The following is a 113,607-nucleotide window of genomic DNA, read 5'->3' on the forward strand; positions in this document are numbered from 1 at the left end:
CGGAGCGCTGGCGGAGATCGTCGAAGACCTGGACGCCGAAGGGCGGGTCGTCGAGCGGATCTCGCTGCGGGGCACCGCCGCCGTCGAAGAGGACGGGAAAGCGGTCGACATGGTGCGCGCTTCCGCGCTCGCCGACAGCCGCGATGCCGAACAACTCGGCCGGACACTGGCCGCCGAACTGCTCGACCTGGGGGCCGGCGCACTGTCCGGCCCCGCCCAGTGAGTCAGAACGTTGAAGGTAGGGCCGCGCTCGACTGCGGCCGCTCAAGAGGAGAACGCACAGATGACCCCCGCGCGTAAGACCACCGGGCGAGTCGCCTTCGTGGGCTCGGGCCCCGGTGACGCCGGTCTGCTGACCGTCCGCGCTCAGGAGCTGCTCGCCAAGGCCGAGGTCGTGGTGACCGACCCGGACGTCCCTTCGGGCGTCTTGGCCTTCGCCGCCGAGGGCGCCGAAGTGCGCCCCGCCGTCGGCGAGGCCACCGAGGTCGCCAAGGACCTGGTGAACGAGGCCAAGGCCGGACGGCTGGTGCTCCGGCTGATCGCCGGTGACCCGCTGACCCAGCCCGCCGTCGTCGCCGAGGTGCAGGCCGTTTCCCGGACCAGCGCCGTCTTCGACATCATCCCCGGCGTCTCGCCCGGCGCGGCCGTCCCGGCGTACGCCGGTGTCGCGCTCGGCGGGACGCACACCGAGGTCGACGTCCGCGGTGACGTCGACTGGGCCGCACTGGCCGCCGCCCCCGGCCCGATCGTGCTGCACGCGACGTCGGCGCACCTCGCCGAGGCCGCGTCCGCGCTGACCGAGCACGGGCTGGCGCCGACCACCCCGGTCGCCGTCACGTCGAACGGCACCATCAATACCCAGCGCACGCTCGACACCACGCTGGCCACCGTCGCGAACGAAGCGGGCGAGCTCGTCGGCCCGCTCATCGTGACCATCGGCCAGGCCGTCGGCCAGCGCTCGAAGCTGTCCTGGTGGGAGTCGCGCGCGCTGTACGGCTGGAAGGTCCTGGTGCCGCGCACCAAGGAGCAGGCCGGTGAGATGGCGGAGCGGCTTCGCGGCCACGGCGCCACCTCGCACGAGGTCCCGACCATCTCGGTCGAGCCGCCGCGCAGCCCCGCTCAGATGGAGCGTTCGGTCAAGGGTCTCGTCGACGGCCGCTACCAGTGGATCGTCTTCACCTCGACCAACGCCGTCCGCGCGGTGTGGGAGAAGTTCGAGGAGTTCGGGCTCGACGCCCGCGCCTTCTCCGGCGTGAAGATCGCCTGCGTCGGCGAATCGACCGCCGCGAAGGTCCGCTCGTTCGGCATCATCCCCGAGCTGATCCCGGAAGGTGAGCAGTCCTCGGAGGGCCTCCTCGCCGAGTTCCCGCCGTACGACGACGTCCTCGACCCCGTCGACCGCGTCCTGCTGCCGCGGGCGGACATCGCCACCGAAACCCTTTCGGCAGGCCTGCGTGAGCGCGGCTGGGAGATCGACGACGTGACCGCGTACCGCACGGTGCGCGCCGCGCCGCCGCCCGCCGAGACCCGCGAGATGATCAAGACCGGCGGTTTCGACGCGGTCTGCTTCACCTCGTCCTCGACCGTGCGGAACCTCGTCGGCATCGCCGGCAAGCCGCACACCCGCACGCTGGTCGCGTGCATCGGCCCGAAGACCGCGGAAACCGCCGTGGAGTTCGGGCTGCGGGTCGACGTCCAGCCCGAGAAGGCCGACGTCCCGCACCTGGTCGACGCGCTCGCCGAGCACGCCGCGCGGCTTCGCGCCGAAGGTGCGCTCCCGCCGCCTCGCAAGGCGAAGCGGGCCCGCCGCTCCTGATCGTTTAGTACGTGAAGGCCCCCTTCCTTGCGCCAGGCGCAAGGAAGGGGGCCTTCACGTACTTGGGGGTGCCCGGCGCAACTAGTCACCTACTTGCGCCGGTCGCTCCTCAGCTGAAGAACTTCACGACCTCCGTGTACGCCAGGTAGGCGAACATCGCCAGGCAGATGCCCAGCAGCCCGTTCGAGAGCCACCGCGATCGTCCCTCCCGCGGCACCCTTGAGGTGTTCAGCAACACCAGCAAGGTCGCCGCCAGGAACGGCATGAACAACGCACCCAGCACGCCGTAGATCACGGTGAGCTGGAAGGGCTGGTCCAGGAACAGCAACGCCATCGGCGGGAAGGTCAGCCACAGCACGTATCCGCGGTACGCGACGCTGCGTTCTCCCGCCTTTTTCTCGTACGCCTCAGCGCTTTCCGTCGTGTTCGCGGGCAGCCGCAGAATGCGCCACCAGTCCGCGAAGAGCAGGCTCACGCCGTGCCAGACGCCGATCACCGACGTGAACGAGACCGCGAAGAAACCGATGAGGAACGGGATCCGGGCCCACTGCCCGTAATCCGCGGCGAGGGTGTCGCCGAGGAACAGCAGTCCCTTGTCGCCCGAGATGATCTTCTGGCCGACCAGCAGTTCCGCGCCGACGATCAGCATCGCGATCACGAAGACCCCGGTCATGATGTAGCCGACGGCGTTGTCGGTCCGCATCATCGACAGCCACTTCGCCGAACGCCAGCCCTTCGCGAGCGTCCAGTAGCCGTACGCCGCCATGGTGATCGTGCCGCCGACGCCGCCGACCAGGCCGAGGACGTAGACGAGCGAGCCGTCGGGCAGGGTCGGGACGGCGCCCTTGAACAGTTCGGCGAAGTTCGGCACGACGAGGATCGCGGTCCCGACCACGGTCACGAACATGACGCCGACCAGGATCGTCATCAGTTTCTCGATGATCGCGTAGCGCCCGAACCACACCAGCGCGAAGCCGAGCAGACCGCAGATCATCGCCCAGTACCGCACCGAAAGCGCGGGGAAGAGCGCGTTCAGCGGCAGGCCCGACGCGGACATCGCGGTCGCGCCGTAGACGAACCCCCAGATCACCGCGTAGATCCCGAAGTAGATCAGCGCCCACATGCCCAGCGTCCGCCAGCCGGCCAGGATCGTCCGGCCCGACGTCAGATGCCAGCGGCCGACGGCTTCGGCCAGCGCGAGTTTGAAGATCGTGCCGACGAGCACCGCCCACAGCAGCGTGTACCCGAAGCGCGATCCGGCCACCATCGTCGCGACGAGGTCGCCCGCGCCGACCCCGGTCGCCGCGGCCATGATCCCTGGCCCGACCTGGCGCAGCCGTGCGCGCCAGCCGACGGGCGGTTCTTCCAGTTGGTCGGTCACCGTTGAACTCGACATGACGTGGAAGGTAACCCACGTCACACCGCGGTGGAATCGGACAAAGTCGACTCTTAACCGTCCCTTAGGGAAGGTCCGCCCATGCGGCCCAACGAGGCTGCGGACCGCGTCTCGAGCGAGCGGGAGTACCGTCGTAAGGGTGTTTCCCGAACATCGTCCCCGCAGGCTCCGTACCACTCCGGCCATGCGCAGGCTGGTGGGCGAGACGACGCTGCGGCCGCGCCAGCTGATCCTCCCGATGTTCGTGGCCGAGGGCATCGACACGCCCCGCCCGATCGCGAGCATGCCCGGGGTCGTCCAGCACACCCGTGACACGCTGCGCAAAGCCGCCGTCGACGCGGTCAACGCCGGGGTCGGCGGCCTGATGCTGTTCGGCATTCCGAAGACGCGGGACGCCGAGGGGTCCGGCGCGATCGACCCGAACGGCATCCTCAACGTCGCCCTGCGTGACCTGAAGGCCGAACTCGGCGACGCGACCGTCCTGATGGCGGACACGTGCCTCGACGAGTTCACCGACCACGGCCACTGCGGCGTCCTCGACGCCGACGGCGGTGTCGACAACGACGCGACCCTGCGCCTGTACGCGGAAATGGGGCTGGCGCAGGCGGAAGCGGGCGCGCATCTGCTCGGGCCCAGCGGAATGATGGACGGCCAGGTCGGCGTCATCCGTGCCGCGCTCGACCGCGCCGGGCGCACGGACACCGGCATCCTCGCCTACTCGGCGAAGTTCGCCAGCGCGTTCTACGGCCCCTTCCGTGAGGCCGTCGACTCGCAGCTGAAGGGCGATCGGAAGACGTACCAGCAGGATCCTGGCAACGTGCGTGAAGCGTTGCGCGAGATCGAGCTGGACATCGCCGAGGGCGCCGACATGATCATGGTCAAACCCGCGCTGTCCTATTTGGACGTCATCAGGGCGGCCGCCGAGGCGTCGCCGGTTCCGCTGGCGGCGTACAACATCTCGGGCGAGTACGCGATGGTCGAGGCCGCCGCGGCGAACGGCTGGCTGGAGCGCGAACGCACGATCCTCGAGGTGCTGACCTCGATCCGCCGTGCGGGCGCGGACATGATCCTCACCTACTGGGCCGCCGAAGCCGCGGGTTGGCTGGACTAGGCCGCACATCCGAGGCCTCTGGCCGAAAAGAAACGCGCGCGCGTGTCCTCACCCAACCTGCCCACTTCAGTTTGGGAGACACGCTCTAGGCTGCCTCGCGTGAGCGACAGCGAAGCCGACGAAACGGACGACGAGCGCCGCAAGCGGGGACGCGCGCCCGACCCGATCCTGCCTGGCCAGGAGGCGCCGGCGCACGTCGTGCCGAAGCCTGTCGCCCTCTCGTTCTGGTTGTGGATCGCGACCGGTCTCGCCCTGATCGCCGGGCCGACCTATCTGCTGATCGGCAGGCAGACGGTGATCGACACGTACCTCAAGCAGAACGCGGAGCAGCGGGACCCCGCGCTGAGGGTCGACCCGGCGCGGATCGTCGACGGCGTCGACGGGCTGATCCTGAACCTGTTTGTCGGCGCGATCACGTTCGCCGTGCTCTTCGCCATTTTCGCTTACAAGGCGCGCGAAGGAACACGTTCGGCCAGGGCCGTGCTGACCGGCCTCGCGGTCTTCCTCGCCCTCGTCGGCCTCTTCGTTCTCGGTGGCGCGCTCTTCGTCGTCATCGCCACGCTGATCGCGGTGATCGCGCTGATCCTGATGTACCTGCCCAGCGTCGCCGACTACTTCCCGAAGGTCGGGCGCAAGCTGCCATGACGCCGGAGCCCGCCCTCTACGCCGAACCCGGCGTCGGCTGGACGGCGTTGCTGTGGGCGCCGCTGTTCTCCCTCGCCGGGCTGCTCGCCGAACTGGCGACCGGCGGGCCGGTGCACTGGCTGGCCTGGATCCTGGTCGCGGCGGGGCTGGTGGCGATCACCGTGCCGTGGGTGTACGCGCGCCGCCGGTACCTCTCGCTCGAAGTCACCGCGGACGGCTACCGGCAGGGCAGGGAAACCCTGGAGGCGGCTCGGATCGCCGAAGTTCTCGAAGACGACGCCCCGGTCGGGGCGCGGGTCCTCGGCGGCGGCTGGACGATCCCCAAGAAGCACGGCGAAGTCGGCTTGAAGCTCGAAGACGGTGTTTTCGTCCGCGCCTGGGCCAAGGAGCCGGACGCCCTCCGCGAGGCTCTCCAGGATTTGGTGCGTGCTCGCACCACAGAGTCATGAGAAGCTGCTCACTGTGATCGACCTTCCCCAGCCGACCGGCGCCGATCTGTGGCCACCGGAGGACACCCGGCGAAACGCCCGGCTGCACAAACCCCTGCGCGCCGTGGTGGGAGCCGTCGAACTGATCCTCGCCGCGCTCGCCGTGTGGGGTGCTTTCGCTTGCTGGAAGGCCGGTGTCGTCCCGGTCGTGATCACCTACGGCGAAACGACGACGTTGGAATCACAGCGCTACTTCGGCGGCCCGCTCGCCGGCGCCATCGGGCTGGGTGTGCTGGCCGCGATCCTGGTGGTGGACGCGATCCGCCAGTTCCTGCTCGCCGTCCGGGCCAAGGGACGCAAGCCCAAGGAACCGAAACTCAGTTGAGCCACACGACGGCGGCGTTGACCGCGGTCGAGAACAGCAGCCACAGCAGATACGGCACGAGCAGCCAGGCCGCGAGCTTCGACCGGCGCCCGAACTCCATCATCGTGATCGGCACCACGAAGTCCAGTACGACGACGTCGGCCAGCGCCACGACGTGCGCGCCACCGGCGAAGAACAGCGGCGTCCACAGCAGGGTCAGCAGCAGGCAGACGCCGTAGAAGGCGAAGCCGCGCGTTTCGCCGTCGGTGCGCCAGTAGCACCAGCCCGCGACGGCGACCAGGAGGAGCAGGACCGACCACGTCGGCCCGTAGAGCCAGCCCGGTGGCGCCCACGACGGGCGGGCCAGCGCGTTGTGCGTCTCGGAGCGGGTGGCGACCGCCAGCCCGGCCACGATCCCCACGATCGCCGACATGGCGACGAATCCCGCCAAGGCCTGCCAGCGCAGGCGACGGTGGTGGGTCGGTGGTGACGGCACCGTGGACACGTGGATTCCTCCGCGAGGGTTTCGGCGGGAGTGCTCCCACCCTAGTGGGCCGGGTCACGCCATGGCCGCCAAGCGTGAGGACTCGGCGGCGGGTGTCATCCGTGATTTGCGAGACTGGGGAGGTGACTACCGGAGTCGATCAGTCCAAGGCATGGTTCGAACGAGCGAAGGCCGCGATCCCGGGCGGGGTGAACTCCCCGGTGCGGGCCTTCAACTCCGTCGGCGGCACCCCGCGGTTCATGGTGCGCGGTGAGGGTCCGTATCTCTGGGACGCCGACGACAACCGCTACGTCGATCTGGTCTCGTCGTGGGGGCCGATGATCCTCGGGCACGCGCATCCGGACGTCGTCTCCGCCGCCCGCGAAGCGGCCGTCAGCGGACTGTCGTTCGGCACGCCGACGCGCGGCGAGGTCGAACTGGCCGAGGAGATCATCGGCCGGGTCGAGCCGGTGGAGCAGGTCCGCCTGGTCAACTCCGGTACCGAGGCGACGATGAGCGCGATCCGGCTGGCCAGGGGATTCACCGGCCGGGCGAAGATCATCAAGTTCGCGGGCTGCTACCACGGTCACGTCGACGCGTTGCTCGCCGAAGCGGGCTCCGGCGTCGCGACCCTCGGCCTCCCGACGTCGCCCGGTGTCACCGGCGCGCAGGCGGCCGACACGATCGTCCTGCCCTACAACGACCTCGACGCGGTCCGGAAGTCCTTTGTGGACAATCCGGACTCGATCGCCGCGATCATCACCGAAGCGGCGGCAGGCAACATGGGCGCCGTCGCCCCGGTCGACGGCTTCAACGCCGGGCTCAAGGAGATCGCGCACGAGCACGGCGCGCTGCTGATCATGGACGAGGTGATGACCGGGTTCCGCGTCTCGAAGGCGGGCTGGTTCGGCCTCGAAGGCGTCGCCGGTGACCTGTACACCTTCGGCAAGGTGATGTCCGGCGGACTGCCGGCCGCGGCCTTCGGCGGTCGCGCCGACGTGATGGCGAAGCTGGCCCCGGGCGGGCCGGTGTACCAGGCGGGGACGCTGTCGGGGAACCCCGTCGCCGTCGCCACCGGGCTCGCGACGCTGCGCGCGGCCGACGACGCCGTGTACGCGGCCCTCGACGCCAACGCGAAGCGGCTCGGGGACCTGTTCGACCGGTCGCTGACCGAGGCGGGCGTCGCGCACACCGTGCAGTACGCGGGCAACCTGGTCAGCGTGTTCTTCAGCGAGAACCCCGTGACGAACTACCCGGGCGCGCAAGCTTCGGAGACCTGGCGGTTCCCGGCGTTCTTCCACGCGCTGCTGGACAACGGCGTGTACGCGCCGCCGAGCGCGTACGAGGCCTGGTTCGTCAACGCGGCCATGGGCGACGCCGAGTTCGAGATCATCGAGTCCGCGCTGCGCGTGGCCGCCCGCGCCGCCGCCGAGGCGGTCCAGGCGTGAGCGAGACGACGATCGTGCACCTGCTCCGCCACGGTGAGGTGTACAACCCGGACAAGATCCTGTACGGCCGTCTTCCCGGCTTCAAGCTCTCCGACCGCGGTCAGCGCCAGGCGCTGACGGTCGCCGAAGCCGTCGCGAAGCACGACATCACGCACGTCGTCGCTTCGCCGCTTCAGCGTGCGCAAGAGACCGCTGCGCCGATCGCCGCCGCGCACCGGCTCGACGTCGACACCGACGATCGGCTCATCGAGGCCGACAACCAGTTCGAGGGCGAGCGGGTCGCCGTCGGCGATGGCGCCCTCCGCCAGCCGAAGCACTGGCCGAAGCTGGTCAACCCGTTCCGGCCGTCCTGGGGCGAGCCGTACGTCGAGATCGCGCACCGCATGCTCGGCGCGATCCATCGTGCGCGGCGCGCGGCCGAGGGCCACGAGGCGTTGTGCGTCTCGCACCAGCTGCCGATCTGGACCGTGCGGCGCTTCCTGGAGGCGAAGCGGCTCTGGCACGACCCGCGCAACCGCCAGTGCTCGCTCGCGTCGCTGACCAGCCTGGTCTTCGAGGGCGAAGAACTCGTGCGGATCGTCTACAGCGAGCCCGCCGGCACGACCGACCCGAAGGTGACCGGCGCATGAAGCGACTCCTGGCGGCCGTCGTCGGGTTGGCGCTCGTCGTCACGGGCTGCACCACCGGCAAGGACGCCGTCGTCACCGGCGGCTCGTTCAACTTCGTGTCGCCGGGCGGGAAGGTCGACATCACCTACGACGTCGCGGACCGCCAGCCGTCGCCGACCCTGTCCGGCGACGACCTGATGAACGAGGGCAAACAACTCTCGATCGCGGACTTCCCCGGCAAGGTCGTCGTGCTCAACCTGTGGGGCCAATGGTGCGGGCCGTGCCGCGTCGAGGCGCCGGAGATGCAGAAGGTCTACGACCAGACCAAGGCGTCCGGCGTCCAGGTGGTCGGCATCGACCTGCGGGACAACGACCGGGCGCCGGCGCAGGACTTCATGCGGGACCGGAAGCTGACGTACCCGTCGATCTACGACCCGTCGGGGCGGACGCTGCTGCAACTTTCGGGTTATCCGCGCAACATCATCCCGTCGACGATCGTGCTGGACAAACAGCACCGCGTCGCGGCGGTGTTCCTGCGGGACCTCCTGGCGTCGGACCTGCTGCCCGTCGTCGAACGCCTGGTCGCCGAACCCGCCTGACCCTCGCCGCCCCTCGCCGCATTTCGGCACCTGGTTGCGATCCTTGCGTGTGCAACGATCGCAACCAGGTGCCGAAATGCGAGGATGGGACGGGACCAAGGTCCTGACCGGGTGCGACGTAGGTCCCGTTGAGGGCGCCCCGGCGTTTTCACCTCGACCACACTGCCTACGCTCCTTTGCGTGAACGGTGTTACCGAGCTGGCGCTCTCAGGGCCGCTGCTGCTCGCAGCGGGCGTAGCGCTGCTGGCCGGGACGATCTCCTTCGCGTCGCCGTGCGTCGTGCCGCTGGTGCCCGGGTATCTCGCGTACCTGGCGGCGCTGGTCGGCGCGGACGCTCCCGCGGTCAGCGCGGACGAGGGGCGCAAGAAGGGCCGGTACGCCGTCGTCGGCGCGGCGGCGCTGTTCGTGCTCGGGTTCACCGTCGTCTTCGTGGTGACACTGGGGACGCTGGTGTGGATCGCCGACGCCGTCCAGCTCAACATGGACCTCCTCCAGCGCCTCGGCGGCGTGCTGACCATCGCGATGGCGATGGTCTTCCTCGGCTGGATCCCGGGATTGCAGCGGGAGTTCCGTTCGCATCACGTGCCGCGTGGCGGACTGTGGGGCGCGCCGGTGCTCGGCGCGGTGTTCGGGCTCGGCTGGACACCCTGCATCGGGCCGACGCTGTCCGCGGTCACCACCCTGGCCAGCGCCACCGGCGGCGCCGCCGTCCGCGGGTACGCGCTGATCCTCGTGTACTGCCTCGGCCTCGGCGTCCCGTTCCTGCTCATCGCGGTCGGCGCCCGCTGGGCCGTCCGCGCGACGGACTGGCTGCGCCGCCACGGCCGTCAGGTACAGATCTTCGGCGGCGTCCTGTTGATGATCGTCGGTGTACTGCTGGTGACCGGACTGTGGGGCGACATGATCGGCTGGATCCGGAACACCCTCGTGAACGACCTCAGGCTGCCCTTGTGACCACCCAATACCGTCCGACGCCGCTGAAGCGCGTCTTCGCCTTCCTGCGCAACACCTGGCGCGGATTGACGTCGATGCGCACCGCGCTGGTGCTGCTGTTCCTGCTCGCGCTCGCCGCGATGCCCGGCGCGCTGCTGCCGCAGCGGAACCTCAACGTCGCCAAGACCGACGAGTACATCGCCGCGCACGGCTGGTGGGGCGAATTGCTCGACCGCACGCAGTTCTTCGAGGTCTACGGCAGCGTCTGGTTCTCCGCGATCTACATCCTGCTGATGGTCTCGCTCATCGGCTGTCTCGCGCCGCGCAGCCTCGAGTACGCGAAGGCGATGCGCGCGAAGCCGGTGCTCACGCCGCGCAAGCTCTCGCGCATGCCGCATCACGTGTCCACCACGACCGACCGGACCCCCGAGACGGTCATGAAGGACACTCACGCGCTGCTCAAAGGCTGGCGCCGCGTCGAGCATGAAGACGCTGACGGAACCCGAAGCATCTCCGCCGAACGCGGATACCTTCGCGAGACCGGCAACCTCGTCTTCCACTTCGGCATGCTGGGCCTGATCATCTTCTTCGCGCTGGGCAAGCTGTTCGGCTACGAAGGCCAGGTCATCGTCCAGGCCGACAACAGCCCGTGGTGCAACTCCGGCATCCTCGGCTACGACACCTTCAACGCCGGGCTGCGCGTCGACGGCACCGACCTCAACGCGTTCTGCATCCGGCTGAAGGACTTCGAGGCGCGCTACACCGAGAGCGGGCAGGCGAATTACTACCACTCCAACATGGAGTACCAGTCCGGCGAAGACCTGAAGACCGGCGCTTGGAAGCCGTACGGGCTCGAGGTCAACTCGCCGCTGCGCACCGCGGGTGACCGCGTCTACCTGCTGAACTTCGGCTACTCCCCGAAGTTCACGGTGACCTTCCCCGACGGCACCGTGCGCACCAACATCACTCCGTGGCGTCCCGCCGACGAGCCCACCAAGCTCTCCGAAGGCGCCACGAAGATCGACCAGCCGGGGATCGCGGACCCGATCGAACGCCGCACCCGGCAGCTCGCGATCACCGGCCTGCTCGCGCCGACCGCGTTCATGCACGGCAACGTGCTGACGTCGTCGCGGCCCGAGGCGAACAAGCCGGCCGTAGCCGTCGACATCTACCGCGGCGACCTCGGCCTCGACGCGGGCCGCGGGCAGTCGATCTTCCAGATCGACCAGTCGCTCGTCGCGGACGGCAGGCTCAAGAAGCTCACCCGGCAGAACCTGGACCAGGGGCAGGAGACCGTGCTGGACGACGGCACGAAGGTCCGCTTCGACGGTGTCCAGGAATGGGTCGCCATCCAGGTCTCGCACGATCCCGTGCAGGGCTGGGTGTTGGTCTGCGCGGTCGCGATGCTGATCGGGCTGGCGGGATCGTTGCTGGTCAAACGGCGCCGGGTGTGGGTGCGGGTGCGCCCGGCGCGCGAAGGTGAGACGGGTACCGTGATCGAGGTCGCCGGGCTGGCGCGCACCGATCAGGCGGGCTACGGCGAAGAGTTCCAGCGGATCAGCGCCAAGCTGGTCCAGGGGCAGAGAGGCAACTAGAGGTCATGCCGATCAACGAGACGCTGTCCCAGTACAGCGACTACTCCTACACCACCGCGGCGGCGATCTACGTCATCGCGTTGATGTTCGCCCTCATCGAGCAGGGTTTCGGGGCGAAGGGCCGTCTGGCGGCGGAACGCAGCATCCAGCGTTCCCGCGAACTGGTCGGCGCGGGTGGTCCGTCGACGCCTCCGGCTTACGGGACGCCCGTCGAGCCCCCGCGTGAGATCGGCCGCCCCGAGCGCATCGGCCGCATGGGCGCCGCGCTGCTGGTGCTGGCCGCGCTGCTCCACCTGGCCGCGATCGTGCTGCGCGGGCTCGCCGTGCACCGCGCGCCGTGGGGCAACCTCTACGAATACGGCATGGCCACGACCTTCATCGCCGTCGCGACCTGGCTCGTCATCATGCGGAAGTTCCCGGTCCGCCACCTCACCGGCTTCCTGCTGCTGCCGGTCGTGATCCTGATGTTCGTCAACGGCACCATGCTGTACACGACGGCCGCGCCGGTGCAGCCCGCGCTCCAGTCGTACTGGCTGATCATCCACGTTTCCGCGGCGATCATCGGCTCGGGTGTCTTCCTGGTGCCGGGTGTCGCGAGCGTCCTCTACCTCTTCCGCGCCGCCCACGACGACAACCCGGCGAAGTTCGCCAAGTTCGGCTCGAAGCTGCCCGCCGCGGACGTGCTCGACCGCATCGCCTACCGCACCACCATCTTCGCCTTCCCGATCTTCACCTTCGGCGTGCTCTGCGGCGCGGTGTGGGCCGAGGCGGCGTGGGGCCGGTTCTGGGGCTGGGACCCCAAGGAGACCGTCGCTTTCGTGGCGTGGGTCGTCTACGCGGCGTACCTGCACTCCCGTGCCACCGCGGGCTGGCGCGGGAAGCGGGCCGCGATCATCAACATCGTCGGATTCTCCGCGACGATCTTCAACATGTTCTTCGTGAACCTGGTGACGTCGGGCCTGCATTCCTACGCCGGGGGCTGACCGCCGCCGCTGCACGCGAGCCGACTACCGTCAATACTGAGGTAATGGGGGAAGACGTGCGCGGAGGAGGAATTCAGCGGTGACCGGACCCAGCGAAGAATCGGCTCCTGGCCACCCCGAACCCACCGAGAGCGACCCGCCCTCGGAGTTGTTCTCCGAGGACAGGACGGATTCGGCGCCGCATCCGAACGCGGGCGGTTTCGAGGCCGAGCCGACCCAGGTCGTCCAGCCCCAGTACCCGCAGCAGGGGCAGTACCCGCAACAGCAGCCCGCTCAGCAGCAGCCGTCGCTGCCGCAGCCGTCGCAGGGGCAGTATCAGCAGCCCTACGACCAGAACCTGCCCCCGCTGCACCCTCAGCAGGCGCAGCCGCAGCAGGCCGCCCAGTACCCGCCTCAGCAGCAGTACGCGCCGCCGCCGCAGCAGCAGCAGCAGCCGGTACAGCAGCCCGGCGTGCCCGGGCTCCCACAGCCGCAGGGCAGGCACGCGCTCCCGGACGAACTCGCCACCGCGAGCCTGGTGAAGCCGCAGAAACGCAAGCCGCAGTCGGGCTGGCGCAAGGCGCTCTACGTGGGCACCGGCAAGCTCGTCAACCCGGGGGAGAGCCCCAAGGACACGCGCAAGCGTGAACTGATCGCGCAGATCAACCAGCCGCTGCGCGGGTGCTACAAGATCGCGATGCTGAGCCTCAAGGGCGGCGTCGGCAAGACCACCACGACCACCACACTGGGCTCGACGTTCGCCTCACTGCGCGGTGACCGGGTCGTCGCCGTCGACGCCAACCCGGACCGCGGGACGCTGTCGCAGAAGATCCCGATCGAGACCACCGCGACCGTCCGGCACCTGCTGCGGGACGCGGACAAGATCACCAGGTACAGCGACGTCCGGTCGTACACGTCGCAGGGCGGGAGCCGGCTGGAGATCCTCGCCAGCGAGCAGGATCCGGCGGTTTCGGAAGCCTTCTCCGAGGACGACTACCGGCGCACGGTCGACCTGCTGGAGCACTTCTACAACATCGTGCTCACCGACTGCGGGACCGGTTTGATGCACTCGGCGATGAAGGGCGTCCTGGACGTCGCGGACGCGCTGGTGGTGGTCTCGTCCGGCTCCGTCGACGGGGCGCGCAGTGCGTCGGCCACACTCGACTGGCTGGAGGCGCACGGCTACGGCGACCTGGTCAAACGGTCCGTCGCGGTGATCAACTCGGTACGGCCGAAGGGCGGCTCCGTCGATCTCGACAAGCTCTCGGCGCACTTCGGCGCGCGGGTCCGCTCGGTCTGCCGCATCCCGTTCGATCCGCATCTGGAAGAAGGCGCCGAGATCGAACTGGACCGGCTCGACGACGACACGCGGCTGGCCTTGCTGGAACTGGCGGCCACCGTCGCCGACGGCTTCGGCGGCCAGCACTACCAGCCGATTCAGCCCTAGTCTTTGCCCTTGTCCTCGTCTTTACCTTTGCGCTGCTGCTCACCGAGCTTGCGCAGGAAGTCGGGGTCGTCGTCCGGGGCGAGTGTCGGCCGCGACGAGGGCACCCCGACGCGCTCGATCCCGAACGCGCGCCACAAGACCACGGCGACGGTGAGCGCTCCGATGGCCGCGAGCAGATAGATCATGCTCGGTCCCTTTCCGCGTGGAGGACGTTGCTCAGTCCCACGAGGCTAGCCTCTTTGCCGCGCGCGGGGGGACTCATGGATACCCCAATGTGACGAAGGGCGATTTCGTGCCCTTCGTCACCGGAGTCCTTTTACGGGAAATGCCAGGTCAGACCTTGCGCGTGGGCTCACTGGCGTCGGTGGTCAGCTCGGCGAGGAGCTCGTTCACCTCGGCCTCGCGGAACCGGCGGTGTCCACCGGGAGTGCGGATCGAGCCGATCCGGCCCGCGGTCGCCCAGCGGGTCACGGTCTTCGGGTCGACCCGGAACAGGGCCGCCACTTCACCGGGGGTGAGCAACCTGCCGCCCATGGTCGCGGTCATTTTCCGCCTCCTTCACGGTTCCAGTGCTAAACCGGAGGCGGGCCCAATGCCCGTCGTGCCGGGTAGCCAACACGGCAATCGTTGCATCTCACCCGTCAGGTACTCGAACGGTTGTCCAACAGTAAAGAGCCCTTAAAGGTCAAAACCGACAACCGAGACATGCGCCCGTGGCCGCCAAGGTCTTGTCACGGATGTACGAAAACACGCCCTGATCACGCGAATCGGGTCGTGGCACCTAAGGTGTAGCGGTGGACCAGGTGGATCGGAAGATCATCGCGGCATTGCGGGAGAACGGGCGGGCTACCTACGCCGACCTCGGCCGGTCTGTCGGGCTCTCGGCTTCATCAGTGCACGAGCGGGTCGGCAAACTCGAGGCCGCCGGCGTGATCACCGGCTACCACGCCATGGTCGACCCCAACACGGTCGGACTCGGCGTGACGGCGCTGGTCGGCATCCACCCCACCGACACCGCGACCGAAGACGACGTCGCGGACGCGCTCGGCGCGCTGGACGAGGTCGAAAGCTGCTATGCCGTCGCGGGCGACGAGGCGTTCGTCGTCAAGGTGCGGGTGGCGACCGTCGACGATCTGGAGCGGACGCTCGGCAGGTTGCGGCGGATCCCCGGCGTCGGCCGGACGAATACCACCGTCGTGCTTTCCACCCGCTTCGAAGGGCGCCCCAACAACGCGGGCCTGGAGGACGGCCGCAACGGCAGCGCGTAGCCTGCGTTGATGTGAGCGATAATCACCTGCCCCGTGACCTGACGCTGTACGTACTGGCCAGGTTTCTCCTGGTCGGGGTCATCGCAGGCGGGTTGCTGCTGGTCAACGTCCCGCTGCTGGTCGCGCTGCTGATCAGCCTGGTGGTGGGGCTGCCGCTGGGTCTGCTGCTGTTCCGCCCGCTGAACGCGCGTGTGACCGCCGGACTCGCCCGCCGCAACGAAAAGCGCGCTCGCGCCCGTGCCGAACTGCGCTCCCAGCTGCGCGGCGACCGAGCGGACGGCACCGCGTGAGCCGTCTGCACAGCCGCAGCTGGGTCCGCGAAGCCGTCCGCATCATCGAGGCCGACGCGAACCGCAGCGCCGACACGCATCTGCACGTCTTCCCGCTGTCCGCGGAATGGGGCATCGACCTGTACTTGAAGGACGAGTCGGTCCACCCGACCGGCTCGCTCAAGCACCGGCTCGCGCGTTCGCTGTTCCTGTACGGCCTGGTGAACGGCCAGATCGGGCAGGACACCGTGCTCGTCGAGGCGTCCAGCGGCTCGACGGCGGTTTCGGAGGCGTACTTCGCACGGATGCTCGGCCTGCGGTTCATCACCGTGGTGCCGCGCAGCACCTCGCCGGAGAAGATCTCGCTCATCGAGTTCTACGGCGGCGAATGCCACTACGTCGACCGCGCGCCGGACATGTACCCGGAGGCCGAGCGGCTCGCTTCGGAGTGCAACGGCCACTACCTCGACCAGTTCACCTACGCCGAGCGCGCGACGGACTGGCGCGGGAACAACAACATCGCCGAATCGGTGTACGCGCAGATGCAGTCCGAGCGGCACCCGGTGCCGACGTGGATCGTGGTCGGCGCCGGCACCGGCGGCACGAGCGCGACCTTCGGCCGCTACGTGCGCTACAAGCGGCACACCACGAAGATCGCCGTCGTCGACCCGGAGAACTCGTCGTTCTACGGCGCCTGGCAGACCGGGGCGCTCGACTACAGCACCGGCATGCCGTCGCGGATCGAGGGAATCGGGCGGCCGCGTGTCGAACCGTCGTTCGTGCCCGGCGTGATCGACGAGATGCTGCAGGTGCCGGACGCCGCCTCGCTGGCCGCCATCCGCGTGCTGCGCGAACGGACCGGACACTGGGCCGGCGGCTCGACCGGCACGAACCTCTTCGGCGCCTTCACACTGATCTCGCGGATGATCTCGGAAGGCCAGGCGGGCAGCGTCGTCACGCTGCTGTGCGACGGCGGCGAGCGGTACGCCAACACCTACTACGACGACGAGTGGCTGGCGCGGAAGAACATCCACATCGCGCCTTACCTGGACAAGTACCGGGAGTTCCTGGTGAGCGGGAAGCTCGCCCCGGAGGCCTGAGGGTCCCTCGGCCGCCTGCCGGGCGTGTTGCGAAAGCCACTTTCGCAACGTTGAAGGTTGCGAAAGTGGCTTTCGCAACACCGGCTGGGCGGCCTACCTCAGATTCGCCGGATCACCAAAAGAGCGGGGGACCTTTGCTATCGCCTCGGCTGCATTTAGTGGTCACCCAGACGCTAGAGCGCTACGGGTGGTGGTCCGAAGCGGAAAACTCAAGGTATGAACGGTGCGTTCATTCACCGCGTGCCCGTCCGGCCCGACGCGAACTGGATGGCGCGGTGACCGGACCTTTGAGGCCGCACTGTGTGGATTTCGGGTCGTCCAACGTCCCGAAATCCACACAGTCCCGCATCAAAGGTCCGGTGACTGCTCAGAGCGCGAGGGCGACCGCGGTCAGTACCGCCCACCCCAGCATCGCGAACCCGGTGTCCCGCAGCGCCGGGATCAGCGCCCGCCCCTGCGCGCCGCCGCCGACGGCCTTGACCGACTTCACCAGCAGCGGCGCGGTCAGCAGCCCCAGCAGCGCCCACGGCGTCACGAAGGCGAGCAGCACGCTCACGACGTATGGGATCGCGACCAGCGTCAGATAAAGGCGCCGCGTGCCGTCGTCGCCGAGCCGGGTGGCGAGTGTGCGCTTGCCGGACTCGATGTCGGTCGGGATGTCGCGGAGGTTGTTGGCGGTCAGCACGCCGGTCGAGAACGAGCCGACGGCGACCGCGCAGCCCAGCGCCGTCCAGCTGAGCTGTCCGGCTTGGACGTACACGGTGCCAAGAACGCCCGCCAGCCCGAAGAAGACGAAGACCGCGATCTCGCCGAAACCGTAGTAGCCGTAAGGCTTTTTGCCGCCGGTGTAGAACCAGGCGCCGAGGATGCAGACCGCGCCCATCGCCAGCAGCCACCACTGGCCGCTGATCGCGACGAGAACGAGCCCGAGGACTCCGGCGAGCCCGAGGGCGACGAGGGCGGCCGTCAGGACGGCCTTCGGCTTCGCGACTCCGGAGCCGACCAGCCGCAGCGGGCCGACGCGCTTTTCGTCGGTGCCGCGGATGCCGTCGGAGTAGTCGTTGGCGTAGTTGACGCCGACGATCAGGGCCAGCGAGACCAGCAGCGCGAGAATCGATCGGGACCAGGAGAAGCCGTCGAGCGCGACCGCCGCGCCGACTCCGGCGACCACCGGCGCCACCGCGTTGGGCAGCGTCCGCGGGCGCGCCCCTTCGATCCATTCACCAGCAGTCGCCATGTCGCCATTCTGGCCCTGGCCACTACCGGCCGGTATGCGGGGCTCGTCACCTGCTCGAGGCATCCCGGGCAGGTGACGAGTCGCGCTACTTCAGATCGTCGATCGCGTCTTCCAGGGTCCAGGTGAGCGTGCCGCTGTTCGGAACGGCGGCTTCCGGTTCGTCCGCCAGCGCGGGCCCGGCCAAAGCGACCAGTCCCATCGTGACGGCGGTGCAGGCCAATACGGTGCGTGTCCAGCGCGTCATACCTAGACGTAAACCCGCGGGTAATGATTGTGTCAACAATGTCCCGGTAATCGGTGGGGAATTCACGACCTTCGTAGGAGATTCCTGACGGCCGTCCTGTCGACCTTCCCTGGGCCTCGCAGCGGGAGTTCTTCGGCGAACTCGACTCGCTTCGGAGCAGCCGCGGCGCCGGCCTCTTCGCGGCACGCGGCGCGCAGCGAATCGACGTCGCAACCAGCGCCGACGACGAGCGCGACGACGGCTTCACCCCACTCGGGGTCGGGCACTCCGACCACGCACGCGTCCCGGATCCCCGGCTGCGCGGTCAAGATCCGTTCGACGGCCGCGGCGGCCACCTTCACCCCGCCGGTGTTGATCATGTCGTCGATCCGACCGAGGATCTCCAACCGGCCGTCGGCCGACCAACGGCCGCGGTCGGAGGTGCGGAACCGGCCGTCCTCGAAGGACTCCGAAGTCAGGTCAGGTCGCAGCCGGTAGCCGTGCGAGAGCACGTCACCCGTGATACAGACCCGCTCGTCTTCGAGTTCGACGTGTACTCCGTCCAGCGGTACGCCTTCGTAGACGCAGCCGCTCGCGGTCTCGCTCATGCCGTACGCGGGCACGATCTTCACGCCCGCTTCGGCGGCGCGCTCCCGAAGATCCACGGTGGTCGCCGCGGCGCCGACGATGATCGCGTCGAAAGCGCGGGCCGCCGCCAGACCGGGCCCGCCCGCGTCGAGCAGCCGCCCGAGCTGAGTCGGCACGAGCGCGGTGTAGCGCGGCCCGTCCAGTGACAACAGCGGCGCGGCCGCCTCGGCGAAGTCGTCCGGCCGGAAACCGGGGGCGTGCAGCACGGCGGGCGTCGTCCCGGCCAGCAGCGAGCGGATCAGCACCTGCAGTCCGCCGATGTACTGCGCCGGGGTCGCGAGCAGCCAGTGCCCCGGACCGCCGAGCCTCTTGTGGGTCGCGTGAGCCGACGCGGTGAGCGCCGAGGCCGACAGCAGGACCCCCTTCGGCTCGCCGGTGGAGCCGGAGGTGGCGATGATCACCGCGGTCCCGGACTCGGCCGGGCGCGTCGGCTCCATCGCGTCCCGTAGGACCTCCGACGAGTAGGGGAGGACGGCCGGGCCGCCGTCGAGCGCCTCGGCCAATGCCGTGGTCAGCTCGACGATCGACCCTGGACTCCCGTCCACCCCTACCGCACGCATCGCTCCACCCTACGTCCGCCCGCGGATCGCGTTTAGCCCGCTAAACGCAGGTCAGTAGTAGTAGGGGAAGGCCGACCAGTCGGGGGAGCGCTTCTCCAGGAAGGAGTCCCGGCCTTCGACGGCCTCGTCCTGCATGTACGCCAGCCGGGTGGTTTCGCCGGCGAAGAGCTGCTGGCCGACCAGGCCGTCGTCGGTGAGGTTGAACGCGTACTTGAGCATCCGCTGCGCGGTCGGCGACTTGGCGTTGATCGTCCACGCCCAGTCCAGCGCCTCGGCTTCGAGCTCCGCGTGCGGGACGGCGGAGTTCACCGCGCCCATCGCCTGCATCTGCTCGGCCGTGTACTCGCGCCCGAGGAAGAAGATCTCACGAGCGAACTTCTGCCCGACCTGCTTGGCGAGGTACGCCGAGCCGTAGCCGCCGTCGAAGGAGCCGACGTCGGCGTCGGTCTGCTTGAAGCGCGCGTGCTCGGCCGACGCGAGCGTGAGGTCGCACACCACGTGCAGCGAGTGCCCGCCGCCCGCCGCCCAGCCGGGGACCACCGCGATGACCACCTTCGGCATGAACCGGATCAGCCGCTGGACCTCGAGAATGTGCAGCCGTCCGGCCCTCGCCGGATCGATCGTGTCGGAGGTCTCCCCGTCCGCGTACTGATACCCGGAGCGTCCGCGAATACGCTGGTCACCACCGGAACAAAACGCCCAGCCGCCGTCCTTCGGCGATGGGCCGTTGCCGGTGAGCAGGACGCAGCCGACGTCCGAGCTCATCCGCGCGTGGTCGAGCGCGCGGTACAGCTCGTCGACGGTGTGCGGACGGAAGGCGTTGCGGACCTCGGGACGGTCGAACGCGATACGCACCACACGTTTGCCTGAGCGGCTCTCAGAGGAGCGGTGATAGGTGATGTCGGTGAAGTCGAAACCGTCGACTTCGGTCCACAAGGCCGGGTCGAACAGCTCGGAAACCTGGGCGTCATCCACGTTTGGGAGAATAGGACGTGTGGCCGTGAGTCGTAGTGTGAAACCCGAGGTCTGCCGGTGAATCCTTCCACCGCGCAGGCCAGGGTCATCGTCGACGAGCTCGTCCGCAACACCGTCTCGCACGTCGTCCTCTGCCCGGGCTCACGCAACGCCCCGCTGTCGATCGCGCTGTACGACGCGGCGGCCGCCGGACGGCTCCAGTTGCACGTCCGCATCGACGAACGCGGCGCCGCCTTCCTCGCCCTCGGCATCGCCGCGCGCACGGGCCGCCCCGTCGCCGTGCTGTGCACCTCGGGCACGGCGGCCGCGAACTTCCACCCCGCCGTGCTGGAGGCGGACCGCGCGGGCGTGCCGCTGATCGTGCTGACCGCCGACCGCCCGCCCGAGATGCGGGCCGCCGGCGCGAGCCAGGTCATCGACCAGCACCAGCTCTACGGCAACGCCATCCGCTACTTCGACGAGCTCGCCGTCGCCGAACGCCGCGCCGGCCAGAACTCGTACTGGCGCGGCCAGATCTGCCGCGCCTGGAACGCCGCGTACGGCGAATGGCGCTGCGGACCGGTGCATCTGAACATCCCGTTCCGTGAGCCGCTCGTCCCTGACATCGATGATGACGGCGAGTGGTACGAGTCACTCGAAGGGCGTCCGGACGGCGCCCGCTGGACGGAGCTGCCCGACTTCGGCGCGCTTCCCTCGTTCGTGGTGCCTTCGGCCCGGTCCGGCCTGGTCATCGCGTGCGACACCGGTGTGCAGGCGGCCAGCGAATGGGCCGAGCTGCACGGCTGGCCGGTCGTCTCCGAGACCGGCGGCATCGGGCTGGCGGGCGCGACGGCGATCTCGTCCGGCGCGTGGCTGCTCGGCGTCGAGGAGTTCATCTCGCGGCACAAGCCCGAGCAGGTCCTGTGCATCGGCCGTCCGACGGTGTTCCGGCAGGTCCAGAGCGTGCTGTCCGATCCCGACGTCGAGGTGCTGCTGGTCCGGCCCGATTCGGACTGGCCCGCGCCCGCGCACAACGTCCGCCAGGTCGGCCAGTGGTTCGACGAGCCGACCAAACCGGCCGATCCGGAGTGGCTCGCCAGCTGGCAGCGCGCGGACAAGGCGGCGTCGGCGGCGGTGGCCGAGGCGCTGGCCGCCGAACCGTGGCCGAGCGGACTGCGCCTGGCGACCGAGCTGGTCGACGCGGTCCCGGAGGGGTCCCTGCTGGTCGTGGGCTCGTCCAACCCGACCCGTGACGTCGCGCTCGCCGGACGGCTGCGGCCCGACGTCCTCGTGCACCGCAACCGCGGCGTCGCCGGGATCGACGGCATGGTGTCGACCGCGATCGGTGCCGCGACCGTCCACAGGGGACATTCGTACGCGCTGCTCGGCGACCTGACGTTCCTGCACGACGCGAGCGGCCTGCTGACCGGGCCCGCCGAACAGCGCCCCGACCTGACGATCGTGGTGCTCAACGACGACGGCGGCGGCATCTTCTCCCTGCTGGAGCAGGGCGCGCCCGAGCACAACGCCAGCTTCGAACGCGTCTTCGGCACGCCGCACGGCGCCGATCTCGGTGCCCTGTGTGCCGGTTACCGCGTGCCGCACGTCGTCGCCGAGACGCTCACCGAGTTCCGCGCGGCGCTCAAACCCGCGCCGGGGCTACGGGTGGTGGAGGTCCGGGTGGACCGAACGCGCCACCGTGAGCTGCACGCGCGCCTCCGTACGGCGGTGTCGTCGGCCGTGCGGGCTGTCTAGCCCTATTCCAGAGGCTAGGAACCCTTCCTTTGGCTGTGTCTCGCCGAGGGGTACCTGGCTACGTTCGAGCGCGCTGACAAATCCCTGGGAGGATTCGCAATGCGCTTGAACACTCGCGCCGGCTTCGCCGGATTGACCGCGGGCGTCGTCTCGGTGCTGCTCGTGGGCACCGCGGCCGCCGCACCCGCGCCCGGCTCGATCGGCATCGGCGACCCGTACTACCCGCACGCCGGGAACGGCGGCTACGACGTCGGTCACTACGACCTCCGGCTGACCTATCAGCCGTCCACCGACCTGCTGTCCGGTGCCACGACGATCCTGCTCACCGCGACGCAGGACCTCTCGGCTTTCAACCTCGACTTCGGCCTGAAGGTGTCGAGCGTCCGGGTCAACAACCGGCCCGCGAAGTTCGCGACGTCGACCGACGGCACCGGTGAGCTGACCGTCACGCCGTCGACGCCGCTGAAGAAGGGCCAGACGGCCACGGTCGTCGTCGCCTACGCGGACACGCCGTCGAAAGTGAAGATCGACGGCTTCACCGCCTGGAAGAAGACCCCGGACGGCGCGCTGGCCGTCGACGAGCCGCAGAGCGCGGCCTGGTGGTTCCCGTCCAACGACCACCCGACCGACCTGGCGACCTACGACGTCTCGGTCGAGGTCCCGAACGACGTCGCCGCGCTGTCGAACGGCACGCTCGTGCGCAAGACGGTGCAGCGGCCGGGCTGGACGCGCTGGAACTGGCGCAGCACCAAACCGCAGGCGACGTATCTCACGTCGCTGGAGGTCGGCAAGTTCGAGGTGAACGAGCAGACCACGCCGGACGGCAAACCGTTCATCACCGCCTATGGCGCCGACCTCGGCGAATCGCTCGGCGCGGCCAAGGCCAGCATCGAGCGGACGCCGGAGATCACCGAATTCCTCGCCTCGAAGTTCGGGCCTTACCCGTTCGAGGCGCAGGGCGGCGTCGTCACCACCGGCATCACCTTCGCGCTGGAGAACCAGACGCGGCCGGTGTACGGCGCCAGGGCCTTCCGGAGCGGCTCCAACACCTCGATCGTCGCGCACGAGCAGGCGCACCAGTGGTTCGGCGACAGCGTCACGCTCGGCAAGTGGAGCGAGATCTGGCTGAACGAGGGCTTCGCCTCCTACGGCGAGTTCCTGTGGTCGGAGGAGATCGGCGAGGGCACGGCCGACGAACTCGCCCAGTACATCTACGACTCCGTGCCCGCCGAGGACCCGTTCTGGCAGGTCCTGCCCGCCGACCCGGGCGCGGACGACCAGTTCCACGGGGCCGTCTACGACCGCGGCGCGCTCGCGGTGCACGCGTTGCGCAAGGCCGTGGGCGACGACACGTTCTTCCGGATCCTGCAGACGTGGCAGCAGGTGAAGAAGGCCAAGTCGGCGGTGATCGGAGAGTTCATCGCGCTGGCGGAGAAGATCTCGGGCAAGCCGCTGTACGACCTGTTCCAGACGTGGCTGTACACCAAGGGCAAGCCCGCGGTGAGCCCCAACGGCACGCAGGCTCTCCGGGCCGCTGTGGCGCCTGTCGCACCGAAGTCCTACGCGCAGATCAAGGCGACCCATGAATTCCTCGCCGAGCGACACGCCCACTGACGGGTAGCGCTACGCTCGCGGCGTGACGGCCAAAACGGAGCGGGTGAGGCGCATCGGGTGGTATGCCGCCCTCGTTGTCGCCTCACTCGTCACCGTGCTCGGCGTCTCGCTGCTGTTCGCCGCCATCCGCAACGACAACTCGATCGAAGCGGAACTCGGGCAGGCGACGGCGCAGGTCGAGTCGGTGACCTTCGACCGCACGATCATCAACTACGCCACCCCCGACGGCATCATGCACAGCCCGGCCAACGGGGTGCTCTACCCCTCGGGCCTGGCCGCCGGGCAGCTGGTGAACATCGAGTACGACGTCGGCGACCCGGAACTCGCGCGGGTGGCGGGCCGCTCGGCGGCGAACACGCTGCTGCCGCTGGGCAGCATGATCTTCTTCACCTGGCTGATCGCCGGCCCGCTGCTGTGGTGGATCCGGCGGCAACGGCTGACTTACCGGCGCTCGCTCGCCGAGTCGTCCGTCTGATCACGCGAGTTACGTCTCCAATCACGTGAGTTGCGCCTCTAATCACGTGAGTCCCGTTCCCAATCACGTGAGTCCCGTGCTCAGTCGTGCGGGCTTGCCGTGTGGAACTGGCGAACACGCGTGATTGGAGGCGCAACACGCGTGATCAGAGGCGTAACTCGCGTGATTGGGGGCGTAACTCAGCCGACCGACTCCTGCCACCAGCCCAGGACCTCGTCGGCCACGCCCGGCGCCGCCACCAGCAGCGCGTCGACCGGCAGGGCCGTGCCTTCCCCGTGCCGGTCCAGCACCACGGCCCCGGCCTCGATGGCCAGCGCGACCGATCCGGCGACGTCCCATTCGCGGTAGCTGTGCAGCACCGCCGCGGCCGCGTGCCCCAGCGCGACCTGCGCGATCGCCAAGGCCGCCGAGCCGAGTACCCGGACCCCGGCGTGCGCGGCGGCGGCCCGTTCGATGAACTGGCCCATCCCCGGCCAGACACCTTTGCGCGTGAGTTCCGTGCAGACGATCGCCCCGGCGGTCCCGCGGCGGTCGGTGAGTGTGATCGGCTTGCCGTTCGCCCTGGCCCCGCGGCCGCGCGCGGCGGCGTAGATCTGAGCTCGGTACGGGTCCGCGACCACGCCCACCACCGGCCCCGAAGCGTCGATCAGGGCGAGGCTGTATGCGCACCAGGGCACACCGGCGACGTAGTTCGCGGTGCCGTCGACCGGGTCGACCACCCAGCGGTATTCGGCGACGTCGGCACCGTGGTCGGCGCCGAATTCGCCGCCGACGACGGGGATTCCGGGGAATTCCGCGGTCAGCACGCGGCGGGTGTGGCGTTCGAGGATCCGGTCCGTGTCGGTGACCCAGTCGAAGGGCGAGTCCTTCGGATCGGGCTGGGCGCCGCGGCCGGCGGTCGCGGTGATCACGTCGGTCGCGTCGTTGGCCAGCCGCCCGGCCACTTCGAGGGCCCTCGACACCAGCCCTGGCTCGACGGGCTGGGGCGGCCTTGACGACAGGAGGGTCATGCCTGACTAGTGTGGCCGAGCCTGGTTTACGGAACACGACCTTGAGATGACATGTCGTCTGTTCCGTTTTTGTTGGCGTGGGCGTCACAACCGGATGCCACAGTGATCCGCGTGCGAGTCGCGATAGTCACCGAAAGTTTCCTGCCCCAGGTGAACGGCGTGACCAACTCCGTGCTCCGCGTCGTGGAACACCTCCGCGACCGCGCGCACGACGTGCTGATCATCGCCCCAGGGCCGGGTCCCGCGGAGTACCTCGGCGCCCCGGTCGTGCGCATTCCCGCCCTCGACTTCCCCGGCGTGAACTCCCTCCCGGTCGGCGTGCCGACCCGGACGGTGCTGACCGCCCTCGCCGATTTCGGGCCGGACGTGGTGCATCTGGCGTCGCCGTTCGTGGTCGGCGCCCGCGGGCTCGCCGCGGCAAGGCGGCTGCGGGTGCCGTGTGTCGCGGTGTACCAGACCGACATCGCCGGTTTCGCCGCCGCGTACGGCTTCGGCATCGCCGCCCGCGCGGCCTGGCGCTGGGTGCGCCGTCTGCACTCGCGGGCCGACCGCACGCTCGCGCCGTCGACGGATTCGGTGGAACAGCTGAAACTGCACGGGATCCCGCGGGTGCACCGCTGGGCGCGCGGCGTCGACATCGAGCGGTTCTCGCCGGTCCACGCCGATCCCGCGTTGCGCGCCGAACTGGCGCCGAACGGCGAACTGCTGGTCGGTTTCGTCGGCAGGCTCGCGCCCGAGAAGGAGGTCGAGCGGCTGACCGCGCTCGCCGGGATCGACGGGATCCGCGTGGTCGTCGTCGGTGACGGACCGGAGTTGCCGATGCTGCGCGAACGGATCCCGGGTGCGGCGTTCCTCGGCGCCCAATACGGCGAAGAGCTCTCCGCGGCGTACGCGAGCCTCGACGTGTTCGTCCACACAGGACCGCACGAGACGTTCTGCCAGGCCATCCAGGAAGCGATGGCGTCCGGGTTGCCGGTGCTGGCGCCGAACGCGGGCGGTCCGAAGGATCTGGTCCTGCCCGGCCGCACGGGGTACCTGCTGCCCGCCGACCGCGCCGGATTCGCGACAGCGCTCGTGGACAAGGTGAACGACCTGCGCGACGAAGCGCTGCGCGCCAGGCTGGGGGAGAAGGCGCGCAAGGTCGTCCTGGGCCGGACTTGGCCCGCTGTCTGCCGGGAACTGGTCGGCCACTACGAGGCCGTCCAGGGCAAAGTCGCGCGCGCGGCCTGATGCACATCATCCAGCTGGCCAACTTCTACGGGCCACGCTCGGGCGGGCTGCGGACCGCGCTGCACCATCTCGGCGCCGGTTACGTGGCGAGCGGTCATCAGGTGACCCTCGTGGTGCCAGGGCGGCGCTACGAGGACGAGACGCTGCCCTCGGGAGTCCGCCGGTTCTCCCTGCCGGCACCGCAGATCCCGGGTACCGGTGGCTATCGCGCGGTCGATCCGCACCGGGTGCGCGCGGTGCTGGAACGCCTGGAACCGGACAGGCTGGAAGTGTCCGACAGGCTCACCCTGCGCGGCATGGGCGTCTGGGCGCGGCGCAACGGTGTGCCCAGCATGGTGATCTCGCACGAGCGGCTGGACAGGTTGCTGGAGCAGTTCCTGATGCCGGAACCCGTCGCGCGGCGCGTCGCGGACGTCGCGAACCGGCGGATGGCGCGGCGCTACGACACGGTCGTCTGCACGACGGCGTTCGCCCGCGCGGAATTCGACCGGATCGCCGCACCGAACGTGCGACGGGTTCCGCTCGGCGTCGACCTCACGACGTTCGCCCCGGCCCGGCGCGACGACGGCTGGCGGCACACGCTGTCCGGCGACGCCGACGCGCTGATCGTCCACTGTGGACGTTTGTCGCCGGAGAAGCACGTCGAGCGCAGTGTGGACACCGTCGCCGAGCTGACCGAGGGAGGGCATCGCGTTCGGCTCGTGATCGCCGGTGACGGCCCTCGGCGGCGTGCGCTGGAACGGCGGGCGCGCGGGCTGCCCGTGACCTTCCTCGGTTTCCTTTCCGGACGCGGCGACGTCGCGCGACTGCTGGCCAGCGCGGACGTCTCCCTCGCGCCGGGTCCACACGAGACGTTCGGGCTGGCCGCGCTGGAGGCGCTCGCTTCGGGGACGCCGGTGGTGGTCTCGGCGTCGTCGGCGCTGCGGGAGATCGTGCGGCCCGGCTGCGGCGAGGCCGTCGACGATCGCGCACCCGCTTTCGCCGGCGCCGTCACTGGTCTGTTGGAGCGTCCCGAGGACGCGAGACGGGCGGCGGCGCGTGCCCGGGCGGAGGAATTCGCCTGGCCGCAGTCGGTGCAGGGAATGCTCTCCGCACTCGCTTGATCTCCATCCATGCCCCCGCCACCGCCCTCAACGGAGGAGCTTCGCTCCCAGGCTTGGTCTTTGTATCTCTTTTGTACAACCGGCATTCATCGTCCCCTCACGCCATCGAGCGAGAGGACGGCACGTGAGGTTCGAAGTACTGGGCACGTTCAGCATCTCTTCCGGTTCGCGGTCGGTCCCGCTGCACGGCCGGATGAGAAGAACGCTCCTCGGCGTGCTGCTGGTCCGGGCGAACACCTTCGTGCCGGTGAACGTGCTCACCGAGGCCCTGTGGGAGAGCAAGTGGGAGCCGCGGGCGGTGCCGAAGCTGCACTGGCACGTCCACAAGCTGCGGCAGGCCCTGCCCGAAGGCGACCGGCTCGGCTTCGACAACGGCGGCTACCGGCTGGAGGTCCATCCCGGCGAACTGGACGTCGAGACCTTCGAGACGCTGGCAGGCCAGGCGCTGAAGTCCGCGGACCCCGCTCAGCGCGCCTCACTGATCCGGCAGGCCCTCACGCACTGGCACGGCGCGCCCTACGACGGCTTGGACGTCCCGCTGCTGTCGGACGAGACGATGCGCCTCTCGGAACACCGCCTGGTCCTGCTCGAAGAGCTCTACCAGGCCGAACTCGACCTCGGGCGGCACGCGAGCGCGGCCGTCGACCTGGCGGATCTGGTGCGGCGGCATCCCTTGCGGCAGCGTGCCCAGTACCTCCTGATGGACGCTCTTTGGCGGGCCGGGCGCACCTCCGACGCGCTGGCGGCGTACCGGCGGGCGCGCCGGGTCTCGGTCGATCAGCTCGGCCTCGAACCGGGGCCGGAACTGCGGTTGATGGAGCGGAGGATCCTCGCCGGTGAGGTCGCGGGGGCCGGTGCGCACCGTGCCCCGGCGTTGCTTCACCGGGCAAGGTGAACCTACGGGGCGCCGCTTTGCTCCCGCTTGGGTGACCTGTCTCAGGACCTCGGGGTTAGGGTTCGAGGCATGTCCCGAGCGAGTCTTGACAAGGATCCGCACGAAGTCGCCGCCATGTTCGACGACGTCGCGGACGGCTACGACCGCGCGAATTCGTTCATGACCTTCGGCTTCGACCGCCGCTGGCGCACCGTCACCGGCCGGGTGCTGGACGCCAAACGCGGCGAGAAGGTGCTGGACCTCGCGGCGGGCACCGGCGTGTCCACCGTCGAGTACGCGCGCAACGGCGCCTGGTGCCTCGCGGCGGACTTCTCGGTCGGCATGCTCAGGGCGGGCAAGCACCGCGGCGTCCCCATGGTGGCCGCCGACGCGATGAAGCTGCCGTTCGCCGACGAGAGCTTCGACGCGGTCACCATCTCGCTCGCGCTGCGGAACTTCGTCGACACCAAGGCCGCGCTCACCGAGATCGCGCGGGTGGTCAAACCGGGCGGCAGGCTGGTGATCTGCGAGGTGTCGACGCCCACATTCCCGCCGATCCGGTTCCTGCACCGGAAGTTCATCGCGAAGCTGCTCACCTGGGTCGGCGCGCGGACCTCGTCGAACCCCGAGGCCTACTCCTACCTGGCCGAATCCATGCTGGCCTGGCCGGATCAGCGGACGCTCGGGGAGATCATCGCGAGCGCCGGGTGGACCGAGGTGGAGTGGCTGAACCTCACGTTCGGCGTCGTCGCCATCCACCGCGCCAAAAAGCCCTCCGTAAACTCGCGGCCATGACACGTCGCAACGCAGACCACGACGCCGAGGTCATCGTCGTCGGTGCCGGACCGGCCGGCTCCACCGCCGCCACGTACCTCGCCCGTGCGGGCGTCGACGTGCTGCTGCTGGAGAAGACCGAGTTCCCGCGCGAGAAGGTGTGCGGCGACGGCCTGACCCCTCGCGGCGTCAAGCAGCTCATCGACCTGGGGATCGACACCAGCGAGGACGCGGGCTGGGTGCACAGCCGCGGCCTGCGGATCCTCACCGGCGAGCTCACGCTGGAGCTCGACTGGCCGGACCTGACGAGCTACCCGCCGTACGGCGTTTCGCGGACCCGTCAGGACTTCGACGACCTGCTCGCGAAGACCGCGGTCAAGGCGGGCGCCCGGCTCTACGAGCGCACCACCGTCACCGGCGCCATCACCAGCCCGACCGGCCGCGTGATCGGCGTCGAAGCGAAGGTGGGCCCGGAGAAGACGCCGGTGAGCTACCGCGCTCCGCTGGTGCTGGCCTGCGACGGCGTCTCCGCGCGGCTCGCGCTGAGCGTCGGCATCCAGAAGAACGAGAAGCGCCCGATGGGTGTCGCGGTGCGGCAGTACTACAAGAGCCCGCGCCACGACGACCCGTTCATCGAGGGCCACCTGGAGCTGTGGGACCGCTCGGATCCGCGCGACCCGAAGCTGCTGCCCGGCTACGGCTGGGCGTTCCCGCTCGGCGACGGCACGGTGAACGTCGGCCTCGGCATGCTGTCGACGTCGGCCGCGTTCCGCAGCACCGACTACCGCGCGCTGCTGCGCCAATGGCTCGACGGAACGCCCGAGGAATGGGGCTACCGCGAGGAGAACGCCATCGGCAAGGTCGGCGGCGCCGGTCTCCCGATGGGCTTCAACCGCACTCCGCACTACCGCGACGGCCTGCTGCTGCTCGGCGACGCCGGCGGCATGGTCAGCCCGTTCAACGGCGAGGGCATCTCGGCCGCGATGGAGTCCGCGCAGCTGGCGTCGGAGTTCGTCGTGCAGGCGTTGGCGCGCCGCGAAGGCCCGTCCCGTGAGCGGGCGCTGGAGGGCTACCCGCGCGCGGTCGGCGAGCTGATGGGTGGCTACTACCGGCTCGGCAACGTGTTCGCGAAGCTGATCGGGAAGCCGAAGGTCATGCACGCCGCGACGAAGTACGGGCTGCGGATCAACTCGATCCTTCCGTTGGTCTACAAGGGACTCTCGGGCTGCTACGACGCCAAGGGTGGGGACGGCGTCGACCGCCTCATCGCCGCGCTGGCCCGCGCCACCCCCACTCCGCGCTGACGCCTCTGGCAAGTACATGAAGGCCCCCTTCCTTGCGCCTAGCGCAAGGAAGGGGGCCTTCATGTACTTGGGGACGGGCCGCAAGTAGGTGACTACTTGCGCTGGTCTCCACACGTCTGGACCAATTCCCGGCACCACGGGCTAGTGGTATCGGTCACAGGACAAATGCGGTCAAATGACCCCGGGAAGCCGATCTTGGGAACGACGTCGCAGGTCATCGGTACCGCACGCCGGAAGTAACCGTACTGGCCGTGCGGTCAAGTTAGGGCAGCCTTATAGCGCGGGGCCTAGGGACAAGAATGTGAGTCACGTCCTACACTCGGCCCATGCTTTGTGAATCGCTTCACATCCTCGACGGGAGGCTTGTGAACTATTTCACAAGCAAGGGGGCCGTCATGCACGGCCCGTAAGGGTTGCCTAACCCTCGGCGGTGTGACCCAGGTGACTTAGGGTGCCGACCGAGGGAAGCGGTGAACCCCGACTCGAAAACCGCAGCGGCGCGGAAAGGATGGCGAAAACCCCGTGCTGATGTTGCCCGTGCTGACCCAGGCGAGCACCCCTTCGGTGCCCAATCTGGACATGTACCTCCCCCTGGTCCTCCTGTTCGTCCTCGCTCTCGGCTTCGCGGTGCTCTCGGTGCTGCTCGGCCCGCTGGTCGGCCCGAGCCGCCCCAACAGGGCGAAGACCGCGGCCTACGAATGCGGTATCGAACCGTCGCCGCAGCCGGTCGTCGGCGGCGGCCGGATGCCGGTCGCGTACTACATCACCGCGATGCTGTTCATCCTGTTCGACATCGAGATGGTCTTCCTCTACCCGTTCGCGGTCTCCGCGGACGCGCTGGGCATGTTCGGCCTGGTGGAGATCGTGCTGTTCATCGCGACGGTCGGTTTCGCGTACGCCTACGTATGGCGTCGCGGCGGCCTGGATTGGAACTAGAGAAGCATGGGCCTCGAAGAAAAACTCCCCAACGGCATCCTGCTCGCCAGCCTCGAAGGCCTGGTCAACTGGGCGCGCAAGAACTCGATGTGGCCCGCCACCTTCGGTCTCGCCTGCTGCGCGATCGAGATGATGACCGTCGGCGGTTCCCGCTATGACATCGCGCGTTTCGGCATGGAGCGCTTCAGCGCGACGCCGCGCCAGGCGGATCTGATGATCGTCGCCGGCCGCGTCACGCAGAAGATGGCGCCGGTGCTCCGCCAGATCTACGACCAGATGGCCGAGCCCAAGTGGGTGCTGGCGATGGGCGTCTGCGCCTCGTCCGGCGGGATGTTCAACAACTACGCCGTGGTGCAGGGCGTCGACCACATCGTCCCGGTCGACATGTACCTCCCCGGCTGCCCGCCGCGCCCCGAAATGCTGCTCGACGCGATCCTGAAGCTGCACGCCAAGATCCAGGACGAGCCGATCAACGCCCGCCGGGCCGCGATCCGCGCCGCCAGCGGTGAGCGCACCGAGCTGATCGCCTCCTCGATCAAGTACGCGAAGAAGTGAGCGACGTGCCCGAAGACAACACCCCCGAAGAGACACCGGAAACCGGCGGCGAGCAGTCGAGCGCCGACCGTCCCGAAGGCGGTCTCGAGCCGCAGGGCACGCGCCCGGCCGAGCCGGTCGTCACCGGTAAAGAGCGCCAGGGCATGTTCGGCGTGCGCGGCACCGGTGACACCTCCGGTTACGGCGGCGTCCGCCTCCCCGCGTACAGCCCGCCCCCGGCGGAGCGCCCGTACGGCGGCTGGTTCGACGAGTTCGCCGACGAGTTCTACGCGGCCTTGGCGGACAACAAGATCCCGGCGAACGCGATCCTGCAGACCACGGTCGACCGCGGCGAGATCACCTTCTACGTCTCCCGCGAGCACCTCGTCGAGATCGCCAAGGTCCTGCGCGACGACACCGGTCTCCGCTTCGAGCTGCTCAGCTCCGTCTCCGGCGTGGACTACGGCGTCGACGTCCCGCAGCGGCTGCACTCGGTGTACCACTTCACGTCGATGACCTACCGTCGCCGCATCCGGCTCGAGGTCACCCTCGACATCGAAGACCCGCACGTCCCGTCGCTGGTCGGGGTCTACCCGACGGCCGACTGGCAGGAGCGGGAGACCTGGGACATGTTCGGCATCGTCTACGACGGCCACCCGGCGCTGACCCGCATCCTCATGCCGGACGACTGGGACGGCCACCCCCAGCGCAAGGACTACCCGCTCGGCGGGATCCCCGTCGAATACAAGGGCGCGGAGATCCCGCCGCCGGACCAGCGGAGGTCGTACTCGTGAGCATTCACGACGAAGCAACCGAAGTCCCCGAAGCCGACTCGCGTGACACCACCGAAGGCCGCGTCTACACCGTCTCCGGCGGTGACTGGGAAGACGTCATCGAGGACTCCCGCCACGACGAGCGCATGGTCATCAACATGGGCCCGCAGCACCCGTCGACGCACGGCGTGCTCCGGCTCGTGCTGGAGATGGAGGGCGAGACCGTCACCCAGCTCCGCTCGGTCATCGGCTACCTGCACACCGGGATCGAGAAGAACTGCGAGTACCGCACGTGGACCCAGGGCGTCACCTTCGTGACGCGCATGGACTACCTCGCGCCGCTCTCGACCGAGATGGCGTACTGCCTCGGCGTCGAGAAGCTGCTCGGCATCCAGGCCCCGCGCCGCGCCGAGCTGCTGCGCGTGATGCTGCTGGAGATCAACCGCATCGGCTCGCACCTGGTCTACATCGCCACCGGCGGCATGGAACTCGGTGCCACCACGGCGATGACGCTCGGCTTCCGTGAGCGCGAAGAGGTCCTGCACCTGCTGGAGCACCTCACCGGTCTCCGGATGAACCACGCGTTCATCCGCCCCGGCGGCCTCGCCCAGGACATGCCCGCCGACTACCAAGAGGTCGTCAGCGCGTTCGTCAAGGTGATGGACGAGCGGCTTCCCTTGTACGACAAGCTCTTCACCGGTCAGCCGATCTGGCGCAACCGGCTCAAGGGCGTCGGGTACCTGCCGGTCGACGCGTGCCTCGCGCTCGGTGTCACCGGCCCGGTGCTGCGCAGCGCAGGTCTGCCGTGGGACATGCGCAAGACCGAGCCGTACTCCCGCTACGACGAGTTCGAGTTCGACATCCCGACCTCGACCGACGCGGACTGCTGGGCGCGGTACCTGCTGCGCGTCGAGGAGATGCACCAGAGCCTGCGGATCATCAAGCAGTGCCTGAAGAAGCTCGAGCCGGGCCCGGTCATGGTCGAGGACAAGAAGGTCGCCTGGCCGGCGCAGCTCTCGATCGGCAGTGACGGCATGGGCAACTCGCTCGAGCACGTCCGCAAGATCATGGGCCAGTCGATGGAATCGCTGATCCATCACTTCAAACTGGTCACCGAGGGCTTCAAGGTCCCGCCGGGCCAGACCTACACGTCGGTGGAATCGCCGCGCGGCGAACTCGGCGTGCACCTGGTCTCCGACGGCGGCACCAGGCCGCTGCGGGTCCACGTGCGCGAACCGAGTTTCGTGAACCTGCAGTCGATGCCCGCGATGGCCGAAGGCGGCCTGGTGGCGGACGTGATCGCCGCCATCGCCTCGATCGACCCCGTCATGGGGGGAGTGGACCGTTGAGCACCCAGCCCGGAACGACACCGACGCCCGAGCCCGGCACCAGCCTGGCCGAGCAGACCCACATCGCCGCCGGCGGTGACGTCGACGTGATCGCGATCGCGCCGGATCCCGCCGAGGCGGAAGGGATCCTGGAGAACGCGAAGCTCGAAGACATCTTCGATGCCGACACCTACGCCAGGGCGCAGAACCTGATCTCGCGGTACCCGCAGTCCAGGTCGGCGCTGCTGCCGCTGCTGCACCTGGTGCAGTCGGTGCAGGGGTACGTGAGCCAGGAGGGCATCGCCTTCTGCGCCGCGCAGCTGGACCTGTCCGACGCCGAGGTCAGCGCGGTCGCGACGTTCTACACCATGTACAAGCGCCGCCCGTGCGGCGAGCACCTGGTGAGCGTCTGCACCAACACGCTGTGCGCGGCCATGGGCGGCGACGCGATCTACAAGAAGCTCCAGACGCATCTCGGCTCCGAAGAGAAGCCGTTGGGGCACAACGAGACCGCGGGTACGCCGAACGAGCCCGGCTCGGTCACCCTCGAACACGCCGAATGCCTCGCGGCCTGTGACCTCGCCCCGGTCATCCAGGTCAACTACGAGTACTTCGACAACCAGACCGAGGACAAGGCCGTCGCGCTGGTCGACGCGTTGCAGGCGGGCAAGAAGCCCGCCCCGACGCGCGGCGCGCCGCTGACGAACTTCAAGGGCGCCGAACTGCAGCTCGCCGGGTTCTTCCCGGAGGACGCGCAGCAGTACCGCACGGACGTCGACGGCCCTTCGCAGGCCGTCGAAACCCTGCGGGGAGCGCAGGTCGCGCAAGACCGCGGCTGGACCGCGCCCGCCATGAAGGACGTGGCCTTGCCGGAAGTGGAGAAGAAGTAATGGCCGATCCCATCACTCCGGTCCTCACGAAGCGCTGGCTTTCGCCCAACTCCTGGACGATCCAGTCCTACGAAGCCCTCGAGGGCTACACCGCGATCCGCAAGGCGCTCAAGGCCACTCCCGAGCAGATCGTCCAGGTGGTCAAGGATTCCGGCCTCCGCGGCCGTGGCGGCGCGGGCTTCCCCGCCGGCATCAAATGGTCCTTCATGCCGCCGAACGAGGACAAGCCGCACTACCTCGTCATCAATGCCGACGAGGGCGAGCCGGGTACCTGCAAGGACATCCCGCTGATGATGGCGGACCCGCACTCGCTGATCGAGGGCTGCATCATCGCCTCGTACGCGATGCGTTCGCACCACTGCTTCATCTACGTCCGAGGCGAGGCGCTGCACTGCATCCGCCGTCTCAACGCGGCCGTACGCGAGGCGTACGAAGCGGGCTACCTCGGCAAGAACATCCTCAACTCCGGATTCGACCTCGACATCACCGTGCACGCGGGCGCCGGGGCGTACATCTGCGGCGAGGAGACGGCGCTGCTGGACTCGCTGGAAGGCCGCCGCGGCCAGCCGCGGCTCAAGCCGCCGTTCCCGGCCGCCGCGGGGCTCTACGCCGCGCCGACCACGGTGAACAACGTCGAGACCATCGCCAGCGCGCCGTACATCATCAACGGCGGTTCGGACTGGTTCCGCCAGATGGGCCGCGAGAAGTCGCCCGGCCCGAAGATCTACTCGATCTCCGGCCACGTCGAGAAGCCCGGCCAGTACGAATGCCCGCTCGGCACCACGCTGCGCGAGCTGCTGGACATGGCGGGCGGCATGAAGGACGGCGTCCCGCTGAAGTTCTGGACGCCGGGTGGTTCGTCCACGCCGATGTTCACCGCCGAGCACCTCGATGTTCCGCTGGACTTCGAAGGCGCGGCGGAAGCCGGGTCGATGCTGGGCACGACGGCCGTGCAGGTCTTCAACGAGACCGTTTCCGTGCCGTGGGCCGTGATGAAGTGGACGCAGTTCTACGAGCACGAGTCCTGCGGCAAGTGCACGCCGTGCCGCGAGGGCACGTACTGGCTGGCGCAGATCCTGGAGCGCATGGTCGAGGGCCACGGCACCGAGGAGGACATCGACACCTTGCTCGACGTCTGCGACAACATCCTCGGCCGTTCGTTCTGCGCACTCGGCGACGGCGCGGTCTCGCCGATCCAGAGCGGGATCAAGTACTTCCGCGAGGAATTCCTCGCACTCTGTGAAACCAACAAGCGCGAACTGGTGGGGGCGCAGGCATGACGATCGCACCCGACAGGCCGGGAACGTCCACAGAGGACACCCCGGTCCCCGAGGGCCATGTCAAGCTGGTCATCGACGGTGAAGAGGTCATCGCGCCCAAGGGCGAGCTGCTGATCCGCACCGCCGAACGGCTCGGCACGGTCATCCCGCGCTTCTGCGACCACCCGCTGCTCGACCCGGCAGGCGCCTGTCGCCAGTGCCTGGTCGAGGTCGAAATGGGCGGCCGTCCGATGCCGAAGCCGCAGGCCTCGTGCACCATGACGGTCGCCGACGGCATGGTCGTGAAGACCCAGCTGACCTCGGCCGTGGCGGACAAGGCACAGCAGGGTGTGATGGAGCTGCTGCTCATCAACCACCCGCTGGACTGCCCGGTCTGCGACAAGGGCGGCGAATGCCCGCTGCAGAACCAGGCGCTCGCGCACGGCCGCGCGGAATCCCGTTTCGTCGACACGAAGCGGACGTTCCCGAAGCCGCTGCCGATCTCCTCGCAGGTGCTGCTGGACCGCGAGCGCTGCGTGCTCTGCCAGCGCTGCACCCGGTTCTCCCGCGAGATCGCCGGCGACCCGTTCATCGAGCTGCTCGAACGCGGCGCCCACCAGCAGATCGGTACCGCGGAGACCGCGGACGTGCTGGACCTGGCGTCGCGGACCACGTCGGGGCAGCCGTTCCAGTCGTACTTCTCCGGCAACGTCATCCAGATCTGCCCGGTCGGCGCGCTGACGTCGGCCGCGTACCGGTTCCGTTCGCGGCCGTTCGACCTGGTGTCCGCGCCGAGCGTGTGCGAGCACTGCTCGTCCGGCTGCGCCGAGCGGACCGACTTCCGCCGCGGCAAGGTCATGCGGAAGCTGGCGGGCGACGACCCCGAGGTCAACGAAGAGTGGATCTGCGACAAGGGCCGCTTCGCCTTCCGCTACGCCACCGCGGATGACCGCATCCGCCGTCCGCTGATCCGCAACGCCGACGGCGTGCTGGAAGAGGCTTCCTGGACCGACGCGCTGCGCGCGGCCGCCGCCGGGCTCGCCGAAGCGCGGGACGGCAAGGGTGCCGCGGTGCTCACCGGCGGTCGCCTGACCGTCGAGGACGCCTACGCGTACTCGAAGTTCGCGCGGATCGCCTTGGGCACCAACGACATCGACTTCCGGGCGCGTCCGCACTCGGCCGAGGAGCTGGGCTTCCTCGCGTCGCACGTGGTCGGGACGACGCCGGAAAGCGGCGTCACGTTCGGCGAGATCGAGCGGGCACGCACGGTGCTGTGCGTCGCGTTCGAGCCGGAGGACGAGGCGCCGATCGTGTTCCTGCGGCTGCGCAAGGCGGCCCGCAAGAACCGCACCCGCGTCGTCCACTTGGGACAGTGGACCACCTCCTCGGTCCGCAAGACCTTCGGCGAGCTGCTGGCCTGCGCGCCGGGCAGTGAGGCCGCCGCGATCGACGGCATCGCGCAGCACGCGCAGGACGTCGACCAGGCGCTTTCGGCCGAAGGCTCGGTGATCCTCGTCGGCGAGCGTGCCGCCGAGGTCCCCGGCCTCTTCTCGGCCCTGCACCGGCTGGTGGAGCGCACCGGCGCCCGGCTCGCGTGGATCCCGCGTCGCGCGGGTGAACGCGGTGCCCTGGCGGCGGGCGCGGCGCCGACGCTGCTGCCCGGTGGCCGCTCGGTCACCGACGACGCGGCTCGCGCCGAGATCGAAAAGGCTTGGGGCGTCACGCTTTCCGCCACGGCGGGCCGCGACACCACCGCCATCCTCAAGGCCGCTTCCGGTCAGGACATCGACGGCCTGCTGGTCGGCGGCGTCGACCCGGACGACCAGCCGGACCCGGATCTGGCCCGCCGCGCGCTGCAGAACGCGAAGTTCGTGGTGAGCCTGGAACTGCGGCACAGCGGGGTCACCGAACACGCGGACGTCGTCCTCCCGATCGCCCCGGCGGTCGAGAAGGCGGGCAGCTACCTGAACTGGGAAGGCCGCCGCCGCGAGTTCGCCGTCACCCTCGAAGGCACCGGCGCCCTGCCCGACTGCCGGGTGCTCGACACCCTCGCCGTCGAGATGGACGCGGACATCTTCACGCAGACCCCGGCCGCCGCTGCCGCCGATCTGGCGAAGCTGCCCGCGCGTGAGATGAAGGACTCCTTCATTGCAGATTTCGCAATGAAGGACGCTTTCATCGCACGTCCGGAGGCGGCGAACGGCCAGGTCCTCCTCGCCACCTGGCGCCAGCTGATCGACAACGGTTCGCTGCAGGACGGCGAGCCGCACCTCAAGGGCACGCAGCGCGAGGTCGTCGCCAAGCTCTCGGCGAAGACCGCCGAAGGCTTGGGCGGCAGCGTGAAGGTCTCCACCGAACGCGGTTCCATCACGTTGCCGATCGAGGTCGCGGACCTGCCGGACGGCGTCGTGTGGCTCCCGGGCAACTCCGACGGCTCCGCCGTCCGCGCCGCGCTCGCGGCCGGTCATGGCTCGGTCGTCAACCTCACCGGAGGTGAGAAGTGACTCCGTTGCTCAGCCAGATGCCGGACGCCGCCGAGCGGGCGGCGCTGCTGGCGGACGACCCGTTGTGGCTGATCCTGATCAAGACGGTCGTCATCCTGCTGATCGGCCCGATCCTGACGATCTTCCTGATCGTCTGGGAGCGCAAGGCCGTCGGCCGGATGCAGAACCGTCCCGGCCCCAACCGGGTCGGGCCCGGCGGCTACCTGCAGTCCCTGGCGGACGCGATCAAGCTGCCGTTCAAGGAACAGATCATCCCGGACACCGCCGACCGCAAGGTGTACTTCCTCGCGCCGGTGATCTCCGCGGTGCCGGCGCTGATCGCGCTGGCCGCGATCCCGTTCGGCCCGGTGGTCTCGATCTTCGGTGAGCGCACCACGCTCCAGCTGGTCGATCTGCCGGTCGGCGTGCTGGTGATCCTCGCCTGCTCCTCGATCGGCGTGTACGGCCTGGTGCTGGCCGGCTGGTCGTCCGGCTCGCCGTATCCGCTGCTCGGCGGACTGCGAAGCGCGGCTCAGGTGATCTCCTACGAGATCGCGATGGGTCTGTCCATTGTGGGCGTCATCCTCTACGCGGGTTCGATGTCGACGTCGGCGATCGTCGAGTCGCAGCAGACCGGCTGGTACTTCTACCTGCTGCTGCCGAGTTTCGTGATCTACCTGATCTCCATGGTCGGCGAGACCAACCGCGCGCCGTTCGACCTCCCCGAGGCCGAATCCGAGCTGGTCGGTGGTTTCCACACCGAGTACAGCTCGATGAAGTTCGCGATGTTCTTCCTCGCCGAGTACGTCAACATGGTGATCGTTTCGGCGTTCGCGACCACGTTGTTCCTCGGCGGCTGGAAGTTCCCGTTCGTCGGCGCCGACCACGCGCTCAACCAGGGCTGGCTCCCGCTGCTGTGGTTCACGGCCAAGCTGTTCATCCTGTTGTTCGGGTTCATCTGGCTGCGCGGCACGCTGCCGCGGCTGCGGTACGACCAGTTCATGCGGCTGGGCTGGAAGGTCCTGGTACCGGTCAACCTGGTCTGGATCGTCGTGATCGTCACGGTCCGCGCGATCAAGAACTCGGGCGGCCTCTCCACCCCGCAGATCCTCATCGGCGGCGGCGCGCTCATCCTCGTCGTCGTCATCCTGAGCCTGCTGCTGCCGGACAAGAAGGTCCCGGACGAGGACTACGTCCCGGTGACCGGTGGCGGATTCCCGGTGCCGCCGCTCGACCTGCAGGTTCCGGACCAGACTCCGCGTCAGAAGGCCGTCGCGAAGGCCGAAGCCCGGGCTGCCAAGCGCAAGCCCGCGGCGGTTTCCAGTGGAAGGGAGGCCGGCGATGGGGATGTTTGATCCCATCAAGGGTTTCGGTGTCACCTTCGGGATGATGTTCAAGAAGGTCGCCACCGAGGAGTACCCGGAGGCAGGCGCCCCCGCCGCTCCGCGTTACCACGGCAGGCACCAGCTGAACCGGCATCCGGACGGGCTGGAGAAATGCGTCGGCTGCGAGCTGTGCGCGTGGGCCTGCCCGGCGGACGCGATCTTCGTCGAAGGCGGCGACAACACCGAAGAGGCACGGTTCTCGCCCGGTGAGCGGTACGGCGCCGACTACCAGATCAACTACCTGCGCTGCATCGGCTGCGGGTTGTGCGTCGAGGCCTGCCCGACCCGGTCACTGACGATGATCAACTTCTACGAGCTGGCCGACGACGACCGGCAGCGGCTGATCTACACCAAGGAAGACCTCCTCGCGCCGCTGCTGCCCGGCATGGAGCAGCCGCCGCACCCGATGCGGCTGGGCGACAACGAGCAGGACTACTACGTCAACGGCCCCGAGCTGGCACGCAAGCCCGCCGAGAGCACGGAGGCCGTCCAGTGATCACGGCTTTCCTCGCCCAGACGGACGTTTCGGCCGGGATCACCACCGGCGAGACCATCGCGTTCTGGGTGCTCGGCCCGCTCGCGCTGCTCGGCGGGCTCGGCATGATCTTCTCCCGAAACGCCGTGCACTCGGCGCTGTGGCTGGTCCTCACGATGCTGTGCCTCGGCGCGCTGTACATGATCCAGCAGGCGCCGTTCCTCGGCTTCACGCAGATCATCGTCTACACCGGCGCGATCATGATGCTGTTCCTGTTCGTGCTGATGATGGTCGGCAGGGAGAGCTCGGATTCGGTCGTCGAAGTACTGCGCGGGCAGCGGGTCATGGCGACCCTGCTCGGCGTCGGCGTCGGCGGACTGCTCGCGGCCGGTCTCGCCCGCTCGCTGGCCAACGTCACGCCGGCGATGCCGCTCGACCCGGCGAGCCTCGACGGCGGCGGCCCCGGCGGCCTGGGACGGCTCATCTTCACCAAGTACCTGTTCCCGTTCGAACTCACGTCGGCGCTGCTGATCACCGCCGCGCTCGGCGCGATGGTGCTCGCGTTCACCGACCGGCACGCCAAGGGCGGCAAGAAGAACCAGAAGGAACTCGTCGTCGACCGGTTCACCGGCAAACACGACCGGCCTTCGCCGCTGCCCGGCCCGGGTGTCTTCGCGACGGCCAACTCGATCGCCACCCCGGCGCTGCTGCCGGACGGTTCGATCGCGCCGGAGTCGCTCTCGGACATCATCGAGTCCACTTCGGCCTCGCGGCTGGAAGACGAGCGCAAGCAGGTCGCGGGCTCGACCGACGGCCCCGACGCACACGCTCTCGTGGGCAAGCCTGAAGGGGAGAAGGAATGACCCCGACGTACTACCTGCTCCTGTCCGCGCTGTTGTTCACCATCGGCGCGGTCGGGGTGCTGGTGCGCCGCAACGCGATCGTCGTGTTCATGTGCATCGAGCTGATGCTGAACGCGGCGAACCTGTCCCTGGTCACGTTCGCCCGGATCAACGGGTCGCTCGACGGTCAGGTGATGGCGTTCTTCGTGATGGTCGTGGCCGCCGCGGAGGTCGTGGTGGGGCTGGCGATCATCATGGCGATCTTCCGCACCCGGCGCTCGGCCTCGGTCGACGACACCAACCTGCTGAAGTACTAGGGGTTCAAGAGTGACCGCATCATCGTGGCTGCTGGTGGCCTTCCCGGCTCTTGGCGCACTGATTCTTCTGCTGGCCGGTAAACGAGCCAGGGGCTGGGGACACCTCCTCGGCAGTGCGACCGTCTCACTGTCCTTTGTGTACGGCCTGATCCTCTTCTTCACGGCCGACACGAAGAACGTCGCGGACGTCAAACTGTTCTCGTGGATCCCGGTTTCGGCGCTGCAGGTCGACTTCGGGCTCCGGATCGACGCGCTTTCGCTGACGTTCGTGCTGCTGATCACCGGCGTCGGCATGCTGATCCACTTCTACTCGATCGGCTACATGGCCGAGGACCGCGATCGGTCGAGGTTCTTCGCCTACCTCAACCTGTTCGTCGCCTCGATGCTGATCCTGGTGCTGGGCAACAGCTTCGTGACGTTGTACCTCGGCTGGGAAGGCGTCGGTCTCGCGTCGTACCTGCTCATCGGCTGGTACCAGGACCGCCCGTCCGCGGCCACCGCGGCGAAGAAGGCGTTCCTGATGAACCGCGTCGGTGACGTCGGGCTGGCGCTGGCGATCTTCCTGATGTTCAAGTACGTCGGGAGCACCGGTTACGCCGAGGTCTTCGGCGCGATCGACAAGATCCCGACCGGCGCGATCACCGCCATCGCGATCCTGCTGCTGCTGGGCGCCTGCGGTAAATCCGGTCAGTTCCCGTTGCAGGCCTGGCTTCCGGACGCGATGGAGGGCCCGACCCCGGTCTCGGCCCTCATCCACGCGGCGACGATGGTCACCGCCGGCGTCTACCTGGTCGCCCGCGCGCACGAGATCTTCAACGCCACCCCGGACGGCCGCCTGATCGTCACCCTGGTCGGCACGGTCACGCTGCTGATCGGGTGCATCATCGGCTGCGCCTACGACGACATCAAGAAGGTCCTGGCGTACTCCACGGTCAGCCAGATCGGGTACATGATGCTCGCCGTCGGCCTCGGGCCGATCGCCTACGCGCTCGGCATCATGCACCTGGTCGCGCACGGTTTCTTCAAGGCGGGGCTGTTCCTCGGGGCCGGTTCGGTCATGCACGCCATGAACGACGAGGTCGACATGCGGAAGTACGGCGGGCTGCGCAAGCACATGCCGGTCACCTTCTGGACCTTCGCGCTCGGTTACCTCGCCCTGATCGGCATCCCGCCGCTGTCCGGCTTCTTCACCAAGGACGCGATCATCGAAGCGGCGCTGTCCCAGGGCGGCTGGCGCGGCTGGGTGATGGGCGGCGCGGCACTGCTCGGCGCCGGGCTCACCGCGTTCTACATGACGCGCCTGATGGTGATGACCTTCTTCGGCAAGGAACGCTGGAAGGAGATCAAGTCCAGCGACGGCCGCGACTTCCACCCGCACGAATCGCCCGCGGTGATGAAGTGGCCGATGATCGTCCTCGCCGTCGGTTCGATCGGCGCCGGTGCGTTCTTCGCCCTCGGCGACCGGTTCGCCGAGTGGCTCTCGCCGGTGGTCGGTCCGCTCGAAGAGGGCGGCCACAGCGTCATCCCGCACGCGCTGGTCCCGATCCTCACCGTGGCGCTGTCCGTCCTCGGCGCGGTGGCCGCGTGGCTCTTCGTCGGCCGTAAGGACGTTCCGGTGGAACGCCCCGAGCGGGTCTCCGCCGTGGTCAAGGCCGCGCGCAACGACCTCTACGGCAACACCCTGAACGAGACGCTGGTGGCCCGCCCGGGCACCTGGCTCGCCCGCGCACTGGTCTACGTGGACAACCGCGGGGTCGACGGCGCGGTCAACGGCCTCGCCGCCGCACTCGGCGGCGGATCCGGGCGCCTGCGCCGCCTTCAGACCGGCTTCGTCCGCTCGTACGCACTGTCCATGCTGGGCGGCACATTCCTGCTTCTGGCGGCACTCCTGCTGGTGAGGTTCTCCTGATGACCTGGGTACTCGCAACCATCCTGCTGCCGCTGGTCGGCGCCGCGGTCGTCGCGGGGATGAAGAAGAACGACAGGCTGGCGACGCTCACCGCGCTCGTGGTGTCGCTCCTGACGTTCCTGCTGGTGATCCCGATGTGGGCGAGCTACGTGCCCTCGGGAGACCGGATCCAGCAGAAGTCCTCGATGGACTGGATCCCCAACTTCGGCATCCACATCTCGTTCGGCATCGACGGCATCGCGCTGGTGATGATCGCGGTCATCGGCCTGCTGGTGCCGATCGTGGTCGGCGCGCTGGGGCTGACCGACAAGCTCCCGGCCGGACGCTCGGCGGGCGGGTTCCTCTCGCTGATCCTGGTGCAGGAGGCGCTGACCATCGCGGTGTTCGCCGCGACCGACGTCTTCCTGTTCTACGTGCTGTTCGAGATCATGCTGATCCCGATGTACTTCCTGATCGGCGGCTACGGCGGCGCGAACCGGCAGTACGCGGCGGTCAAGTTCTTCCTCTACTCGTTCCTCGGCGGCCTGATCATGCTGGCCTCGGCCATCGGGGCGTACTCGATGGCGTCGGACGAACTCGGCAAGGGCACCTTCGACTGGGAAACGCTCGTCACGGTCGTCCGCGACGCCCCGCTGGGCACCCAGATCTGGCTGTTCATCGGGTTCTTCCTCGCGTTCGCGATCAAGGCCCCTTTGGTGCCGTTCCACACCTGGCTGCCGGACGCCGCGGGCCAGGCGCCCATCGGCGTCGCGGTGCTGCTGGTCGGCGTGCTGGACAAGGTCGGCACGTTCGGCTTCCTGCGCTACTGCCTCCCGATGTTCCCGGAGGCCAGCAAGGAACTCGCGCCGTGGGTGCTGGTGCTCGCCGTCGCGGGTGTCCTTTACGGCTCGATCCTCGCGGCCGGGCAGCGCGATATGAAGCGCTTCATCGCCTACGTGTCGATCGCCCACTTCGGCTTCATCGCGCTGGGCATCTTCACCTTCAACGAGCAGGCGATGGTCGGCTCGGTGTCGTACATGCTGAACCACAGCCTCGCCACCGGCATGCTGATCGTGGTGGTCGGCCTGATCGTGATGCGCGGCGGGTCCACGCGGATCTCCGACTACGGCGGAATGGCGAAGGTGACCCCGCTGCTCGGCGGGATGCTGCTCATCGCCGGTCTGTCCACTTTGTCCCTGCCCGGCACGAACTCCTTCATCAGTGAGTTCCTGGTGCTGCTGGGGTCCTTTGTGGACTACCCGGTGTACACGATCATCGCGACGGTCGGCATGGTGCTGGCCGCGGCGTACGTGCTCTGGCTCTACCAGCGCGTCATGCAGGGCCCCGTCCGCGGAGATGCCCTGATCGGCGCCGGCGGCGGGCCTGGCACGGCGATCGCTCCCGAACTCGGGGCGACCAAAGCAATCAAGGACCTCGGCGGCAGGGAGATCGCGATCCTGGCGCCGATGGTCGTGCTGATCATCGCGCTCGGGTTCTACCCCAAGCCGGTGCTCGACACGATCACCCCGTCGGTGCAGGCGACGATGTCGTCCGTGCAGGGAGGCAAGTAAACCGTGCTCTTCTTGACTCAGGCGCCACCGGTGCAGGTGCCGTCGATCGACTACTTCGCCGTCACGCCGATCCTGATCATCCTCGGGGCCGCATGTGTCAGCGTGCTGTTCGAGGCCTTCCTGCCCAAGCACATGCGGTGGCCGTCGCAGGTCTTCCTGTCCCTGGTCGGGATCGGCGCGGCGGGTGTCTTCTTGGTCTGGTACGCCAGTTCATCCGCGCCGAAGGCAGGCATCACGACCTTCAGCGGCGCGATCGCCGTCGACCGGCCGTCGCTGTTCCTGTGGGGCACGCTGCTGGCGCTGGCGCTGGGCGCGGTGCTGCTGATCGCGGACCGCTCGGTCGAACCCGGCGGCGCGTTCGTCGCGCAGGCCGGCATCCGGCCCGGCACGCTGCAGGACCGCGCGCAGGTCGGCACCACCGGTATGCAGACCGAGGTCTTCCCGCTGACGCTGTTCGCGCTCGGCGGCATGATGTCGTTCGTCGCGGCCAACGACCTGCTCACCATGTTCATCGCGCTCGAGGTGCTGAGCCTGCCGCTGTACCTGATGTGCGGTCTCGCGCGGCGGCGTCGCCTGCTCTCGCAGGAATCCGCCGTCAAGTACTTCCTGCTCGGCGCGTTCTCGTCGGCGTTCTTCCTCTACGGTCTCGCGCTGCTCTACGGCTACGCGAACTCCGTGAAGCTGTCGGACATCGCCAACGCCGCCGCCGGTTCGGACCGGTCGGACACGCTGCTGTTCGCCGGGCTCGGGCTGGTCGCGGTCGGTCTGCTGTTCAAGGGTTCGGTCGGCCCGTTCCACACCTGGACCCCGGACGTCTACCAGGGCGCGCCGACCCCGGTCACCGCGTTCATGGGCGCCTGCACCAAGGTCGCCGCGTTCGGCGGGATCCTGCGGGTGTTCCAGGTGGCGTTCGAGTCGACGAGCTGGGAATGGCGCGGCGTGCTCTGGGGCGTCGCGATCATCTCGATGCTGATCGGCGCGGTGCTCGGCCTGACGCAGACCGACGTGAAGCGCATGATCGCCTACTCGTCCATCGCGCATGCCGGGTTCCTGCTCGTGGGTGCGATCGCGATGACCGAAGAAGGCCTGTCGAGCACGCTGTTCTACCTGCTGGCCTACGGCTTCACCACGCTCGCCGCGTTCGGTGTCGTCTCGCTGGTGCGGGACTCGAACGGCGAGGCGACCCACCTGTCCGCCTGGGCCGGGTTGGCGAAACGGTCTCCGGTATTGGCCGGGGTGTTCACCTTCCTGCTTCTCGCGCTCGCCGGTATCCCGCTGACCAGTGGCTTCGTCGGGAAGTTCGTGGTGTTCTCGGCGGCCCTGTCCGACGGGATGGCGCCGCTGGTCGTCATCGCCCTGATCTTCAGCGCCGTCGCCGCGTTCTTCTACCTGCGGGTGATCGTGCTGATGTACTTCTCCGAGCCCGCCCCCGACGGCCCGACCGTCACCGTGCCCGGCGCGTTCACCACCACGGCGATCACGCTCGGCGTCATCGTCACGCTGGTGCTCGGCCTGCTCCCGGCGTTCGCCCTCGACTGGGCGGGGTCCGGCGGCTTCGCTCTCAAGTAGTTTTCTTTGCGCGTGAAGGCCCCCTTCCCTCGGTTCAGCCGGGGGAAGGGGGCCTTCACGCGTTTCGGGCACTGAATTGCCGGGCCGCACCTGGCAGGTTGCTCGCCATGCCGAAGCCGAAGCCCACACCCCAGGCGAGGGCTCTCGCCGAGGGACTTCGAGCCGCGCGGCGGGCCGCCAGATTGGCCGCGACCGAAGTGGCCGACAAACTGGCCTGGTCCCAGTCGACGATCAGCCGGATCGAAACCGCTGTGCGCGCGGCGTCCGCCGAAGAGGTGGCCGCGCTGCTCGCGGTCTATCAGGTCACCGGCGAGCGACGGGACGCGCTGCTCTCGTTGTCCCGCGACAACGGGCCCTGGTGGTTCGCTGACCTGTCACTCCAGTTGAAGACTCTCACCCAGTACGAAAAGGAGGCCCGCAGGATCGTCGCTTTCGCGACCACGCTTGTCCCCGACCTGCTGCAGACTCCCTTCTACGCGAGGGCTACGGACCTTTCCGCCGCGGCGATCGAGGCGCGGCGGGAACGGCAGAAATTGCTGGGACAGAAGAAGTTCGTCGCCTATATCGACGAAGGAGCGCTGCGCCGTCAGGTCGGTGGGCCACAAGTGATGGCGAATCAGCTTCGGCATCTCGTCTCGCTGGCCGAACGGCCCACCGTCGAACTCCGGGTCATCCCCTTCACCGCCGGAGCTCATCCCGGTGGTGCCTATGTTCTGCTGGAATTCGGCGACGTCCGGCCGTTGGTGTACCTGGAGCATCGGCGATCCGGGCTGTTCCTGCATCGACCCTGCGATGTCGAACCCTATCTCCAGTCCACTGTGGACGCTGTCGCGCTGGATCCGGCGCGGTCGGTGCGCCTGATCGAGTCAGTGGTCGAGACTCGCTCGCAGCGCGGCGACCTTTTGGGACAGTAACGTGGGATCGCCGGGGAGGACGGTGATGTACCGGTTCTGAGGAGAACCGCTCACGTGCATGGCCACCCGTCCGGCGTCGAGGTCGAGATAGGTCAGGCCGTCCGTGGCCTCTGTGCGCTTTTCCCCGTTGGGACGCTTGGCCGCGGCAAAGAACCCGACACCGAAATAGGGCTGCTCGAAGACGTCGTCCAGCCATCGCGCGTCCCGGCTTCGCGAATCCTTGAAGTCGTCCTGGGGCAACGAAAACGGCGTGAAACGCGCGGGCGGGTACTCGGGCAGGTTCATCACGAGCGCCGCCGCGCGGTCGGAGGTCCGCACGCCCTTGAGCCACACGCGATTCCCCTCGCAGATCGCCGTCACCGCTGCCCGTCCGCGCACCGCGACGAGCACGCTGTACTGCTCCGCCTCCGTCCGCACGGTCGCGTAGTACTCGGTGTTCGGCCGGTCGAGTATGTGCAGGACGTCCTCGAAGTCGCTGGTCAGCCGCTTGCCCTCGGTGAACCCGAGCCCGCCGAGCTCCTCGAACGCCGCCCGGTCTTCGCCGTTCCGCGACGACGGCGGGATGTACCGCAGCCCGCCCGCGAAGATCAAATGCGGATCTCCGCAGCCGACGTGACGGAACGCGGTCAACAGTGTGTCGAGCGTGATCTCGACCGGGCGCGCGAGCACCACGTGTCTCCCTCCCCTGGGACTGCGGTGCTACTTCTTGTTCTCGCCGATCACCGGTGGCATCGGCTTTTCGGGGTAGCCACCGAAGGTCTCGTCCGGATCCGGGTTTTGGAGGTACGCCGGAGCCTTCTTCTCCTTGTCCTCCTCGCCCTTCCCGCGAGCGGCGCCGGGCGCCATCGGCATCCCGTTCGCCCCGCCACGACCCGCAGCTCCGGCCGTCCCCGCCGCGCCTCGGCCGCCCACGCCTTCGCCCGGCAGCCCGGCGCCGCTCCGTCCACCCGCCCCGGGCTGCCCGGTGCCGCCTGGTCCGCCAGGGACGCCACCCCGATACCCGCCCGGAGATCCTGGCCCGCCCGTGGTTCGCCCGCCCGGCCCGCTGGTGGGCCCTTGCCCTCCGCCGGTACCCGGCCCGAACGAGGTGTACCCGGGCGGGAAGGCGCCTGGTTGGTTGAAGGTGGTGGTGCCCGGCTTGCCGGTCGGCCCGAAGTCGAGGTTCGCCCCCGGCGGCATGACCGGCGTGGTCTGGGGTGGTGTGTACGAATTCGCGCGGGTTCCGTCGTCGGGCTGCTGTGCGACCGGATGCGGTTGGGCCGGCTGGTGCTGACCTGGCTGGGGGCCTTGCCCGGGCTGAGGACCGCTGTCGGCCGCGCCGCCCGGCGCCGGGGTGCCCGGCCCGCTGGGTCCACTCGGCCCACTGGGTCCGCTCGGGCCTCGGTAGGGCTCGCCTGCGCCGTGTTCGCGCCCGTCGGAGCCGTCGCCGAACCCCTTCGCCGCCGGTTTGCCGGAGCTGCCGTCGTCCAAGGTGACGCTGCCGCCGGGGTCGGTGAGCTGCGCGTACTGGGCGGGCAGCTCGTCACCGTTGGCGGTGCTGGCGGAGTGGTAAGACGCGAACGCGTCGATGTTGTGCTGACTGTCGGCCTGGTACCCCTTGACCCGGTCCCAGTAGCCGAACGTGCCGCCGCGTCCCATGAGCGCCTCGACGTCTTCGGCGGTTGGCGCGGGCTGCTCGGGCGGAACCGGCTTGACGGAGTTCTTGGCCGTGCCGAACGCGTCCATCTGGGAGCTGATGGCGGTCTGGGCCCGTGTCAGGTGCGTCACGTCGTCCGCCGCAGCCTCGACGACCGGCACCGTCGCGTCGACCGCCGCCATGCTGGCCCCGCCCTGCCAACCCTCCAGGGTCTTCTGCGTGAGGGCGGCGAGCCGCTGCGCCCGTTCGTGGTGCCGCCGGGTCAGGTTGTAACCACTTCGCTGCGCGTCGGACAGCGACCCGGGGCCTTCGCCACCCGTGATCTGTTCGTAGATCTGGGTGGCGGTGAGCGGTCCTGCCGGCATCAGTTGCCCCCTCGGATGGTGGCCAGCACCCTGATCGCAACTTCACGCGCAACGGCACAGGGGCTTTTCTTGCCGACGTTGGCTTCGGACTGCTCCGCCGCGACACCGATGGTTTCTGTGTCGCTGGTTCCCAATGCAGCCGAGCACCGGCCTGCGGAGCGCTCGTCTTTCATGCCGTAAGCGGTCAGCGGGTAGCCGTCAACTGCTTCGAGCGGCTCCATGAATTGGTAGGACTTACCCTTGGCGGCATAAATCCTCGCTGTCCCGCTGTCCTGTGTGTTGCTGAAGACCACGCTGACCAAGGGCCGTGTAGTGGAGGGGACGACCCAAGTGCACGCAGGGCCCGCTGCGCCGTCCCGTGCCTCGCCATCCGCCGAGGCACCTAGGAGCTCTTCGACCTGAGGTTTAGTGAGAGCGTTGCAAGGCGTCTGCTTGAACCTTGTCAGGTCGATCGGAGTCCCGACCTTGGGTACCTCTGCAGGCGCGTTGGCTGAGTCTGACTGGCTCAAGCTTGCTCCGCCGCTGGTGGGCGAGGGAGTGCCGTTCGTGGTGGGGGTCGAGCAAGCGCTGACGGCAAGCGCGACCGCGCCGACTATGAGAACTGTCCGCCGCATCAGGCGATGCCTTTCGGCTGTTGGTTGATAACTGTGGTGGCGTGTTCTTCCGCAGTGGCGTACCTGCCGAGCGCGGTCACGTACTTGTTCGCCATGTTCTCGCAGTAGGCGATGCGTTGGTTGAGGGCTGCGACGAGCGCTTCCCCCGACTGCCGGGTTATTGATGCATTGTCCCCGCTTGCGTACTCGAGCCCTGGAGGCTGAGCAAAGGCGATCCTGTTCGCATCGATCAGATCGTTCTTGTACTCCACCGCCAGGTCACGCCACTCCGCCACCAGTTCATGGAGGGTCGCCTCGTCGTACTTGAACCCTGCACCTTCCGCGACAGGCGTCCCGTAGGAGCCGCCGGTGGGCGGAGCTTTGCAGACCGAGCCCGGGTCGAAGCCCGGTTGGTAGACCGGTGACCCCTCAGGCACGGCCATGCACCCCCGCCGCACCGAATCGATCCCCACTGAATAGCCGAAGCCGTCCCGAAGTCACCGTCGTCATGTGCCCCTCCCGTGGCTACAAGGCGCGTCTCCCCGATGCACCCTGCGTAATCCGACGCCGGGAAGATTACCAGGGTTCCCGGGGTGGTGAACCCGACTGCATAAAGTCCCGTTCCCTGCTGAATAGCCTCAGCGAACTTGATGACTATCCGTGAAAACCATTCGTGTGAATGTGCCCGGGAAACTGGGTTCTAGCTGGTGGTTGGACGATCAAGTTCGCACACTCTGCGTAATGAAGTTTCGAAGAGTGATTCTCGGCGCAGTTCTCGGCTGCCTGCTCGCCGCTTGTGCGGAATCCGTGGAAACACCCCCGTCGCCACCGCAGTTTCCGGAATGGCAGCCGAAGCAACCCCGGCCTGCGGATCGCGACGAAGAGGCCGTCGGTGCGGCGCTCGCGGCGCTGGATTTCTGCGAGTTGATCGACCTGGCCGCCTACGACCGCAGAAAGGCGGGCGATACCCGGCCCGTGACACGCGAGCCCAAGGTGAAGTACGGCAGGAAGATGTGCACCCTCGTCCGTGATGGTTACGAACCTCTCATCTACGCCGAGGACGTGGACCCGGGTCACCTGGTTCTCCACCGGGTCGACGGAGCCGTCATCGACTTGGGCGGGGTGAAGGGCTATCAGGAAGAGACCCGCCGCGAGGGCAGGCTCGATGGCTGTGCGATCACGGTGCCGGTGAGCTTCCAGCGCGCGGTCAGGTTCGAACTGGGGATGACCCGCAGCAAGGACTGTGAACTCCTCCGCGACTTCGCCACCGCGGGCGCCGCGAAGCTGCCCCGCGACCTCGTCTACCCACCGGACGGTCAGGACAGCGCCCGGGTCGGGGCCTGCGCGGACTGGGTCTCCACCAGCAAGGGTGAGAACTGCGATCCGGCGGTCGAGGTCGAAGTACCGGGCGGCGCCGAGCGGATCATCGCCGCCGGAGCCGCCGATCCGAACGTCGAATGCGCGGTGTTCCGTGACGCGGTCCGGATGGCGTTCGGCCCGGACTTCGCACCGATCGCCACGCCGGGAGGGTGCTACTTCGTCGAGCCGAAACATCGGCTGCAGGTCGAGGCCGGGGCCACCGCGAACGGCGGCGCGCCGGGGGAATGGCTCGCGGATCCGAACAAGACCTTCAAAGACCACCAGCAGCTCACGTTCGGCGACCGGCCGGGAGTCACTTTCCGTTCGAAGGACGACCACGAGTTCGCGCTCTATGCCTCACCACTCGGGAACCTCGACGTCCGCGGGCATGTCCGGCTGCGGATATCGCCCGAGCAAGAGAGAGGGGTCGAAGACTGGGACCGCTCGAAGGTCGTTTCGGAGGTGGACGTCGCCAAGGCTCACGCCGTGATGGATTTCGTGCTGGCGACCCACTTTCGGGTGGCCGGGTGACGTGCGCGCCGTCGTAAGCTTCCTTCATGTACATCGAGCGGGTCCGGCTGGAGAACATCCGTGGCTTCAGTGGCGCCCGCGCCGTCGACCTCAAGCTGCCCGGACCCGGCTGGGTGGTGCTCGCCGGGCGCAACGGTTCGGGCAAGACCTCGCTGCTGCGGGCCATCGCGGTCGCGGCGGCGCCGGATGTGGCCTGGGGGTTGCTGTCGGATGCCGGCAGCTGGATTTCGACGAACCAGACGTCGGGGTCGATCGAACTGTCGGTGATGCGCGAGGAGGGGCCGGCGCCGGTCGAGGTCCGCTGGCTCGACTCCGGTCTGCTGCCGATTTCCGGATTGCCGCCGGGCCAGCCGTTCTGCGCGGCGTATGGGCCCTTCCGGCGGCTCGCGGGTGGCAGCGGGGAGGCCGAGTCGTGGATGCGCGGCGCGGGGTCGCTGGCGCGGATGGCCAGCCTGTTCCACGAAGACGCTTCGCTCGCCGAGGGTGTCACCTGGCTGATCAATCAGCATCTCCGTGCCCTGGAAGGAAAAGCGGGCGCACGTGAGCTGAAGGACGCGGCGCTGGAGATCCTCGGTGACGGCCTTCTGCCGGGCGGTTACCGGATCCGGGACGTCGATTCGGACGGGCTTTGGGTCGAATACCGCGGTGACCGGTTCCCGTTGCGCGAGATGAGCGACGGCTATCGCACGGTGACCGCGCTCGTGGTCGATCTGCTGAAGCAACTCAACGGCGCCGGCCTCGATCACGAGAGTCCCGGAGTCGTGATCATCGACGAGGTCGACGCGCATCTCCACGTCTCGTGGCAGAAACGCATGGGGCCGTGGTTCAAGGCGCATTTCCCGCGGATCCAGTTCATCGTCACCACGCACAGCCCTTACGTCTGCCAGGCCGCCGACCCCGGCGGTCTCATCCGGCTTTCCGGGCCGGACGAGGAGATGCCGCCGCGCGTGGTCTCCGAGGAACTGTACGAGCGGGTCGTGTTCGGCTCCGGGGACGACGCCGTGCTGTCCGACCTGTTCGGCTTGGACACGCCTTATTCGCCGCAGGCGGTCGAACTGCGGGAGCACCTCGCCGAACTCGAGTTCCAGGTGGCCTCCGGCCGGGCGGACGCGAACGGGGTCCGGGAATGGGAACGTCTCCGGGGCATGCTGAGCAGTTCGCCGCCGAGCCGGGTCGACGAGGTGGCCAGGCGGCTCGAGGCCGACGATCGGTGATCGGGATCCGCCGGATCGCGCTGCCGGGGCGGGTGGTGGCCGATCTCGAAGAGCTGACCGCGCGGATCCCTCCCGGTGACAGCAAAGAAGCGCGACGGCTTTGGCGGGTTTCCCGTGCCGTCCGGCGTTCCTTGCGGGCGGGCCTGGACGTCATGGCCGCCGGCCGCGGCTACTGCATGTACTGCGGCGACGGCCTCGGGTCCACTGTGGACCATTTCGAGCCGATCGCGCGGAATCCGGGGCGCGCGTTCGACTGGCTCAATCACGTGCTCGCGTGCGAGTACTGCAACAGCCACCACAAACGCGACCTGTTCCCGGTGGACGAAGACGGCAACAGCCTGCTGATCGACCCGACCGCCGAAGACCCGCTGGACCACCTGTTCCTGGTGCTGTCGATCGGGACCTATCGCGCGTTGACCGCGAAGGGCGAGCAGACCATCGAGGTGTGCGGGCTGAACCGCGCGCAACTGGCGCGCGGGCGGGAAACGGCGGTCAACCAGGTGAGCGCGCTCGTCATGGGCTGGTGGACCGCGCGCGAACTGGGGGACGACCGGAGGCGGCGCGCGATGGTCTGGACCCTGCTCGACCAGCCGCACGCCGACGTCCTCCATGCGATGCTCCGGCAGGCGGGCATGCCGGGCGCCCGCGCCGTGTTCCGGGCGGACGACGAGCTCATCGACCTGCTTCGCGCCCCGGAGCTCGCCGAAGACCTTCAGCTCTCCGGGGGTGCGGTGTAGGCGGCCAGGGTGGCGTCGGCGCGCGTGCGGGCGGTGGTCGCGTCCGTCCCGTTGGCGACGTCGGCCTCGTACCAGGCCTCGTTGCTCAAGGTCATGAACCGCACGCCTTCTTCGCTGGTCATCCAGGCCATGGCCGCCTCGGGGTCGGCGGACTCCCCGGAGTCCAGGTGCAGCGCGAGCCCGTTCAGCATCATGTCCCAGCCGATGCCCACTGCGCCCGGCCCGAACTGGTTCCAGTGCTCGTTGGGAACGGCGGTGTGGTCGAGTTCGAACCGGGTGCGCCCGTCGGCTTCGGGGCTCAGCCGGAGCTCGATCCAGCTGACGTCGCCGCCGTACTCCCAGGTGGCGGCGAAGCTCTTCGGCGGATCGCAGCGCTCGACCGTCCCGCCCGCGTTGCCTTCGAGCTGGTACTTGCCGCCGACGCGCAGTTCGCCGCTGATCGGGAGGAACCAGCGCGGGATGCGTTCGGGATTCGTGCACGCGTCCCAGAGATCGTCGAGGCCGGTGTCGTAGACCTGGCTGACCGTGGCCGTCACCGCCTCGCCCGCTTCGACCACGCGCTTGCCCAGCCGGCGCTGGACGGAGTTGATCTGAGTGGTCACGTCGACCATGGGTGCCCTCCGTTGCTCGGCTTGCCGCCAAGATATCAGCAGAGGCTTATATAAGCCATAATGGAAAAGGGGCGCCCGGCCGAACCGGACGCCCCTTTCCTGGCGGGTTGGCTCAGGGAGTGGGGGAGCAGGCTGTGCGCCCGATGACCACTTCGCCGGTGATGTTCGAGGCCGGGGCGAACTTGATCCGCAGCATGGTCAGCGCGATGCTGCCGTCGCCCGGCAACGTTTGCTCGTTGAAGATCGCCTCGGCGAGCAGAGTCCCGTTGGACTTGGTGATCGGCTTGACGTAGCCGACCGGCACGGGCGACGGCAAGGTGCCGAGCCCGGTCGCGCCGCCGTAGGTCCAGCTCGCGTTGGTGCCGGTCTGCGTGGCCGTGCAGCTGACCGAGTAGGACCTGATCTTGATCCGCGGGCCGCTCGACGAGACGAGCGCCGACAGTTCGAAGTTCTGCCCCGTGGCCTCCGACTTCGTCGAGGTCACGTCGTTTTCGGGGTCGACGACGGTCGTCGTGCACGTCGACGTGCCGCCACCGAACGTGATCCCGGTCCTGGTCACGACCCCGGACGAGTTGCTCGTCGGTCCCTCGACCGCGCAGTCGGCGAGCGACGAGATCGAGATCGGCGCCGAGGTGCCCTTGGTGAAGGCGGCGGAGCCGAGCGAGGCCACGCCCGCGGGGTTCGAGGCGGCGGCGGGCGTCACGCCGGTGCCGAGACCTGCCAGCAGCAGCGCGCCGACCAGGCCGGCCCGGCTTGCGACGGTGATACGCATGGGCTTCCTCCTCACGTGATGGAGAGCGAGCCGGATCGGCCGTTCTTCCTTTGTCATCACTATCTGCGTGTCGGATTCGCCCGTTGCGTGCGTGACGGTCGTTTCACTCGACCGTGGATCATGGACACCCGTTGGATATTCGGATTCGTATCCGGATACAGGCCTGTATATTCGAGGTCATGCCGACCTACCGCGTCCTCGTCAACGGCAAGTTCGACCACCCTGACACCGGGACCCGCGCCCGGCTCCTGGCCGAGCTCGATCAGCATCAGGCGATGGGGTTCAGCGAGGACGGCCTGCTCACCTACAGCGCGCACCTCGGCGCGTTCACCTTCCGCATCACGCTGCGGGGTGAAGAGGAGCGCGACGTGCTCGACGAGGCCGAGCTGAAGGTCATGGAACTGCTGGACGCCAGGGGCTACCCGTACCGCGACGTCGCGGGGAAGGCGACCTGCATGGACGACATCAAGATCCGCCGCCGCTGACCACGGCCGTTCAGGAGACCTCGTTCGCCGGGGCGGCGAAGGTGTTGCACGCCGAGGTGTCCTTGGCCGTCAGCCCGCGCTTCTGCCACAGCGTGGCGTTCTTCGCCGAGCCGTGGGTCTCGCTGTCCTCGCTGTCGAAGCCGCCTTGCTTGAGCGGGGCGAGCAGCCCGGCGCCGATCGAGCCGCGGCCGGCGGCGTTGGCGAGGAACAGCGTGCTGAAGCAGTCGGCCTGCAGTTCGAGCCGCCTGCTCAGGTCGAGGATCTTCACCTGGTCGCCGTCCGCCTCGCGGTAGAGCGCGTCGTGCTTGGAGAGGATGCCGGACTGCTCTTGGACGTGGTGCCCGTATTCGTGGGCGAGCAGGAACAGCTGGGTCAGGAGTTCGGGTCCGCCGTTTTCGAGCTGTCTCGGCAGCGGGACGAAGATCGTGGCGCCCTCCGAGCAGTAGAAGCCCGAGGCCTCCTCGGGAGGCGGCGGGGGACCGCAGGCGGTGTTCTTGACGTCGTCGGCGTTGATCGCGACCGGGATCCGCGGCTCACCGGCCTGCGTCAGCGCGGGATGCCACGCTCGCTCCAGGCAGGGGGCCAGCGCCAGGTAGAACGCCTCCAGTTTCTCTTTCGTGCCGCGGAGTTTGGGCAGCTCGCAGGTCACCTTCGGCAGCGTCACGCCGGGAGCGACCAGCGGGTTGGCCGCGGTCTCGTACTTGCGGGTCGGCACGTCGGCCTTGGCCGTCGGCGACGTCACAGGCGCCGACGACGAGACGGCAGGAAGGCGAGGCTGGACGGCGCCCACCTTCGACTCCTTCAGGCCGCCGACCACGAGCACGGCCACTACCAGCATCACCGCCATGAACACGGCGAAGAGGACGACGGTGATCCACACCGTCGACCGCTGCTCGCGGTGGTCTTCGGCGGGAGGTCTCCACGCCGGTCTTTCGCCGGAATCGTCCGGACTTCCCATGGTGTTCCCCCAGTTCGCGCCAAAGCGGGCAGGATACTCGGCAGGGGTGTCATATTCGTCACCGTTTCCCCTGGACAGCACGTCAACAGGCCTCGGTGGGTAGCCACTACGCTGGAAGCAACCCCGAACGGTGTCAAAGAGAGCGGAGCCGACGTGTCTGTGTCTTCACCTGCCCCAGGTGGTGCCATCGAGGACCTGCGCGCGTCCGTGGGGCTCCAGATCGCCGACGAGCAGCTCCTGCGCACCCTCGCGACCGGTCTCGCCGACGTCGAGACCCTGCTCCGCGAGGTCGTCCGCAGTGACGTCAAGGCCGTCGAGGACGCCGCTTCGCACCTGGTCGAGGCGGGGGGCAAACGTTTCCGTCCGTTGTTCACGCTGCTTTCCTCGCAGTTCGGGCCGAAGCAGGGCGACCAGGTGGTCACCGCCGCCGCGGCCGTCGAGCTGGTGCATCTCGCGACGCTGTACCACGACGACGTGATGGACGAGGCGACGATGCGCCGCGGTGCGGAGAGCGTCAACGCCCGCTGGGACAACACCATCGCCATCCTGACCGGCGACTTCCTGTTCGCGCACGCCTCGCGGCTGGTCGCGGACCTCGGCACCGACGCGGCCCGGATCATCGCCGAGACCTTCGGCGAGCTGGTCACCGGCCAGATGCGCGAGACGGTCGGCCCGGCCGACGGCGACGACGCGGTCGAGCACTACCTCACGGTCATCGCGCAGAAGACCGGTTCGCTGATCGCCACCTCCGGCCGGTTCGGCGGGATGATGTCCGGCGCGCCCGACCACTACATCGACGCGCTCCGCCGCTTCGGCGACATCATCGGGACGGCGTTCCAGATCTCCGACGACGTCATCGACATCGCGTCCGCCTCGGACGAGCTCGGCAAGGCGCAGGGCACAGACCTGCGCGAAGGCGTCCGCACGCTTCCGATGCTGTACGCGCTGGCCGACCCGGCGACCGACCCGCGCCTGGTGGAGCTGCTGTCGGGGCCGATCTCCGACGACAAGCTCGTCGCCGAGGCCCTGGACCTGCTGCGCGCCTCGTCCGGACTCGAACGCGCACGCGAAACTCTTTCCGACTACGCTCGTCGGGCGCGTGCCGAACTCGCGGCGCTGCCCGCGTCGCCCGCCCGGGACGCCTGCGAATCGGTCGCCGACTACCTGGTCGCACGAACGCATTGACAAAGGGCAGGTTAGATGTCCATTTTCGGACAGGTTTGGCTGTGGAGTCTGCTGGCGTTCGTCGTCGGCGCGCTGCTCACCTGGCTGGTGCTGGTGATCCCGGCGCGCAAGCGCATCCGTGAGCTGGAAAGCTCGCTGGCCACCGCGCACGCCGAGACGTCCCGGCTGCCCGCCGGGGTGAGTCTCGGCGCGGGTGCCGCGGCCGTCGCAGGCGGCACCGCGTACCTCACGAAGCCGTCGCACGACGAGCTGGACGAGGAGTTCGCGGCGGTCGAGGAGCCGAAGCCCGCGTACCCCGAGACGCTCACCGAGCAGGAACCCGCGCAGCAGTGGACCGAACCTGCTCAGGAGCCTGCACAGGACGCCGTCGAGGAGCCGGAGCCCGTCGCCACCCCGACGCAGACCTTCGAGCCCGAAGAAGAGTACGAGGCCGAGTACCGCACGGCGCCCCAGGCGGACCGGGAGCCGGAGCCCGAACCGGAGCACCCGGCCGAGCGGACGCAGTACATCCCGGCGGCCCAGCCGGAACCCGAGCCCGAGCCCGAGCCGGAGAACCCGTACGTCAGCGCGGCGACCGAGTACCTCCAGCCCGCGTCGAAGCTGGACGTCGAGCCGGAACCCGAGCCCGAGCCCGAGCCTCAGCCGCCCGTGCCGAGCGAAGGGCCGTACCGGTCCCGCCTGGAGATGCAGCTGGACCCGGAAGGCGTCGAGACGCAGCCGGAGCCGGTGTCGCTGTTCAACCCCGCGTCACGCGTGGAGACGGAGCAGGCGCCCGTCGAGACCAACTGGTTCGAACGCGAAGAAGAGCTGCACGCGCCCGCGTACGCCTTCGGTTCCGACGAAGAAGCGAAGGCCGGGCTCCTCGACTCGGAGCCCGAGACGCCGGCCGAAGCCACCCAGGTGCTGCCCAAGCGCACGCCCAGGGGCGCGGTCCGCGGTGGTTTCGAGCCGCCGCAGCCGATCCAGCCGTCCATGCGGGCGATCGAACGTCGTGAGCCGGAACTGTCCGGTGGGCAGAGCGGCTCGCTGTTCGAGCCCGCCGTCCAGCCCGGCGACGCGATGCCGGCGCCGGAGCCCCCGCCCGCGCGGCAGGTCGCCGCTCCGGTGACCGAGTCCGTTCCGCCCGGCCCGTTCGGCCCCGGATCGGCGATGCCGCGGCCGGGCGGTGGCCGTCCGGCCGACGACTTCGCGGTCAAGGCCAGCGTGACGGCCCTGCGGTACTGCACCGAGGACTCGCCGCAGTTCCCGAAGATGGTCGCGGAGGTCTGGTTCCGCTCCGCCGCCGACGCGGAGCGCGTGGGCTTCCGTCCCCTCACCTGATCGCAATGAAGGGGCCTTTCATAGCAAAATTTGCTATGAAAGGCCCCTTCATTGCACTACGGAACTAGCTGACGACGGTCCAGGTGTCCTTGCCGCGCAGCAGCCCCTGCAGATCGGGCTTGCGGGCGGCCTGGGCCTCGGCGACCTGGGTACGCGCCTGGTCGTCGTAGGTGGGCCGCTCGACCTGCCGCAGGATGCCGGTCGGCACGTGGTTCAGGTTCTGGTCGCCGATCCGCGAAAGCGCGAACGCGTACGAGGTGTCCTCGATGGTCGGGTCGTGCACGACGAGGTTCTCCTCGCCGATGTTCGCGACCTTCCCGACCTCCAGCCCGGCCCAGCCGCCGCGCGTGACACCGAATTCGCCCTGCGGGCCGAACTTGATCGGCTCGCCGGGCTTCAGCGGGATGAGCCGGCTCGCGGCCTCGTCCTTGTCCTTGAGGACGTCGAAGGCGCCGTCGTTGAAGATCGGGCAGTTCTGGTAGATCTCCACCAGCGCGGATCCGCGGTGCTTCGCGGCGGCCTCCAGCACCTCGGTCAGGCCCTTGCGGTCCGAGTCGAGCGCGCGGCCCACGAACGACGCCTCGGCGCCGATCGCCAGCGAAAGCGGGTTGAACGGGGTGTCGACCGAGCCCATCGGGGTGGACTTCGTGACCATGCCCGGCCCGGACGTCGGCGAGTACTGGCCCTTGGTGAGGCCGTAGATGCGGTTGTTGAACAGCAGGATCTTGATGTTCACGTTGCGCCGCAACGCGTGGATCAGGTGGTTGCCGCCGATGGACAGCGCGTCGCCGTCACCGGTGACGACCCACACCGACAGATCCGGTCGCGCGGTCGCGAGCCCGGTCGCGATCGACGGCGCCCGGCCGTGGATCGAGTGCATGCCGTAGGTGTTCAGGTAGTACGGGAACCGGGACGAGCAGCCGATACCCGAGATGAACACGATGTTCTCGCGTTTGAGGCCGAGCGTCGGCAGGAACGACTGCACGGCGTTGAGCACGACGTAGTCCCCGCAGCCGGGACACCAGCGGACCTCCTGGTCCGACTTGTAGTCCTTCGCCTTCTGCGGTTCGGTCTCGGTCGGCACAAGGTCCAGGCCGCCGAGGGTGGGGATCCCCAGGTCGATCGCGGTCACTTCGTCCCCTCCGTACTGGTGATGATCTCCGTGAACACGCCTTGCAGCTCCTCGGCCTTGAACGCCATTCCGGCGACCTTCGTGTACGACTTCACGTCGACGAGGTACTTGGCCCTCAAGAGCATCGAAAGCTGGCCGAGATTCATTTCAGGGACGACGACGGTGTCGTACGAACGGAGTACGTCACCGAGGTTGCCCGGGAACGGGTTGAGATGCCGTAGATGCGCCTGCGCGATGGGCATCCCGTCCTTGCGGACACGGCGGCACGCGGCGCCGATCGGGCCGTAGGACGAGCCCCAGCCGAGCGCCAGCACCCGTGCCTTGCCGCCGCTCGGGTCGTCGACGACGAGGTCGGGGACGTCGACGCCGTCGATCTTGGCCTGGCGCAGGCGGACCATCTTGTCGTGGTTGTCGGGCTCGTAGGAGATGTGGCCGGTCTTGTCGGCCTTCTCCAGCCCGCCGATGCGATGCTGCAGACCGGCCGCGCCCGGCACCGCCCACGCCCGGGCGAGGGTCTCGGGATCGCGTACATACGGCCAGAATTCCCCGGAACCGTCCTCGGCATTCGGTTCGGTGGCGAATTCCACGCGCAGATCCGGCAGGTCCTCGACGTCCGGGATCAGCCACGGCTCCGAGCCGTTCGCGATCGCGCCGTCCGAGAGCAGGAAGACCGGCGTGCGGTACTTCAGCGCGATCCTGGTGGCCTCCAGCGCCGCGTCGAAGCAGTCGGCGGGGGACAGCGGCGCGACGATCGGCACCGGGGATTCGCCGTTGCGGCCGAACATCGCCTGCAGCAGGTCGGCCTGCTCGGTCTTGGTCGGCAGGCCGGTCGACGGGCCACCGCGCTGGACGTCGATGACGACCAGCGGCAGTTCGGTCATCACCGCGAGACCGATGGCCTCGGACTTCAGTGCGACACCGGGCCCGGACGTCGAGGTGACGCCCAGCGCACCGCCGTAGGAGGCGCCGAGCGCCGCACCGATGCCGGCGATCTCGTCCTCGGCCTGGAAGGTGAGGATGCCGTAGTTCTTGTGCTTGGACAGCTCGTGGAGGATGTCCGACGCCGGGGTGATCGGGTACGTGCCCAGCAGGATCTGCAGGCCGGACTGCTGCCCGGCGGCGACCAGCCCGTACGCCAGCGCGGTGTTCCCGGTGATCTGGCGGTACGTGCCCTGGTTCAGCTTCGCGGGCGCGACCTCGTACGTCGTCGCGAACGACTCGGTCGTCTCGCCGTAGTTCCAGCCGGCGCGGAAGGCCAGGATGTTGGCCTCGGCGATGTCGGTCTTCTTCGCGAACTTCTCGCGCAGGAACCGTTCCGTGCCTTCGGTCGGCCGGTGGTACATCCAGGAGAGGAGCCCGAGCGCGAACATGTTCTTCGCGCGTTCGGCGTCCTTTTTGGACAGTCCGGTCTCTTCGAGCGCGCCCCTGGTCAACGTCGACATGGCCACCCGGTGGACTTGATAGGCCGAAAGGGTGTCGTCGTCGAGCGGGTCGTTGTCGTAACCGACCTTGACCAGGTTCCGCTTCGTGAACTCGTCGGTGTTGAGGATGATCGTCCCGCCCGACGGGACGTCGGCGAGGTTCGCCTTCAGCGCGGCGGGGTTCATGGCGACCAGGACGTCCGGCCGGTCGCCCGGCGTCAGGATGTCGTAGTCGGCGAAGTGCACCTGGAAGCTCGAGACGCCCGGGATGGTGCCCTGGGGCGCGCGGATCTCCGCGGGGAAGTTCGGCATGGTCGACAGGTCGTTGCCGAACGCGGCCGCTTCCGAGGTGAACCTGTCGCCCGTCAGCTGCATGCCGTCACCGGAGTCGCCGGCGAACCGGATGACCACCCGGTCCAGCTTGGCGACCTCGGTCGGCCTGACGGCCGACAAGGAGCCGTTGCCGTTCGCACTCGTGCTCATAGGTCAGGGATTCCCTCTCTCCCGACGTGCGTCGTCCCCGGCCGTGCCGGAGATCCGGTGCCTCGCCCGGCGATGTCGGCCAGGTCACAGGTGCCATGTCCCGAGGTTAGTCCTCGGCACACTTCCCAGGATCCCCTAAAAATGGCCTGGACCTACTTCTCGAGTGGCCTGAGCTCGTCGCTGAGCGGGGCTTTCCCGGTTTATCTGTTACCGATGGTAACGGTTAGCGGTACGCCTCGATTGTGAGCCGTATCTCCATCAAGCGTAGTGAAGTCCGGTCGGGGAACGGTCATCGGCCGGTCATGGCCGCTCGCAACCTGGTCAGTCGTTCGGCGAACGCGGGCGCGGTGAGTGACGCCAGCTGCGGCTCGATCTCGGCGTCGACGGCGGCCGAATGGTCGGTCAGTGAAGCGGTGTGCCGAAGCGTGCGCTTCGTCGCCAGAAGAACGTCGCGCGGAGCGCCGACGGCGGGTTTCGCCAGTTCACGGGCGGCCTCGACCAGATCCCCGTCGACGAGCCGGAGCGCGAGCCCGGATTCGACAGCGGCTTCGGCGCCGACGACCTCACCGAAGAGTGTCATCGCCGCGGCCTTCTGCGGGCCGACGAGCCGCTGGATCATCCACGTCATCCCGCCGCCGGGATGGATGCCGATATCGAGAAATCTGGCCACGAACTTCGCCTTCGGTCCCACGATGCGGACATCCGCGGCGAGTGCGAGGTTCAGTCCGGCGCCAACGGCGGCACCGCCGACCGCGGCGATCGTCGGCAAAGAACACCGCGCAACCGAGAGGAATCCGTCGTAAATGGCGCGGAGTCCGTCCTCCCGGGCGCCGGCGAGCGTGTCCAGGTCCGCGCCCGCGCAGAAGGCCGGTGGCGCGCCGGTAACGACCAGAGCGTGGACGCTCTCGTCGGCTTCGGCACGCGAAACGGCCTCGGCAAGCTGCGCGGACAGGTCGAGGGTCAGGGCGTTGCGGGTCGCCGGCGCGTCGATGGTGAGCACGGCGACGCCGCTGTCGTGGCTGGAGCGGATCTGATCGGTCACGGGATCGAGGGTGTCACGCTTCGGGCGTGGGCGGGCGTTCCAGTAACCGGGAAAGGACGACGGTGGAGACCGTACGGTCGACGATCTCCAGCCCGCGCAGCCGTTCCAGCGCGGTCTCCAGATGGTGGATGTCCGACGCGCGCAGGTGGACGATCGCGTCGGCCGCGCCGGACACCGTGTACGCCGCGACGACCTCCGGCAACGGCTCCAGCCTGGCGCGGATCCGGCCCGGGGTGATGTTGCCGTTGCAGGTCATCTCGACGAACGCCTCGGTGCCCCAGCCCAGTGCCTCGGGATCCACGACCGCGGTGAAGCCGCGCAGGACCCCGGTTTCGAGCAGCCTGTCGACCCGTCGCTTGACCGCGGGCGCGGACAGACCGACGACTTTGCCGATGTCGGCGTAGCTGGACCTCGCATTGGCCATCAGGCATGAAACGATTCGCTGGTCGATGGTGTTCACACGCAATGTTTAGCAGGTATATGCGCAGCGAACAGCGATTGATTGCGGAATTAGGTGAGCCTTACCCTTCGGGTATGCCGGAACTGGAGCAGCAGCCCCGTGTACCCACGACGCGCCGCTACCTCATGTGCCCGCCGCGGTACTTCGCGGTGGATTACGTCATCAACCCCTGGATGGACCCATCCGTGCCGGTCAGCGTCGACACCGCGATGGCGCAATGGACCGAACTCCGTGACACCTACCGACGCCTCGGCCACACCGTCGAGGAGATCGACGCGCAGCCCGGCCTGCCCGACATGGTGTTCGCCGCGAACTCCGGCACCGTCGTCGACGGCCGTGTCCTCGGCTCGCGGTTCCGCGCCCCGCAGCGCACCGCCGAGGCCGAGCACTTCCGCCGCTGGTTCGTCGAACACGGCTACCGCGACATCACCATGCCCGAGAAGATCAACGAGGCCGAAGGCGACTTCGCCTGGACCGGCAAGATCCTGCTCGCCGGCACCGGCTTCCGGACCGACCCGGCCGCGCACGCCGAAGCGCAGGAGGTCCTCGGTGTCCCGGTCGTCTCGCTGCGGCTGATCGACCCGAGCTACTACCACCTCGACACCGCGCTGTTCGTGCTCGCCGAGGCCACCGACACCACGGCCGCCCAGATCGCCTACTTCCCGGAAGCGTTCTCGGCCGGATCGCGGAAGGTGCTGGAGCGGATGTTCCCGGACGCGGTAATCGCGGACCGGGCCGACGCGGAGTGCTTCGGGCTCAACGGGGTGTCCGACGGCCGCAACGTCGTCCTGCCGGTCGAGGCGACCGGATTGGCGGCACGGCTGACCGAACGCGGCTACGAGGTCGTCTTCCTGGACATCTCCGAGCTGCGGAAGGCGGGCGGCGGCCCGAAGTGCTGCACCCTGGAGATCCGCAAGTAATCCGTTCGTGGACACCTTGCGGGATCGTGTAACTACTCCGTTCGCCAACGCGATTAATCGGGAAACAGACTCGGTCCCGAATGAGGCGCGGATGGTGATCCTGGCGATAGGCGGCGTGGGCAGGCCCGTGCGTGCGCTGGATCCAGGCGAAAACGAAACATGGGTGACCGTCGAGCAGTTCGAGCGAGTGCTCGACACGGTGGCCGGCCGGGAAGACGTCGGGCTCACCTTCGACGACGGCAACTCCTCCGACGTCGAGATCGCGCTCCCCAGACTGGTGGAGCGCGATCTCACGGCGGAGTTCTTCCCTCTCGCCGGCCGCATCGGTCAGCGAGGCTTCCTCGACGCCGACGGCCTTCGCAAGCTGGTCGACGCGGGGATGTCGATCGGCTCGCACGGCTGGGAACATCGCGACTGGCGGCGGCTCGACGGCAGGCACGCCCGGCGTGAACTCGAAACCGCACCGAAACTGCTGGCCGACCTGAGCGGGGAACCCGTGCGCGCGTACGCGCCGCCGTTCGGCGCCTACGACCGGCGGGTGCTCAGCAGGCTCCGGCGTTCCGGCGCGACGAAGGTCTACACGACCGAAGGCGGCGCGGCGTCGCGCGACGGCTGGCTGTGGCCGCGGGTCGAGGTCCGGCACGACGTCGACCAGGAGTGGCTCGACAGCGTGCTCGCTGAACGAGACGGCCTGTACCGCCGAACGGGACGGGCCATCGCGCGAGTCGCCAGGCTTGCCCGCTTTTGACCGTTTTTCTTTGCATAGTCGGAAAACAACACCCCGCCGGCCCTTGAGTCGAATCCTGTGCGGCGACATCCTGAGCATCCTCGGTAAAGAAGTCTTATTAACTAAGGGGTGCTCGGTATGCGGAAACTACTGCTGTTCTCGGCCATGGTGGCGGCCGCGGGACTGGCCCCCGCGGCGACGGCCGTGGCCGCCCCATCGGCGCAGGCGGCCCCGACCGCCCAGCAGTTGCTGGCGAAGACCACCGCCTGCAAGCAGATCTCGAACGGCAAGTACAAGACCGACGACGAGACCGGCCGCACCATCGCGGTCTGCGACGCGGGCGGCGCCGTGTTCTGGAAGGCCGACATGGACGTCGACTGCGACGGGCAGCCGACCGCGCGGTGCAACAAGACCACCGACCCGTGGTTCCAGGACGGCACCGCGTACCCGCGCTCCGACGGCAAGGCACTGATCGCCGACCAGACGCCCTACATCGTCGTGCCGAGCATCAGCAGCACGTGGAACTTCGAGAAGTCCGGCCTCAAGGGCGCCGGCTCGTGCGCGGTGATCTACAACAACAAGGTGCTCTACACCGTCATAGGCGACACCGGGCCAAAGGACATCATCGGCGAAGCCTCTTACGCGACCGCGAAGGCGCTGGGCATCAACCCGGACCCGAAGAACGGCGGCGTCGACTCGGGCGTGACCTACATCTGCTTCAAGAACTCGAAGATCTCGCCGATCGAGAACCACGGGAAGGCGACCTCCGTGGGGGAGGGGCTGGCGGCGAAGTTCGTTCAGGGCGGCTGAAGTCCTTGTACGGCAACGGCCCCGGGAGCTTTCGCCCCCGGGGCCGTCCGGTTTCTCGTGATCAGCGCGGGACCACGTGCTTGGTCCACTGGCCGGGGTTGTAGGGCGGTGCGATGACATCGACGGTCGCATCGGATTCGTTGATCCGCCAAGGTCCTAGTATGGAGAACCGGTAGGTGCCGACCGCGACGTTGGGAAATGTCAGGAAGCCGTTGGCGTCGGTCTTGGCGAGCGACACGAGCTTCTTGTCGGTCGTGCTCAGGGCGACGGTCGTGTTCGCCGCTCCTTCGCCTGTGTCGAACCGGTAGTTGCCGTTCTTGTCGTACCAGATCTGACCGCGGGCATCGGCCCTGGCGCCCGGCACCTTCGCGTTCTGGTAGGCATACGGCCCGGAACTCAAGGAGTTGTCGTTGTCGAACCAGCAGTCGAGCCCGGTTTCACCGAAGGCGCCCGCTCTCGCGGGCACCGTGCCGGCGACCTTCAGGACCACGCTTTGTCCCGGAGCGATCTTGCCCGCCTTGTTCACGTAACTGAACGCACCCCACTGGGCTGCCGGGACTTCCAAGCCCCGCTCGTAGCCCCCGGGATCGCAGCCCGCGTAAATGCCGGCGACTTCGCGGGCGCCGACGTTCGTGAGAGTCACCGTCGCCGTCGCGGTCTCGCCCACCGCGTAGGTGGTCTTGTCGAGCGCGATCTTCGCGCTCAGCGAGTCCGTCAGCGGGCGGATCGCTCTGCTCTCGAGCGCGGTGTTCTGCCCGCTGCCGTCCAGCCGCAGGCTCGGCGGGTACGCGGTCACCCAGCCGTCCGGGATTTTCTCGAAGTGCCAGTAGATGCTGGGGCCGACCGGGACGGCATCGAAGGAGAACCGGCCTTCGGCGTCTGTGATCGCGGTGAGGTACCCGGACGGACCCGGACCGGACACACGAGCTTCCGCGCCGGCGAGACCTTCCCCGGGCGAGAGCTTGCCGTCCTCGTTGCGGTCGCCATAGAGGACACCGGCGACGCGATCTGTGGTGTCGGGTGAAAGCAGCCCGACGGTGATCCGGCTGTGGTTGTCCGAGTAGTCGGCCTCTCCAGGGCCGCTCACCTCGATGTCGAGCACCGGATTTCCCTCGTTGAGGGTGTAGACGCTGCCCTTGGTCGTGTACGTCCTGCTCTCGCCCGGTGCGTAGGTGGCGCCGTCCTGGGAGCGGAGGTCGCCCCAGGACGTCTCATCGACGATGAAGTAGCCGCCGGACTCCCTGTGGGCGTACCCCCTGACCTGACTCGCCGTCGTGTCGCCGATGTTGGCGACCGTCACCTCGATCGGGATGGCGTCGCCCGGCAGCCAGCGGCCCTCCTGGGCCTTGGCCGTCACCTTGATGTTCGGGCCGGTGGCGGCGTACGCGGGCAGGGCGGTCGCCAGCCCGGCGACCGTGAAGGCCGCGGTCAGCACTCCGATCGCGCGCAGAGATGTTCTTCGCATGGTGTTTCCCCAGTCCCGCCCGGCACGCCCGTCCCTCACGGACGCCACAGGCGATCGTCGACGAATCGAACCTAAAGTCCGTCGCGTCCGGGCGACCAGAGCGGAACATTCCGGTGCCGTGACCGGGCAACCGTGAGGGCGGCTCGGGCGTGTTCAGGGGTCGTGAGCGCTTTGGGTCGTTACTGAGGGGCGGCGAAGGTGGCCGTTCGGTCCAGGTGGTCGTGAGTGGCGATTCGGGTTCTAACCCGAATCGCCACTCACGACCACCCGGACCGAACGGCCACCACCGCACGATCACTCACGACACCGGCGGCAAGTCGTCGCCCGTGCCCCGGCCGGATCCCAGCCCTCCCGGGTCAGGACCGTCCGGACCTCGGCGGCTACTTGGCACGGCGAGTTCCGCACGTCCTGCCAGCCGTAGACGAGCCTTGCCCGTCCGGCCAGCTCGGCGGCGTTGTCCCGGTTCCGGTCACGGAAGGCGATGTCCGCCATCGCGTGGGTGGCTCGGCCGTCGAGTCTGACCGTTACCGCGGCGCCATGTGGGTCGTAGGTGACGTCCTCCCAGAGGACCTTGCCTTTCACCTCGAAAGCTGTTTGCCGACTACCTTGCGGGAGACCGTGCGCGTCTTCGACGGCTTCCTTGTATTCCACTTCGAGCACCGACATCAGTCCGCCGCCGAGAAGCGCGAGGCCGTGCCGGATGGCGGGCCGGTAGCGGAAAGGCGGCCGGAAGAGCACGCAATCCTCCATCGCCGCCAACGAGACTTTGCTTCGACTGACGAGGTCGACCACGGTATCGGTCGCCATTTCGGCGTTCTCTGTGCGGTGGCCAGATCTATGATCGTGTCGGTCATGCGGGTCCGTGGGGGAGAGGTCCTGATCGCGATGTGCGGCAGGGCGCGCGAACGGTGCACGATCACCAGAGGTGGGCATGAGACCGCCGAGGACGTGTACGGAACCGTGATCTCCACCGGGCCTTCGATGACGGGCAGCAGCCCCCACTCCTCGGCGGCGGTGCGGTGACTCAAGACCACATGGCCGCCGCCGTACTTCAGCGCGGCCTGAATCTTGGCCGGCCTCGAGAGCGTGCCGGTGAACATCGCATAGACGCGCGGTAGCACTCGTTGCCAGCGTCCGGCATCGAGGTTGGCTTCTATATCGGCGACGGAGTGGCCGTAGGCGCGAAGTTGCCGGGTGTTGACGACCCCGTGCTGCTCCGCCAGGAGGACCGGCCAGCTCGGGCGTTGTTCGGCCGGGATGGATTCCTCCGACCAGCGTTTGTGTAGAGGCACCCTTCGACGATCTCCCCTGGACCACGATCATGGAGGGCGCGGCGCGAATCTGTGGATGAACGAGGTGCGAGGAGCGCCGGCTGTGGATAAGTGGGCCCAGGTGGTCGTGAGTGGCGATTCGGGTTAGAACCCGAATCGCCACTCACGACCACCCGGACCGAACGGCCACCACCGCACAATCGAGACGAAACCCTTACGCGGCCCGTGTAGCGTTTCGCACTCTTCGAGCGATGAGTAATTCCCTTGCCGCACAGGCATTCCGCCAAACGCAGGCGAACCGCGGACACCGGTAACGAACCCGGTCCTCCTGCCGACCAACGGGCAGCGGAATGCGGCTGGAGGAATTCGTCATGAAGATCAGTGTCTTCGGGCTCGGTTACGTCGGTTGCGTGTCGGCGGCGTGCCTGGCCGGGCGCGGGCACGACGTCGTCGGGGTGGATGTGAACCCGGTGAAGATCGACCTCGTCTCCAGCGGCAAGGCGCCGGTGGTCGAGGAGCGCATCGGGGAACTGACCGCGGAAGTGGTCGCCCAAGGCAGACTGAGAGCGACCACCGACGTCAGACAGGCGATCGCGGACAGCGAAGTCTCCCTCATCTGCGTCGGTACCCCCTCGGCTCCCAACGGCAGCCTCTCGACGGCTTTCCTGGAGCGCGTCGCCGAGGAAATCGGCGACGCGCTCAAGGCCAAAACACAACGGCACACCGTCGTCTTCCGCAGCACCATGCTCCCGGGCACCTGTCTGGACCTGCTCGTCCCCATCCTCGAGAAGTCGTCCGGTCTCACCGCCGGCGTCGATTTCGGGGTCGCGGTGAACCCCGAGTTCCTGCGCGAGGGGAGCAGCGTCAAGGACTTCTTCGACCCGCCCAAGACCGTCATCGGCGAGCTCGACGCGGCCAGTGGTGACGTCGTCGCGGCGCTGTACGAGGGGCTTCCCGGCGAGGTCTTCCGTGTCGCGATCCCGGTGGCCGAGATGACGAAGTACGCCGACAACTCCTTCCACGGGCTCAAGATCGGCTTCGCGAACGAGCTCGGTTCCATCTGCCGAGCGCTGGGGCTCGACTCGCATCAGGTGATCGACGTCTTCCTCGCCGACCGCAAGCTCAACATCAGCCCCGCCTACCTCCGCCCCGGGTTCGCTTTCGGCGGCTCGTGCCTCCCCAAGGATCTGCGTGGCCTGGTCTACGCCGCGCACCGCGCGGACGTCGCCGTCCCGATCCTGTCGCACGTGCTGCCCTCGAACGACGAACACCTCCAGCGCGCCTTCGACCTGGTCGCGCGCACCGGTAAACGCAAGGTCGGGTTGTTCGGTCTGTCCTTCAAACCCGGCACCGACGACCTCCGCGAGAGCCCGCTCGTCGAGCTGGCGGAGCGGCTGCTCGGCAAGGGGTACGACCTCCGCATCTACGACGCCAACGTCAGCCTTTCGCGGCTGATGGGCGCGAACCGCGAGTACATCGAGGGCAGGCTGCCGCATCTCGGCCAGCTGCTGGCCGGTTCCATCGGCGAGGTCGTCGACCACGCCGAGGTCTACCTCATCGGCTGCACCGATCCGGAGGTCCTCGCGGCGCTCCCGGCGGGCGGCGGCCACACCATCGTCGATCTCGTCCGTGTACCCGACGCCGACCGGCGCCGGACTGAAGAGGGATATGTCGGCCTTGCCTGGTAAAGCTCTCATCCTCGTCGAGAACCTTTCCGTCCCCTTCGATCGCCGCGTCTGGCAGGAGTGCCAGACACTCCGTGACGCAGGCTGGGAAGTCCACGTCATCTGTCCACAAGGGACGAAGCGGGACACCGAAGCCGAAGTCACCATCGACGGCGTCCACATCCTGCGGTACCCGCTGAAGGCCGCCACCGGTGGCCCGGCCGGGTACATCCGGGAGTACGGCTCCGCGCTGTGGCACACGCTCCGGCTCGCCCGCAAGGTCGGCCGGGTGGACGTCGTGCACGCCTGCAACCCGCCGGACCTGCTCTTCCTGGTCGCGCTGTACCTCAAGCGCCAGGGCGCGAAGTTCATCTTCGACCAGCACGACCTGTGCCCCGAGCTGTATCTTTCGCGGTTCGACCGCGGCGAGGACTTCCTGTACCGCGCGGTCTGCGCGCTGGAGCGCCGCACCTACAAGACGGCCGACGTCGTCATCGCGACCAACGAGAGTTACAAGGACGTCGCCGTGAAGCGCGGCGGCAAGTCGCCGGACGATGTTTTCGTCGTGCGAAGCGCGCCTGTGGTCGAGCGGTTCCACATGGTCCCGGTCGAGCCCGAGCTGAAGAAGGGCAAGCCGCATCTGCTCGCGTACCTCGGCGTGATGGGCCCTCAGGACGGCGTCGACTACGCCTTGCGAGCGCTCGCGTCGCTGCGTGATGTCGTCGGCCGCACCGACTGGCACGCCGTGTTCATCGGTTCCGGTGACGCCTTCGACGCCATGGTGGCGTTGTCGAAGGAACTGAAGCTCGACGACCAGGTCGAGTTCACCGGCCGGATCCCCGACGAAGACCTGCTGCGCTACCTGTCCGCGGCCGACGTCTGCCTCTCGCCGGACCCCCTGAACCCGCTCAACGACGTGTCGACCATGAACAAGATCATGGAGTACATGGCGATGAGCCGTCCCATCGTCTCGTTCGAGCTCCGGGAGGCCCGGGTCTCGGCCGGGGAGGCCGCGCTGTACGCGCCGGCGAATGACGAGCCGGAGTTCGCGAAGCTGATCGCGCACCTGCTGGACTCGCCGGAGCAGCGGGCCACGATGGGTGAGCTGGGGCGGGCGCGCGTCGCCGGTCCGCTCTCTTGGGAGAACTCCCAGAAAGCCCTGCTCTCGGCCTACGAGGCCGCGATCCGTTGATCGACTTCCCGGTCGCGTTTTGAACAAGACTGGGGCAATCCTGTAACCAACGCCGTGGTCGGTCCGACGGGATTCATGCCACACCCAACCGCGCCGATGGGAGATCCCGGCTTTGAGTGACGACACGGTGCGCCTGTCCATGATCGGACAGGTTCTGCGCGGGAGGTGGCGGACCCTGGTGGTCCTCGCCCTCCTCGGCGCCTTGGTCGGCGCGGGATCGTCGGTGATCCTTTCCCCCGGCTACCGGACCACCTCCAGCGTGCTGCTGCAGGGCCCGCGTGAGGCGGACGAACTGCTCACCCAGGCCGAGGTGGCGACCAGCTCGGTCGTGCTCGACCGGGCCGCCGCCGGACTCGGTGACGGCGAGACCGGCGCCGACCTGCGGGACAAGGTGACCACGTCGGTCGCGCAGGGCAATGTCATCACCATCGAGGCCACCGGTGACACCGCCGAACAGACGCAGCGGCTCGCGGACCAGCTCGCCCAGGAGTTCGTGAAGTACTCCACGCAGATCATCGCCGGTTCCGGCGACGCCGCCGTGCAGCTGGCGCAGGAGCGCCGCGAGACGCTGCGGCAGCAGGTCGCGCAGACCAACCAGCGGATCAGTGAACTTTCGGCGAAGGTCAACGACGGCAAGACGACCGTGGAGAGCGTCCAGCTCCGCACCGAGTTGCAGGGTCTGCGCTCGACGATCGAGTCGGCGATGTCCACCTTGAACGCGGCCGACACGGCGAGCGGTCTCGGCAACATGGTCGTGCTGGGTTCGGCCGAGCTGCCGTCCGCGGCGGCCGCGCCGACCTTGCCGCAGCTCGCCATCGGCGGCGCGGTGTTGTTCTTCCTGATCGGCCTGTTCGGGCACCTCTTCACCGCCCGCACCGACCGGCGGCTGCGCGACGACGAGGAGATCGCCGCGGCGATCGGCGGCCCGGTGCTGGCCACCTTCGACGCCGTGGACCGGCGCCCGGCCGGAACCACCCTGCGGGCCAAGATCCTCCGTGACGACCGGCCGTGGAACATCCCGCGGGTCGACGTCTTCGCCGACGAGATCGACGCCGACATCCAGTACCGGCGCCTGGTTTCGCGGCTCCCGCACCGGCGGCTGCTCGTCCTCGCCGTGGACGGTGACCACGCCGGGCAGGCGGCCGCCGGGCGGATCGCCCGCCTCGCCGGCCGGTGGTTCGCGCCCGTGACGGTGTCCCCGGCGCGGCCCGTCATCGAAGACGCCGACGCCGAGGGCGTCCTCGTCGTGACGAGCCTCGGCTCCCGGTCCGCGTGGGAGCTGGTCGGGATCGCCGAAGCCGTCGCCGACGCCGGGCTCGCCGTGGTGGGCACCGTGCTGCTCCGCCCCGTCTCCCCGACCCGCACCCGGCCCGGCGCGTCCACCCACGCCGACCACGAAGCACTGGCAGGTACAGCGTGACCAGCGCCGAAAAAGCGAAGTCCGAACCGCTCATCGACCTGCAGCGCCTGGTCGTCTCGGTGCGGAGACGGCGTCGCCTGTGGATGTCCATGGCCCTGCTCGGCCTGATCCTCGGCGGGCTGGTCGCGGTGTTCCTGCCGTCGCCGCCCACCGCCGTCGCGCAGATCCTGGTCGTCCACCCCGACGACTCGCCGACCGACAGCGGAACGCTGATGCGGACCGACGTCGCCGTGCTCCAGACGACGAAGACCGCCACCGAGGCGCTCAAGAAGTTGAACAGCACCCAGGCGCCGGAGGAGTTCCTCAAGGACTACGAGGGCCTGGGCCTGACGAACAACGTCCTCCAGCTGACGGTCAAGGGCAAGACCGACGAAGAGGCCGTGGCCCGCGCGCAGGCGATCTCCGACTCCTTCATCACCGAGTACATCTCTCGCAACCAGGCGGCCGCGGCGGCCGAGCAGAAGGCCCTGCTCGACCAGCGCAACCAGGCACAGAACGAACTCGGCTCCATCGAGTCGGCGATCGTCGCCGAGGAAGCCAAGAACCGCAACGCCAACCCCGCGCAGCTGGAACGGCTGTACTCGCGCCGCGCGGAGCTGACGTCCAAGATCTCCGACTACGACGGCCGCGCGCAGGAGGCGGGCATCGGCACGCCGAAGGTCGCCGCCGGGACGCAGATCGTCGACGCGCCGCGGATCCTGCCGCAGTCCTTCCTCAAGACGCTCGCCACCGACGCCGGGATCGGCTTCGCGCTGGGACTGCTCGCCGGGCTGGGCCTCGCCGCCGTCACGAGCGTGGTGAAGGACCGGCCGGTGCTGCGCCGCGAGATCTCGCAGCACCTCGGCGCTTCCGTGATCGCGCAACTACCGAAGCCGCCGCGTTTCCTGCGCCGCTCGCGTGCGGTGACCAGGCGGCAGCGGGTCGCGGCGACGCTGGTCCGCGCCGCCGGGCAGGAAGGCGGTTCGGTGTCGCTGCTCGACCTCGGCGCCCGGCAGATCACCGCCGCGCTCGCCGTGGACATGGCGCGCGAGCTGGCGGAGAAGGGGACGGCGTCGCTCGTCGACGACCTGCCGAAGACGAATCTCCGGGAGCTGGCAGGCCAAGGCCCGATCCAGGTGCTGGATCGCGGAGACACGCCGTTGGCTGCCGGGGAACGCCGGATCGGCGTCGGTTCGGTCGAGCCGGGGACGTCGTGGACCGACCTCGAAGTCCTCGGTGACGAGACGATCCTCGTCGTCCGCACCGGGCACGCGAACACCGAATGGCTGCACACCGTCGCCCGCCAGCTGGCCGACCGGCACATCCCGATCATCGGGGTCGTCGTGGTGGATCCGGATCCGCGCGACCACACCGACGGGACGCTGTGGGACGGCCTGCACACGGCGTTGCGCGGGCGGGCCGCCCGGCCCATGCCGAAGCCGGTGGAGATGTTCCCGAAGAAGAACGGGTATCCGACGCCGTACAAACGCGCCAAGGAACTCGGCAACGCCGATCAGCCGACCAAACGATTCGCGCCTGTGTCATCGGACAACGCCGAAGCCTTGTAAGGGGAGCGAAAGTAGATGTGCGGCATCGCAGGGGCCTACTTCTGGCCGGACGGGGGTCCGCTCACCGATCGGCTCACCAAGACCCTCGCCCATCGCGGACCGGACGGTTCCGGCCGGTACGACCACGGGGAAGTCCACTTAGGACACCGGAGGCTGTCGATCGTCGACCTGACCGAGACCGGCGCGCAGCCGATGGTCAAGGATGGGCTCGCGCTGACCTACAACGGCGAGCTGTACAACGCGCCGGAGCTGCGGAAAGAACTCGAAGCCGCCGGGGTGCGGTTCCGGGGGACGTCCGACACCGAGGTCCTGCTGGAGGCGTGGCGCAAGTGGGGCACCGACGGCCTGCACCGGCTTCGCGGCATGTTCGCCTTCGGTGTTTTCGACGAGCGTTCCGGCGCCTTGACCCTGGTGCGGGACCAGCTGGGCATCAAACCACTGTTCCTGGTGCGCCGCGGCAAGGGGGTCACGTTCGCCTCGGAGCTGAAGGCGCTCGCCGCCGAACTCGGCGGTTCTCTGACGGTCGACGACACCGCGCTCGTCGCCTCCTTGCTCTATTACTGGGTTCCGGACGGCCGTTGCGCGTTTCGCGAGGCCGAAAAGCTGCCGCCGGGCAGCTGGGCGCGGTTCCGGCCGAACGGTGACGTCGAACGCGGCACGTTCTGGTCGCTGCGCCAGGTCGCCGAGGAAGGCGCCGCGTACGAGGGGGAATTCGATCTCAACGCTGTCATCGAGGACTCCACGCGCAAGCACCTGATGTCGGATGTGCCGGTCGCGACGTTCCTCTCCGGCGGGCTCGACTCCAGCTACCTGACCGCGATCGCCGCCCGTGAGCAGCCGGGGATCTCCGCGTACACCATCGGTTTCCGCGCCGAGGACGCGAAGTTCGAGGCGATGCCGGACGACCTGATGTACGCGAAGAAGGTCGCCGCGAAGTTCGGCGTCGATCTGCACGAGATCGAGATCGCGCCGCAGGTGCTCGATCTGCTGCCGCGGATGACGTACCACCTCGACGAGCCGATCGGTGATCCGGCGGCGATCAACAGCTACCTGATCTGCACCGCAGCACGCGAGGCCGGGGTCAAGGTGATGCTGTCCGGCATGGGTGCCGACGAGCTGTTCGCCGGGTACCGCAAGCATCTCGCGAACAAGATCGCCGTGCGGTACCAGCGGGTTCCCGGCCTCGTGCGGCGGCCGGTGGAGTCCCTTGTGGACAGACTGCCGGTGGCGACGTCGAAGCGCGGATTCCGTTCGGTGCGGTTCGCCAAGCGGTTCCTGTCGTTCGCGGAACTGCCCGAGGAGACCGCCTTTCGGCGCAGCTACACGATGTACGACCAGGCCGAGCTCGTCGCGCTGCTGAACCCGGACCTCGCCGGCGCGGTGGACGACGTGATCACCGAACACGCGGACACCTATCACGACAACACGTTGACCGATTTCGTGAACCGCATGTGCCTCGCCGATTCGCGGCTGTTCCTGCCCGGGCTCAACCTCGCCTACACCGACCGGTCCAGTATGGCCGCGTCCACCGAGGTGCGGACGCCGTTCGTCGACATCGAGGTCGTGAAGGCCGCGTTCCGGATCCCCGGCGACAAGAAGATCGTGAAACGCCAAGGGAAGATGGCGCTGAAGGAAGCGGCGCTCTCGATCCTCCCCGCCGAGATCGTGCATCGGCCGAAGGGCCTGTTCAGCGCACCACTGCGGGCTTGGATGAGCCGCGACCTCGCGCCGCTGGTGCGCGAGGTGACGAACGAAGGCGAATTGGTGAAGGCCGGGTTCCTCCGCCGCGAGGCCCTGCAACGGCTCGTCGACGAAGACGCGTCCGGGCAGCAGGACCGGTCCAAGCACCTCTGGCACATCTTGACCCTCGAGTACTGGTATCGCGGTGCCATCGCGGCCCGAAGCGCTTAGGAGCGACGTGAAGCAGGTAGTGCAGAACTACAAGAGCGGGGAGCTGGCGCTCCTCGACGTCGAAGTGCCCGCGTGCAAACCGGGGGGTGTGCTGGTCCGCACCGCCTATTCGCTGATCTCCACCGGTACCGAGATGATGAAGGTGTCCGAGGCGAGCCTTTCCCTGGTCGGCAAGGCGAAGGCGCGGCCGGATCAGGTCGCGAAGGTGATGCAGAGCGTCGCGACGAACGGCCTGAGCGCGACCTATCGCAAGGCGATGAACAAGCTCGACTCGTACACGCCGCTCGGGTACTCGCTGTGCGGAGTGGTCGAGGAGGTCGGCCCGGGCATCGACGACGTCGCCGTCGGGGATCTCGTGGCGTGCGCCGGGAACGAGCACGCGCTGCACGCGGAACTGAACTGGGTGCCCAAGAACCTCTACTCCAAGGTGCCGGACGGCGTCGACCCGCGGCACGCCGCGTTCGGCACGGTCGGCGCGATCGCGATGCAGGGCGTCCGACAGGGTGAACCGCAGATCGGCGACATCGCGCTGGTCATCGGCCTCGGCCTGATCGGCCAGCTGGTCGTGCAGCTGCTGGTCGCCTCCGGGGTCCGCGTGGTCGGCGTCGACCCGGATCCGACGCGATGCGCGATCGCCGAAGGGCTCGGCGCGCTCAACTGCGGAGACCCGGGCTCCGGCGTCGTCGACACCGCGGTCGCGGAGCTCAGCTCCGGGCACGGCGTCGACCAGGTGTATCTGGCCGCGGGCGGCAGCACGAACGAGCCGGTGGAGCTGGCCGCGAAGCTGGCCCGCGACCGCGGCCGGGTGATCGACATCGGCAAATGCTCGTTGAACCTGCCGTGGAACGCCTACTACGAGAAGGAACTCGACGTCCGGTTCTCCCGCTCGTACGGCCCCGGCCGCTACGACCCGGAGTACGAACTCGAGGGCCGTGACTATCCGATCGGCCAGGTCCGCTGGACCGAGCGCCGCAACCTGGAATGCGTCGTCGACCTGATGGGCCGCGGCCGTCTCGACGTCGAGCCGCTGATCTCGCACGTCTCGGACTTCTCCGACGCCGTCGAGACGTACCGGAAGCTGAACGAGGGCGAGCTCAAGGCCGTCGCCGTGCTGTTCGAGTACGACAAGCGCCCGGCGGGCCCGGCCGAGCAGGCCGTCACGGCGGTTTCCGTGCCGAAGCCGTCGGCGGTGCGCGCGGCGCCGAAGCCGGGCGGCGTGCGGATCGGGTTCATCGGCGCGGGCAACTACGCGTCTTCCATGCTCCTGCCGCATCTCGCGGAGATGGAGAAGGTCGACCTCGCCGAGGTCGTCACCACCTCCGCGCTCTCGGGCGCGAACGCCAAGCGCAAGTTCGGTTTCGGCCGCGCCACCACCGATCTCGACACGATGCTCGAAGACTCTTCGATCGACGCCGTGTTCATCGTGACCCGGCACAGCTCGCACGCCGAGCTGACCCGGCGCGCGCTGCTCGCGGGCAAGGCCGTCTTCGTCGAGAAGCCGCTCGCCCTGTCCGAAAAGGAACTCGAGATCGTGCTCGGCGCGATCGAGGAGTCCGGCAACGATCGGCTGCAGGTCGGCTTCAACCGCCGGTTCGCCCCGCTGCTGAACGAGTCGGTGCTCCACTTCGGGCCGCGGATCGGCCCGGCTTCCGTGCGGTACCTGGTCAACGCGGGGCAGCTCGACGCGAACAGCTGGTACAACCAGGCCGACAGCGAGGGCTCGCGGTTCGCCGGCGAGGGCGGGCACTTCATCGACACGGTCAGCTGGCTGCTCGGCGCCGACCCGGTCTCGGTGTACGCCACCGCGACGCCCGGCCACCAGGACCTGCAGATCCTGCTGCGTTACCCGGACGGCTCGACCGCGTCGATCGCGTACACCACGAGCGGTGCGGCATCGTTCCCCAAGGAGACGATCGACGTCACCACCGACGGCAAGGTGCTGAAGTTCGACGACTTCGCGCGCGCGTCGGTGTTCGGCCGCAAGAAATGGGCCAGCTCGCGGATCCCCAAGGGCCGCGACAAGGGCCAGGCCGCCGAACTCGAAGCGTTCGTCAACGCGCTGACCACCGGGGTCGCGATGCCGGTCTCCGTCGACTCGCTCGTCGCGACGACACTGGCCACGCTCGCGGTCAACCGCAGCCTGGAGACCGGGGCACCGGTGCGGATCGGACTCGGCTGATGGATCCCTCCTGGTACCTGCGGAGACTTTCGCGGATGGGGCCGGCCGAGATCGCGGGCCGGGTCACCGACGTCGTGCGCAAACGCCAGTGGCGCGGGGTCGCGAGCGAGCAGGCGACGTGGCTGCCGGACCGGCGATTCGCGTCGGTGCCCGGTGACGAGGTCCTCGCCGCCGTCTCCGGCGAGGCGGTGAAGGACCTGCTCGTCAAGGCGGACAGGCTGATGGACGGGCGCGCCGAGTACTTCGGCGTCGAGCGGGACGATCTCGTCGACCCGGACTGGTCGTACGACCCGAAGACCGGTCGCCGCGCGCCGTCCGATGTGTACTCCTTCGACGTCCCTTACCGGAGCGAGGACGCGGTCGGCGACATCAAGCAGATCTGGGAGCCGTCGCGGCACCAGCATCTCACCGTGCTGGCCGCCGCGTACGCCCTGACCGGCGAGGATCGGTACGCCGAACGCGTGGCCGCGCACCTGAAGTCCTGGTGGGCGGCCAACCCGCCGATGCGCGGGGTGCACTGGGTCAGCGGTATCGAACTCGGCATCCGGCTGCTGTCGTGGGTGTGGGTCCGGCGGCTGCTCGACGGCTGGGCACAGGCCCCGGCGCTGTTCGAGGACAACCCGGTGGCGCTCAACCAGATCTGGCACCACCAGCGCTGGCTGGCCGCCTTCCCGAGCCGTGGTTCGTCGGCGAACAACCACGTGATCGCCGAGGACGCCGGACAGCTCGCCGCCGCCTGCGCGTTCGCCTGGTTCCCCGAATCCGCCCAGTGGCGGGACACTGCGCTGGCGTCGCTGGACAAGATGCTGCGGCACAACACTTTCGACTCCGGTCTCAACCGCGAGCTCGCCACCGAGTACCACGGGCTCGTCCTGGAACTGGGGCTCGCCGGGGCGCTGGAGGCGAAGGCCGCCGGTGTCGCGGTGCCGGAGTCGACCTGGCTCGTGCTGCTCCGGATGACCGACGCGCTCGCGTCCATAGTGGACAACCGGCTGCGGCCGCCGCGGCAAGGTGACGCCGACGACGGCTTCGGACTGATCGTCGACGGCGACGAGACGAGCCGCTGGGCGTCGCTCATCGACACCGGGTCTGTCCTTTTCGGACGGTTGGAATGGTGGCCGGAGACGCCGGGCGGCGATGTCCGCACGCCGCTCTTCTCCGCGCTGGCCAAGGACATTCCGGTCCGTTCGCAGCGCCCGGTGCGGCGGCGGGACGACTTCGCCGACGCAGGAATGACCATCCTGCGTGACGCAAAGATCTGGTGCCGTTGCGACGGCGGGCCGCACGGCTTCCTGTCCATCGCCGCGCACGCGCACGCGGACGCGCTTTCGGTGGAGGTCCGGCACGACGGTGTCGACATCCTCGCCGACCCCGGAACCTACTGCTACCACGGCGAACCGAAGTGGCGGTCGTACTTCCGGTCCACGGCGGGGCACAACACGCTCGAACTCTCCCGCGCCGACCAGTCCGTCTCCGGCGGCCCGTTCCTGTGGACGAAACACGCCGTCACCACCGTGATCGCGGCGGGAACGCCGTCGCGCTGGAGCGCGGAACACGACGGCTACGCGCCGTCCGTCCACCGGCGTTCGGTGGAGCTGGAAGGCACCGAATTGCGGATTCTCGACGAGGTTCGCGGTGGCGAGGCACAGCACTGCCGTCTCGCGTTTCACCTGGGCCCGCTGGTCGAGGTCTCGCTTTCCGGCAGGACGGCGACGCTGTCCTGGACCGTCGACGGCGAGGCCCGGACGGCTTCGTTCGAGCTGCCGCCGGAACTGGACTGGTCGGCGCATCGCGGCGAGACCACCCCGCCGATGGGCTGGTATTCGGCGGGGTTCGGCCGTCGCGAGCCGTCGTGGACCCTGCTCGGCAGCGGAACCGTCGCCGACGGAGCCACGTTCACCGGCGTGCTCACCTTCGAACCAGGTAACGAGGATCCCCCATTGTGATCGCACGACCGCACCGCCTCCGCCGGGCAGCGCTTCTGGTGCTGCTCGGCCCGCTGGCGCTCACCGCCTGCACCACGCCCGCCGACGAGCCTGGACCGGATCCGGCCAAGGCGCCGTCCGGTTCGGTCGCGCAGGTGTGTGACAAGCTGCCGGAGGGGCCGGCGGAAGCGCCGGCGGGGGCGGTGAAGATCGACCCGGCGGTGCCGGGCGACCTTGCCGCGAAGACGCGGTCGAGCCCGGCCGGGACGACGTTCTGGCTCGCACCGGGGACGCACAAACTCGGCGACGACCGCTACGACCAGGTCAACCCGAAGCCGGGAAACGTCTACGTGGGCGGTCCGAAAGCCGTGCTCGACGGCCGGAAGATCAACCAGTACGCCTTCGCGGGTGACGCCGCAGACGTCAAGATCCGGAACCTGACCGTGCAGGGCTTCGCCGCGCCGCACGACGAAGGCGTGGTCAACCACGATTCCGCCGACGGGTGGGTCATCGAGCACAGCGCCGTCCAGGACAACGACGGCGCGGCGCTGATGGCGGGCGCGCGGCAGCAGGTCCGGGGCAACTGCCTGCGGCGCAACGGCCAGTACGGGATGAACGCCTACGCGCAGGACAGCGGCATCACCGGTCTCGTCGTCGAGGGCAACGAGATCACCGGCAACAACACCGGCGACTGGGAAAGCAAGATCGACGGTTGCGGCTGCTCCGGCGGGATCAAGTTCTGGGAGGTCGACGGCGCCGACATCGTCGGCAACTGGGTGCACGACAACCGCGGCGTCGGGCTGTGGGCCGACACGAACAACAACGACTTCCGCATCGCGGGCAACGTCATCGAGAACAACGACGGCTCCGCGCTGATGTACGAGACCAGCTACAACGCCGTGATCAGCGGAAACACCATCCGCCGCAACAACTGGGTGGACGGCAAGCGCTACATCGACCGCGGCGACAGCTTCCCGGTGGCGTCGATCTACGTGTCCGAATCCGGCGGCGAGCCAAGGGTGAAGGCGCGCACGGACAAACTGGAGATCTCCGGGAACACGTTCGAGAACAACTGGAACGGCGTCACCCTGTGGGAGAACTCCGACCGGTTCTGCAACAGCCCGGCCAACACGTCGTCCGGCTCCTGCACGCGGCTCGTGCCCGAGCAGGCGAAATGCGCGCAGCCCGGGATCGCGGGCGGGCCGCTGAACGCCGACTGCCGTTGGAAGACCCAGCGCGTCGAGATCCACCACAACCGGTTCGTGCTCGACCCGGCCGTCGCCGGCTGCGAGGAGAGCTGCGCGCGGATGGCGATGCTCGCGAACTTCGGCACGTTCCCGGACTGGTCGCCGTACAAGGGCGAGGTCGTCCAGCACGCGATCACCTTCGCCCAGGGCAACCGGCTCTACGACAACACCTACTCCGGGCCGTGGAACTTCGTGGCGTTCGAGCCGAGCCGGGTGCTGGGCTTCGGCGAATGGCAGGGCGCGCCCTACAAGCAGGACCAGGGCAGCAAACTCACCCGTGCGGGAGGTGGCTGACATGCTCGATCCCGCGGTCCGGGCCGAACCGTCGATCCGCACGGGGATGCCCAAGGCGGTCGGCGTCGCGTGGACACTGCTGATCATCAACACCCTGGGCTCGACAGGGGCGAAGACGCTCCTCCCGTTGCCGCGTTCGGTCAGCCAGCTGATCACCATGGGCGCGCTGGGTGCCGCGTTCGTGATCGCGCTCGCCCTGAACGCCCGGCTGCGGATCAGGCCGAGCGCGTATCTCTTCCTGCTCACCCTGCTGCTGGTGTTGAGCGTGGTCTCCAGCCTGAACCTGGAAGGCGGATTCGGCGCGCTGTTCCGCTGCTTCCGGTTCGCCCTCTTCCTGAGCACCCTGTGGCTGCTGACCCGCTGGTGGAACGGCGGTCTCGACCTCGTCCGCACGCATATCCGCGCCTACGGTGTGGTGCTGGTGACGGTGGTGATCGGGCTCGCGCTGGGCCCGGGCAACGCGATGCCGTTCGAGTACGGCGGACGGCTCACCGGGACGCTGTGGCCGCTGACGCCGCCGCAGGTCGGCCAGTACGCGGCCATCGTCATCGGGCTCACGGTGCTGTTGTGGCTCGGGGGGAAACTGGAGCGGAAGCACGCGCTGGTCGTCATCGTCCCGGCGTTCGGGATCCTGCTGCTGACCCACACCCGCACCGCGATGCTCGGCCTGGTGGCCGGGACCGTGGTGGCGCTGATGTCGCAGTGGATGTCCAGCGCCCGCGCCCGCAAGGTGTTCACCTGGCTCGTGTTCGGCGGCCTGTTCGCGGCGGTGGCCTTGGGCGGGTTGCTGCAGGCCTGGTTCCTGCGGGGCCAATCCGAGGAGAACTTCTCCAGTCTCACCGGCCGCGCGAAGGTGTGGGACGCGCTGCTCGACGCGCCGCGCACGACACTCGAGTACCTGTTCGGCGTCGGGCTGACCGACAAGTCCTTCGACGGGCTCCCGATCGACAGCAGCTGGCTCGCCGTCTACCACGAGCAGGGCTACGTCGGGATCGCGATCGTGGCCGCGTTCATGCTCGTGCTGGTCGTGGTCGCGGTGCTGCGGCCACCGTCCCCGGCCAGGGCGTGCGCGATCTTCCTGATCACGTACTGTCTTTCCGCCTCCTACACCGAGGCGGGCCTCGGCGACGCGTCGCCGTACCTGCTGCACCTGGCCCTGGCCGCGTCGCTGCTGGTGCGTGCGCCCGCCGAAGAACCAGAGTTCGTCAAGGATGATCGCGGCCGCGGGTTCACCACAGATGTCAAGGAGCGCGCGTGAAGGTCCTCGTGATCCACAATCGCTACCGATCCGAGCAGCCGAGCGGTGAGAACACCGTCGTCGACCAGGAGACCGCGTTGCTGGCCGAGGCCGGGCACGAGGTCGGCCTGTTCGAGCGGCGCAGCGACGACATCGCGGAGATGTCGTTGCCGCGCAAGGCCGTCGTCCCGCTGCAGGTGCCGTGGAACCGGGCCGTGCGCGCGGAACTGGCGCGGCGCCTCGTCGACGACCGGCCGGACGTCGTCCACATCCACAACACGTTCCCGCTGCTGTCGCCGTCGGTGCTGGCCGCCTGCGCCGAGGCGAAGGTCCCGACCGTCGCGACCGTGCACAACTACACGCTGATCTGCCCTCCCGGCACGCTGTACCGCGAGGGCTACATCTGCACCGATTGCGTGGGCCGCAAGCCGATCCCGGCGGTGCGGCACGGGTGTTACCGCGGTTCGGCGCTGGCCACCGTGCCGATGGCGGCGAGCATGATGCTGAACCGCAACCGCTGGTGGTCCGGTGTCACGCGGTTCTTCTGCATCTCGAAGGCGCAGCGCGAGATCCTGATCGCCGCCGGGATGCCCGCCGAGCGGCTCGCGGTGAAGTACAACTACGTCACCGATCCGGGCAAGACGCGCAAGGGCGCGGGGGAGCACCTGCTGTTCCTCGGCCGGATCACCGAGGAAAAGGGCATCGGCCTGCTGATGAAGGCGTGGGACCGGCTCACCGCCGCGGGCGGTTCGCTGCCGCCGCTGGTGATCGCCGGCACCGGCCCGATGCAGGACGAGGTCGCGCGCTGGGCACACGGCCGCGACGACGTCCGCTACCTCGGGCTTCAGTCCAAAGAGGAGTGTCGGGACCTGATCGTCCGCTCGAACGCCGTCGTCGCCCCGTCGGAATGGCTGGAGGCGTTCGGCCTGGTCGTGGTCGAGGCGATGGCCGCCGGCGTCCCGACCGTCGCCGCGGCCCACGGTGCCTTCCGCGAGCTGGTGGAGGAGGGTGTCACCGGCCTGCTGCACGAACCCGGGGACGCCGCATCGCTCGCGGCGCGGCTGCGGGAGATCGTCGGCGACGCCGAACGGAACCAGGAAATGGGCTGGGCCGCACGGTTGGTGTACGAACAGGAGTTCACCCCGAAGATCGGCCTCGAACGGCTCGTCGGCGGCTACCAGGCAGCGATCGACGCGTGATCACCGGTCCGCCCGCGCTCCCGCCGCGGGCGCGGATCCCGCTCTGGACGCTCGGCGCCTTCGGTTTCGTCGTCGCGCTCGTCCTCGGCGTCCGCTACGCCGGGACTTCCCACACCGCCGGCCTCGACGCCCTGGTGTTGCCGGTGGTCGACCGGGTCCAAGGCCCGCTCTGGTACCTGGCGACCGTCATCGACTTCGCGGGCGAACCGGTGGGCGCGATCGTGGTGATCGCGCTGTTCGGCTGGGTGTGCGTGCGGCACCGGCGGCCGCGGACGGCGATCCTGCTGGTGGTCGCCTCCGGGGTGACAGTGGCGCTGACCACCGCCCTGAAACCCCTGACCGGCAGGCTGATCCACGGCGAGTTCCTCTCCTATCCCAGCGGGCACACGGCCTTCGCGGTCACGGTCGCGACCGTCGTCGCGCTGCTCGTGATCGATGTGCGGCAGCTCGGCGCCGCAGCCGGGGCTTGGGTGCTGGTGGGGTTGGTCGCGTTCTCGGGGCTCGCGATGGGGTGGGCGGAGGTGGCGCTGGGGGCGCACTATCCGACGGACACCTTCGGGGGTTTCGGGGTCGCTGTCGCGGTGGTGCCGATGGTGGCGTGGGCGGTGGACCGGCTCACGCGGCGGGTTTGAGCACGACGTTTGGCCGGGGCCGGGCTTGCGCTGCCCGGAACGCGGCTCGCAACTCGCGCTGGACCTCGTCCGGCTCGGCGCGCAGGCGGGACGGCAGCGTCTGCAACACGACGATCCCCGCGGCGGCGTACCGGGCGTTGCGCGCGACGGTGGCGCGATGGCCGTCGGGGCCGGCGTGGTGGCGGAACGAATCGATCTCCCAGGCGAAGGCGACCTCGTCGCACCAGAAGTCCGGGGTGGCGAGGTAGTTCCCGTTCGCGTCGAAGATCGGGACATTCCAGCGACCCGGTGGAAGACCGGATCTTCGCCAGAGACGCCATGCGTCGGCCTCGGCGACGGATCTCGCTCCGGCCAGGAGCGGGACGAGGGCCTTCCTGGGCAGGGCCGTTCCGTTTCGGCCCGCTTGGTCGAGTTCGCGGGTGAGCATGTCGGTGGTGCAGAAGCGGCGTTGGACGGACTCGGCCATCATCGCCTGGATCTCGTCTTCACCGGTGAGCCTGCGGGCGGCGTCGATGACGGCTCGGGGGACGGGAGCCACGGGGAGGTCTCCTCGGAGATGAGGGCGGGGCAGACGGTGAGTCCGCTCCACGTGGACGAACCCGACGCCGGCCACCCCTCGATTCGCCGGGATGAGCACATGGACTTCCTCCTGTCGAGGAACCCTTTCCAAGCCATGGCGGCGGAGTGCCCACGTGCCGGTGAGCACCGCGTCTTGTCCGGCATGGAGTAACCCGGCGCGGACGCGATGCTCGTCTGTCGGCGTACCGCTGCTCAGCAACACGATTCCGGGCAGCAGCTTTCGCCAAGGGCCGCCTTCCGCACATCGACGGGAGATGGTCCGGCGCGGCACGCCGATCTGTTCGAGATCGACTGCGCGGATCACCTCCGGACGGTCCGGAGCGGTGAGTAGGGCGCTCGTTGGCCAGGTTCCTCGTCGCACTGGATCATGATGCGACGGGGTACCGACAATTTTCGCTCTTCGATCGCATGAAAGTACCTTTCATGAAAAACGAGAGGCGACGATGTAGGAATTGGGACACTCAACGTCCCAATTCCTACATCGTCGCTGCAGCGACGCACCCGAGAACCCGAGCGCCGACCGAGCAACCTCAGCACCCACCATCCCCAAAAGAGCTGCAAGCATCCTGCGAGTAAGGAGCTCCCTGCCACCCCGAAACCCCCACGGTCCGCGAAGTGTCCTGAACGACGAACCGCCACCCACCCGAATAAGCGTTGTCGTACCACCGATTCCCCTGCCGGAAGGTCACCGCGTCCGAAACGGAGGTTCCCCGGTAAGGCGACCAGTCCGGATAGGTCCCGAAGTTCGCCAGCAGCGCCATCCGCCCGCAAAAGCCCGAGCAAGCGGACCCGTGGGAGAACTTGTTGCCGTGGATGGAAACCCGCTGTGTCTTCCACCGGCAATCGTCGTACAACGGCGGCGAAGAGATCCCCGGGGCGGCACAGGAAGAGACCGGAGGGACGAGGAGGGTGCACGAGCCGGAGGACGTGTTCGCCGGGCTGTTGCAGAAGCGGTCCGCGTTCTCCCACAGGGTGATTCCGGCCCAGTTGTCCTCGAAGACGTTGTCGACGATCTCCACCGAAGAGGTCCGGGCGCGAACGCGTGGTTCTCCGCCGGATTCGGATATGTAGATCGTACCGACCGGGAAGTTGTCGCCTCGCGCGGCGAAAGCGCGACCTTGCACGAGGGTGTTGCGCCGGAAGGTGTTCCCGCGGACCACGGCGTTGTAGGAGATCTCGTAGAACAACGCCTCCGCCTCGTTGTCCTCGATCAGGTTGTCCTCGATGAGGAAGTCGTTGTTGTTCGTGTCCGCCCACAGGCCGGCGCCGTGGTTGTGGTGGACCCAGTTGCCGCGGATGTCGGCGCCGTTCACGGCCCAGAATTTCGCGCCGCCGGTGCAGCCGCAGCCGGGTTCCTTCGTCTCCCAGTCGTCGGTGTTGTTGCCGGTGATCTCGTTGTCCTCGACGAGCAGTCCGGTGATCCCGTCGCCCGCCCGGTAGGCGTTGATGCCGTACTGCCCGTTGTTCCGGAGGCAGTTCCGCAGCACCTTCTGACCTGGTCCCGCCATCATCGCGGCGCCCCGGTTGTCCTCGATGGTGTTGCCTTCGATGGTCCAGCGCTCACCGGAGTCGTGGTTGACCACGCCCTGATCGCGCGGCGCCGCGAAACCGCGGATCGTGAGGCCGCGGATGACGACGTCGCGCGCCTGTTGGGTGAACGCGTAGCGGTTGACGCCGCCGCCGTCCAGGACGGAGCCGGGCGCGCCGAGGTAGGCGTTGCCGTCCTTCGGGATGATCTGGCCGAATTCGTCCGGGCCCAGGGTGTGCTTGCCGTCGGTGAGCCAGAACGTCGTACCGGACGGGAGTTCGCGCGTCTTCGCGGAGAGATCGGTTCCGGGGGAGACGACCACGGCGTCGGCCGGCTTTCCCTGGCTCACCGGTCCCGCGGCGCAGGCCGCGACAGGAGCCGCCGAAGCCGGGACGACTCCTGTCGCGATCAGCATCAGAACAACCAGGAACGCGGGCATAAAGGCAACGGTAGGCCAGTATGGACCGTCCCAGATGGACACTTACAGGTGAAACTTCAGCAGGTCGTCGCCTCTCCGAAACCACTGCAAACGTCCTGCCGGTAGGGCTCGGCCCGCCATTGCGCCGCGGTCAGCTTCCGTGACGTGTCGTGGGCGACGAACGTCCATGGCCCGTAGTACTGGTTGTCGTACCACCGGTTGTCCTGCCGGAAGGTGATCGCCTCCGAAACCACGGCGGCCCGGTACGGCGACCAGGCCGGGAAGGTTCCGTAGTTCGAGAGCACCGCCATTCGCCCGCAGAGGCCGAGGCAGCCTTCCATCGACGAATCGAACTCGAACGTGTTCTCGTGCACCGAAACGCGCTGGGTCTTCCAGCGGCAGTCGCCGTACAGCGGTTCGGTCTTGATGCCCGGATCGGAGCAGGCCGACGTCGGTGAAACCAAAGCGGTACAGGACAGCGTCGACGTGTTGGCGGGGCTGTTGCAGAAGCGGTCGGCGTTCTCCCACAGCGTGATCCCCGACCAGTTGTCGGAGAACATGTTGCCCCGGATGTCGATCAGGCTGGTCCGGGCGGGCAGTCTCGGCTCGCCGCCGGATTCGCTGAGGTACACCGCCGCGACCGGGAAGTCGTCGCCCTTCGCGGCCCGGTTCCGTCCTTGCACCAACGCGTTCCGGTTGAAGGTGTTCCCGATCAGCTCCAGGTTGTAGGAGATCTCGTAGAACAGCCCCTCGGACGCGTTGTCCTCGATCAGGTTGTCCTGGATGAGGAAGTCGTTGTTGTTCGTGTCGGCCCAGAGCCCGACACCGTGGTTGTGGTGGACCCAGTTGCCGACGACGTCGGCCCCGTTCACGGCCCAGAACTTCGCGCCGCCGCTGCAACCGCAGCCCGGGATCCTGGTCTCCCAATCACCGGTGTTGTTCCCGGTGATCTCGTTGCCCTCGATCACCAGATCGGTCAGCCCGCCGCCGAAACGGTAGGCGTTGATGCCGTACTGGCCGTTGTCACGGAGGCAGTTCCCGATCACCCGCTGGCCCGCCCCGGTCATCATCCCGGCGCCGTCGTTGTCCTCGATGACGTTGCCCTCGATGGTCCAGCGTTCGCCGGAGTCGTGGTTGACCACGCCCTGGTCCCGTTCGGCGACGAAACCGCGGATGGTCAGCCCACGGATCACCACGTCCTTGGCCGGCGTGGTGAAGGCCGCGCGGTTGATCCCGCGTCCGTCGAGCACGGCGCCGGGCGCGCCGAGGTAGACGTTGCCGTCCTTGGGCATCACCTGGCCGAACTGGTCGGAACTCAGCGTATGCGTGCCCGGCGCCAGCCAGAACGTGCTCCCCGGCTGGCTGAACCGGGTCTTGTCGGTCAGATCGGTGCCCGGTTCGACGATCTGGGCGCCTTCCGGGGCGGACGGGACGCCGACGGTCGTGCCGCACGCCCCTCGAGCCGGCTCTTCGGTTGCCTCCGCTGTGGATTCAACGGCGACCTGGAGCAGTAACACCGACAGCGCCACGCAAAGCGTGCGCGAGCCGGCCGAGCGATCCGCGATCCTTGAACTCATACCCTTCTCCGAAAAACCGGCTTCACCGGACGGCCACCCAGCCACGGCGCCGGATCTTCCGCGTCGAGCGCTTTGCGGTACACGAGGCAGGCCTGCGAGACCACTTCGACCGTCCGGTCGATGTCTTCTTCGGACAACGCGCTGCTGACCACGAACGACGGTCCGAGGACCCCGCCGGTGACCAGTTGCCGCAGGAACAACGTTCGGTAGTCCTGCGACGGTTTCTTCTCGGCGTCGAGCGTGCCGAAGACGAGGTTGCTCGCCCGGCCGCGCACGACGACGTGTTCCCCGACCCCCGCCGAGGCCGCGACTTCGCGGACCCCGGCGGCGAGCCGGTCGCCGAGCGCGTGCAGCCGCGCGGCGATGCCTTCTTCGGTGTAGGTCTCCATGACCGCGATGGCGGCGGCCAGCGAATGCGTTTCGGCACCGTGCGTGGTGGACAGCAGGAAGACGCGCTCCTTGGTGGTGCGCAGTCCGCCGAGTTCCATCAGTTCCCGTTTGCCCGCGAGCGCCGAGACGGCGAACCCGTTCCCGAGCGCTTTGCCGAACGTCGAGAGGTCCGGCGTGACACCGTAGAAACCTTGCGCTCCCGCCTCCGACCAGCGGAAACCGGTGATCATCTCGTCGAAGATCAGGACGCAGCCGTACCGGTCGGCGAGTTCCCGCAGGCCGACGAGGTACCCGGCGGGCGGTTCGATTTGCGTGGACGCCTCCAGGATGAGGCAGGCGACCTGACCGGCGTTCTCCTGCAGCAGCCGCTCGGTCGCGGGGAGGTCGCCGTAGGGGAACGACACGGTCAGGTCGGTGATCCCGGCCGGGATGCCCGACGACATCGGCGTGGTGCCGATGAACCAGTCGTCGATGGAGAAGAACGCGTGGTCGCGGCAGATCGCCACCAGCGGCCTGCCGGTGGCCGCCCTGGCGAGTTTGACCGCGGCCGTGGTGGCGTCCGAGCCGTTCTTCGCGAACTTGACCATCTCCGCGCCTGCGACGGTTTCGAGGAACTTCGTCGCCGCCCGTTCCTCCACAATGGACGGACGGGCGAAGTTGGCGCCCCGGTCGATCTCGCGGTGGGCCGCTTCGCTGACTCGCGGATGCACGTGCCCGAGGCTGACCGCGCGCAGCCCCGAGCCGTACTCGATGTATTCGTTCCCGTCGACGTCCCAGACGTGCGCGCCGAGCCCGTGCGAGATGACCGGCGCCAGATTCTCCGGGTACTGGTCGTCCCCCTTGGCGTAGGTGTGCGCGCCGCCGGGGATCATCGCGTGGAGGCGTTCGTTGGCCCGCATGGATCGGGGAAGACGACGGGTCATGATCTCACCTCGTGTTCTGTAGGACCGCGGAAAGCGGGAGCGCGGATCGGTCCCGCTCCGACATCAGCACCGCCGGAAGCGGCCACGGGATCGCCAGTTCCGGGTCGTCGTGGGCGATCGCGACGTCCTCGGCCGGGTCGTGCGCGCGGTCGATCCGGTAGGAGACGTCGGCGTACTCGGTGAGCGCCTGGAACCCGTGCGCGCACCCCGCCGGGATGTACAGCGAGACCTGGGTCTCCCCGGACAGTTCGAACGTCTCCTTGCCGAGGTACGTCGGCGAATCCGGCCTCAGGTCGACGACGACGTCGAAGACGGCGCCCCACGAGCACCGGACCAGCTTCGCCTCACCGAGACCCGAGCGCAGGTGCATCCCGCGCAGCACTCCCTTGCGGGACCGGGAAACGCTGTCCTGGAGGAACCCGTTCGGGTCGATTCCCACCGACCGGACGACGTCGGCGTCGAACGTGCGGCTGAAGAAACCGCGTTCGTCGGCGTGTGGCGTCGGCTCGAACAGATACGCGCCCGCGATGGCGGGCACCGGGATCGCTTTCATCGGACTCCCATCGGCAGGAGGGCGGCCGACAGTTCGGCGAACTGCTGTTCCAGCAGCCGTGTCTGCTCCGCGCCTAGTTTCGCGACGATCTCGGTCAGTTCGCCCGCCCGCGACTCGAGTTCGGCGAACTGGTGGACCAGCGCGTCGAAGTCGATCTCCTTGGCGGACTGACAGAACTCCCCGAGCCCCATCGTGGTCATGAGGATGTCGTTCTTGCGGGCGTACCCGACGGACAACGTCGGCTTCGCCAGCTTCAGCGCGCACAGGACGTTGTGGTACCGGGTGGCGACGACGATCTCGACCGTGGACATCGCCCGCAGCACGTCGTCCAAAGTGGACGTATCGGCGGCGGTGATCAGCGGGGATTCCAGTTCCCGCATGATCTCGTCGACGACCTGCGTGTCGGCCCGGTCGCCGATGAACAACCGCACCGGCCTGCCGTCGGCGATCAACCTGGCGACGAACCGGGTCATCTTGTCCACATAGGACTCGTAGATCTCGTCGGCACGGGCCCGGTCGTCGTTCCCGCCGCGATAGGCCATCACCCCGACCCCGACCGAGCGGGGCAGCACCGGGTCCGACGCCGCGGAGAGGGCGAACGCGAGATCGGGGTAGACGCGGTCGTTCGTGACGTCTACGCCCATCGTGCGCATCGCCTCCCGTGACGGTTCGTCCCGGTAGGACCGGAACGTCGCCAGCCGCGCGGCCCGGCCGATGATCGACCGGGTGACCCGGTGGCCGCTCACGTTGGCGCCGACGCTCACCAGCGCGACCTTGGTGCCGACCAGCCGCCCGGACGCCGACAGCAGCAGCAAGGCGTACGGAAAACCCCAAGGGCGCAAGGGAAGCGTGGATTCCAGGACGCCCATCCCCGGCACGATCACCACGTCCTGGCGCCGCACCCACGCCGCCGTGCGGAAGATGTCGACGAGCTTGCCGAAGCCCTTCATGGCGATGGACACCGGTCCCGAAGCCGTCCGGTACTCACCCTGGTACCAGTTCAACGCGGTCGTCTCGAGGTCGTAGCGCGACGCGACGATTTCCGGACCGCCGCACATCACGCTGAGCGCGGCGTCCGGATGCTCCGTCCGCAGATACCCGAGAACCGCCTCGAAGGAACCGTCGTTGCCGAGGTTCCCTGATCCGAGGAGTCCGAACAGCCCGATTCTCACGGGCGGGCTCAAGGGACTCGTCCCTCCTGGCCGGCGACGACCGAGGCCACGGACACCTCGCGCGGACCGAGTTCGGCCTCGGCCTGCACCGGCATCCGGCCCATGGCCGGGTTCCCCGCCCGGTTCAGCATCCATTGCCGCAGGTAGCGGAAGCATTCGCGCTTCTCCGCCCCGGAGATCGGCGCGTTGCGGATCGCGTTGACGTAGCCGAGGACGTACTCGCCGAGCAGCCGGATCATCGGGTGACGCAACTTGTCCGCGCGCTTCGGGTCCAGGTTGGTGGCGCGCTTGCGCACGGTCGGGTACTCGTGTTCGGAGCGGCCAGGGTGGTCGCGGCGGAAGTACAGCCAGTCCGGCACCTGGTGGAACGGGCCGTGCAGCGCCAGTTCCGAGATGATCGTGCGGTCCGCGTGGTGGTAGCTGTCCAGTGGCGCGACGCGGCGCAGCACCTCGGTGCGGATGACCGCGCCGTCGTCGTCCCCGCCCGGCGCGAACAGCGTGCTGCGGAAGCGTTCCGCGGCGTGCGGCGAAACCGTGTTGAGCGGGTACTCCAGCGCCTGCGTGACGACGGCCTTCTCGTCGATCATCGCCGTCCACGAATGCGAGAGCACGAACTCGGGGTGCTCGTCGAGCGCCTCGACACAGCGTTCCAGCAGGTCACGCGCGTAGAGGTCGTCGTCGGATGCCCATTTGAACAGCTCGCCGCGGGCGACGTCGACGCAGTAGTTGTGGTTGGGCGCGCAGCCGATGTTCACCGGTTGGCGCACATACCGAACGCGGGAATCCAGCTTCGCGTACTCACGGCTGATCTCTTCGGTGCGGTCCGTGGACGCGTTGTCCGAGATGATCAGTTCGAAGTTCTCGTAGCTTTGGCCGAGGAGTGCGTCCATCGATTCGGCGAGGTAGTCCTCGCCGTTGTAGACCGGGAGCCCGATGCTCAACCGAGGAGCGGTGCTCATGACGTCCTCATCTCTTCCTTCTCCGAGTGTCTGTTGGTGAACCCGCGACCGCGATCGACGTCGGCAGAGCGCTGGTTGGTATGCCATGTCCCGATGGGCGGGACGGGCGCCCTGCCACCGCGATAGCGGGGCCTTCGGCCGGGCGGGTTCACGTGCTGCTCACTTTCGGCGGGTGCGTTTCTGCTCCGCCGTCCTTCTCCGAAGCCAGATGCTCTTTGAGAGCGGTGTGCAGCTGGAGCCACCACACCGCCGATCCGCTGGTGATCGCCAACGCGACTCCCCAAGCGGATCCGGACGCCCCGGCCAAGAAGGCGCCGATGAGCCCTAAGCCGACATAGCCGGCGGAGTTGATCAGCTGGGCGCGAAGGCTCCTTTTCGCAGCGCCGAGCGCACGCAATCCGGCGGCCGCCCCGGTGTTGAATCCGGCCGCGGCGATACCGATGGTCACCGGGAGGATCAATTCCGAAGCGGGATCCCAGACGTCGCCGAGCACGAACCGGCCGGCGTCGTCGGGTACCAGAAGCAGGGCGAGACCCCAGATCAGGGCCGCGACCGCCTGGCCCGCGCCGAGAACGGCGCAGAAGCGGCGAAGGCGATGCGGTGCCCGTTGGAGCACCCGTGCGCTTTCGGCCACCGTGACCAGGGAAAGTCCCATCAGAAGGGCGAAGAACGGGCCGAGCAGCAGTTCGGCGCCGCGTACCGCGCCGACGCTCGCCAGCCCGGCGATCGCGCCGAGGCCGTACATCCGCAGTTGCGTCGAACCGGCGTTGCTGACGTTCTCGACCACGTACCGGGCGCCGAGGTCGCGGTGCCGTTTGAGCCATTCGAGCGTGCCGCGCGGATCCGGCCGGACGCCGGACTGCAAGCAGCCGTATCCGGCGGCGACCGCCCCGGAGAGACCCCACGCCAGGATGAACGCGACGACCGTGTCGAACCATTGGTGCGCGATGAACAGCGCGGGGATCAGGGCGATGCCCCAGACGACGTCGTTGACGAACGCCTTCTTCCCATGCCCCGCGGCGAAGAAGGTGAACCGCCAGGCGTCCTGAAGCAGCAACGTGGGGATGACCACGCCGAGCGCGATGAACGCCCCGCCGATGGGACCACCCACCACGAGGCCGGCGACCACACTGATGGCACCGGCGACGACACCCGCGGAGAGCGCCGTCCCGGTCGCCTTCGCGGTCGCGGCCCGCCAGGATTCGGTGGACACCCCGGAGAACCGCACCATCAGCGGATCCGTCGTCAGTCCGCGCGAAAGGTTGAGCACCACGCCGTAGCTGACCCAAGCGAGGCTGAACATGCCGAAGGCGAACGTGCCGAGTGAGCGCGCCACGAACAGCCCGACCACGAAGTTGGTGATACTGGAGACGGCCTGGTCGCCCAAACCCCAGCTGAGCCGTCCGGCCATCGCCCGGATGGCTGGGGAACGCAGAAGTGATCGCATCTCTAGTCCTTGAGCAATCCGGCGTCGTGCAGCGCCTTCGCGGCGGCGACGACGGAATCGAACGGCAGCCCGGACCGCTCGGCGACGTCGAGCAGGCTGTGCTCGCCGTCCGAGAGGTTGAGCACCCAGAGCATGGCCATCTGGGCTTGTTTGGCGTCGCTTCTCCCGCCGAGCGAGTCGTACAGCCCGCGTTTGCCGAGCTGAGGCTCGCCGTACGGGCTGAGGTTGACGTAGCCGCGGTTGCGGTCGAGGACGGCGAAGGTGTCCCGCAGGGTCTGAAGGGTTTCCTCCATGGCCGCCGTCGAGACGAAATCGAGGTTGTCGGCCGAGGTGTGGTACTCGGGATAACCCGCGTACGGCGTCCTCGTCAGTGATCCGACACCGAGGTTGAAGCCGGGGGAGCAGAACTGGCGCTCGTCGTAGCCGTACGGCGAGAAGTCCACGATCTGGTGCGCGCGATCGGCGAGGACGTACGCGAGCACGCGGTCGATCTCGGCGTCGCCCCGGCGGCTTCGCTTGTACGTCAACGATCCCGGGTCACCGGCACACGCCAGCACGAGCCCGGCCTTGATCCGGTCGACGCGGTCGGTATTGCGTGCGAGCCAGGTGATCGCGCCGATCGTGCCGGGCATGAACAGGAACCGGTACGTGTAGTGCGGGTTTTCGAGCGTCTGCGCGAAGGCGGCCGCGATCGCGATCCCGGCGACGTTGTCGTTCGCCAGCGACGGATGACAGGTGTGGCAGGAGATGATCACCTCGTCCGCGACCTCGCCCGGTACGACGTGCTCGGCGTAGGTGAGGTGCCCATCGTCCAAAGTGGAATCGATGTGCACCTCGTACTCGCCGTCCGGCATCGCGTCGAGGGTCTCCTGCGCCAGGCAGAAACCCCACGTCGGCGAGTAGTAGCTGGTCCGGTACGGCACCCAGGACGGCTGGTCGGGCAAGGTGTGCAGATGTTCGCGCAGCTCGGCGAGCGGCATCTTCCGCGACACCGGGACGCTGTAGCCGACGACGTGCAGGTTCGACTTCTGGAAGTCGACCACGCGGCGGCCGGAGGCGTCCTTGATGTACGCGTCGCGGATGTTCCACTCCTGCGGCACCGTCCAGTCCAGCACCTGGGTGCCGGTGGGGACCTCGTGGATCTCCAGCGGGATGTGCTCGCCGACGATCTCCAGCGTGGCGCGGACGCCGTCGCCGGTGATGCTGCGGCACAGCGGATACAGGCGCTCGACCAGCTTCTCCAGGTCGGCGCCCGTCTCCAGGTCCCGGTGCGACATCAGCGACGCCGCAGGGTGTCGTCGAGTTCACCGGCGGCGGTGCGGTCCTGCAGGCGCGCCAGCCGGGTGAACAGGCGCTGGAAGCCGTGTTCGGTGAGGCCGTGGGTCCGATAGGCCTCGATCAGTTCGAGCGCGCCGTCCTTGACCGACCAGTCGCAGTCGAAGCCGGGGATCGCCGCGCGGAACCGGGAGAAGTCGACCCGGTACGAGCGCGGATCCGCGCCCGCCTCACCGGTGATCCGCAGCGTGGAGCCGGGAACGGCCTCGACGACCTCTTCCGCGATCTCGGCGACGGTCACGTTGTTGCGTTCGGTGCCGATGTTGAACGCCTTGCCGTGCACGGCTTCCTTCGGCGCCACCAGCGCCGCCGCGAAAGCGCGCGCGATGTCCTTGGCGTGCACCAGCGGCCGCCACGGCGTGCCGTCGGAGAGCACCAGCACCTCACCGGAAAGGTGGGCGTGCGCGGTCAGGTTGTTGAGCACGATGTCGCCGCGCAGCCGCGGCGAGAAACCGAACGCGGTGGCGTTGCGCAGGTACACCGGGCTGAAGTCGCCGTCGGCGAGTTCTTGGACGTCGTCCTCGACCCGAACCTTCGATTCGGCGTACGGCGTCACGGGGCGCAGCGGCGCGTCCTCGTCGACCAGGCCGTCGCCGCCCGAGGCCCCGTAGACCGAGCACGTCGAGGCGTAGAGGTACCGCTTGACCCCGGCGTCCTTCGCCAGCTTGGCGAGCTTCACCGAAGCGTGGTGGTTGATGTCGTAGGTCAGGTCCGGCGCCAGCGAGCCGAGCGGATCGTTGGACAGCGCGGCGAGGTGGATCACCGCGTCCACCCCGGCCACGTGCTCGGCCGTGACGTCACGAAGGTCGACCTCGAAGCCTTCGGGGTCTTGGGGCTTCGGGCCCAGCACGCAGGTGTCGTAGAGACCGGAGTCGAGGCCGATCACCTCATGGCCTTCGGCGGCCAGCACCGGGGCCATCACCGTGCCCAGGTAGCCCTTGTGCCCGGTCAGCAGCACACGCATGGCTTTCAGCCTTTCGGAGTGAGGTCGAGCGTCAGTTTCTTGAGGTCGAAGGCCTCGGCGTAGCGCTGCCCGCATTCGATACCGCGAATGCGGGCGAGACCGAGGAAGGCTTCCCGGTCGTACCAGGGCCGGTGCCGCTGGGAGGCGTAGTGCTCCTGGAGCAGGCGAACCTTCTCCTCGGCGAGCTCTGCCGACAGCGGGACGTACGCGGCGGGTTTGCCCAGGTCGCCGTCCCATTTGGCGATCTCGTACTCCAGCTGGAGATGGGTGCGGAACACCGTCGGCACCAGCTTCGCCAGGCCTCGGTGATCCTGATGCGCGTCGGCCGTGCGCGGCGAGAGGACGAGGTCCGGGTCGGTGCGGCGGCGCAGGTCCTCCAGCCCGTTCTTGGCCTCTTCCCAGTGCGCGGGGAGCCGGCCGTCGGGCAGTTTGAGCACGGTGACCTCGACGTCGGCGCCCGGGCAGAAGGCCGCGAGCGCGGCCCGCTCCTCGGCCTCCCGGTCGGTGCCGCCGCCGGAAAGGACGAGCGCGTCCACCCGGACACCCGGATTGGCGGCGCAGATCGTCAGCAGTGTGCCGCCCGCCCCGATGGCGATGTCGTCACAATGCGCGCCGAGCGCGACGAGCCGCTGGATCCCGCCGGTGCCGAGTGCGATCACGCGATGCCAGCCGGCGCCGGTTCGTGTTCCCACAACGCCCACGGACGGTCGCCGTGCGCGTAGGCGTCGTCCAGCTGGACACGTTCCTTGACGGTGTCCGTCGGCTTCCAGAACCCGCGGTACGGGTACGCGAGCAGCCTGCCCTGCTTGGCGAGCTCGCCGCAGCCGTCGGCCACGAGGTCGCCGCCCTCGGGGATGTGGTCGAAGATCTCCTGGCGCAGCACGAAGTACCCGCCGTTCTCCCAGAGCGGCATCTCGCTGACCGGCGTCAGCGCGCCGATGCGGCCGTCCTCGCCCATTTCGACGCAGTGGAACGACGACTGCGGCGGCACGACCATCATCGACGCGCCGGCGTCGGAGGCCGTGAACCGCTCGATCATCTCCGGCAGCGGCGCGTCGGTGAGGACGTCGGCGTAGTTGGCGAGGAACATCTCGTCGCCGTCGAGATGCGGGCGCACCCGGCGCAGCCGTTCGCCGATGGCCGATTCGAGACCGGTCTGCACGAACGAGATCGACCAGTCCGAGATGTCGGTCGACAGCAGTTCCGCCTTGCCGCCCCGCAGGACGAAATCGTTGGAGGCGGTCTCCTGGTAGTTGAGGAAGAACTCCTTGATGTGGTGCGCGCCGTAACCGAGACAGAGAATGAACTCGGTGTGGCCGAAATGCGCGTAATAACGCATCACGTGCCAGATCAGGGGTCTCGGCCCGACCATGGCCATCGGCTTGGGCACGTCGGACGCGTCACCGTTGCGCATCCGCATGCCGTAGCCGCCGCAGAAGAGGACTACCTTCACGACTTCACCTCGACGATTTCCAGGTGTGGGATGGGGAAGACCAGTTTCCCGCCCCATTCGTCCACATAGGACAATTGGGCGGTCAGTTCCGTCCGGAGGTTCCACGGAAGGACGAGCACGTAATCGGGCCGGTCCGCCTCGATGCGTTCCGGCGGGAGGATCGGGATCCGGGTGCCGGGGGTGAACCTGCCGTGCTTGTACGGATTGCGGTCGACGGTGTACCGCACCACGTCCGGCCGGATACCGCAGTGGTTCAGCAGGGTGTTGCCCTTGCCGGGGGCGCCGTAACCGACGACGGTCTTGCCTTCGAGCGCCGCGTCGGTGAGGAACTTGTTCAGCTCGAGCCGGACCTTGGTGACCCGCTCGGAGAATTCGGTGTAGCCGGACATTTCGTGCAGTCCCGCGGCCTTCTCGGCGTCGAGGACCTCCATCATCCGCTCGCTCGGCTCGCCCGCGACGGCGTCGGGGCGTGCCCACAGCCGGATGGAACCGCCGTGCGTCGGCAGGAGCTCGACGTCCACAACGGACAAACCGCCGCGTGCGAGCGCCCGGCGCGCGGATTCCACCGTGTAATACTGGAAATGCTCGTGGTAGATCGTGTCGTACTGGTTCTCCTGGATCAGCGTCAGCAGATGCTGGACCTCGATGCTGACCCAGCCGTCATCGGCGACCAGTGCACGGAGCCCGTGCGTGAAGCCGATGATGTCCGGAATATGCGCGTAAACGTTGTTCGCCACGACGAGGTCGGCCGGACCGTGTTCCTCACGGACGTCACGTCCGCTCTCGGGGCCGAGGAAAGCGGTCTTCGTCGGCACCCCGGCGTCACGCGCGGCTTGGCCCACGTTCACCGAAGGTTCCACGCCCAGACAGCGGATCTTTTGTGCCACAACATGTTTGAGCAGATAGCCGTCGTTGCTGGCGACCTCGACGACGAACGAGGACTCATCGAGCCCGAGCCGCTCGACGGCACCGTCGACGAACGTCTTGGCGTGCTCGACCCAGGAGGCGGAATACGACGAGAAGTACGCGTATTCGGTGAATGTCTCTTCCGGGGTGATCAGCGGCGGGATCTGGGCGAGCCAGCATTCGGTGCAGACCAGCAGGTGGAGGGGGTACGTCTGCTCCGGTTCCGGCAGCTGCTCGGCGGTCAGGAAACGTTCGCACGGCGGTGTGGCCCCGAGGTCGACGACACTGGCGAGATGGGCCGAGCCGCAGAGTCGGCAGGTGGTCATCGAGAGGCTCCTTGGCTCGCGTCACGTATCCCAGACGTCGGCACCTCGGGTCACCTCGTTACATGCCTTCCAGCGGTCTCACGCTTCCGTCTCACAACCGACACCTGCCGTCTCGGCCATCGGCGCAGACGTCTCCGCCATCCGGGCGCGGGCATGCCGCAAGTAGTCACCTACTTGCGGCAGGTCGCTCACACTCGAAGCGCCCAGCGGCGCCCTCATACCGTCAAGAAACCACCAACGCGTAATCCGCGTCCGTCGCCGATGTCTCCGGGTGACCGTCGGCGTTCACCTGCGTCGCCACGACCTCCACCGTCCAAGTCCCCGCGGACGGCTTCTCGAGGATGACGTTCTCCACCGTGTCGACGGTGTTCGGCGAGCCGCCCGCGGTCGAGAAGTTGCCGGCCTTCAGCCCGTTGTTGCCGTAGTAGACCGTCCCGTTCGGCGCGGTGACCTTCAGCGTCAGGTCGTTGACCCTGGTGACCGACGCGCTCGGCGAGCCCGCCGGGTCGGTGTAGGCCAGCGTCGCCTTGAACTGCTTGGTCCCGTTCACCGCGACCGTGTACTTCTTCGACTGCCCGGTGCCCAGCAGATCGGTCTCGTTGACCAGCACCGGCAGTTTCCACCCGTTCGCCTTGGCCTGTTCGTGCAGGTACCGCACGTTCGCGGTGCCCCAGCCCTGATGCGTCCTGGTCATGTCGTGCGAGGTGCCGCTGAACGCGAACTGGTCGGCGCCGTTGATCAGCAGCGCCTTCGCGGTCGCGGCGTGCGGGCGGCTCGTGAAGACGTCGCGGCCCTTGCCGGGGCCGCCGTCGAACACGCCGTCGGCCCACATCTGGAACAGCAGACCGGCGTTTCCGCAGGTGATCGGGGTCGCACCGCTCGTGCCGCCGAACGACGTCGTGTACGAGGTGTCACTGCCGGAAGACGTCGTGTCGATCCGGTCGTAGTAGTTCGACAGTTCCGGTTTGATCCGGCCGTCGGCGGCCGGGCCGATGCTGGCGCCGCCGTTCCACTTGTCGTCGGTGCGGCCCAGCGTGTTGTAGTGGTACTGCCCGCCGACCGAGAGCACGTTCTTCGACCAGGCCTGCGGCCGCGACTGCTGGGAGCCCGCGTTGCTCTGTGACTGGCAGATCAGCAGGTCATGGTCGAATACGATCTTGTCGAGCTCGGCCGAAACCGAGTTGTACGCCGTTGTCAGCCCGCCGCCCCAGCTGTTGCTCTGGAACACCGCGCGATACTTGCCCGCCGGGTCGACGAGTTCCTTGGTGTGTGCGTAGCGGTCGGGCTTGTTGTAGGTGGCGAAGATGCCTTGCGCCTCGGGCAGCAGTCCGCGCTGCGGCGCGCTCACCCCGGACGCGAAGATCTGGCCGTACGTCGAAGTGCCGTGGCTGGTGCTGGTCGAGTTCGAGCCGTGCATCACCGTCGGCCGCGCCTTGAACTCCTGGTGGGTGACCCGCAGCCCGCCGTCCATCACCTCGCCGCGCACGCCCTGGCCGCGGTAGCCGCCGACACTCTCGACGAAGTTCGCGCCCCCGCTCTCCCTGGCGTTGGCCATGTCGGTTTCGGGGGCGGTGATCGCGCCGACCGCGAGCACCTCGGCCCCCTGCGCCACGGTGGCGGCCTGACCGGAGCCGAAGTTCGCGACGATGTGCTGCCCGCTCTGCGAAATCGCCTCGATTCCGCCGCCGAGTCGCAGGATCCGCTCGGCCACCGCGCGCTGGTCCCGTGCGTCCGGTTCGACCAGCGTCACCAGGTGGCTGCCCGACGCGGCCGACGAGATCTCCATCTTGTCGGCAGGCCGGTATTCGCCGAGCCAGCGGACGAAATGCAAATTCGCCACCGATTCGCGGTTCTCCGGCTTCAGCCGCACCACGTAGGCGAAATCGGGAATGTAGGTCCCGATTCGCACGCCGAGTGAACGCAAACGCCCACGCTGCGCGTCGGTCAGCGCACTCCGGACCTGGAGCAGGTAGGCGCCTTTCCAGTCCTGGCTCGCGGCCGTCCGCTGGCTGAGCGGATCGAAGGTCCTGCTGGCCAGCCTGATGAACTGGGGGTCTTCGCCGTCAGGGGCGGCGACGGCCACCCCACTGGTCAAGAGCATCGCGCCGACCAAGGGCGCGAGAAAGCGGACACACTTCGGCCGTGGCATGAAATACCTCCGGGGAGCTCTGCAGGGGAGAGAGGTCTTTCGAAGGTACCGGCCGAAAGCCGTCATGATCAGCCGCTGAACGGCTCAGTCGTTTTCCGATAATGCGGGAAATGGAGCATAAACGGTTAAAAACTGATTCAGGAAGCCTCGTCGATCGTCCCGCTGAACCGCGTCAGCCGCTCGTTCTCCTCGTCGTCGAGGCGCCGGATGCTGCCTTCGGGCAGGGTGCACGCGACCCAGATGGTGCGGCAGCGCGCGTACACGGCCCTTTCGTCGCGCAGCCTGCTGTTGACCACGACGTCACAGGTCCCGATCCGGCCGACCACGGTCGCCACCTCGACCGGGTTGTCGCGGAAGGTCAGTCTCCGCAGATAGCTGACGTTGTGCTTCGCGATCAGATACGCCGGCCCCTTGGTGCGGAACACGTGCTCGCGCCGAGGGTCGAGCATCGCGATCTGGGCTTCCTGGAAGTAGTCGAGCAGCCGGACGTTCCCGACGTGACCGAGATAGTCCAGGTCGGCGACACGCAGGCGGTGGCGGAACAGGTGGATCTCGGGAGCGGGACGCGCACTGGTCGTCCCCAGCGGATGTGCGTGCACGAAGTGGATCTTCAACGATCGCGGGGTGTTCCGGCCGCGCGGCGCAACGGACACCGGTCCGGTTCACTCCATCAGGGCTTCGGAGAGCTCGCGGATCGCGGCCGTCTCGGCGGTGTGGATGTCCCGGATCATCGTGCCCATCGTGCTGAACAGTTCGCGTGCTTCGACCTCGGTGAACGGCGACTCGTCGTTGTGGTGCGCGCGCAGTTTCCACAGCTCCGCACCGGCCGCCGCGGCCGCGTCCTGCCCCGCGTCGCCCTCGCGGACACCGGCCGAGACGGTGCTGATCAGCCCGCGCACCCAGGCGAACTCCGTGTTCGACGCGGGAACCGCCGTCTCGGCCAGTTCGGCCCACCGTTCGGCGATCCCGCGCCAGGACGGCGCCTGTTCGGCCAGCGCGGGGAGTTCGAGCAGACCGGCGGCCTCGGTGAGCGCGTCGGCGAACAGCCCGCGCAGATGCCCGCCCTCCATCCCGGCCGGGGTGACGCTCTCCCAGACGTTGAACAGCGCCCCGACGAGCCCGCGCCGTTCACCGAACGCGCGCGGCCAGCCCTTGGGGTCGCGTTCGTCGGTCATCGCCTTCGCCCAGCGTTCCCAAGCGGGCAGCGAGAACGACTTCGACGGCGCCGAGAGGTTCCGCACGCAGTCCGTCAACCCGTCGCGCACGGCCGTCCGCCAGTCCGGGACCTCGCCTGGGCGGATCGTCGCGAGCAGGTTCTTGTACGAGCCGACGCGGCCGCGCGCGGCGTCGAACGTCTTCCGGTCGACCGTCAGCCGGGCGAGATTCCGGTCGTCGACGAGCACCCGGCCGTCCTCTTCGCCGTACGCGACGACGAAGTGGCCGCCACCGCCGGACATCTCCGGCGGAAGATGCCAGTAGCCGAGCGACTCGCGGTCAGGCAGCACCAGAACCGGCCGCCCCGCTTCGAGGTCGGCGGTGAGCCGTTTCGCGGCGGCACGTTTGCCGCCGGTGGTGTGGAAGTCGGCGCCGAGCCCGAGGCGGTCCACTGTGGACTTGAGCCATTCGTGCGGGTACTGCCAGCGCGCGCGGAAACCGAACACGATGGTCGACATCGTCTCGTGCGCGAAGTCCCACAGGATGTAGCCCGCCCCGATCCCGCCGGACACGGCGAAGACCAGCGCCTCGCCGGGTGCCTTGCCGTCCGGGCCTTCGACACCGTGATGCGCCAGTACCGCGGCCACGGCCGACACGTCCGGTTGCAGCCCGCCACGCAATTCGTACTCGCTCACCCCGCCATCATGCCCGCTCCGGCCACGTGAAGCGGTACACGTGTCGGCCGCCCAATCACGCGTGTCGTCCATCCAGTCACGCGTATCGGCCGCCCAATCACGTGGAACCACCGTCTTGGTCAGAAGTCCCTGATCAAGAAAACCCTGCCGCGCAAGGGATCCGCCACGTACACCGTCTTGGTGCGCTGGTCGATCGCGACCGCGCCGGGGTTCACGCCGAGTGACAGGTCGCCGGTGAGCAGGCTCGTCACCCCGTCGATCCTGGCGATGCCGTTCGGTCCTCCGTTGGCGTACACGGTGTTCGATCCTTCGTGGATCGCCACCGACGAAGACTCCGAGCGCAACAGCACGGTCGCCTTCTCCTTGCGTGCGCCCGGATCCACGACGGACAGATGATGGATCGCCGAATTCGCGACGAACACCGTCCCGGACGCGTTGTGCACGGCGACCCCGGTCGGCGACTTGCCCACCGGGATGCCGCCGATGAACTTGCCCGCGCCGATGTCGAAGACCTCCAGCGAGTCCGTGTCGGTGCTGGTGCAGTACGCGAGCTTGCGGCCGCTGTCGACCGCTGTCGACGACAGCCCTCGTGTGGGCCCGACGATGAGGTCCAGCAGGCGGCAGCCGACGCCGTCGAGGACGGCGAGCGTCCCGGTGAGCGCGCTGACCGCGTAGATGCGGTTCGCGCGCTCGTCGATGTCGACGCTGGATGCTCCAGGACCGGCCGGCACCACGCTGACGACGTCGTTGGTCCGGCCGTCGATGACGAGGACGGTTCCGCCGGGCGGGTTCGCGGCGAAGATCCGGTTGGTCGCCGTGTCCACGGCCAGCCCGGCGGGCTCGCCGCCCACCGCGATCACGTCGCCGACGGTGCCGCTGCGCGAATCGAGCACCACGATCGTGCCGGAGGAGGGGTCCGAGACGTACGCGAAGCCGGTGACGGAATTCACCGCGACCGCTTCAGGAGTGCCCCCGACCTCGACGAGAAGTACTTTCTCCGCGCGGGCCGCCGGGGCGAGGGCGACCGTGGAAACGCCGGCCGCGGCCAGCGTGAACAGGGCTCGGCGGCTCAGTTCGGGTCCTCGCACAGGCGCCTCCCCATGATCGCTCCGGGGTTCGACGATAACCCGCGAACCGGGCACGCGAAGGAACTTCGCGTCCCCCGATCGCGTTGTTTCCGATGAGTAACCCCCAATCCCCGGAGAAGGAAGGAGCGGGACGTCGTGCACAAACACCAGAACGGGCTGAAGACCGTCGTCCTGCTCGGCGTGCTGTCCGCGCTCATCGTCGGGATCAGCGGCTTCTTCGGGCGGGGTGCGCTGGTCATCGGCCTGCTGGTGGCGCTCGGGATGAACGCGTACGCCTACTTCAACTCCGGCGAACTGGCTCTGCGGGCCATGCGCGCACGGGCGGTTTCGGAGGCCGAGCAGCCGGCGATGTACCGGATCGTGCGAGAGCTGGCGACCACGGCGCGTCAGCCGATGCCGCGGCTCTACGTCAGCCCCACCCAGGCCCCGAACGCCTTCGCCACCGGCCGCAGCCCCCGCCACGCGGCGGTGTGCTGCACCACCGGCATCCTCGGCCTGCTCGACGAGCGCGAACTGCGGGCGGTCCTCGGGCACGAACTGTCCCACGTCTATAACCGCGACATCCTCATCTCCTGCGTCGCGGGGGCGCTGGCGAGCGTGATCAGCGTGATCGCCAACATCGCGATGTTCACGAGCATCTTCGGCGGCAGCAACCGCGAAGACGGCGACAGCCCCTTGGTCGGGCTGCTCCTGGTGCTGATCGGGCCGATCGCGGCCGCCATCGTGAAGCTCGGGGTGAGCCGCTCGCGGGAATTCCAGGCCGACGCGTCGGGCGCGGAACTCACCGGCGACCCCCTCGGCCTGGCTTCCGCGCTGCGGAAACTCGACCACGGGACCCGCGCGGCGCCGCTCGTGCCGGAGCCGAAACTGGTGTCGCAGTCGCACCTCATGATCGCGAACCCGTTCCGGCCGGGCGAGGGCCTCTCGAAGCTCTTCTCGACCCACCCGCCGATGGACGAACGCATCCGGCGCCTCGAAGAGATGGCCCGGCGCCCCTTCTGACCAGCCGGATCGCGTTTAGGGGGCTAAACGCGACGCCTCGCCAGAGCGCGTTTAGCCCCCTAAACGCGACACGTCGCCCAGAGCGCGATTAGCCCGCTAAACGCGCTCCGCCTCCCGGATCGCGATTAGGGGGCTAAACGCAGGTCGGCCCGGAGCGCAGTTAGCGGGCTAAACGCGATCCGGTTCCCACCTCGTGGGAGGGGGAATCGAGGGGTACGAGCGGGGGTTCCCCGGGCATGGGTTCCGCACAGCAGTTGCACCTCGGGGTCGCGCTCGACGGGGCCGGGCAGCATCCGGCCGCCTGGCGGGTTTCCGACGTCCGACCGGCCGCCTTGTTCACCGCCGCCCACTACCTGGCCCACGCGAAGCTCGCCGAAGCGGCTTCGCTCGACTTCGTCACCCTCGACGACACCCTCGCGCTCCAGTCCGGCGGCGAAGAGGTCGTCCGAGGCCGACTGGACGCGTTGCTCACCTTCGCCGCGATAGCCCCCGTGACCAGCGGGATCGGCCTCGTCCCGACGGTCACCACCACGCACACCGAGCCGTTCCACATCTCGACGGCCGTCGCTTCGCTCGACTTCGCGAGCCGCGGCCGCGCAGGCGTCCTCGCGGTGCCTTCGCGCACCGAAGCCGAGGTCTCGCACTTCGGCAGGCGCATCCTGCCGTCCGAGGCGGACGCCGAAGCGGAGAACGCCGAGGTCGTCGACGTCATCGCGCGTCTCTGGGACAGCTGGGAGGACGGCGCGATCATCCGCGACGAGCCGACCGGCCGCTTCATCGACCGCGAGAAACTGCACTACGTCGATTTCGAAGGTCGCTTCTTCAGCATCAAGGGACCTTCGATCACGCCGCGGCCGCCCCAAGGTCACCCGGTCGTCGCGGTGTACGGCGACTCGCCGTACGCGCATGGCGCCGACGTCGTCCTGATCGACGAGATCCGCGGCGCCCGCGAGCGTTTCCCCGGCGCCAAACTCCTCGCCGGCCTGTCGATCGTGCTCGCCGAAACCGAGCAGGCGGCCCTCGACCGCCGTCGCGTGCTGGAGACCTACGCGCCCTTCCCACCCGGCCTGAGCTTCACCGGCACTCCCGCCGACCTCGCCACCGAACTGCCCCGCCTCGCGGCGTCCAACGGGCTCGACGGCTTCCACATCCGGCCCGCCGTCCTGCCCGACGACCTGGCGCTCTTCACCGCCGGGACCGTCCCCGCGCTCCGGGCCGCGGGCGCGTTCCGGCAGGCCTACACCGGCACCACCCTGCGCGACCATCTCGGCCTCGGGGTCGCCGCCAACCAGTACGCGGAGGCGTGACAGATGCCCAAACAGGTCAAACTCGCCGCACATTTCCCCGGCGTCAACAACACGACCGTGTGGAGCGACCCGCGTTCGGGTAGCCAAATCGACTTTTCGTCCTTCGAACATCTCGCGCGTACGGCCGAGCGGGGCAAGTTCGACTTCCTGTTCCTCGCCGAGGGTCTGCGCCTGCGCGAACACGCAGGCCAGATCCTTGACTCCGACGTCGTCGGGCGGCCGAACACCACCACCGTGCTGGCCGCGCTCTCCGCGGTCACCACCCGGCTCGGCCTCGCGGGCACGCTCTCCTCGACCTTCAACGAGCCGTACGAGGTCGCGCGGCAGGTCGCGAGCATCGACCACCTCTCCGGCGGTCGCGCCGCGTGGAACGTCGTCACCTCACCGGACGCGTGGACGGGACAGAACTTCCGCCGCGGCGGCTTCCTGAAACGCGAGGACCGCTACCGCCGCGCCGAGGAGTTCCTCGCCACCGTGAGGGAACTCTGGGACAGCTGGGCGCCCGACGCGTTGGTGGGGGACAAGGAGAACGGCGTCTTCACGCGAGGCGTCGAGCGCTTCGTCCACAGTGGACCTCAGTTCGACATCCGTGGCGAGTTCACCGTCCCGAGGACCCCTCAGGGGCAGCCGATCGTCATCCAGGCAGGCGATTCCGACGAGGGCAGGGAGTTCGCGGCCAAGACCGCCGACGTCATCTTCAGCCGTCACGGTTCACTGGAGAGCGGCAAGGAGTTCTTCGCCGATGTCAAGCGACGATTGCCCGCGTACGGCCGCGAGCCCGGCGAGCTGCTGATCATGCCCGCCGCGACCTTCGTCCTCGGCGACACCGAGGAGGACGCGCACGAGTACGCCCGCGAGATCCGCTACCAGCAGGTGCGCCCGGCCACCGCGATCCAGTTTCTCGAACAGGTGTGGAGCCGTGACCTCTCCGCCTACGACGCCGACGGTCCGCTCCCCGAGGTCGACCCGGATCCCGAAGCCGAACCGCTGACCTGGGGCCGCGTCCGGCACGAGAAGGATCCGCTGGCCGTGGCCGCGAAATGGCGCGCGATCGCGGAGGAGAAGAAGCTCTCGATCCGCGAACTGGTCATCGAGGTGACCGCGCGCCAGCAGTTCGTCGGCACCGCCCGGCAGGTCGCGGAGTCGATCGACGAATACGTCCAGAGCGACGCCGCCGACGGATTCGTGCTGGTGCCGCATCTGACCCCTGGCGGGCTGGACGCGTTCGTCGACGACGTCGTCCCGTATCTGCGGGAACGGGGCGTCTTCCGGACCGATTACACCGGGGACACCCTGCGGGAACACTTGTTCAGCCGGTAGCGCCATGGGTGCGCGCGACGCTCATCAGATATTCGCCGTAGCCGGACTTCGCCAGCTTGGCGCCGAGCGCGTAGCACTGGTCCGCGTCGATGTAGCCCATCCGCAGCGCGACCTCCTCGAGACAGGCGATCCGGACGCCCGTCCGGTGCTCGAGGACCTGCACGAACTGGCCGGCCTCCAGCAGCGAGTCGTGCGTTCCGGTGTCGAGCCAGGCGAACCCGCGCCCGAGGTCGATCAGGGTCGCGCGGTCCTGCCGCAGGTAGGTGAGGTTGACGTCCGTGATCTCCAGCTCACCGCGCGGGGAGGGCTTGAGATCGCGGGCGATCTCGATCACCTGGTTGTCGTACAAGTACAGGCCGGTGATGGCCTTGTTCGACTTCGGCTTCTCGGGTTTCTCCTCGATGGAGAGGAGCTTGCCGTCGGCGTCGATCTCGCCGACGCCGTAGCGCTGCGGGTCCTTGACCGGGTAGCCGAACAGCACGCAACCGTCGAGCGCGGTCGCCGCGGCCTTGAGCCTTCTGGAGAAGCCCTGTCCGTAGAAGATGTTGTCGCCGAGCACGAGCGCGACGTCGTCATCGCCGACGAAGTCCGCGCCGATGATGAACGCCTCGGCCAGCCCGTTGGGGGCGGCCTGTTCGGCGTAGCTGAAGCTGAGCCCGAACTGGCTGCCGTCGCCGAGCAGCCGCCGGAAATGCGGCAGGTCGACGGGGGTCGAGATGATCAGGATCTCGCGGATCCCGGCGAACATCAGCACCGAGATCGGGTAGTAGATCATCGGTTTGTCGTAGACCGGTAGCAGCTGTTTCGAGATCGCCTGGGTGATGGGATGCAGACGCGTCCCACTGCCCCCGGCCAGCACGATGCCTTTCATGCGATGCCCCCGCTTCATAGCCGATCGCTCGGCCTCACACTACCGGGTGGCTCAGAACGCCGGTCCCTTCGCGAAATACGCCTTGCAGCCGAGGTTGTACTCGGTGGAGATCTGCAACACATTCTTTCCGCCGTCGACCGGAAGCAGCGTGGAGCTGTAGTTGGGGCAGAAGTTGTTGTGGATGCCGGTGATGTGCACCGGGGCGGGCAGCTCGTACCAGTGCCCGGCGCCGAAGTTGTCGTTGGCGAGCAGGACCTTGCCGTTCTTGCCCTGCGGGACGCCTGCCGCGTTGGTGTAGATCTGCCCGACCATCACCAGCCGCACCCCGTTCGGGCCGCCGGGGAACAGCGTGATCGTCTGGGCGTGCTGGAAGTAGTTGCCGTTGGCGGTGGTGACGCGGGTGCCCGGGTCGAGGGGGTCGCCCCAGTTGGCGCCGTCGGAGGAGATCTTGAAGTACGGGTCGCAGTAGCGGTCGCGGTAGTTGCAGATCTCGTAGGCCAGGTAGTACCGGCCGTCGGGGAGGCGGCGGATGATCGGCATCCCCGGCCGCACCCGATGGGGCGGGATGGCCATCGTGCGCTGCTTGGTGCCCCAGTTCACCCCGTCGGTGGAGGCGACCCGGTTCATCACCTGCGCGAACTGCGGCGCCTCGGTCTCGTCGGCGTAGTGCAGCCACAGTGTGCCGCCCGCGTCGACGGTGAACTCCGGCTCCCAGATGCCGTCGTGGTTGTGCGAGCGGGCGGCCTCGGAAAGGAAGGACCACGTGCGGCCGGCGTCGCGGCTGGACCAGATCTTGATGCCGATCCGCCGCTGCGGGCCGGCGTCCTGCCGGTAGCTCGCGGCCCACAGCAGGGTGCCCGCGCGAAGCCTGCCGACCCGCTGCGGCAGCTCGTACAGCGTCCCGCAGCACATGCCGCGGCGGCCGTCCCGGTCGCGGACCTCGCCGACCTTGTGGAAGGTCTGGCCCTCGTCGGTGCTTTCCATAATCGGCGTGACCTTGCCGCTCGCGTCTTCGCTGGTCAGCGACGCCAGGATGCGGCCGCGGCCGATAGCGGAGTGCTCCAGGCGGATGAGCCGTGGGTACGAGCCGTAGCCGGGCACGAGCTGTTGCCGTTCCGCGGCCTGCGCGGAGGTGAACAGGGACGCGATCACCGTGAGTGACAGCGCGAAGGCGAGTGCGGTGCTGAAACGGCGCTTCATCGTGACCTTCCTCGAACGCGATCGCCGGATTACAACACGGGCATTTGTCCCTTTAGGGCTCCCTCGAAGGCGTCGCGGCGGAAACCCACGTCCGAGTGTCCTGAATCGCTCGGCCGGGTGGTCCGGTAACGCTGGGCGATCGGCCGACGAAGATCCGATGACGGGTTCGACTGGGGGGAAATACGTGATCAGGCGCTTGGGTGCGGCGTTGAGCGCCGCGCTGCTGACCATCGGACTGTCGGCCTGCTCGCCGCCGAACCTGGGCCGCGTCGTCCCGCAGGCTGCCGCTCCGGAAGGACTGCGCACACCTTCGGCGACCCCGCCACCGACGTCCACCACCACCCCGCGCCCCGGCCCGCAGCCGGAGGAGAAGCACTCGGGCAAGGGGAACGCGTCGGTCCCCATGGCTTGGCCGACGCGCATCGGCTTCGTGACCTTCGACTGCCCGAAGTGCTCCGGGCACGTCGCGGTCAACACCGAGAACGAGCTGATCGTCAACGACGTCGGCCCTTACAAGGGCACGCAGTGGATCAACGACATGCCCGACCACCGGGCGAAGACGTTCACCGTCAAGGCCAACGCCGCCTGGACGCTGACCATCACCGACGAACGCGGCCTGCCCGTGCTGCAGCCGGGCAAACCGCTCTCGGGCAAGCGCGACGCGGTCTTCTCCGTGCCGGACGCCGTCTCGTCGGTCGCCGTCACCACCAAGGGCAACGGGAACACCGCGGTGTGGGTGCGCAGCGGCGACTACGCGGAGCTCCCCGTGAACCAGCTCGGCGACTACAAGGGCAGCGTGCCCGTGTCCGGCCCGGCCTTCGTGTCACTGGAAGGCGACGGGACCTGGACGATCACCGCGTCGTAGACCTTGGAGAGTGTCGCCGTCTTGAGGCAGACTTGGGGCTGTGGTGGGACGAGCGGCGACCGTGATCTCGATCGTCCGAGCGGGCCGTGAAGTGCGAGCGGCGGAAGCGAAGCCCGAGGGACCGACCGCCGACGCGCTGGACAAGGAGCAGCTGGACCAGCTGCACGCGGCTACTTTGAAGGCGGCCGACTCTTGTTTCGAACTCAAGAAGCTGTGCGCGACGGTGCTCGTCCCCGCGGGGGTTCTGGTCGCCACCTTCAGTGAGAGGAAGCTGACTCCGGCCGTTTTCGTCGCGGGCTTCATGGTCATCGCGGCCTTCTGGGTCGCCGACGCGTTCAGCTTCTACTACCAAAGACGGCTTCGGGTGCTTATGAAAGACATCTGGAACCGGCGTGCCGCGCGCTGCGCGGAGGGCTATGACCACGTTCAAAAGGTGACCGGGGTGAGCTGGTTCCGAGCCGTCTTCAATTCCTCGATGATCTATTACCTGATCCTCGCGGTGATGGTCGGAGCGGCGTTGGCGGCATACGCGTTCGGGCTTCTCGGGACCGGTCCGGCAGGCCACCCATGAGCGTGTTCGTGAGTTACTCCCGCGCCGACAACTCGCTGGAGCAGCTGGAGGCGCTCCGTGCTCGACTGGCCGGGGACGCTGACGTCTACGTGGATGACCTCGACTGGGCGGCGTCAGGGGGCGATCGGGCTGATGCCGTTCACCGCGAACTGGCGCGTGCATCGGTTTTCGTCGCTGTGGTCAGTGTCACCTATGGGAAGACCCCGTGGACGGCTTGGGAATTCGACGTCGCCTTGATGCGGGGAATCCCGAAGCTCGCCTACCTGCCCGATGGCAGGCTAGTAGATGAACGATCGGACGAGTGGCCGTTCGTTCCGTCGGCTCTGTCCGAAAGCGTGCTGTCCGTGCCGACCGCGGATACTTCCCACGAGTAGCCGCGGTCGGCACCAGATCAGCGGTAGTTCGTGAACTGCAGCGCGATCTCGAAGTCCTTGCCCTTCAGCAAGGCGATCACGTCCTGCAGCTGGTCCTTCTTCTTGCCGGACACCCGAAGCTGGTCACCCTGGATCTGCGCCTGGACCCCCTTGGGGCCTTCGTCGCGGATGAACTTGGCGATCTGCTTCGCCTTGTCCGACGCGATCCCCTGCAGGATCTTGCCGCCGATCTTGTAGATCTTGCCGGACAACGCCGGCTCGTCCGCCTCGAAGGCCTTGAGGGAGATGCCGCGCTTGATCAGCTTCTCCTTGAAGACCTCGACCGCCGCCAGCGCCCGCTCCTCGGTCTCGGACTCGATCGCGATCGCTTCCTCACCGGACCAGTCGATCTTGGTCCCGGTACCCCGGAAGTCGAACCGTGTACCGAGTTCCTTGCTGGCCTGGTTCAGGGCGTTGTCCACCTCCTGGCGATCGACCTTGCTCACCACGTCGAAAGAGGGATCCGCCACGTGTTCTCACACCTCGTACTCGCTTGTCAGGAGCTTCCACCCTAGCCCTGCGGAACCCGGTTGACCGGCCCGCCATGGCATTGGGTATTCTTTCGTCTCGGCCGGGGACACCCGGCCACGGCGAGTTGCCCGAGCGGCCAAAGGGATCTGACTGTAAATCAGACGGCACAGCCTTCGGGGGTTCGAATCCCTCACTCGCCACACCGAAGCGGCCCCGTGACCAGGTCACGGGGCCGCTTTTGTCGTGTTCGGACGCTTCTCGGGATCGAAGTCACACCGAGTCAGTAGTTGGTAACCAGTAGCTTAATGCTCATGGCTGACCGGATGGGCGCCGCCTTGGTGGGCACGGCCCTGGCGGGGGCGGTGATCGGCAGCGTCGGGGCGCCTCTGATCACTCCGGTCGCCACGGGGATGCACGTGTCCTTGGACGCCGCGCAGTGGACCTTGACGGTGACGCTGTTCAGCGGCGCGATCGCGGGACCGGTGCTGGGCAGGCTCGGCAGCGGCCCGTACCGCCGCGCCACGATCCTGGCCACCCTGGCCCTGGTCGTGGCGGGCGGACTGCTGACGGTGCTCCCGCTTCCGTACGCGGCGCTGGTGATCGGGCGCGGCTTGCAGGGGCTCGGGGT

General features: G+C 68.4%; 109 protein-coding genes and 1 tRNA gene (2 of these 110 running past the window's edge). 67 read left to right on the forward strand and 43 right to left on the reverse strand.

Translation table 11 applies throughout. The annotated features are described in order from the left end of the window. Together hemC and DL991_RS35215 are read left to right on the forward strand one after the other, a co-directional pair. Nucleotides 1-223: the final stretch of a hydroxymethylbilane synthase gene (hemC, locus tag DL991_RS35210; protein ID WP_199746235.1), read on the forward strand. The gene continues 725 nt to the left of window position 1, outside the view; only the last 223 of its 948 coding nucleotides appear in the window; the start codon falls outside the window, past its left edge; its stop codon occupies nucleotides 221-223. Between the two features lie 60 nt (nucleotides 224-283). Further along, the gene (locus DL991_RS35215) at nucleotides 284-1,816 is read left to right on the forward strand and encodes a bifunctional uroporphyrinogen-III C-methyltransferase/uroporphyrinogen-III synthase (RefSeq protein WP_125788678.1); all 1,533 of its coding nucleotides are present in this window, start codon (nucleotides 284-286) and stop codon (nucleotides 1,814-1,816) included. 109 nt (nucleotides 1,817-1,925) lie between these two features. On the opposite strand, the gene DL991_RS35220 is transcribed toward DL991_RS35215, so the two are convergent. Next, the gene (locus tag DL991_RS35220; RefSeq protein ID WP_125788679.1) at nucleotides 1,926-3,212 is read right to left on the reverse strand and encodes an Nramp family divalent metal transporter; all 1,287 of its coding nucleotides are present in this window, start codon (nucleotides 3,210-3,212) and stop codon (nucleotides 1,926-1,928) included. A gap of 139 nt (nucleotides 3,213-3,351) precedes the next feature. On the opposite strand from DL991_RS35220, the gene hemB reads away from it, so the two are divergent. From hemB to DL991_RS35240, 4 genes are all read left to right on the forward strand, one after another. Beyond that, nucleotides 3,352-4,323, forward strand: a complete 972-nt coding sequence (hemB, locus tag DL991_RS35225) for a porphobilinogen synthase (protein ID WP_125788680.1) — start codon at nucleotides 3,352-3,354, stop codon at nucleotides 4,321-4,323. Nucleotides 4,324-4,422: 99 nt separating this feature from the next. Next, nucleotides 4,423-4,968 (forward strand): hypothetical protein, encoded by a 546-nt coding sequence (locus DL991_RS35230; RefSeq protein WP_125788681.1) that lies wholly within the window; start codon nucleotides 4,423-4,425, stop codon nucleotides 4,966-4,968. Then, nucleotides 4,965-5,417, forward strand: coding sequence for a hypothetical protein (locus tag DL991_RS35235; protein WP_125788682.1), 453 nt, complete (start codon nucleotides 4,965-4,967; stop codon nucleotides 5,415-5,417). The genes DL991_RS35230 and DL991_RS35235 overlap by 4 nt, the downstream gene beginning before the upstream one ends. Then, nucleotides 5,395-5,781, forward strand: a complete 387-nt coding sequence (locus DL991_RS35240; protein ID WP_125788683.1) for a hypothetical protein — start codon at nucleotides 5,395-5,397, stop codon at nucleotides 5,779-5,781. Before DL991_RS35235 ends, DL991_RS35240 begins: the two co-directional genes overlap by 23 nt. Here the strand turns inward: DL991_RS35240 and DL991_RS35245 are convergent. After that, nucleotides 5,774-6,265: a TspO/MBR family protein gene (locus DL991_RS35245; protein WP_125788684.1), complete on the reverse strand. Its 492-nt coding sequence runs from the start codon at nucleotides 6,263-6,265 to the stop codon at nucleotides 5,774-5,776. The genes DL991_RS35240 and DL991_RS35245 overlap by 8 nt on opposite strands. 122 nt (nucleotides 6,266-6,387) lie before the next feature. On the opposite strand from DL991_RS35245, the gene hemL reads away from it, so the two are divergent. From hemL to DL991_RS35280, 7 genes are all read left to right on the forward strand, one after another. After that, complete coding sequence (gene hemL / locus DL991_RS35250; RefSeq protein ID WP_125788685.1) at nucleotides 6,388-7,692, forward strand: glutamate-1-semialdehyde 2,1-aminomutase; 1,305 nt, start codon at nucleotides 6,388-6,390, stop codon at nucleotides 7,690-7,692. Further along, complete coding sequence (locus tag DL991_RS35255) at nucleotides 7,689-8,321, forward strand: histidine phosphatase family protein (RefSeq protein ID WP_125788686.1); 633 nt, start codon at nucleotides 7,689-7,691, stop codon at nucleotides 8,319-8,321. The genes hemL and DL991_RS35255 overlap by 4 nt, the downstream gene beginning before the upstream one ends. Beyond that, nucleotides 8,318-8,899 carry a TlpA disulfide reductase family protein gene (locus DL991_RS35260; protein ID WP_125788687.1) on the forward strand — a complete coding sequence of 194 codons (582 nt, stop codon included), beginning with the start codon at nucleotides 8,318-8,320 and terminating at the stop codon, nucleotides 8,897-8,899. The genes DL991_RS35255 and DL991_RS35260 overlap by 4 nt, the downstream gene beginning before the upstream one ends. A 180-nt stretch (nucleotides 8,900-9,079) precedes the next feature. Continuing rightward, nucleotides 9,080-9,853: a cytochrome c biogenesis CcdA family protein gene (locus DL991_RS35265; RefSeq protein WP_125788688.1), complete on the forward strand. Its 774-nt coding sequence runs from the start codon at nucleotides 9,080-9,082 to the stop codon at nucleotides 9,851-9,853. Continuing rightward, nucleotides 9,850-11,427, forward strand: a complete 1,578-nt coding sequence (locus tag DL991_RS35270; RefSeq protein WP_125788689.1) for a cytochrome c biogenesis protein ResB — start codon at nucleotides 9,850-9,852, stop codon at nucleotides 11,425-11,427. The genes DL991_RS35265 and DL991_RS35270 overlap by 4 nt, the downstream gene beginning before the upstream one ends. Before the next feature lie 5 nt (nucleotides 11,428-11,432). Further along, nucleotides 11,433-12,410: a c-type cytochrome biogenesis protein CcsB gene (gene ccsB, locus DL991_RS35275; protein ID WP_125788690.1), complete on the forward strand. Its 978-nt coding sequence runs from the start codon at nucleotides 11,433-11,435 to the stop codon at nucleotides 12,408-12,410. 79 nt (nucleotides 12,411-12,489) lie between these two features. After that, nucleotides 12,490-13,836 (forward strand): MinD/ParA family protein, encoded by a 1,347-nt coding sequence (locus DL991_RS35280; protein WP_125788691.1) that lies wholly within the window; start codon nucleotides 12,490-12,492, stop codon nucleotides 13,834-13,836. Here DL991_RS35280 and DL991_RS35285 read toward each other — a convergent pair. Continuing rightward, on the reverse strand, nucleotides 13,833-14,021 hold the full coding sequence (locus DL991_RS35285) for a hypothetical protein (protein WP_125788692.1): 189 nt from the start codon (nucleotides 14,019-14,021) through the stop codon (nucleotides 13,833-13,835). The genes DL991_RS35280 and DL991_RS35285 overlap by 4 nt on opposite strands. 148 nt (nucleotides 14,022-14,169) lie before the next feature. Then, nucleotides 14,170-14,382, reverse strand: coding sequence for a BldC family transcriptional regulator (locus tag DL991_RS35290; protein WP_016330944.1), 213 nt, complete (start codon nucleotides 14,380-14,382; stop codon nucleotides 14,170-14,172). Between the two features lie 248 nt (nucleotides 14,383-14,630). Between DL991_RS35290 and DL991_RS35295 the strand changes: the two genes are divergently transcribed. From DL991_RS35295 to DL991_RS35305, 3 genes are read left to right on the forward strand one after another with little or no spacing between them, the layout of a single operon-like run. Beyond that, on the forward strand, nucleotides 14,631-15,104 hold the full coding sequence (locus tag DL991_RS35295; RefSeq protein WP_199746236.1) for an Lrp/AsnC family transcriptional regulator: 474 nt from the start codon (nucleotides 14,631-14,633) through the stop codon (nucleotides 15,102-15,104). A gap of 11 nt (nucleotides 15,105-15,115) precedes the next feature. Further along, a complete protein-coding gene (locus DL991_RS35300) occupies nucleotides 15,116-15,394 on the forward strand; it encodes a DUF4229 domain-containing protein (RefSeq protein WP_125788693.1) in 279 nt (92 codons plus the stop codon). Further along, entirely contained in the window at nucleotides 15,391-16,473 is a 1,083-nt protein-coding gene (locus DL991_RS35305; protein ID WP_125788694.1) for a PLP-dependent cysteine synthase family protein, read from the forward strand. Before DL991_RS35300 ends, DL991_RS35305 begins: the two co-directional genes overlap by 4 nt. Nucleotides 16,474-16,840: 367 nt before the next feature. Here the strand turns inward: DL991_RS35305 and DL991_RS35310 are convergent, their stop codons facing one another. From DL991_RS35310 to DL991_RS35320, 4 genes are all read right to left on the reverse strand, one after another. Further along, a complete protein-coding gene (locus DL991_RS35310; protein WP_125788695.1) occupies nucleotides 16,841-17,710 on the reverse strand; it encodes a 1,4-dihydroxy-2-naphthoate polyprenyltransferase in 870 nt (289 codons plus the stop codon). Between the two features lie 85 nt (nucleotides 17,711-17,795). Further along, a complete protein-coding gene (locus DL991_RS43115; protein ID WP_199746237.1) occupies nucleotides 17,796-17,954 on the reverse strand; it encodes a hypothetical protein in 159 nt (52 codons plus the stop codon). A gap of 62 nt (nucleotides 17,955-18,016) precedes the next feature. Beyond that, entirely contained in the window at nucleotides 18,017-19,141 is a 1,125-nt protein-coding gene (gene menE / locus DL991_RS35315; protein ID WP_199754212.1) for an o-succinylbenzoate--CoA ligase, read from the reverse strand. 51 nt (nucleotides 19,142-19,192) lie between these two features. Then, a complete protein-coding gene (locus DL991_RS35320; RefSeq protein WP_125788696.1) occupies nucleotides 19,193-20,116 on the reverse strand; it encodes a 1,4-dihydroxy-2-naphthoyl-CoA synthase in 924 nt (307 codons plus the stop codon). 57 nt (nucleotides 20,117-20,173) lie between these two features. Here DL991_RS35320 and menD point away from each other — a divergent pair, with 57 nt between their 5' ends. The 3 genes from menD to DL991_RS35335 all read left to right on the forward strand — a co-directional run bounded on the left by menD (nucleotide 20,174) and on the right by DL991_RS35335 (nucleotide 23,939). Then, the gene (menD, locus tag DL991_RS35325) at nucleotides 20,174-21,850 is read left to right on the forward strand and encodes a 2-succinyl-5-enolpyruvyl-6-hydroxy-3-cyclohexene-1-carboxylic-acid synthase (RefSeq protein WP_199746239.1); all 1,677 of its coding nucleotides are present in this window, start codon (nucleotides 20,174-20,176) and stop codon (nucleotides 21,848-21,850) included. A 99-nt stretch (nucleotides 21,851-21,949) separates the two neighbouring features. Then, nucleotides 21,950-23,464: a M1 family metallopeptidase gene (locus DL991_RS35330; protein ID WP_125788698.1), complete on the forward strand. Its 1,515-nt coding sequence runs from the start codon at nucleotides 21,950-21,952 to the stop codon at nucleotides 23,462-23,464. Between the two features lie 22 nt (nucleotides 23,465-23,486). Continuing rightward, nucleotides 23,487-23,939, forward strand: a complete 453-nt coding sequence (locus tag DL991_RS35335) for a DUF3592 domain-containing protein (RefSeq protein ID WP_125788699.1) — start codon at nucleotides 23,487-23,489, stop codon at nucleotides 23,937-23,939. Nucleotides 23,940-24,118: 179 nt separating this feature from the next. Here the strand turns inward: DL991_RS35335 and DL991_RS35340 are convergent, their stop codons facing one another. Next, nucleotides 24,119-24,949 carry an inositol monophosphatase gene (locus tag DL991_RS35340; protein ID WP_125788700.1) on the reverse strand — a complete coding sequence of 277 codons (831 nt, stop codon included), beginning with the start codon at nucleotides 24,947-24,949 and terminating at the stop codon, nucleotides 24,119-24,121. Between the two features lie 111 nt (nucleotides 24,950-25,060). Between DL991_RS35340 and DL991_RS35345 the strand changes: the two genes are divergently transcribed. The 20 genes from DL991_RS35345 to DL991_RS35440 all read left to right on the forward strand — a co-directional run bounded on the left by DL991_RS35345 (nucleotide 25,061) and on the right by DL991_RS35440 (nucleotide 47,398). After that, nucleotides 25,061-26,179 carry a glycosyltransferase family 1 protein gene (locus DL991_RS35345; RefSeq protein WP_199746240.1) on the forward strand — a complete coding sequence of 373 codons (1,119 nt, stop codon included), beginning with the start codon at nucleotides 25,061-25,063 and terminating at the stop codon, nucleotides 26,177-26,179. After that, complete coding sequence (locus DL991_RS35350; protein WP_125788701.1) at nucleotides 26,179-27,282, forward strand: glycosyltransferase family 1 protein; 1,104 nt, start codon at nucleotides 26,179-26,181, stop codon at nucleotides 27,280-27,282. Before DL991_RS35345 ends, DL991_RS35350 begins: the two co-directional genes overlap by 1 nt. 124 nt (nucleotides 27,283-27,406) lie before the next feature. Further along, entirely contained in the window at nucleotides 27,407-28,177 is a 771-nt protein-coding gene (locus tag DL991_RS35355) for an AfsR/SARP family transcriptional regulator (RefSeq protein WP_125788702.1), read from the forward strand. Nucleotides 28,178-28,246: 69 nt separating this feature from the next. Beyond that, nucleotides 28,247-28,951 carry a demethylmenaquinone methyltransferase gene (locus tag DL991_RS35360; protein WP_125788703.1) on the forward strand — a complete coding sequence of 235 codons (705 nt, stop codon included), beginning with the start codon at nucleotides 28,247-28,249 and terminating at the stop codon, nucleotides 28,949-28,951. Next, nucleotides 28,948-30,234, forward strand: coding sequence for a geranylgeranyl reductase family protein (locus DL991_RS35365; protein WP_125788704.1), 1,287 nt, complete (start codon nucleotides 28,948-28,950; stop codon nucleotides 30,232-30,234). The genes DL991_RS35360 and DL991_RS35365 overlap by 4 nt, the downstream gene beginning before the upstream one ends. 528 nt (nucleotides 30,235-30,762) lie before the next feature. Then, entirely contained in the window at nucleotides 30,763-31,170 is a 408-nt protein-coding gene (locus DL991_RS35370) for an NADH-quinone oxidoreductase subunit A (RefSeq protein WP_125789053.1), read from the forward strand. A gap of 6 nt (nucleotides 31,171-31,176) precedes the next feature. Continuing rightward, nucleotides 31,177-31,725, forward strand: a complete 549-nt coding sequence (locus DL991_RS35375; protein ID WP_005151847.1) for an NADH-quinone oxidoreductase subunit B family protein — start codon at nucleotides 31,177-31,179, stop codon at nucleotides 31,723-31,725. A 5-nt stretch (nucleotides 31,726-31,730) separates the two neighbouring features. Further along, the gene (locus DL991_RS35380) at nucleotides 31,731-32,498 is read left to right on the forward strand and encodes an NADH-quinone oxidoreductase subunit C (protein ID WP_125788705.1); all 768 of its coding nucleotides are present in this window, start codon (nucleotides 31,731-31,733) and stop codon (nucleotides 32,496-32,498) included. Continuing rightward, nucleotides 32,495-33,826, forward strand: coding sequence for an NADH-quinone oxidoreductase subunit D (locus tag DL991_RS35385; protein WP_125788706.1), 1,332 nt, complete (start codon nucleotides 32,495-32,497; stop codon nucleotides 33,824-33,826). The genes DL991_RS35380 and DL991_RS35385 overlap by 4 nt, the downstream gene beginning before the upstream one ends. After that, on the forward strand, nucleotides 33,823-34,695 hold the full coding sequence (nuoE, locus tag DL991_RS35390; protein ID WP_125788707.1) for an NADH-quinone oxidoreductase subunit NuoE: 873 nt from the start codon (nucleotides 33,823-33,825) through the stop codon (nucleotides 34,693-34,695). Before DL991_RS35385 ends, nuoE begins: the two co-directional genes overlap by 4 nt. Next, nucleotides 34,695-35,975, forward strand: a complete 1,281-nt coding sequence (gene nuoF / locus DL991_RS35395; protein ID WP_125788708.1) for an NADH-quinone oxidoreductase subunit NuoF — start codon at nucleotides 34,695-34,697, stop codon at nucleotides 35,973-35,975. Before nuoE ends, nuoF begins: the two co-directional genes overlap by 1 nt. Next, nucleotides 35,972-38,458, forward strand: a complete 2,487-nt coding sequence (locus DL991_RS35400) for an NADH-quinone oxidoreductase subunit G (RefSeq protein ID WP_125788709.1) — start codon at nucleotides 35,972-35,974, stop codon at nucleotides 38,456-38,458. The genes nuoF and DL991_RS35400 overlap by 4 nt, the downstream gene beginning before the upstream one ends. Further along, nucleotides 38,455-39,792: an NADH-quinone oxidoreductase subunit NuoH gene (nuoH, locus tag DL991_RS35405; RefSeq protein WP_233599186.1), complete on the forward strand. Its 1,338-nt coding sequence runs from the start codon at nucleotides 38,455-38,457 to the stop codon at nucleotides 39,790-39,792. Before DL991_RS35400 ends, nuoH begins: the two co-directional genes overlap by 4 nt. After that, nucleotides 39,779-40,318 (forward strand): NADH-quinone oxidoreductase subunit NuoI, encoded by a 540-nt coding sequence (nuoI, locus tag DL991_RS35410; protein WP_125788710.1) that lies wholly within the window; start codon nucleotides 39,779-39,781, stop codon nucleotides 40,316-40,318. Before nuoH ends, nuoI begins: the two co-directional genes overlap by 14 nt. After that, nucleotides 40,315-41,160: an NADH-quinone oxidoreductase subunit J gene (locus DL991_RS35415; protein ID WP_125788711.1), complete on the forward strand. Its 846-nt coding sequence runs from the start codon at nucleotides 40,315-40,317 to the stop codon at nucleotides 41,158-41,160. The genes nuoI and DL991_RS35415 overlap by 4 nt, the downstream gene beginning before the upstream one ends. Further along, nucleotides 41,157-41,456, forward strand: a complete 300-nt coding sequence (nuoK, locus tag DL991_RS35420; protein ID WP_061980060.1) for an NADH-quinone oxidoreductase subunit NuoK — start codon at nucleotides 41,157-41,159, stop codon at nucleotides 41,454-41,456. The genes DL991_RS35415 and nuoK overlap by 4 nt, the downstream gene beginning before the upstream one ends. A gap of 10 nt (nucleotides 41,457-41,466) precedes the next feature. Next, nucleotides 41,467-43,365 carry an NADH-quinone oxidoreductase subunit L gene (nuoL, locus tag DL991_RS35425; protein ID WP_125788712.1) on the forward strand — a complete coding sequence of 633 codons (1,899 nt, stop codon included), beginning with the start codon at nucleotides 41,467-41,469 and terminating at the stop codon, nucleotides 43,363-43,365. Beyond that, on the forward strand, nucleotides 43,365-44,915 hold the full coding sequence (locus DL991_RS35430) for an NADH-quinone oxidoreductase subunit M (RefSeq protein WP_125788713.1): 1,551 nt from the start codon (nucleotides 43,365-43,367) through the stop codon (nucleotides 44,913-44,915). Before nuoL ends, DL991_RS35430 begins: the two co-directional genes overlap by 1 nt. Nucleotides 44,916-44,918: 3 nt before the next feature. Beyond that, complete coding sequence (nuoN, locus tag DL991_RS35435; protein WP_125788714.1) at nucleotides 44,919-46,484, forward strand: NADH-quinone oxidoreductase subunit NuoN; 1,566 nt, start codon at nucleotides 44,919-44,921, stop codon at nucleotides 46,482-46,484. Nucleotides 46,485-46,591: 107 nt separating this feature from the next. Beyond that, nucleotides 46,592-47,398, forward strand: a complete 807-nt coding sequence (locus DL991_RS35440; RefSeq protein WP_125788715.1) for a helix-turn-helix transcriptional regulator — start codon at nucleotides 46,592-46,594, stop codon at nucleotides 47,396-47,398. Here the strand turns inward: DL991_RS35440 and DL991_RS35445 are convergent. The 4 genes from DL991_RS35445 to DL991_RS35460 are packed head-to-tail and all read right to left on the reverse strand — an operon-like array spanning nucleotide 47,351 to nucleotide 50,435. Beyond that, nucleotides 47,351-48,070, reverse strand: coding sequence for an ESX secretion-associated protein EspG (locus DL991_RS35445; RefSeq protein WP_125788716.1), 720 nt, complete (start codon nucleotides 48,068-48,070; stop codon nucleotides 47,351-47,353). The genes DL991_RS35440 and DL991_RS35445 overlap by 48 nt on opposite strands. A 27-nt stretch (nucleotides 48,071-48,097) precedes the next feature. Next, a complete protein-coding gene (locus DL991_RS43905; RefSeq protein ID WP_125788717.1) occupies nucleotides 48,098-49,399 on the reverse strand; it encodes a PPE domain-containing protein in 1,302 nt (433 codons plus the stop codon). Continuing rightward, nucleotides 49,399-50,013 (reverse strand): DUF3558 domain-containing protein, encoded by a 615-nt coding sequence (locus DL991_RS35455; RefSeq protein WP_125788718.1) that lies wholly within the window; start codon nucleotides 50,011-50,013, stop codon nucleotides 49,399-49,401. Before DL991_RS35455 ends, DL991_RS43905 begins: the two co-directional genes overlap by 1 nt. Then, nucleotides 50,013-50,435, reverse strand: coding sequence for a hypothetical protein (locus DL991_RS35460; protein ID WP_125788719.1), 423 nt, complete (start codon nucleotides 50,433-50,435; stop codon nucleotides 50,013-50,015). Before DL991_RS35460 ends, DL991_RS35455 begins: the two co-directional genes overlap by 1 nt. Nucleotides 50,436-50,733: 298 nt before the next feature. Between DL991_RS35460 and DL991_RS35465 the strand changes: the two genes are divergently transcribed. From DL991_RS35465 to DL991_RS35475, 3 genes are read left to right on the forward strand one after another with little or no spacing between them, the layout of a single operon-like run. Next, the gene (locus tag DL991_RS35465) at nucleotides 50,734-51,882 is read left to right on the forward strand and encodes a hypothetical protein (protein ID WP_233599188.1); all 1,149 of its coding nucleotides are present in this window, start codon (nucleotides 50,734-50,736) and stop codon (nucleotides 51,880-51,882) included. 26 nt (nucleotides 51,883-51,908) lie between these two features. Beyond that, entirely contained in the window at nucleotides 51,909-53,096 is a 1,188-nt protein-coding gene (locus DL991_RS35470) for an AAA family ATPase (RefSeq protein ID WP_125788720.1), read from the forward strand. Then, nucleotides 53,093-53,833 (forward strand): HNH endonuclease, encoded by a 741-nt coding sequence (locus DL991_RS35475; protein ID WP_125788721.1) that lies wholly within the window; start codon nucleotides 53,093-53,095, stop codon nucleotides 53,831-53,833. The genes DL991_RS35470 and DL991_RS35475 overlap by 4 nt, the downstream gene beginning before the upstream one ends. On the opposite strand, the gene DL991_RS35480 is transcribed toward DL991_RS35475, so the two are convergent. Next, nucleotides 53,809-54,444: an SRPBCC domain-containing protein gene (locus DL991_RS35480; protein ID WP_125788722.1), complete on the reverse strand. Its 636-nt coding sequence runs from the start codon at nucleotides 54,442-54,444 to the stop codon at nucleotides 53,809-53,811. The genes DL991_RS35475 and DL991_RS35480 overlap by 25 nt on opposite strands. A gap of 112 nt (nucleotides 54,445-54,556) precedes the next feature. After that, nucleotides 54,557-55,216: a hypothetical protein gene (locus DL991_RS35485; protein ID WP_125788723.1), complete on the reverse strand. Its 660-nt coding sequence runs from the start codon at nucleotides 55,214-55,216 to the stop codon at nucleotides 54,557-54,559. A 179-nt stretch (nucleotides 55,217-55,395) separates the two neighbouring features. On the opposite strand from DL991_RS35485, the gene DL991_RS35490 reads away from it, so the two are divergent. After that, on the forward strand, nucleotides 55,396-55,701 hold the full coding sequence (locus DL991_RS35490; protein ID WP_125788724.1) for a DUF6204 family protein: 306 nt from the start codon (nucleotides 55,396-55,398) through the stop codon (nucleotides 55,699-55,701). A gap of 10 nt (nucleotides 55,702-55,711) precedes the next feature. Here DL991_RS35490 and DL991_RS35495 read toward each other — a convergent pair whose 3' ends face one another. Beyond that, nucleotides 55,712-56,659: a neutral zinc metallopeptidase gene (locus DL991_RS35495; RefSeq protein WP_125788725.1), complete on the reverse strand. Its 948-nt coding sequence runs from the start codon at nucleotides 56,657-56,659 to the stop codon at nucleotides 55,712-55,714. 159 nt (nucleotides 56,660-56,818) lie between these two features. Here DL991_RS35495 and DL991_RS35500 point away from each other — a divergent pair, with 159 nt between their 5' ends. Both DL991_RS35500 and DL991_RS35505 read left to right on the forward strand, forming a co-directional pair. Next, a complete protein-coding gene (locus DL991_RS35500; RefSeq protein WP_125789056.1) occupies nucleotides 56,819-57,844 on the forward strand; it encodes a polyprenyl synthetase family protein in 1,026 nt (341 codons plus the stop codon). 15 nt (nucleotides 57,845-57,859) lie between these two features. Continuing rightward, nucleotides 57,860-59,164: a hypothetical protein gene (locus DL991_RS35505; RefSeq protein WP_125788726.1), complete on the forward strand. Its 1,305-nt coding sequence runs from the start codon at nucleotides 57,860-57,862 to the stop codon at nucleotides 59,162-59,164. Between the two features lie 64 nt (nucleotides 59,165-59,228). On the opposite strand, the gene DL991_RS35510 is transcribed toward DL991_RS35505, so the two are convergent. The 4 genes from DL991_RS35510 to DL991_RS35525 form a co-directional block, all read right to left on the reverse strand. Next, entirely contained in the window at nucleotides 59,229-60,296 is a 1,068-nt protein-coding gene (locus tag DL991_RS35510) for a 2-oxoacid:ferredoxin oxidoreductase subunit beta (RefSeq protein WP_125788727.1), read from the reverse strand. Further along, nucleotides 60,293-62,200, reverse strand: a complete 1,908-nt coding sequence (locus DL991_RS35515) for a 2-oxoacid:acceptor oxidoreductase subunit alpha (protein ID WP_125788728.1) — start codon at nucleotides 62,198-62,200, stop codon at nucleotides 60,293-60,295. Before DL991_RS35515 ends, DL991_RS35510 begins: the two co-directional genes overlap by 4 nt. Nucleotides 62,201-62,489: 289 nt before the next feature. Continuing rightward, nucleotides 62,490-63,242: an enoyl-CoA hydratase gene (locus DL991_RS35520; RefSeq protein WP_125788729.1), complete on the reverse strand. Its 753-nt coding sequence runs from the start codon at nucleotides 63,240-63,242 to the stop codon at nucleotides 62,490-62,492. 13 nt (nucleotides 63,243-63,255) lie between these two features. Continuing rightward, nucleotides 63,256-63,702: an Lrp/AsnC family transcriptional regulator gene (locus DL991_RS35525; protein ID WP_125788730.1), complete on the reverse strand. Its 447-nt coding sequence runs from the start codon at nucleotides 63,700-63,702 to the stop codon at nucleotides 63,256-63,258. 74 nt (nucleotides 63,703-63,776) lie between these two features. Between DL991_RS35525 and ddaH the strand changes: the two genes are divergently transcribed. The 3 genes from ddaH (at nucleotide 63,777) to DL991_RS35540 (ending at nucleotide 66,159) form a co-directional block, all read left to right on the forward strand. Further along, a complete protein-coding gene (gene ddaH / locus DL991_RS35530; RefSeq protein ID WP_199748622.1) occupies nucleotides 63,777-64,622 on the forward strand; it encodes a dimethylargininase in 846 nt (281 codons plus the stop codon). 91 nt (nucleotides 64,623-64,713) lie between these two features. Further along, nucleotides 64,714-65,370, forward strand: coding sequence for a polysaccharide deacetylase family protein (locus DL991_RS35535; protein ID WP_125788731.1), 657 nt, complete (start codon nucleotides 64,714-64,716; stop codon nucleotides 65,368-65,370). A 117-nt stretch (nucleotides 65,371-65,487) separates the two neighbouring features. Next, a complete protein-coding gene (locus DL991_RS35540; RefSeq protein WP_125788732.1) occupies nucleotides 65,488-66,159 on the forward strand; it encodes a glycoside hydrolase family 75 protein in 672 nt (223 codons plus the stop codon). Between the two features lie 61 nt (nucleotides 66,160-66,220). Here the strand turns inward: DL991_RS35540 and DL991_RS35545 are convergent, their stop codons facing one another. The 3 genes from DL991_RS35545 to DL991_RS43590 all read right to left on the reverse strand — a co-directional run bounded on the left by DL991_RS35545 (nucleotide 66,221) and on the right by DL991_RS43590 (nucleotide 68,916). Beyond that, nucleotides 66,221-67,624 carry a hypothetical protein gene (locus tag DL991_RS35545; RefSeq protein WP_125788733.1) on the reverse strand — a complete coding sequence of 468 codons (1,404 nt, stop codon included), beginning with the start codon at nucleotides 67,622-67,624 and terminating at the stop codon, nucleotides 66,221-66,223. Nucleotides 67,625-67,918: 294 nt separating this feature from the next. Continuing rightward, complete coding sequence (locus DL991_RS43585; protein ID WP_233599189.1) at nucleotides 67,919-68,290, reverse strand: hypothetical protein; 372 nt, start codon at nucleotides 68,288-68,290, stop codon at nucleotides 67,919-67,921. Beyond that, nucleotides 68,290-68,916 carry a hypothetical protein gene (locus tag DL991_RS43590; RefSeq protein ID WP_233599190.1) on the reverse strand — a complete coding sequence of 209 codons (627 nt, stop codon included), beginning with the start codon at nucleotides 68,914-68,916 and terminating at the stop codon, nucleotides 68,290-68,292. Before DL991_RS43590 ends, DL991_RS43585 begins: the two co-directional genes overlap by 1 nt. Before the next feature lie 350 nt (nucleotides 68,917-69,266). Here DL991_RS43590 and DL991_RS35555 point away from each other — a divergent pair, with 350 nt between their 5' ends. The 11 genes from DL991_RS35555 to DL991_RS35605 all read left to right on the forward strand — a co-directional run bounded on the left by DL991_RS35555 (nucleotide 69,267) and on the right by DL991_RS35605 (nucleotide 85,342). Then, on the forward strand, nucleotides 69,267-70,583 hold the full coding sequence (locus DL991_RS35555) for a nucleotide sugar dehydrogenase (protein WP_125788734.1): 1,317 nt from the start codon (nucleotides 69,267-69,269) through the stop codon (nucleotides 70,581-70,583). Next, nucleotides 70,564-71,751: a glycosyltransferase family 4 protein gene (locus DL991_RS35560; protein WP_125788735.1), complete on the forward strand. Its 1,188-nt coding sequence runs from the start codon at nucleotides 70,564-70,566 to the stop codon at nucleotides 71,749-71,751. The genes DL991_RS35555 and DL991_RS35560 overlap by 20 nt, the downstream gene beginning before the upstream one ends. Nucleotides 71,752-71,890: 139 nt before the next feature. After that, a complete protein-coding gene (locus tag DL991_RS35565) occupies nucleotides 71,891-73,171 on the forward strand; it encodes an exopolysaccharide biosynthesis protein (RefSeq protein ID WP_125788736.1) in 1,281 nt (426 codons plus the stop codon). Beyond that, a complete protein-coding gene (locus DL991_RS35570; protein ID WP_125788737.1) occupies nucleotides 73,168-74,718 on the forward strand; it encodes a Wzz/FepE/Etk N-terminal domain-containing protein in 1,551 nt (516 codons plus the stop codon). The genes DL991_RS35565 and DL991_RS35570 overlap by 4 nt, the downstream gene beginning before the upstream one ends. Before the next feature lie 15 nt (nucleotides 74,719-74,733). Further along, complete coding sequence (gene asnB, locus DL991_RS35575) at nucleotides 74,734-76,629, forward strand: asparagine synthase (glutamine-hydrolyzing) (RefSeq protein ID WP_125788738.1); 1,896 nt, start codon at nucleotides 74,734-74,736, stop codon at nucleotides 76,627-76,629. A 7-nt stretch (nucleotides 76,630-76,636) separates the two neighbouring features. Next, a complete protein-coding gene (locus DL991_RS35580; RefSeq protein ID WP_125788739.1) occupies nucleotides 76,637-78,808 on the forward strand; it encodes a bi-domain-containing oxidoreductase in 2,172 nt (723 codons plus the stop codon). Then, on the forward strand, nucleotides 78,808-80,754 hold the full coding sequence (locus DL991_RS35585; protein WP_125788740.1) for an alginate lyase family protein: 1,947 nt from the start codon (nucleotides 78,808-78,810) through the stop codon (nucleotides 80,752-80,754). Before DL991_RS35580 ends, DL991_RS35585 begins: the two co-directional genes overlap by 1 nt. Next, nucleotides 80,751-82,274 (forward strand): right-handed parallel beta-helix repeat-containing protein, encoded by a 1,524-nt coding sequence (locus DL991_RS35590; RefSeq protein WP_125788741.1) that lies wholly within the window; start codon nucleotides 80,751-80,753, stop codon nucleotides 82,272-82,274. The genes DL991_RS35585 and DL991_RS35590 overlap by 4 nt, the downstream gene beginning before the upstream one ends. Before the next feature lies 1 nt (nucleotide 82,275). Next, nucleotides 82,276-83,532, forward strand: coding sequence for an O-antigen ligase (locus DL991_RS35595; RefSeq protein WP_125788742.1), 1,257 nt, complete (start codon nucleotides 82,276-82,278; stop codon nucleotides 83,530-83,532). Further along, entirely contained in the window at nucleotides 83,529-84,710 is a 1,182-nt protein-coding gene (locus tag DL991_RS35600) for a glycosyltransferase family 4 protein (RefSeq protein ID WP_125788743.1), read from the forward strand. Before DL991_RS35595 ends, DL991_RS35600 begins: the two co-directional genes overlap by 4 nt. Then, nucleotides 84,707-85,342, forward strand: a complete 636-nt coding sequence (locus DL991_RS35605; RefSeq protein WP_125788744.1) for a phosphatase PAP2 family protein — start codon at nucleotides 84,707-84,709, stop codon at nucleotides 85,340-85,342. The genes DL991_RS35600 and DL991_RS35605 overlap by 4 nt, the downstream gene beginning before the upstream one ends. On the opposite strand, the gene DL991_RS44110 is transcribed toward DL991_RS35605, so the two are convergent. The 17 genes from DL991_RS44110 to DL991_RS35695 form a co-directional block, all read right to left on the reverse strand. Further along, nucleotides 85,326-85,880, reverse strand: a complete 555-nt coding sequence (locus tag DL991_RS44110) for a hypothetical protein (RefSeq protein WP_370308827.1) — start codon at nucleotides 85,878-85,880, stop codon at nucleotides 85,326-85,328. The genes DL991_RS35605 and DL991_RS44110 overlap by 17 nt on opposite strands. Before the next feature lie 571 nt (nucleotides 85,881-86,451). Then, entirely contained in the window at nucleotides 86,452-87,888 is a 1,437-nt protein-coding gene (locus DL991_RS35620; protein WP_125788745.1) for a right-handed parallel beta-helix repeat-containing protein, read from the reverse strand. 56 nt (nucleotides 87,889-87,944) lie between these two features. After that, nucleotides 87,945-89,444, reverse strand: coding sequence for a right-handed parallel beta-helix repeat-containing protein (locus DL991_RS35625; protein ID WP_233599191.1), 1,500 nt, complete (start codon nucleotides 89,442-89,444; stop codon nucleotides 87,945-87,947). After that, nucleotides 89,441-90,757 (reverse strand): glutamate-1-semialdehyde 2,1-aminomutase, encoded by a 1,317-nt coding sequence (locus DL991_RS35630; RefSeq protein WP_125788746.1) that lies wholly within the window; start codon nucleotides 90,755-90,757, stop codon nucleotides 89,441-89,443. The genes DL991_RS35625 and DL991_RS35630 overlap by 4 nt, the downstream gene beginning before the upstream one ends. A 4-nt stretch (nucleotides 90,758-90,761) precedes the next feature. Next, the gene (locus DL991_RS35635; RefSeq protein WP_125788747.1) at nucleotides 90,762-91,310 is read right to left on the reverse strand and encodes a dTDP-4-dehydrorhamnose 3,5-epimerase family protein; all 549 of its coding nucleotides are present in this window, start codon (nucleotides 91,308-91,310) and stop codon (nucleotides 90,762-90,764) included. Further along, a complete protein-coding gene (locus tag DL991_RS35640; RefSeq protein ID WP_125788748.1) occupies nucleotides 91,307-92,494 on the reverse strand; it encodes a polysaccharide pyruvyl transferase family protein in 1,188 nt (395 codons plus the stop codon). The genes DL991_RS35635 and DL991_RS35640 overlap by 4 nt, the downstream gene beginning before the upstream one ends. Next, nucleotides 92,491-93,441, reverse strand: a complete 951-nt coding sequence (locus DL991_RS35645; RefSeq protein WP_125788749.1) for a glycosyltransferase family 2 protein — start codon at nucleotides 93,439-93,441, stop codon at nucleotides 92,491-92,493. The genes DL991_RS35640 and DL991_RS35645 overlap by 4 nt, the downstream gene beginning before the upstream one ends. A gap of 148 nt (nucleotides 93,442-93,589) precedes the next feature. After that, nucleotides 93,590-94,888: a hypothetical protein gene (locus DL991_RS35650; RefSeq protein ID WP_125788750.1), complete on the reverse strand. Its 1,299-nt coding sequence runs from the start codon at nucleotides 94,886-94,888 to the stop codon at nucleotides 93,590-93,592. A 2-nt stretch (nucleotides 94,889-94,890) separates the two neighbouring features. Beyond that, complete coding sequence (locus DL991_RS35655; RefSeq protein ID WP_125788751.1) at nucleotides 94,891-96,165, reverse strand: DUF4910 domain-containing protein; 1,275 nt, start codon at nucleotides 96,163-96,165, stop codon at nucleotides 94,891-94,893. Continuing rightward, complete coding sequence (locus DL991_RS35660; protein WP_125788752.1) at nucleotides 96,165-97,187, reverse strand: NAD(P)-dependent oxidoreductase; 1,023 nt, start codon at nucleotides 97,185-97,187, stop codon at nucleotides 96,165-96,167. The genes DL991_RS35655 and DL991_RS35660 overlap by 1 nt, the downstream gene beginning before the upstream one ends. Nucleotides 97,188-97,192: 5 nt before the next feature. Beyond that, a complete protein-coding gene (locus tag DL991_RS35665; RefSeq protein ID WP_125789060.1) occupies nucleotides 97,193-97,846 on the reverse strand; it encodes a PIG-L deacetylase family protein in 654 nt (217 codons plus the stop codon). After that, entirely contained in the window at nucleotides 97,843-98,640 is a 798-nt protein-coding gene (locus DL991_RS35670; protein ID WP_125788753.1) for a glucose-1-phosphate cytidylyltransferase, read from the reverse strand. The genes DL991_RS35665 and DL991_RS35670 overlap by 4 nt, the downstream gene beginning before the upstream one ends. After that, nucleotides 98,637-99,872 (reverse strand): class I SAM-dependent methyltransferase, encoded by a 1,236-nt coding sequence (locus DL991_RS35675; RefSeq protein ID WP_125788754.1) that lies wholly within the window; start codon nucleotides 99,870-99,872, stop codon nucleotides 98,637-98,639. Before DL991_RS35675 ends, DL991_RS35670 begins: the two co-directional genes overlap by 4 nt. A gap of 223 nt (nucleotides 99,873-100,095) precedes the next feature. Then, the gene (locus DL991_RS35680) at nucleotides 100,096-102,021 is read right to left on the reverse strand and encodes a S8 family serine peptidase (protein WP_125788755.1); all 1,926 of its coding nucleotides are present in this window, start codon (nucleotides 102,019-102,021) and stop codon (nucleotides 100,096-100,098) included. 137 nt (nucleotides 102,022-102,158) lie between these two features. Further along, entirely contained in the window at nucleotides 102,159-102,674 is a 516-nt protein-coding gene (locus tag DL991_RS35685; RefSeq protein WP_125788756.1) for a thioesterase family protein, read from the reverse strand. A gap of 9 nt (nucleotides 102,675-102,683) precedes the next feature. Beyond that, complete coding sequence (locus DL991_RS35690) at nucleotides 102,684-103,871, reverse strand: BtrH N-terminal domain-containing protein (protein WP_125788757.1); 1,188 nt, start codon at nucleotides 103,869-103,871, stop codon at nucleotides 102,684-102,686. A 119-nt stretch (nucleotides 103,872-103,990) separates the two neighbouring features. Next, complete coding sequence (locus tag DL991_RS35695) at nucleotides 103,991-104,959, reverse strand: YncE family protein (protein ID WP_125788758.1); 969 nt, start codon at nucleotides 104,957-104,959, stop codon at nucleotides 103,991-103,993. A gap of 135 nt (nucleotides 104,960-105,094) precedes the next feature. Here DL991_RS35695 and htpX point away from each other — a divergent pair, with 135 nt between their 5' ends. From htpX to DL991_RS35710, 3 genes are all read left to right on the forward strand, one after another. Beyond that, nucleotides 105,095-105,961 carry a zinc metalloprotease HtpX gene (gene htpX / locus DL991_RS35700; protein WP_125788759.1) on the forward strand — a complete coding sequence of 289 codons (867 nt, stop codon included), beginning with the start codon at nucleotides 105,095-105,097 and terminating at the stop codon, nucleotides 105,959-105,961. 236 nt (nucleotides 105,962-106,197) lie between these two features. Further along, complete coding sequence (locus DL991_RS35705) at nucleotides 106,198-107,268, forward strand: LLM class flavin-dependent oxidoreductase (RefSeq protein ID WP_125788760.1); 1,071 nt, start codon at nucleotides 106,198-106,200, stop codon at nucleotides 107,266-107,268. A 3-nt stretch (nucleotides 107,269-107,271) separates the two neighbouring features. Next, nucleotides 107,272-108,588 carry an NtaA/DmoA family FMN-dependent monooxygenase gene (locus tag DL991_RS35710; protein ID WP_125788761.1) on the forward strand — a complete coding sequence of 439 codons (1,317 nt, stop codon included), beginning with the start codon at nucleotides 107,272-107,274 and terminating at the stop codon, nucleotides 108,586-108,588. On the opposite strand, the gene rfbA is transcribed toward DL991_RS35710, so the two are convergent. After that, on the reverse strand, nucleotides 108,578-109,459 hold the full coding sequence (gene rfbA, locus DL991_RS35715) for a glucose-1-phosphate thymidylyltransferase RfbA (protein ID WP_125788762.1): 882 nt from the start codon (nucleotides 109,457-109,459) through the stop codon (nucleotides 108,578-108,580). The genes DL991_RS35710 and rfbA overlap by 11 nt on opposite strands. Before the next feature lie 51 nt (nucleotides 109,460-109,510). Beyond that, a complete protein-coding gene (locus tag DL991_RS35720) occupies nucleotides 109,511-110,659 on the reverse strand; it encodes a sialidase family protein (protein ID WP_125788763.1) in 1,149 nt (382 codons plus the stop codon). A gap of 184 nt (nucleotides 110,660-110,843) precedes the next feature. On the opposite strand from DL991_RS35720, the gene DL991_RS35725 reads away from it, so the two are divergent. The 3 genes from DL991_RS35725 to DL991_RS35735 are packed head-to-tail and all read left to right on the forward strand — an operon-like array spanning nucleotide 110,844 to nucleotide 112,469. Then, on the forward strand, nucleotides 110,844-111,524 hold the full coding sequence (locus DL991_RS35725; RefSeq protein ID WP_125788764.1) for a hypothetical protein: 681 nt from the start codon (nucleotides 110,844-110,846) through the stop codon (nucleotides 111,522-111,524). Nucleotides 111,525-111,564: 40 nt separating this feature from the next. Further along, nucleotides 111,565-112,095 (forward strand): hypothetical protein, encoded by a 531-nt coding sequence (locus DL991_RS35730; protein ID WP_125788765.1) that lies wholly within the window; start codon nucleotides 111,565-111,567, stop codon nucleotides 112,093-112,095. Further along, nucleotides 112,092-112,469, forward strand: coding sequence for a TIR domain-containing protein (locus DL991_RS35735; protein WP_125788766.1), 378 nt, complete (start codon nucleotides 112,092-112,094; stop codon nucleotides 112,467-112,469). The genes DL991_RS35730 and DL991_RS35735 overlap by 4 nt, the downstream gene beginning before the upstream one ends. 17 nt (nucleotides 112,470-112,486) lie before the next feature. On the opposite strand, the gene DL991_RS35740 is transcribed toward DL991_RS35735, so the two are convergent. Further along, the gene (locus DL991_RS35740; RefSeq protein WP_007030975.1) at nucleotides 112,487-112,978 is read right to left on the reverse strand and encodes a YajQ family cyclic di-GMP-binding protein; all 492 of its coding nucleotides are present in this window, start codon (nucleotides 112,976-112,978) and stop codon (nucleotides 112,487-112,489) included. Between the two features lie 119 nt (nucleotides 112,979-113,097). Here DL991_RS35740 and DL991_RS35745 point away from each other — a divergent pair. Next, nucleotides 113,098-113,179, forward strand: a tRNA-Tyr gene (locus DL991_RS35745). Nucleotides 113,180-113,290: 111 nt separating this feature from the next. Further along, nucleotides 113,291-113,607, forward strand: the start of a protein-coding gene (locus tag DL991_RS35750; RefSeq protein WP_125788767.1) for an MFS transporter. The gene runs 1,045 nt beyond the window's last position; 317 of the gene's 1,362 nt are visible here — the first part of the coding sequence; its start codon is at nucleotides 113,291-113,293; the stop codon falls past the right edge of the window.

The sequence above is a fragment of the Amycolatopsis sp. WAC 01375 genome, assembly GCF_003947325.1.
In the GTDB taxonomy this organism is placed as follows: domain Bacteria; phylum Actinomycetota; class Actinomycetes; order Mycobacteriales; family Pseudonocardiaceae; genus Amycolatopsis.

Excerpts from the sequence above, each read along its gene's own strand:
- DL991_RS35215 (WP_125788678.1), top strand. The coding sequence starts at position 284 with ATGACCCCCGCGCGTAAGACCACCGGGCGAGTCGCCTTCGTGGGCTCG.
- DL991_RS35220 (WP_125788679.1), bottom strand. The coding sequence starts at position 3,212 with ATGTCGAGTTCAACGGTGACCGACCAACTGGAAGAACCGCCCGTCGGC.
- DL991_RS35235 (WP_125788682.1), top strand. The coding sequence starts at position 4,965 with ATGACGCCGGAGCCCGCCCTCTACGCCGAACCCGGCGTCGGCTGGACG.
- DL991_RS35260 (WP_125788687.1), top strand. The coding sequence starts at position 8,318 with ATGAAGCGACTCCTGGCGGCCGTCGTCGGGTTGGCGCTCGTCGTCACG.
- ccsB (WP_125788690.1), top strand. The coding sequence starts at position 11,433 with ATGCCGATCAACGAGACGCTGTCCCAGTACAGCGACTACTCCTACACC.
- DL991_RS35285 (WP_125788692.1), bottom strand. The coding sequence starts at position 14,021 with ATGATCTATCTGCTCGCGGCCATCGGAGCGCTCACCGTCGCCGTGGTC.
- DL991_RS35290 (WP_016330944.1), bottom strand. The coding sequence starts at position 14,382 with ATGACCGCGACCATGGGCGGCAGGTTGCTCACCCCCGGTGAAGTGGCG.
- DL991_RS35310 (WP_125788695.1), bottom strand. The coding sequence starts at position 17,710 with ATGGCGACTGCTGGTGAATGGATCGAAGGGGCGCGCCCGCGGACGCTG.
- DL991_RS43115 (WP_199746237.1), bottom strand. The coding sequence starts at position 17,954 with ATGACGCGCTGGACACGCACCGTATTGGCCTGCACCGCCGTCACGATG.
- menE (WP_199754212.1), bottom strand. The coding sequence starts at position 19,141 with ATGCGTGCGGTAGGGGTGGACGGGAGTCCAGGGTCGATCGTCGAGCTG.
- DL991_RS35330 (WP_125788698.1), top strand. The coding sequence starts at position 21,950 with ATGCGCTTGAACACTCGCGCCGGCTTCGCCGGATTGACCGCGGGCGTC.
- DL991_RS35340 (WP_125788700.1), bottom strand. The coding sequence starts at position 24,949 with ATGACCCTCCTGTCGTCAAGGCCGCCCCAGCCCGTCGAGCCAGGGCTG.
- DL991_RS35350 (WP_125788701.1), top strand. The coding sequence starts at position 26,179 with ATGCACATCATCCAGCTGGCCAACTTCTACGGGCCACGCTCGGGCGGG.
- DL991_RS35360 (WP_125788703.1), top strand. The coding sequence starts at position 28,247 with ATGTCCCGAGCGAGTCTTGACAAGGATCCGCACGAAGTCGCCGCCATG.
- DL991_RS35365 (WP_125788704.1), top strand. The coding sequence starts at position 28,948 with ATGACACGTCGCAACGCAGACCACGACGCCGAGGTCATCGTCGTCGGT.
- DL991_RS35370 (WP_125789053.1), top strand. The coding sequence starts at position 30,763 with ATGTTGCCCGTGCTGACCCAGGCGAGCACCCCTTCGGTGCCCAATCTG.
- DL991_RS35375 (WP_005151847.1), top strand. The coding sequence starts at position 31,177 with ATGGGCCTCGAAGAAAAACTCCCCAACGGCATCCTGCTCGCCAGCCTC.
- nuoF (WP_125788708.1), top strand. The coding sequence starts at position 34,695 with ATGGCCGATCCCATCACTCCGGTCCTCACGAAGCGCTGGCTTTCGCCC.
- DL991_RS35400 (WP_125788709.1), top strand. The coding sequence starts at position 35,972 with ATGACGATCGCACCCGACAGGCCGGGAACGTCCACAGAGGACACCCCG.
- nuoI (WP_125788710.1), top strand. The coding sequence starts at position 39,779 with ATGGGGATGTTTGATCCCATCAAGGGTTTCGGTGTCACCTTCGGGATG.
- nuoK (WP_061980060.1), top strand. The coding sequence starts at position 41,157 with ATGACCCCGACGTACTACCTGCTCCTGTCCGCGCTGTTGTTCACCATC.
- DL991_RS35430 (WP_125788713.1), top strand. The coding sequence starts at position 43,365 with ATGACCTGGGTACTCGCAACCATCCTGCTGCCGCTGGTCGGCGCCGCG.
- DL991_RS35440 (WP_125788715.1), top strand. The coding sequence starts at position 46,592 with ATGCCGAAGCCGAAGCCCACACCCCAGGCGAGGGCTCTCGCCGAGGGA.
- DL991_RS43905 (WP_125788717.1), bottom strand. The coding sequence starts at position 49,399 with ATGCCGGCAGGACCGCTCACCGCCACCCAGATCTACGAACAGATCACG.
- DL991_RS35455 (WP_125788718.1), bottom strand. The coding sequence starts at position 50,013 with ATGCGGCGGACAGTTCTCATAGTCGGCGCGGTCGCGCTTGCCGTCAGC.
- DL991_RS35460 (WP_125788719.1), bottom strand. The coding sequence starts at position 50,435 with ATGGCCGTGCCTGAGGGGTCACCGGTCTACCAACCGGGCTTCGACCCG.
- DL991_RS35465 (WP_233599188.1), top strand. The coding sequence starts at position 50,734 with ATGAAGTTTCGAAGAGTGATTCTCGGCGCAGTTCTCGGCTGCCTGCTC.
- DL991_RS35470 (WP_125788720.1), top strand. The coding sequence starts at position 51,909 with ATGTACATCGAGCGGGTCCGGCTGGAGAACATCCGTGGCTTCAGTGGC.
- DL991_RS35480 (WP_125788722.1), bottom strand. The coding sequence starts at position 54,444 with ATGGTCGACGTGACCACTCAGATCAACTCCGTCCAGCGCCGGCTGGGC.
- DL991_RS35485 (WP_125788723.1), bottom strand. The coding sequence starts at position 55,216 with ATGCGTATCACCGTCGCAAGCCGGGCCGGCCTGGTCGGCGCGCTGCTG.
- DL991_RS35490 (WP_125788724.1), top strand. The coding sequence starts at position 55,396 with ATGCCGACCTACCGCGTCCTCGTCAACGGCAAGTTCGACCACCCTGAC.
- DL991_RS35495 (WP_125788725.1), bottom strand. The coding sequence starts at position 56,659 with ATGGGAAGTCCGGACGATTCCGGCGAAAGACCGGCGTGGAGACCTCCC.
- DL991_RS35505 (WP_125788726.1), top strand. The coding sequence starts at position 57,860 with ATGTCCATTTTCGGACAGGTTTGGCTGTGGAGTCTGCTGGCGTTCGTC.
- DL991_RS35515 (WP_125788728.1), bottom strand. The coding sequence starts at position 62,200 with ATGAGCACGAGTGCGAACGGCAACGGCTCCTTGTCGGCCGTCAGGCCG.
- ddaH (WP_199748622.1), top strand. The coding sequence starts at position 63,777 with ATGCCGGAACTGGAGCAGCAGCCCCGTGTACCCACGACGCGCCGCTAC.
- DL991_RS35535 (WP_125788731.1), top strand. The coding sequence starts at position 64,714 with ATGGTGATCCTGGCGATAGGCGGCGTGGGCAGGCCCGTGCGTGCGCTG.
- DL991_RS35540 (WP_125788732.1), top strand. The coding sequence starts at position 65,488 with ATGCGGAAACTACTGCTGTTCTCGGCCATGGTGGCGGCCGCGGGACTG.
- DL991_RS35545 (WP_125788733.1), bottom strand. The coding sequence starts at position 67,624 with ATGCGAAGAACATCTCTGCGCGCGATCGGAGTGCTGACCGCGGCCTTC.
- DL991_RS43585 (WP_233599189.1), bottom strand. The coding sequence starts at position 68,290 with ATGTCGGTGCTCGAAGTGGAATACAAGGAAGCCGTCGAAGACGCGCAC.
- DL991_RS35555 (WP_125788734.1), top strand. The coding sequence starts at position 69,267 with ATGAAGATCAGTGTCTTCGGGCTCGGTTACGTCGGTTGCGTGTCGGCG.
- DL991_RS35560 (WP_125788735.1), top strand. The coding sequence starts at position 70,564 with ATGTCGGCCTTGCCTGGTAAAGCTCTCATCCTCGTCGAGAACCTTTCC.
- DL991_RS35565 (WP_125788736.1), top strand. The coding sequence starts at position 71,891 with ATGATCGGACAGGTTCTGCGCGGGAGGTGGCGGACCCTGGTGGTCCTC.
- asnB (WP_125788738.1), top strand. The coding sequence starts at position 74,734 with ATGTGCGGCATCGCAGGGGCCTACTTCTGGCCGGACGGGGGTCCGCTC.
- DL991_RS35585 (WP_125788740.1), top strand. The coding sequence starts at position 78,808 with ATGGATCCCTCCTGGTACCTGCGGAGACTTTCGCGGATGGGGCCGGCC.
- DL991_RS35595 (WP_125788742.1), top strand. The coding sequence starts at position 82,276 with ATGCTCGATCCCGCGGTCCGGGCCGAACCGTCGATCCGCACGGGGATG.
- DL991_RS35620 (WP_125788745.1), bottom strand. The coding sequence starts at position 87,888 with ATGCCCGCGTTCCTGGTTGTTCTGATGCTGATCGCGACAGGAGTCGTC.
- DL991_RS35625 (WP_233599191.1), bottom strand. The coding sequence starts at position 89,444 with ATGAGTTCAAGGATCGCGGATCGCTCGGCCGGCTCGCGCACGCTTTGC.
- DL991_RS35630 (WP_125788746.1), bottom strand. The coding sequence starts at position 90,757 with ATGACCCGTCGTCTTCCCCGATCCATGCGGGCCAACGAACGCCTCCAC.
- DL991_RS35635 (WP_125788747.1), bottom strand. The coding sequence starts at position 91,310 with ATGAAAGCGATCCCGGTGCCCGCCATCGCGGGCGCGTATCTGTTCGAG.
- DL991_RS35645 (WP_125788749.1), bottom strand. The coding sequence starts at position 93,441 with ATGAGCACCGCTCCTCGGTTGAGCATCGGGCTCCCGGTCTACAACGGC.
- DL991_RS35650 (WP_125788750.1), bottom strand. The coding sequence starts at position 94,888 with ATGCGATCACTTCTGCGTTCCCCAGCCATCCGGGCGATGGCCGGACGG.
- DL991_RS35655 (WP_125788751.1), bottom strand. The coding sequence starts at position 96,165 with ATGTCGCACCGGGACCTGGAGACGGGCGCCGACCTGGAGAAGCTGGTC.
- DL991_RS35660 (WP_125788752.1), bottom strand. The coding sequence starts at position 97,187 with ATGCGTGTGCTGCTGACCGGGCACAAGGGCTACCTGGGCACGGTGATG.
- DL991_RS35675 (WP_125788754.1), bottom strand. The coding sequence starts at position 99,872 with ATGACCACCTGCCGACTCTGCGGCTCGGCCCATCTCGCCAGTGTCGTC.
- DL991_RS35680 (WP_125788755.1), bottom strand. The coding sequence starts at position 102,021 with ATGCCACGGCCGAAGTGTGTCCGCTTTCTCGCGCCCTTGGTCGGCGCG.
- DL991_RS35705 (WP_125788760.1), top strand. The coding sequence starts at position 106,198 with ATGGGTTCCGCACAGCAGTTGCACCTCGGGGTCGCGCTCGACGGGGCC.
- DL991_RS35710 (WP_125788761.1), top strand. The coding sequence starts at position 107,272 with ATGCCCAAACAGGTCAAACTCGCCGCACATTTCCCCGGCGTCAACAAC.
- rfbA (WP_125788762.1), bottom strand. The coding sequence starts at position 109,459 with ATGAAAGGCATCGTGCTGGCCGGGGGCAGTGGGACGCGTCTGCATCCC.
- DL991_RS35720 (WP_125788763.1), bottom strand. The coding sequence starts at position 110,659 with ATGAAGCGCCGTTTCAGCACCGCACTCGCCTTCGCGCTGTCACTCACG.
- DL991_RS35735 (WP_125788766.1), top strand. The coding sequence starts at position 112,092 with ATGAGCGTGTTCGTGAGTTACTCCCGCGCCGACAACTCGCTGGAGCAG.